116 protein-coding genes and 8 pseudogenes (2 of these 124 cut by a window edge) are annotated in these 115,343 nt (G+C 35.3%); 98 read left to right on the plus strand and 26 right to left on the minus strand.

Going from position 1 to position 115,343, the window contains the following annotated elements; all coding sequences use genetic code 11:
* The 18 genes and pseudogenes from QWZ06_RS09955 to QWZ06_RS10040 form a co-directional block, all read left to right on the plus strand.
* Positions 1-574 carry the 3' portion of an HlyD family secretion protein gene (locus tag QWZ06_RS09955; protein WP_290301331.1) on the plus strand. It extends 383 nt beyond the left edge of the window, so only the last 574 of its 957 coding nucleotides appear in the window; its start codon lies beyond the left edge, outside the window; its stop codon occupies positions 572-574.
* Between the two features lie 67 nt (positions 575-641).
* Positions 642-1,850, plus strand: coding sequence for an ABC transporter permease (locus tag QWZ06_RS09960; RefSeq protein WP_290297652.1), 1,209 nt, complete (start codon positions 642-644; stop codon positions 1,848-1,850).
* A gap of 211 nt (positions 1,851-2,061) precedes the next feature.
* Positions 2,062-2,517, plus strand: a complete 456-nt coding sequence (locus QWZ06_RS09965; RefSeq protein ID WP_290297654.1) for a DUF1569 domain-containing protein — start codon at positions 2,062-2,064, stop codon at positions 2,515-2,517.
* Between the two features lie 12 nt (positions 2,518-2,529).
* Positions 2,530-3,000, plus strand: a complete 471-nt coding sequence (locus QWZ06_RS09970) for a hypothetical protein (protein ID WP_290297656.1) — start codon at positions 2,530-2,532, stop codon at positions 2,998-3,000.
* An 87-nt stretch (positions 3,001-3,087) separates the two neighbouring features.
* Entirely contained in the window at positions 3,088-3,459 is a 372-nt protein-coding gene (locus QWZ06_RS09975; protein ID WP_290297658.1) for a VOC family protein, read from the plus strand.
* A 45-nt stretch (positions 3,460-3,504) separates the two neighbouring features.
* Complete coding sequence (locus QWZ06_RS09980) at positions 3,505-3,954, plus strand: VOC family protein (protein ID WP_290297660.1); 450 nt, start codon at positions 3,505-3,507, stop codon at positions 3,952-3,954.
* Positions 3,955-4,091: 137 nt separating this feature from the next.
* Positions 4,092-4,487, plus strand: coding sequence for a DUF1398 domain-containing protein (locus QWZ06_RS09985; RefSeq protein ID WP_290297661.1), 396 nt, complete (start codon positions 4,092-4,094; stop codon positions 4,485-4,487).
* Positions 4,488-4,629: 142 nt separating this feature from the next.
* Positions 4,630-5,307 (plus strand): DUF2490 domain-containing protein, encoded by a 678-nt coding sequence (locus QWZ06_RS09990; protein ID WP_290297663.1) that lies wholly within the window; start codon positions 4,630-4,632, stop codon positions 5,305-5,307.
* Positions 5,308-5,387: 80 nt separating this feature from the next.
* Entirely contained in the window at positions 5,388-6,392 is a 1,005-nt protein-coding gene (locus tag QWZ06_RS09995; RefSeq protein WP_290297664.1) for a bestrophin family protein, read from the plus strand.
* A 158-nt stretch (positions 6,393-6,550) separates the two neighbouring features.
* A pseudogene (locus tag QWZ06_RS10000) lies at positions 6,551-8,103 on the plus strand (Na+/H+ antiporter).
* Positions 8,104-8,333: 230 nt separating this feature from the next.
* Positions 8,334-8,759, plus strand: a complete 426-nt coding sequence (locus QWZ06_RS10005; RefSeq protein ID WP_290297665.1) for an SRPBCC family protein — start codon at positions 8,334-8,336, stop codon at positions 8,757-8,759.
* A 3-nt stretch (positions 8,760-8,762) separates the two neighbouring features.
* On the plus strand, positions 8,763-9,263 hold the full coding sequence (locus QWZ06_RS10010) for a GNAT family N-acetyltransferase (RefSeq protein ID WP_290297666.1): 501 nt from the start codon (positions 8,763-8,765) through the stop codon (positions 9,261-9,263).
* A gap of 4 nt (positions 9,264-9,267) precedes the next feature.
* The gene (locus tag QWZ06_RS10015; protein ID WP_290297667.1) at positions 9,268-9,651 is read left to right on the plus strand and encodes a VOC family protein; all 384 of its coding nucleotides are present in this window, start codon (positions 9,268-9,270) and stop codon (positions 9,649-9,651) included.
* 35 nt (positions 9,652-9,686) lie between these two features.
* Positions 9,687-10,709 carry a glutaminyl-peptide cyclotransferase gene (locus QWZ06_RS10020; protein ID WP_290297669.1) on the plus strand — a complete coding sequence of 341 codons (1,023 nt, stop codon included), beginning with the start codon at positions 9,687-9,689 and terminating at the stop codon, positions 10,707-10,709.
* Between the two features lie 101 nt (positions 10,710-10,810).
* Entirely contained in the window at positions 10,811-11,836 is a 1,026-nt protein-coding gene (locus QWZ06_RS10025; RefSeq protein WP_378171023.1) for a glutaminyl-peptide cyclotransferase, read from the plus strand.
* A 55-nt stretch (positions 11,837-11,891) separates the two neighbouring features.
* The gene (locus QWZ06_RS10030; RefSeq protein ID WP_290297675.1) at positions 11,892-12,857 is read left to right on the plus strand and encodes a hypothetical protein; all 966 of its coding nucleotides are present in this window, start codon (positions 11,892-11,894) and stop codon (positions 12,855-12,857) included.
* A gap of 25 nt (positions 12,858-12,882) precedes the next feature.
* Positions 12,883-13,497, plus strand: a complete 615-nt coding sequence (locus QWZ06_RS10035; protein ID WP_236854996.1) for a deoxynucleoside kinase — start codon at positions 12,883-12,885, stop codon at positions 13,495-13,497.
* An 88-nt stretch (positions 13,498-13,585) separates the two neighbouring features.
* Complete coding sequence (locus tag QWZ06_RS10040; RefSeq protein WP_290297683.1) at positions 13,586-13,936, plus strand: ArsC/Spx/MgsR family protein; 351 nt, start codon at positions 13,586-13,588, stop codon at positions 13,934-13,936.
* 98 nt (positions 13,937-14,034) lie between these two features.
* Here QWZ06_RS10040 and QWZ06_RS10045 read toward each other — a convergent pair whose 3' ends face one another.
* Positions 14,035-14,520: a hypothetical protein gene (locus QWZ06_RS10045; RefSeq protein WP_290297685.1), complete on the minus strand. Its 486-nt coding sequence runs from the start codon at positions 14,518-14,520 to the stop codon at positions 14,035-14,037.
* A 95-nt stretch (positions 14,521-14,615) separates the two neighbouring features.
* Here QWZ06_RS10045 and QWZ06_RS10050 point away from each other — a divergent pair, with 95 nt between their 5' ends.
* Both QWZ06_RS10050 and QWZ06_RS10055 read left to right on the plus strand, forming a co-directional pair.
* Entirely contained in the window at positions 14,616-15,353 is a 738-nt protein-coding gene (locus QWZ06_RS10050; protein ID WP_290297687.1) for a zinc metalloprotease, read from the plus strand.
* Positions 15,354-15,379: 26 nt separating this feature from the next.
* Positions 15,380-16,675: a zinc-dependent metalloprotease gene (locus QWZ06_RS10055; RefSeq protein ID WP_290297689.1), complete on the plus strand. Its 1,296-nt coding sequence runs from the start codon at positions 15,380-15,382 to the stop codon at positions 16,673-16,675.
* A 153-nt stretch (positions 16,676-16,828) separates the two neighbouring features.
* Here the strand turns inward: QWZ06_RS10055 and QWZ06_RS10060 are convergent, their stop codons facing one another.
* Entirely contained in the window at positions 16,829-17,134 is a 306-nt protein-coding gene (locus QWZ06_RS10060; protein WP_290297691.1) for a DUF493 family protein, read from the minus strand.
* A 40-nt stretch (positions 17,135-17,174) separates the two neighbouring features.
* On the minus strand, positions 17,175-17,846 hold the full coding sequence (locus tag QWZ06_RS10065) for a DUF4197 family protein (RefSeq protein WP_160137557.1): 672 nt from the start codon (positions 17,844-17,846) through the stop codon (positions 17,175-17,177).
* Positions 17,847-18,194: 348 nt separating this feature from the next.
* Here QWZ06_RS10065 and QWZ06_RS10070 point away from each other — a divergent pair, with 348 nt between their 5' ends.
* The 22 genes and pseudogenes from QWZ06_RS10070 (at position 18,195) to QWZ06_RS10175 (ending at position 40,457) form a co-directional block, all read left to right on the plus strand.
* Entirely contained in the window at positions 18,195-20,423 is a 2,229-nt protein-coding gene (locus QWZ06_RS10070) for a SusC/RagA family TonB-linked outer membrane protein (protein WP_290297698.1), read from the plus strand.
* Positions 20,424-20,518: 95 nt separating this feature from the next.
* Positions 20,519-20,770, plus strand: coding sequence for a hypothetical protein (locus QWZ06_RS10075; RefSeq protein WP_290297701.1), 252 nt, complete (start codon positions 20,519-20,521; stop codon positions 20,768-20,770).
* Positions 20,771-20,847: 77 nt separating this feature from the next.
* Entirely contained in the window at positions 20,848-21,015 is a 168-nt protein-coding gene (locus QWZ06_RS10080; protein WP_290297704.1) for a hypothetical protein, read from the plus strand.
* A 12-nt stretch (positions 21,016-21,027) separates the two neighbouring features.
* The gene (locus tag QWZ06_RS10085; protein ID WP_290297706.1) at positions 21,028-22,443 is read left to right on the plus strand and encodes a RagB/SusD family nutrient uptake outer membrane protein; all 1,416 of its coding nucleotides are present in this window, start codon (positions 21,028-21,030) and stop codon (positions 22,441-22,443) included.
* 67 nt (positions 22,444-22,510) lie between these two features.
* A complete protein-coding gene (locus QWZ06_RS10090) occupies positions 22,511-23,902 on the plus strand; it encodes a glucoamylase family protein (protein WP_290297709.1) in 1,392 nt (463 codons plus the stop codon).
* Positions 23,903-24,041: 139 nt separating this feature from the next.
* Complete coding sequence (locus tag QWZ06_RS10095) at positions 24,042-24,740, plus strand: carboxylesterase family protein (RefSeq protein ID WP_290297712.1); 699 nt, start codon at positions 24,042-24,044, stop codon at positions 24,738-24,740.
* Between the two features lie 31 nt (positions 24,741-24,771).
* Positions 24,772-25,719 carry a hypothetical protein gene (locus tag QWZ06_RS10100; RefSeq protein ID WP_290297714.1) on the plus strand — a complete coding sequence of 316 codons (948 nt, stop codon included), beginning with the start codon at positions 24,772-24,774 and terminating at the stop codon, positions 25,717-25,719.
* Entirely contained in the window at positions 25,647-25,916 is a 270-nt protein-coding gene (locus QWZ06_RS10105) for a hypothetical protein (protein ID WP_290297717.1), read from the plus strand. The genes QWZ06_RS10100 and QWZ06_RS10105 overlap by 73 nt, the downstream gene beginning before the upstream one ends.
* A 90-nt stretch (positions 25,917-26,006) precedes the next feature.
* Positions 26,007-28,333, plus strand: a pseudogene (bglX, locus tag QWZ06_RS10110) (beta-glucosidase BglX).
* Positions 28,334-28,428: 95 nt separating this feature from the next.
* Entirely contained in the window at positions 28,429-28,818 is a 390-nt protein-coding gene (locus QWZ06_RS10115; protein WP_290297719.1) for a hypothetical protein, read from the plus strand.
* 144 nt (positions 28,819-28,962) lie between these two features.
* Positions 28,963-29,376 carry a hypothetical protein gene (locus tag QWZ06_RS10120; protein WP_290297722.1) on the plus strand — a complete coding sequence of 138 codons (414 nt, stop codon included), beginning with the start codon at positions 28,963-28,965 and terminating at the stop codon, positions 29,374-29,376.
* Positions 29,377-29,755: 379 nt separating this feature from the next.
* The gene (locus tag QWZ06_RS10125; RefSeq protein WP_290297723.1) at positions 29,756-30,400 is read left to right on the plus strand and encodes an IS110 family transposase; all 645 of its coding nucleotides are present in this window, start codon (positions 29,756-29,758) and stop codon (positions 30,398-30,400) included.
* Positions 30,400-30,744 carry a transposase gene (locus QWZ06_RS10130; protein ID WP_290297725.1) on the plus strand — a complete coding sequence of 115 codons (345 nt, stop codon included), beginning with the start codon at positions 30,400-30,402 and terminating at the stop codon, positions 30,742-30,744. The genes QWZ06_RS10125 and QWZ06_RS10130 overlap by 1 nt, the downstream gene beginning before the upstream one ends.
* A gap of 610 nt (positions 30,745-31,354) precedes the next feature.
* Positions 31,355-32,581 carry a T9SS C-terminal target domain-containing protein gene (locus tag QWZ06_RS10135; protein WP_290297727.1) on the plus strand — a complete coding sequence of 409 codons (1,227 nt, stop codon included), beginning with the start codon at positions 31,355-31,357 and terminating at the stop codon, positions 32,579-32,581.
* Entirely contained in the window at positions 32,566-32,976 is a 411-nt protein-coding gene (locus QWZ06_RS10140; RefSeq protein WP_290297729.1) for a T9SS type A sorting domain-containing protein, read from the plus strand. The genes QWZ06_RS10135 and QWZ06_RS10140 overlap by 16 nt, the downstream gene beginning before the upstream one ends.
* Positions 32,977-32,988: 12 nt before the next feature.
* Entirely contained in the window at positions 32,989-35,010 is a 2,022-nt protein-coding gene (locus QWZ06_RS10145; protein WP_290297730.1) for a hypothetical protein, read from the plus strand.
* 158 nt (positions 35,011-35,168) lie between these two features.
* Entirely contained in the window at positions 35,169-36,470 is a 1,302-nt protein-coding gene (locus QWZ06_RS10150) for a hypothetical protein (RefSeq protein ID WP_290297731.1), read from the plus strand.
* Between the two features lie 5 nt (positions 36,471-36,475).
* Entirely contained in the window at positions 36,476-38,749 is a 2,274-nt protein-coding gene (locus QWZ06_RS10155) for a DUF6443 domain-containing protein (RefSeq protein ID WP_290297733.1), read from the plus strand.
* A gap of 113 nt (positions 38,750-38,862) precedes the next feature.
* Positions 38,863-39,420 (plus strand): RHS repeat-associated core domain-containing protein, encoded by a 558-nt coding sequence (locus QWZ06_RS10160; protein ID WP_435384116.1) that lies wholly within the window; start codon positions 38,863-38,865, stop codon positions 39,418-39,420.
* Between the two features lie 43 nt (positions 39,421-39,463).
* Positions 39,464-39,601, plus strand: coding sequence for a hypothetical protein (locus QWZ06_RS10165; RefSeq protein WP_290297736.1), 138 nt, complete (start codon positions 39,464-39,466; stop codon positions 39,599-39,601).
* Positions 39,602-39,624: 23 nt separating this feature from the next.
* Complete coding sequence (locus QWZ06_RS10170) at positions 39,625-40,023, plus strand: hypothetical protein (RefSeq protein WP_290297738.1); 399 nt, start codon at positions 39,625-39,627, stop codon at positions 40,021-40,023.
* Complete coding sequence (locus QWZ06_RS10175) at positions 40,023-40,457, plus strand: hypothetical protein (protein ID WP_290297740.1); 435 nt, start codon at positions 40,023-40,025, stop codon at positions 40,455-40,457. Before QWZ06_RS10170 ends, QWZ06_RS10175 begins: the two co-directional genes overlap by 1 nt.
* Positions 40,458-40,553: 96 nt before the next feature.
* Here QWZ06_RS10175 and QWZ06_RS10180 read toward each other — a convergent pair whose 3' ends face one another.
* Both QWZ06_RS10180 and QWZ06_RS10185 read right to left on the minus strand, forming a co-directional pair.
* Complete coding sequence (locus tag QWZ06_RS10180; protein ID WP_353959954.1) at positions 40,554-41,423, minus strand: IS3 family transposase; 870 nt, start codon at positions 41,421-41,423, stop codon at positions 40,554-40,556.
* Positions 41,420-41,728, minus strand: a complete 309-nt coding sequence (locus QWZ06_RS10185) for a hypothetical protein (RefSeq protein WP_290301404.1) — start codon at positions 41,726-41,728, stop codon at positions 41,420-41,422. Before QWZ06_RS10185 ends, QWZ06_RS10180 begins: the two co-directional genes overlap by 4 nt.
* A 181-nt stretch (positions 41,729-41,909) precedes the next feature.
* On the opposite strand from QWZ06_RS10185, the gene QWZ06_RS10190 reads away from it, so the two are divergent.
* The 8 genes from QWZ06_RS10190 (at position 41,910) to QWZ06_RS10225 (ending at position 48,399) form a co-directional block, all read left to right on the plus strand.
* Positions 41,910-42,257: a hypothetical protein gene (locus tag QWZ06_RS10190; protein ID WP_290297742.1), complete on the plus strand. Its 348-nt coding sequence runs from the start codon at positions 41,910-41,912 to the stop codon at positions 42,255-42,257.
* Positions 42,258-42,259: 2 nt separating this feature from the next.
* Complete coding sequence (locus QWZ06_RS10195; RefSeq protein ID WP_290297743.1) at positions 42,260-42,790, plus strand: hypothetical protein; 531 nt, start codon at positions 42,260-42,262, stop codon at positions 42,788-42,790.
* A 266-nt stretch (positions 42,791-43,056) separates the two neighbouring features.
* Positions 43,057-45,330, plus strand: a complete 2,274-nt coding sequence (locus QWZ06_RS10200) for an RHS repeat-associated core domain-containing protein (protein WP_290297745.1) — start codon at positions 43,057-43,059, stop codon at positions 45,328-45,330.
* Positions 45,311-45,715, plus strand: a complete 405-nt coding sequence (locus tag QWZ06_RS10205; RefSeq protein ID WP_290297747.1) for a hypothetical protein — start codon at positions 45,311-45,313, stop codon at positions 45,713-45,715. Before QWZ06_RS10200 ends, QWZ06_RS10205 begins: the two co-directional genes overlap by 20 nt.
* 145 nt (positions 45,716-45,860) lie before the next feature.
* Positions 45,861-46,946: an RHS repeat-associated core domain-containing protein gene (locus QWZ06_RS10210; protein ID WP_290301334.1), complete on the plus strand. Its 1,086-nt coding sequence runs from the start codon at positions 45,861-45,863 to the stop codon at positions 46,944-46,946.
* Between the two features lie 61 nt (positions 46,947-47,007).
* Positions 47,008-47,295, plus strand: coding sequence for a hypothetical protein (locus tag QWZ06_RS10215; RefSeq protein WP_290297748.1), 288 nt, complete (start codon positions 47,008-47,010; stop codon positions 47,293-47,295).
* A gap of 600 nt (positions 47,296-47,895) precedes the next feature.
* Positions 47,896-48,117, plus strand: coding sequence for a hypothetical protein (locus QWZ06_RS10220; RefSeq protein ID WP_290297750.1), 222 nt, complete (start codon positions 47,896-47,898; stop codon positions 48,115-48,117).
* A gap of 141 nt (positions 48,118-48,258) precedes the next feature.
* Positions 48,259-48,399 (plus strand): bacteriocin-like protein, encoded by a 141-nt coding sequence (locus tag QWZ06_RS10225; RefSeq protein WP_290297752.1) that lies wholly within the window; start codon positions 48,259-48,261, stop codon positions 48,397-48,399.
* Between the two features lie 342 nt (positions 48,400-48,741).
* Here QWZ06_RS10225 and QWZ06_RS10230 read toward each other — a convergent pair whose 3' ends face one another.
* Positions 48,742-50,595 (minus strand): right-handed parallel beta-helix repeat-containing protein, encoded by a 1,854-nt coding sequence (locus QWZ06_RS10230; RefSeq protein WP_290297755.1) that lies wholly within the window; start codon positions 50,593-50,595, stop codon positions 48,742-48,744.
* A gap of 289 nt (positions 50,596-50,884) precedes the next feature.
* Between QWZ06_RS10230 and purB the strand changes: the two genes are divergently transcribed.
* The 10 genes and pseudogenes from purB (at position 50,885) to QWZ06_RS10280 (ending at position 63,545) form a co-directional block, all read left to right on the plus strand.
* Positions 50,885-52,312, plus strand: a complete 1,428-nt coding sequence (gene purB, locus QWZ06_RS10235; RefSeq protein WP_047096071.1) for an adenylosuccinate lyase — start codon at positions 50,885-50,887, stop codon at positions 52,310-52,312.
* 46 nt (positions 52,313-52,358) lie between these two features.
* Positions 52,359-53,333: a WG repeat-containing protein gene (locus QWZ06_RS10240; protein WP_290297758.1), complete on the plus strand. Its 975-nt coding sequence runs from the start codon at positions 52,359-52,361 to the stop codon at positions 53,331-53,333.
* Positions 53,334-53,338: 5 nt separating this feature from the next.
* A complete protein-coding gene (locus QWZ06_RS10245) occupies positions 53,339-54,766 on the plus strand; it encodes a serine hydrolase (protein ID WP_290297760.1) in 1,428 nt (475 codons plus the stop codon).
* A gap of 157 nt (positions 54,767-54,923) precedes the next feature.
* A complete protein-coding gene (locus QWZ06_RS10250) occupies positions 54,924-56,348 on the plus strand; it encodes a serine hydrolase (RefSeq protein WP_290297763.1) in 1,425 nt (474 codons plus the stop codon).
* 148 nt (positions 56,349-56,496) lie between these two features.
* Positions 56,497-60,191: pseudogene (locus tag QWZ06_RS10255) on the plus strand (phosphoribosylformylglycinamidine synthase).
* Positions 60,192-60,296: 105 nt separating this feature from the next.
* Positions 60,297-60,998: a DUF3667 domain-containing protein gene (locus QWZ06_RS10260; protein ID WP_290297765.1), complete on the plus strand. Its 702-nt coding sequence runs from the start codon at positions 60,297-60,299 to the stop codon at positions 60,996-60,998.
* 56 nt (positions 60,999-61,054) lie between these two features.
* Complete coding sequence (locus tag QWZ06_RS10265; RefSeq protein ID WP_290297768.1) at positions 61,055-61,471, plus strand: barstar family protein; 417 nt, start codon at positions 61,055-61,057, stop codon at positions 61,469-61,471.
* A gap of 396 nt (positions 61,472-61,867) precedes the next feature.
* Positions 61,868-62,497: an SGNH/GDSL hydrolase family protein gene (locus QWZ06_RS10270; RefSeq protein WP_290297771.1), complete on the plus strand. Its 630-nt coding sequence runs from the start codon at positions 61,868-61,870 to the stop codon at positions 62,495-62,497.
* On the plus strand, positions 62,497-62,841 hold the full coding sequence (locus QWZ06_RS10275; protein ID WP_290297774.1) for a gamma-glutamylcyclotransferase family protein: 345 nt from the start codon (positions 62,497-62,499) through the stop codon (positions 62,839-62,841). The genes QWZ06_RS10270 and QWZ06_RS10275 overlap by 1 nt, the downstream gene beginning before the upstream one ends.
* Positions 62,842-63,086: 245 nt before the next feature.
* Complete coding sequence (locus QWZ06_RS10280) at positions 63,087-63,545, plus strand: GyrI-like domain-containing protein (protein WP_290297776.1); 459 nt, start codon at positions 63,087-63,089, stop codon at positions 63,543-63,545.
* On the opposite strand, the gene QWZ06_RS27815 is transcribed toward QWZ06_RS10280, so the two are convergent.
* Positions 63,463-63,999: a diacylglycerol kinase gene (locus tag QWZ06_RS27815; protein ID WP_435384117.1), complete on the minus strand. Its 537-nt coding sequence runs from the start codon at positions 63,997-63,999 to the stop codon at positions 63,463-63,465. The two genes, QWZ06_RS10280 and QWZ06_RS27815, sit on opposite strands and share 83 nt — an antisense overlap.
* A 253-nt stretch (positions 64,000-64,252) precedes the next feature.
* Between QWZ06_RS27815 and dnaN the strand changes: the two genes are divergently transcribed.
* The 6 genes and pseudogenes from dnaN to QWZ06_RS10315 all read left to right on the plus strand — a co-directional run bounded on the left by dnaN (position 64,253) and on the right by QWZ06_RS10315 (position 70,962).
* A complete protein-coding gene (gene dnaN / locus QWZ06_RS10290) occupies positions 64,253-65,383 on the plus strand; it encodes a DNA polymerase III subunit beta (RefSeq protein ID WP_123856442.1) in 1,131 nt (376 codons plus the stop codon).
* A 485-nt stretch (positions 65,384-65,868) separates the two neighbouring features.
* Positions 65,869-66,699 (plus strand): AraC family transcriptional regulator, encoded by an 831-nt coding sequence (locus tag QWZ06_RS10295; protein WP_290297784.1) that lies wholly within the window; start codon positions 65,869-65,871, stop codon positions 66,697-66,699.
* Positions 66,700-66,764: 65 nt separating this feature from the next.
* A complete protein-coding gene (locus tag QWZ06_RS10300; RefSeq protein ID WP_290297788.1) occupies positions 66,765-67,376 on the plus strand; it encodes a DUF417 family protein in 612 nt (203 codons plus the stop codon).
* 262 nt (positions 67,377-67,638) lie between these two features.
* Positions 67,639-70,039: pseudogene (gene pheT / locus QWZ06_RS10305) on the plus strand (phenylalanine--tRNA ligase subunit beta).
* A 513-nt stretch (positions 70,040-70,552) separates the two neighbouring features.
* Positions 70,553-70,678, plus strand: coding sequence for a hypothetical protein (locus QWZ06_RS10310; protein ID WP_290297790.1), 126 nt, complete (start codon positions 70,553-70,555; stop codon positions 70,676-70,678).
* Between the two features lie 35 nt (positions 70,679-70,713).
* Positions 70,714-70,962 carry an META domain-containing protein gene (locus QWZ06_RS10315; protein ID WP_494337513.1) on the plus strand — a complete coding sequence of 83 codons (249 nt, stop codon included), beginning with the start codon at positions 70,714-70,716 and terminating at the stop codon, positions 70,960-70,962.
* A 49-nt stretch (positions 70,963-71,011) separates the two neighbouring features.
* On the opposite strand, the pseudogene QWZ06_RS10320 reads toward QWZ06_RS10315, so the two are convergent.
* The 6 genes and pseudogenes from QWZ06_RS10320 to QWZ06_RS10345 all read right to left on the minus strand — a co-directional run bounded on the left by QWZ06_RS10320 (position 71,012) and on the right by QWZ06_RS10345 (position 76,635).
* A pseudogene (locus tag QWZ06_RS10320) lies at positions 71,012-71,249 on the minus strand (DUF8828 family protein).
* Positions 71,250-71,300: 51 nt separating this feature from the next.
* Positions 71,301-72,191 carry a 3-hydroxybutyryl-CoA dehydrogenase gene (locus tag QWZ06_RS10325; protein ID WP_290301337.1) on the minus strand — a complete coding sequence of 297 codons (891 nt, stop codon included), beginning with the start codon at positions 72,189-72,191 and terminating at the stop codon, positions 71,301-71,303.
* A gap of 10 nt (positions 72,192-72,201) precedes the next feature.
* Positions 72,202-72,612, minus strand: a complete 411-nt coding sequence (locus tag QWZ06_RS10330) for a hypothetical protein (protein ID WP_290297793.1) — start codon at positions 72,610-72,612, stop codon at positions 72,202-72,204.
* A 54-nt stretch (positions 72,613-72,666) separates the two neighbouring features.
* On the minus strand, positions 72,667-73,545 hold the full coding sequence (gene bla-A, locus QWZ06_RS10335) for a CGA/CIA family class A beta-lactamase (RefSeq protein ID WP_290297796.1): 879 nt from the start codon (positions 73,543-73,545) through the stop codon (positions 72,667-72,669).
* A 65-nt stretch (positions 73,546-73,610) separates the two neighbouring features.
* Positions 73,611-75,341 carry a cellulase family glycosylhydrolase gene (locus QWZ06_RS10340; RefSeq protein ID WP_290297798.1) on the minus strand — a complete coding sequence of 577 codons (1,731 nt, stop codon included), beginning with the start codon at positions 75,339-75,341 and terminating at the stop codon, positions 73,611-73,613.
* A 331-nt stretch (positions 75,342-75,672) separates the two neighbouring features.
* Positions 75,673-76,635 (minus strand): Gfo/Idh/MocA family protein, encoded by a 963-nt coding sequence (locus QWZ06_RS10345; protein ID WP_290297800.1) that lies wholly within the window; start codon positions 76,633-76,635, stop codon positions 75,673-75,675.
* A 150-nt stretch (positions 76,636-76,785) separates the two neighbouring features.
* Here QWZ06_RS10345 and QWZ06_RS10350 point away from each other — a divergent pair, with 150 nt between their 5' ends.
* The 9 genes and pseudogenes from QWZ06_RS10350 (at position 76,786) to QWZ06_RS10390 (ending at position 85,035) form a co-directional block, all read left to right on the plus strand.
* The gene (locus QWZ06_RS10350) at positions 76,786-77,466 is read left to right on the plus strand and encodes a hypothetical protein (protein ID WP_290297802.1); all 681 of its coding nucleotides are present in this window, start codon (positions 76,786-76,788) and stop codon (positions 77,464-77,466) included.
* A 103-nt stretch (positions 77,467-77,569) separates the two neighbouring features.
* Positions 77,570-78,220, plus strand: a complete 651-nt coding sequence (locus tag QWZ06_RS10355; protein ID WP_290297804.1) for a protein-L-isoaspartate(D-aspartate) O-methyltransferase — start codon at positions 77,570-77,572, stop codon at positions 78,218-78,220.
* A gap of 319 nt (positions 78,221-78,539) precedes the next feature.
* Entirely contained in the window at positions 78,540-78,803 is a 264-nt protein-coding gene (locus QWZ06_RS10360; protein ID WP_290297806.1) for a prevent-host-death protein, read from the plus strand.
* 69 nt (positions 78,804-78,872) lie between these two features.
* The gene (locus tag QWZ06_RS10365) at positions 78,873-79,856 is read left to right on the plus strand and encodes a 2-hydroxyacid dehydrogenase (protein ID WP_290297808.1); all 984 of its coding nucleotides are present in this window, start codon (positions 78,873-78,875) and stop codon (positions 79,854-79,856) included.
* A gap of 52 nt (positions 79,857-79,908) precedes the next feature.
* A complete protein-coding gene (locus tag QWZ06_RS10370; RefSeq protein WP_290297810.1) occupies positions 79,909-80,199 on the plus strand; it encodes a hypothetical protein in 291 nt (96 codons plus the stop codon).
* 321 nt (positions 80,200-80,520) lie between these two features.
* A pseudogene (hutU, locus tag QWZ06_RS10375) lies at positions 80,521-82,502 on the plus strand (urocanate hydratase).
* Positions 82,503-82,520: 18 nt separating this feature from the next.
* A complete protein-coding gene (locus tag QWZ06_RS10380) occupies positions 82,521-83,063 on the plus strand; it encodes a Crp/Fnr family transcriptional regulator (protein ID WP_290297812.1) in 543 nt (180 codons plus the stop codon).
* A gap of 394 nt (positions 83,064-83,457) precedes the next feature.
* The gene (locus QWZ06_RS10385) at positions 83,458-84,219 is read left to right on the plus strand and encodes an MBL fold metallo-hydrolase (RefSeq protein WP_290297814.1); all 762 of its coding nucleotides are present in this window, start codon (positions 83,458-83,460) and stop codon (positions 84,217-84,219) included.
* Between the two features lie 42 nt (positions 84,220-84,261).
* A complete protein-coding gene (locus tag QWZ06_RS10390; protein ID WP_290297817.1) occupies positions 84,262-85,035 on the plus strand; it encodes a Rossmann-fold NAD(P)-binding domain-containing protein in 774 nt (257 codons plus the stop codon).
* A 45-nt stretch (positions 85,036-85,080) separates the two neighbouring features.
* Here the strand turns inward: QWZ06_RS10390 and QWZ06_RS10395 are convergent, their stop codons facing one another.
* Entirely contained in the window at positions 85,081-85,380 is a 300-nt protein-coding gene (locus QWZ06_RS10395) for a hypothetical protein (RefSeq protein ID WP_290297819.1), read from the minus strand.
* Positions 85,381-85,535: 155 nt separating this feature from the next.
* On the opposite strand from QWZ06_RS10395, the gene QWZ06_RS10400 reads away from it, so the two are divergent.
* From QWZ06_RS10400 to QWZ06_RS10410, 3 genes are all read left to right on the plus strand, one after another.
* Positions 85,536-86,453, plus strand: a complete 918-nt coding sequence (locus QWZ06_RS10400; RefSeq protein WP_290297822.1) for a tetratricopeptide repeat protein — start codon at positions 85,536-85,538, stop codon at positions 86,451-86,453.
* 610 nt (positions 86,454-87,063) lie between these two features.
* Positions 87,064-87,663, plus strand: coding sequence for a transposase (locus QWZ06_RS10405; protein ID WP_290301339.1), 600 nt, complete (start codon positions 87,064-87,066; stop codon positions 87,661-87,663).
* A gap of 294 nt (positions 87,664-87,957) precedes the next feature.
* Positions 87,958-88,542 carry a hypothetical protein gene (locus QWZ06_RS10410; protein WP_290297823.1) on the plus strand — a complete coding sequence of 195 codons (585 nt, stop codon included), beginning with the start codon at positions 87,958-87,960 and terminating at the stop codon, positions 88,540-88,542.
* Positions 88,543-88,584: 42 nt separating this feature from the next.
* On the opposite strand, the gene tpx (QWZ06_RS10415) is transcribed toward QWZ06_RS10410, so the two are convergent.
* The gene (gene tpx / locus QWZ06_RS10415) at positions 88,585-89,085 is read right to left on the minus strand and encodes a thiol peroxidase (protein WP_378171025.1); all 501 of its coding nucleotides are present in this window, start codon (positions 89,083-89,085) and stop codon (positions 88,585-88,587) included.
* A 242-nt stretch (positions 89,086-89,327) separates the two neighbouring features.
* Here tpx (QWZ06_RS10415) and QWZ06_RS10420 point away from each other — a divergent pair, with 242 nt between their 5' ends.
* The 5 genes from QWZ06_RS10420 to QWZ06_RS10440 all read left to right on the plus strand — a co-directional run bounded on the left by QWZ06_RS10420 (position 89,328) and on the right by QWZ06_RS10440 (position 93,849).
* A complete protein-coding gene (locus QWZ06_RS10420) occupies positions 89,328-90,956 on the plus strand; it encodes an NADP-dependent glyceraldehyde-3-phosphate dehydrogenase (RefSeq protein ID WP_290297829.1) in 1,629 nt (542 codons plus the stop codon).
* A 158-nt stretch (positions 90,957-91,114) separates the two neighbouring features.
* Entirely contained in the window at positions 91,115-91,624 is a 510-nt protein-coding gene (locus tag QWZ06_RS10425) for an RNA polymerase sigma factor (RefSeq protein WP_290297831.1), read from the plus strand.
* Between the two features lie 11 nt (positions 91,625-91,635).
* Positions 91,636-92,451 carry a hypothetical protein gene (locus tag QWZ06_RS10430; protein WP_290297833.1) on the plus strand — a complete coding sequence of 272 codons (816 nt, stop codon included), beginning with the start codon at positions 91,636-91,638 and terminating at the stop codon, positions 92,449-92,451.
* 253 nt (positions 92,452-92,704) lie between these two features.
* A complete protein-coding gene (locus QWZ06_RS10435; protein ID WP_378170240.1) occupies positions 92,705-93,247 on the plus strand; it encodes an RNA polymerase sigma factor in 543 nt (180 codons plus the stop codon).
* 11 nt (positions 93,248-93,258) lie between these two features.
* The gene (locus tag QWZ06_RS10440) at positions 93,259-93,849 is read left to right on the plus strand and encodes a hypothetical protein (protein ID WP_290297835.1); all 591 of its coding nucleotides are present in this window, start codon (positions 93,259-93,261) and stop codon (positions 93,847-93,849) included.
* A 92-nt stretch (positions 93,850-93,941) separates the two neighbouring features.
* Here the strand turns inward: QWZ06_RS10440 and QWZ06_RS10445 are convergent, their stop codons facing one another.
* Positions 93,942-95,477, minus strand: coding sequence for a S41 family peptidase (locus QWZ06_RS10445; protein WP_290297836.1), 1,536 nt, complete (start codon positions 95,475-95,477; stop codon positions 93,942-93,944).
* 155 nt (positions 95,478-95,632) lie between these two features.
* Here QWZ06_RS10445 and QWZ06_RS10450 point away from each other — a divergent pair, with 155 nt between their 5' ends.
* The 3 genes and pseudogenes from QWZ06_RS10450 to QWZ06_RS10460 all read left to right on the plus strand — a co-directional run bounded on the left by QWZ06_RS10450 (position 95,633) and on the right by QWZ06_RS10460 (position 96,747).
* Entirely contained in the window at positions 95,633-96,307 is a 675-nt protein-coding gene (locus tag QWZ06_RS10450; RefSeq protein ID WP_290297838.1) for an MBL fold metallo-hydrolase, read from the plus strand.
* A pseudogene (locus tag QWZ06_RS10455) lies at positions 96,298-96,528 on the plus strand (MBL fold metallo-hydrolase); the annotation flags it as partial. The gene QWZ06_RS10450 and the pseudogene QWZ06_RS10455, both read left to right, overlap by 10 nt.
* A 54-nt stretch (positions 96,529-96,582) precedes the next feature.
* Positions 96,583-96,747, plus strand: a complete 165-nt coding sequence (locus QWZ06_RS10460) for a hypothetical protein (protein WP_290297840.1) — start codon at positions 96,583-96,585, stop codon at positions 96,745-96,747.
* Here the strand turns inward: QWZ06_RS10460 and QWZ06_RS10465 are convergent.
* Positions 96,744-97,031 (minus strand): GNAT family N-acetyltransferase, encoded by a 288-nt coding sequence (locus tag QWZ06_RS10465; protein ID WP_076549875.1) that lies wholly within the window; start codon positions 97,029-97,031, stop codon positions 96,744-96,746. The genes QWZ06_RS10460 and QWZ06_RS10465 overlap by 4 nt on opposite strands.
* Positions 97,032-97,596: 565 nt before the next feature.
* Here QWZ06_RS10465 and QWZ06_RS10470 point away from each other — a divergent pair.
* The 5 genes from QWZ06_RS10470 (at position 97,597) to QWZ06_RS10490 (ending at position 101,540) form a co-directional block, all read left to right on the plus strand.
* The gene (locus QWZ06_RS10470; protein ID WP_290297845.1) at positions 97,597-98,055 is read left to right on the plus strand and encodes a hypothetical protein; all 459 of its coding nucleotides are present in this window, start codon (positions 97,597-97,599) and stop codon (positions 98,053-98,055) included.
* Between the two features lie 359 nt (positions 98,056-98,414).
* Positions 98,415-99,320: a helix-turn-helix domain-containing protein gene (locus QWZ06_RS10475; protein WP_290297847.1), complete on the plus strand. Its 906-nt coding sequence runs from the start codon at positions 98,415-98,417 to the stop codon at positions 99,318-99,320.
* An 87-nt stretch (positions 99,321-99,407) separates the two neighbouring features.
* Entirely contained in the window at positions 99,408-100,409 is a 1,002-nt protein-coding gene (locus QWZ06_RS10480; protein WP_290297850.1) for an aldo/keto reductase, read from the plus strand.
* 139 nt (positions 100,410-100,548) lie between these two features.
* Complete coding sequence (locus tag QWZ06_RS10485) at positions 100,549-100,866, plus strand: hypothetical protein (protein ID WP_290297852.1); 318 nt, start codon at positions 100,549-100,551, stop codon at positions 100,864-100,866.
* Positions 100,824-101,540 (plus strand): MBL fold metallo-hydrolase, encoded by a 717-nt coding sequence (locus QWZ06_RS10490; RefSeq protein WP_290297854.1) that lies wholly within the window; start codon positions 100,824-100,826, stop codon positions 101,538-101,540. The genes QWZ06_RS10485 and QWZ06_RS10490 overlap by 43 nt, the downstream gene beginning before the upstream one ends.
* A gap of 82 nt (positions 101,541-101,622) precedes the next feature.
* Here the strand turns inward: QWZ06_RS10490 and QWZ06_RS10495 are convergent, their stop codons facing one another.
* The 9 genes and pseudogenes from QWZ06_RS10495 to QWZ06_RS10535 form a co-directional block, all read right to left on the minus strand.
* Entirely contained in the window at positions 101,623-102,015 is a 393-nt protein-coding gene (locus tag QWZ06_RS10495; RefSeq protein WP_290297856.1) for a DoxX family protein, read from the minus strand.
* A gap of 94 nt (positions 102,016-102,109) precedes the next feature.
* A complete protein-coding gene (locus QWZ06_RS10500; RefSeq protein WP_290297857.1) occupies positions 102,110-102,820 on the minus strand; it encodes a DUF1223 domain-containing protein in 711 nt (236 codons plus the stop codon).
* A 185-nt stretch (positions 102,821-103,005) separates the two neighbouring features.
* Positions 103,006-103,767: a LytR/AlgR family response regulator transcription factor gene (locus tag QWZ06_RS10505; protein WP_290297859.1), complete on the minus strand. Its 762-nt coding sequence runs from the start codon at positions 103,765-103,767 to the stop codon at positions 103,006-103,008.
* The gene (locus tag QWZ06_RS10510; protein ID WP_290297861.1) at positions 103,748-104,584 is read right to left on the minus strand and encodes a sensor histidine kinase; all 837 of its coding nucleotides are present in this window, start codon (positions 104,582-104,584) and stop codon (positions 103,748-103,750) included. Before QWZ06_RS10510 ends, QWZ06_RS10505 begins: the two co-directional genes overlap by 20 nt.
* A 284-nt stretch (positions 104,585-104,868) precedes the next feature.
* Entirely contained in the window at positions 104,869-105,228 is a 360-nt protein-coding gene (locus QWZ06_RS10515; protein WP_290297862.1) for a hypothetical protein, read from the minus strand.
* Positions 105,229-105,306: 78 nt separating this feature from the next.
* The gene (locus tag QWZ06_RS10520) at positions 105,307-106,284 is read right to left on the minus strand and encodes a heme-binding domain-containing protein (protein WP_290297864.1); all 978 of its coding nucleotides are present in this window, start codon (positions 106,282-106,284) and stop codon (positions 105,307-105,309) included.
* Positions 106,285-106,587: 303 nt separating this feature from the next.
* A complete protein-coding gene (locus tag QWZ06_RS10525; RefSeq protein WP_290297866.1) occupies positions 106,588-108,099 on the minus strand; it encodes a hypothetical protein in 1,512 nt (503 codons plus the stop codon).
* Between the two features lie 186 nt (positions 108,100-108,285).
* Positions 108,286-108,780, minus strand: coding sequence for a DUF6265 family protein (locus QWZ06_RS10530; RefSeq protein ID WP_290297868.1), 495 nt, complete (start codon positions 108,778-108,780; stop codon positions 108,286-108,288).
* Positions 108,781-108,912: 132 nt separating this feature from the next.
* Positions 108,913-111,129: pseudogene (locus tag QWZ06_RS10535) on the minus strand (NADP-dependent isocitrate dehydrogenase).
* A gap of 325 nt (positions 111,130-111,454) precedes the next feature.
* Between QWZ06_RS10535 and tpx (QWZ06_RS10540) the strand changes: the two are divergent.
* From tpx (QWZ06_RS10540) to QWZ06_RS10570, 7 genes are all read left to right on the plus strand, one after another.
* Positions 111,455-111,958 carry a thiol peroxidase gene (gene tpx, locus QWZ06_RS10540; RefSeq protein ID WP_290297870.1) on the plus strand — a complete coding sequence of 168 codons (504 nt, stop codon included), beginning with the start codon at positions 111,455-111,457 and terminating at the stop codon, positions 111,956-111,958.
* Between the two features lie 74 nt (positions 111,959-112,032).
* Positions 112,033-112,608, plus strand: coding sequence for a Crp/Fnr family transcriptional regulator (locus tag QWZ06_RS10545; RefSeq protein ID WP_290297872.1), 576 nt, complete (start codon positions 112,033-112,035; stop codon positions 112,606-112,608).
* 68 nt (positions 112,609-112,676) lie between these two features.
* A complete protein-coding gene (locus QWZ06_RS10550) occupies positions 112,677-113,366 on the plus strand; it encodes an alpha/beta hydrolase (RefSeq protein WP_290297874.1) in 690 nt (229 codons plus the stop codon).
* Between the two features lie 83 nt (positions 113,367-113,449).
* Entirely contained in the window at positions 113,450-113,797 is a 348-nt protein-coding gene (locus QWZ06_RS10555) for a VOC family protein (RefSeq protein ID WP_290297876.1), read from the plus strand.
* Positions 113,798-113,921: 124 nt separating this feature from the next.
* Positions 113,922-114,326: a glyoxalase superfamily protein gene (locus QWZ06_RS10560; protein WP_290297878.1), complete on the plus strand. Its 405-nt coding sequence runs from the start codon at positions 113,922-113,924 to the stop codon at positions 114,324-114,326.
* A 125-nt stretch (positions 114,327-114,451) separates the two neighbouring features.
* A complete protein-coding gene (locus tag QWZ06_RS10565) occupies positions 114,452-115,219 on the plus strand; it encodes a DUF763 domain-containing protein (protein ID WP_290297880.1) in 768 nt (255 codons plus the stop codon).
* On the plus strand, positions 115,216-115,343 hold the 5' end (the start) of the coding sequence (locus QWZ06_RS10570; protein WP_290297881.1) for a DUF763 domain-containing protein. 319 nt of this gene lie beyond the right edge of the window; the window shows 128 of its 447 coding nt (coding positions 1-128); it begins with the start codon at positions 115,216-115,218; its stop codon lies beyond the right edge, outside the window. Before QWZ06_RS10565 ends, QWZ06_RS10570 begins: the two co-directional genes overlap by 4 nt.

Below are 115,343 nucleotides of genomic sequence, written 5' to 3' on the forward strand. Positions count from 1 at the left end.
TATGTTCCGTGACAGTCTGATGTCCCCACAAGCACATGATGAGATCTATGCTAAACTTCAGGGCGCAAAAGCTCAATACGATGCTGTAGTTGCAGAGCTGGATGATGTGAACAGAGGAACCCGTTTCGAAAAAGTAGAAATGGCCGCTGGGCAAGCCTCTCAGGCAAAAGGAGCGCTACAGGAAGCCAATGTGGCGTACTCCGAAAGATATATCATCGCCACCAATGATATGGAAATTGAAACCATCAGCTTAAATCCAGGAGAATTGGCAACCGCTGGTTTTGCTTTGTTCAATGGATATATTCCTGAAAGCACCTATTTCAGATTTACCGTTCCTGAAAGTGCTATTTCAAAATACAAAAAAGGACAGAATGTGAATATGCAGGTAGTGTATAATAAAGAAAATCTGGAAGGATCTGTTGTTTATATCAAGCAGCTCACAAGATATGCAGATATTACTACTGCTTACCCAGATTATCAGCTGCAGGATGCTGTTTATGAAATCAAGGTAAAACCTGCTGATATGAATAAGGCAAAAAGTCTTTTGGTGAATGCCAATGTTATCCTGAAATAATATGAAACGAAACAGAAGGTGCTTTTTACATGCGCCATCTGGTTATTTAAAACATTAAAATATACAGATGAAAGAATTTTTCCGTCTTTTAAAACGTGAGTTCAAACTTTTTATCGGCAATTCTACCTTAAGGACGGTGTTCTTTTTGGCACCAGTTTTTTATGCTACCTTGCTGGGGTTTGTCTACCAAAGCGGAAAAGTTGAAAATACACCTGTATTGGTGATTGACAGAGATAATACTCCATTATCCAGTCAGTTGACTGAAATGCTGGATGATAATAAAAGCATCAAAGTAATACGATATCTGCAGGAACCTTTGAGCATAAAAGATGAGGTAATCCGTCATGAGGCGGCCGCAGTTGTTATTATTCCATCCCGTTTTGAAGGAGATATGCTTCAGAAAAAATATCCTGAACTGAATGTGTATGTGAATACAGGAAACGTTTTGACAGCCAACTTTGCGTCCAAAGCACTTCAGTTGACCATTGGTACTTTCTCTGCCGGAGCATCCATCAAAGCTCTACAAAAAGCAGGAATGCCCGCTGCAAAAGCTGTTACACAATATGAGCCCTTCAAAACCAACTATATAACCCTTTTCAATACGACCAGTAATTATCTTATCTTTATGTGGCCTGCCATGTTGGCGGTGGTATTACAACAGGTAATTTTATTGGCAATGGCTGTAAGTTTTGCTGCAGAATTTCAAGGTGGCTCTTTCGTAAAAGAATATGGGAAAATGAAAAAATGGGCATTTCCTACGATGTTGATTAAGGTTATTCCTATTTGGGTATTTTCCATTCTTATCGTAAGTATCTATTATTTGATGCACATGATTTTCAAAGTGCCAATGCCGGAAGGGATATTTAATTTTATACTTCTTACAGCTGTTTTTGTAGGTTCGGTTTCATTCCTTGGTGTATTTATCAGTATATTGATCCCGGATGCTTTAAAGGCAACACAAATCCTTATGGTTATTGCTTCACCCGCTTTTATCATCAGTGGTTTTACATGGCCTTTAAATGCAATGCCTGCATTTGTACAGTTTATTGCGAACATCATCCCTTTGACTCCTTTTTTACAGGCCTTTAAAATTCTTTTGATTCAAAAAGGATCTGTAGAACTTACTTTCCCTTATCTGGAGCACTTAAGTATTCTTTTAGTTGTGTATGCTATTATAGGATGGATTGCTTTAAAAATTAAGCTTTGGTTTATTTTCAAAAAAGCAGCTCCACAGGAAATTGAAGGAGAAGGAGTTTCAGAAGAAGACAATCAATAATTGTTTTTACCATAATAAGTGTAGAATTATTGTTTCTTTTTAAAAGTAAATAACTCTTGCTTTGTATCAGACTTAATACTCTGAAACCCTTACATTCTCAAACCCTCAAACTCATCAACACGTATTTCACAACTTACAACAAAAAATTCTATCACTGTAAAAATCAAACAAAAAAACTGATATATTTGTCTGTAGTAAAAACAGATCGTATATGGAAAATGTATTTGACGTAAAAGACGCTCAAAACTATATTGATAGGATAAACAAGCTGGTGGAAGATACACATGGATTATGGGGAAAAATGACGGTAGATCAGATGTTGGCTCACTGTAGTGTAACGTATGAAATGGTGTACGAACCGGAAAAACATAAAAAACCTGGATCTATTGCCAAGTTTATTTTGAAGACTTTTGTAAAACCTAAAGTAGTAGGAGCAAAGGCATATCCGAGAGACTCCCCGACGGCACCTCAATTCCTGATAACAGGCCGAAAAAACTTCGATGAGGAAAAAGTAAGATTGATTGGTTTTATTCAAAAAACACAACAATTGGGGGCAGATGCATTTGATGGTAAAGAATCTTTTTCTTTTGGAAAACTAACGGCACAAGAGTGGAATAATATGTTTGCAAAACATCTGAATCATCACCTCTCTCAATTTGGCGTTTAAAAAATCACTTCTATGAAAAAACTTTTATTGCTCTTCATTCTGGCTGCCAATTTTGTTTTGGGGCAGATGCCGGATATTTCAAACACTTGGCTCAATAACAGTAAACCTTATACTGGAACTATTGGGAATAAGGGACAGGAACTGAAGCTTAAAATCAATATCTCTGAACAGAATAAAAAGAATGATCAGGAATATTTTGTTTCAGGATATTCTCTTGTAGATACCAATTATGCCAAACTTGAAGGTAAAATTACTGTTCTAAAATATAAGGATGCCAAAAAGCAAGGAACTATATTTGGTGAATATGAACTGGCAGAAGAGAATAAAGGTAAACATTCGGGAATCTTCAAAGGACGTTTCGTTTATAATTTTAAATGGAATAGAAAAACTGAAAAAATTGAAGGACAATATATAGAGTTAATTGGTGACTGGAAAAGCTATGATGGAACTCTTGAGTTGAAAACGCGTTTGAAAAATCAGTAATACTTTAAAAACATTCCATCTTTTAAATGATCATTTGATTATTAAATATAATAATTTCTAAAAAGGCTTAGCCCTCAATCTTAAAATATGAAACTAGGAGCATTTTCAATCAGTCTAAGTGTAAAGGATCTTCAAAAATCAAAAGACTTTTACGAAAAACTGGGATTTACAACCATGGCCGGAGGTACGGAACAAAATTATCTGATCATGAAAAACGGATCTACTTTAATAGGCTTGTTTCAGGCAATGTTTGATGGCAATATGCTCACTTTTAATCCAGGTTGGGATCAGAATGCCCAGAATCTTGAGTCTTTTGATGATGTACGTGAAATTCAAAAGCGCTTAAAAGAAGGCGGAATAGAAATTGATAAAGAAGCTGATGAAAATACCTCAGGGCCAGAGCATATTTACCTGAAAGATCCGGATGGAAACATGATTCTGATCGATCAGCATAGATAGGCAGAATTCAAAAAAAATTAAAACTTAACTCATAAAAAAACAATCATGGCATCAGTAAACGTTTATTTAACATTTAATGGAAACTGCAGAGACGCATTCGATTTCTATAAGTCGGTTTTCGGAGGAGAATATCCTTACATCGGAACTTTTGGAGAAATGCCTCCAATGGAAGGGAAAGAACTTCCTGAAGAAGATAAGAATAAGATCATGCATGTTACCCTTCCTATTTCTAAGGAAACAATGTTAATGGGAAGTGACACAGGCGGAGAATGGGCTTCCAACTTCAAAGAAGGAAACAATTATTCTATTTCCATTAATGCAGAATCTAAAGAAGAAGCAGAGAAATTATTCAATGGTCTTTCTGCGGGCGGACAGGTTACTATGCCATTGGCAGATACATTCTGGGGCGCTTATTTTGGAATGTTTACCGATAAATTCGGCATCAATTGGATGGTTAATTATGACGACCCTGCCAAAATGCAGCAACATCCATAAGATTACTATTTTGTATCTGAACTATAGTTATAAGTTACCGGCAGTTATCCTGTCGGTTTTTTATTTGATATTATATTTGCATCCTGAAAATTTTTAAATTTGAATAAAGACAATAATGAGTAATCAAAAAAAATAGAATGATGAAATTTACCATTGAAGATATTAAAACTGAACATCAAAAAGTAAAAAGCGGAGCTGATTTCCCCCAATATATAAAAGCTATTAAAAATCTTGGTGTTTCTCATTATACAACTTATGTTGATGATGGAAACACAGCATATTTTGATAATGACAATGAATCTGCTCAAACAGGTCGGAAGTATGATAAGCTTGCCATCGCTGAAAATGTTAACCTTGACGGTTTTAAGACAAGATTGAAGCTTCATCAGCAGGGAGGTACAGATTATATGACATTTTGTAAAGACTGTGCAGAGAACGGAATCGAAGGTTGGGTAATGGATCTGAATGCAATGACCTGCAGCTACTTTGATAAAGATCGGAAAAATATCTTGGTAGAGCAGATTCCGGGTTAAAATAATTAGAATTAGAATAGTGGATCAGATTTAAAGGACTTGCTATAAAACCTTGATCGAGTCAACGATAAAAATATCGTTTGTTATTATTGATTAAAATTATTAATTTTGTTAAAACGATAGATAATAGTAATTGATAAACATGAGAAAGGTTTTTAGAAAGTTGGCATTCACCGTATTGAGTTTGGGATCCGTTTTGACAATGGCACAAAAAAGTGATTTAGGAGCCTGGTATATGTATTTTGGAAATAATAAAATCAGCAAAAAACTGAACTTGCATAATGAAGTACAGTACCGAAATTTTGATGCTATTGGAGATTTAGAACAGCTTCTGATCCGTACAGGAATCGGGTATGATCTGACAGAAAACAATAATAATGTTTTGTTGGGATACGGATTTATTCTGAGCCAGCCTTATGTGAAAGGAGAAAAAAAAGAAAATATAGAACACCGAATCTTCCAGCAATATATTACCAAACAGAAGTTCGGACGTTTTAACCTTCAGCATCGCTATCGTTTGGAAGAGCGTTTTCTCGAAGACGATTTTAGAATGAGATTCCGTTATATGTTAGGATTTAATATTCCGATCACTCAAAAAGAAATGTTGCCGAAAACACTATACGCATCGGTGTATAATGAGATTTTCTTGCATTTCAACAGCCCTGTTTTTGACAGAAACAGAGTCTATGGAGCCCTGGGATATGTGATTAATAAAAACATGCGGATTGAAGCCGGATATATGAATCAGATTCAGGAAAACAGAAACAGAGGGCAGATTCAGATTGGTTTTTATAATAATATACCATTTACCAAAAACTGATTTTGACCGTTTCTGAATGCGTTGATGAAAACTATTATCGAAAGAGATTAATTGAAATTTAACACAAAAAAATAACACATATGCATTCAGGAAAAAGATTTAGCGCACGGGAATTTATCAACTGGACAAGGCGTAGTATTTATGCCTTAATCGTATTAGCTTCCATTCCTACCATTCTGTATTTTTTAGGATGGAAATTCCTCTCTGTGCCCTGGCAGCCCATTGCTATTATGGGAACCGCCGTTGCATTTATTGTAGGGTTTAAAAACAATGCCAGTTACAGCAGACTTTGGGAAGCAAGACAGATCTATGGTGCCATTATTAACGACAGCCGGAGTTTTGGATATATTCTCAGAGATTCCCTTATAGGGAAAGATTCGGGTAGAGTAAAAGAAATGTTCCTTCGTCATTATGCATGGCTTACTGCACTTAGGTTTCAGCTTAGAGAACCGAGGGTTTGGGAAAATGCAGGGACAGCGCAGTTTGATGAGTATGCTAAAAAATATGATATTCCGGAGAGGCTTTCTAAGCTGGATGATGAATTGAAAAAATATCTTTCAGATACGGAACTTCAATATATTCTAGGTAAAAAGAACAGAGCAACACAATTGATGGCCAGCCAAAGTAGAGAGTTGTCTGAAGCTTATGAAAAAGGAGAAATCAATGATTTTCAATGGACGCAGATTAATCAACAGCTTGTAAAATTTACCGATAGTCAGGGAAAAGCAGAAAGAATTAAAAACTTTCCTTATCCAAGGAATTTTTCCTCTATTACTACTTATCTTTTGTTGCTTTTCATTGTATTTGTTCCTTTTGGATTGTTGAAAGAATTTGATAAACTGGGTGAAGGTTCCATGGTAGAAGGATGGACAATCTGGTTCAATATTCCTTTCTCACTATTGGTAACATGGTGTTTCCATACATTAGACAGCGTAGGAGAGGCATCGGTAAACCCATTTGAGGGAAGTGCCAACGATGTTCCTATTACCCAGATCAGCCGTACTATTGAAATTGATATGAGAGATATGTTGGATGAAACCGATCTTCCGCCAGCCATTACTCCGAAAAACAATATTGTACTTTAATTTAAAAAGATTAAAAATCTGCTTGAGATAACACAATCCAGGTTCAGATAATTAATTAATCTTAACAAAAAAATAATACTTAAAAAAACTAAATCAAAATGATTCACAGTTATGTTATAATATCCATTGTAGTCTTATTGTCTGTAATGATATTGGTAATGATTGGGCAGAAACTGAAAGTAGCTTATCCTATTTTTCTTGTCATTGCAGGATTACTGATAAGCTTTGTTCCGGGAATGCCCCGTGTAGAGATAGAACCTGATCTTGTATTTTTGATTTTTCTTCCTCCTATTTTATTTGAAGCCGCCTGGTTTACGTCATGGCAGGATTTTCATAAATGGAGAAAGCAGATCTTTTCTATGGCGTTCGGATTGGTGTTTTTAACATCAATAGTTGTTGCTTATCTTTCCTCTTCTATTATTCCGGGACTTACCCTAGCGATGGGATTCTTATTAGGTGGAGTAAATTCTCCACCGGATGCTGTAGCAGCGACTTCGGTACTGAAACATATGAAAATTCCTAAAAAGATCACCAATATTCTGGAAGGAGAAAGTCTGATTAATGATGCATCCAGTTTAATTGTATTCAAATTTGCTCTTGCAGCAGTTATTTCAGGACAGTTTATCTGGAGAGATGCTATTCAGGATTTCTTTACCATGGCCATTGGCGGAATTGCCGTAGGAGTAGCTGTTGGTTTTCTGTTTGGTGCGTTGTTGAGAATTATTCCTACCAACTCCAATATAGATACCGTGATTACACTGATTGTTCCTTATATCATGTATGTAGGAGCAGAACATTTCCACTTTCCGGAGTATTGGCAGTTGTTGCAGGCGGATTATTAATGTCTTATAACTCTCATTGCTATCTCAGCCATACCTCCAGGATACAGTCCGGGAATGTCTGGAGTGTTTTAATATTTCTGATGAACACCATTATTTTTATCCTTATCGGTCTTGAATTACCAATCGTGGTGGAAGGATTGACGGATTATACCGTTTCAGAAGGGATTTTTTATAGTGTGGTGATCGGTGGAGCAATTATCGGAACAAGAATAATATATAGTTATGCACTGATGTATTTTCCAAGAATTTGCTCTAAAGAATTGAGATTAAAATCTCCGAAACCGGATTGGCGTGAGCCCTTTATTATCAGCTTTGCTGCGATGAGGGGAGTGGTTTCATTGGCCGCAGCATTGTCAATCCCTGCATTTTTGCCCAATGGAGATGCATTTCCGCACCGAAATATCATCTTATTTGTGACCTTCGTTATTATCCTAATTACGCTAGTTGGGCAAGGGTTGCTGCTTTCTCCAATCCTGAAAATATTAAATATACAGGATGCAGGCAGTGAATTACCGGAAGAAAAACAAGAAGTAATCCTGATGCGCAAGCTTAAAGAAACAGCTTTACATAAGTTGGATAATGATTTTTCTGAATTGGCAGTCTCTAACAGTCTTGTACGTCACCAAAAACATAAACTGGAAAATGAAATGATGTTGATGGCAGATAAAGCCCAGTGTATGGCTTCTACCGGAGATTATGTAACAGCCATTAATGAAAATAAAGATGTCCTTCGTCAGATTATTCAGGCCCAGAGAAACGAATTGCATAGAATGAAAAGAGAAAAAATATTTGATGATCATGTGATGAGAACCATAGAAATGCAGTTGGATTTTGATGAAGCAAAGATCACTGGATTTTCTCACGGGTAATATGAAATACTTACGATAAAGTAAGAATAAAACGGCAAAAGTCACAAAAGGATTTAAGCTAAGTCTAAAATTAAGGTTAACTTGCATAAGCTCTTAAGTTTTGAAAATCTCCAGATTTTCAAAACTTAAGAGCTCTTTTAATAATAAGAATATTGACTTTAAAATAACTTAAGTGTCAAGATTCTTTTGTGACTTTTGTGGTTAAAAATAGCTTGTTAAACTTTAAAAATATGGATACACCAATCATTGTTCAGTACAAAATAAATGCTCCTATCGAAAGGATCTGGAAAGCATTAACCGATAAGAATGAAATGAAATCCTGGTATTTTGATATTCAGGATTTTGAACCGGAAGTAGGAAAAATCTTTAATTTCTACGAACCCGGAGGAGAAAAAAAATACCATCATCAGGGAGAAGTTCTGGAAATTATTCCCAATCAAAAACTAAAACATACCTGGACTTATCCCGATTTCTCAGATCAGAAAACAATGGTAACATGGGAATTACAATCTGATAATGATGGAACTCTGGTGACGCTAACTCATGAAGGTATTGAAAACTTTAAAGACTTAGGAGATGGTTTTTCTAGGAAAAACTTTACAGGAGGTTGGAATGCTATTTTAGGAACAAGTTTAAAGGAATACTTAGAAAAATAAAGTATGATAGAATTGCAATTGTTCAATATTAATGATGCTCCGGCATTGATTTCAAATATTAAGGATAAAAAAGCACTTCTCCAATTTGCAGGGCCAATGTACCATTTTCCTTTAACTGAAGATCAACTTGAAGCAGATGTATCCGATGAAAAGAGAACCTTGTTCAAAATTGTTGAAGCAGAAAATCAAAATACAATTGGACATGCCCAGATATTTTTAAAGGATACAACTTTTCTGTTAGGCAGAATATTAATCTGGGACGAAAACAATAGGGGAAAAGGATATGGAAAAAAAGTAATGCAGGAACTCCTGAAATATGGATTCAGGAACTTCAACAGGGAGATTGCGGAACTGAATGTTTACGATTGGAATACCAGCGCTATTGAATGTTATAAAAAGGTAGGCTTTACTATTGATCAGGATATCAGAAATGAAGCGAAGATTGATGATGAAACCTGGGTTTCACTCAATATGAAAATTCACAAGGATACTTTTAAACTATAGAATTATGAGCAGATTTACCGGACTTCGTCCCATGATTTGGACTGAAAACCTAGATGAAACCATAGGGTTTTATATACATATTCTTGGTTTTGAGTTGTTGGGAAGAAATGATGAATGGCATTGGGCTTCTCTTCGAAAAAATGAAGTGTATATTATGCTTTCCTTACCTAATAAAGAAGAAAGTCCTGCAACCATCGGCTTTACCGGATCATTTTATTTTAATGTAGATAAAGTGGACGAATTATGGGAAGATCTTAAAACAAAGGCTAAAATTTGTTATGAAATTGAAACTTTTGAATGGGAAATGAGGGAATTCGCAGTATATGATAATAATGGATATATACTACAATTTGGTGAACCTGTGGATAATATTGGCAATACGGAATAAAATTTGCTATTTTTGGGGAAATATTTAGAAAGTCAATGAAAAAAAATATAATAGCGGGTTTCGCAGCAATTTTACTTCTGGCATCTTGTAATAAAGATAAGGAGATTCTTAATACATTAAATACTTATAATAATTCAATGGAAGCAAAAGGATATCATTTTGGTGATAAACTTCAGCTTCCGAAAGAGGTTACGGAAAATGCAGAAAGTGTAAGCATCAGCTTTGGAGATAAAGAAACTACAGATCTTACTATTGATCCGAAATTTTTTACCTTAGGAGATAATGCGGTTACTTTTAATATCAAAACAAAAGGCGGTGAAACGTTGAATCAGGATGCAACTATCAATGTATTTGCAAAAAGTCCTGAAAAAAATATCGCTTACCAGATTGTAGCAGAATACCCTCACGATCCTAAAAACTTTGTGCAGGGATTCCAGGTGGAAGGAAACACAATCTATGAAAGTGATGGGCAAAACGGATCTTCACAGATCTTAAAATATACATTAGGGACAACTACTCCGCTTGCTTCTACGAAGCAGGCTCCTGAAGATTTTTCAGAAGGAAGCACTATTGTAGGGGATAAAGTATACCAATTGACATGGCAGAGTAAAAAAGGATATATCTATGATAAAAACTCTCTGAAATTGCTTTCAGAATTCGCTTATCCAAATGTATTGGGTGAAGGTTGGGGATTAACGTATGACGGGAAAAACCTGATCGCATCAGACGGAAGTAAGCTTTTATATTTCCTTGATCCTAATGATCCTTCAAAGCTCATTAAGTACATCGCAGTAGCAGGAAGCTCGCAGGCTTATGATCAGTTGAACGAGCTGGAATATCACAATGGATTTGTGTATGCAAATGTATGGCAGAAACCCATCATCCTAAAAATTAACCCAGCAACGGGAGAAGTTGTAGGTACATTTGATTTTACAGAAATTGCAAAACAAAATACCAAAGGAACAGATGATGTTCTGAACGGAATTGCTTTCAAAGGAGAAAATATGTTGGTGACAGGAAAGAACTGGCCGAAAATTTATGAAGTTCAATTGAAATAATTATTCACAATAGTTCATTTTATAAAAATAGCGTTCCTTAGGTAGCGCTATTTTCATTATTAGGAATTATAACATAGACCTTTAAAATTATGAAAAACTCCATTAAGCTCTATCTTATAAATGGTTTTGCTGCAATACTTTTGTTGACATCCTGTAATAAAAATAAAAAAATGATGGATTCTCTTGCGGATTATAATAATGCAATGGAAACCACAGGATATCATTTTGGTGATAAGCTCAAGCTTCCAAAAGAAGTTATTGAAAATGCAGAAAGTATTACCATTAGTTTTATGCAGGGAGAAAGTTCAAGTTTAGCAATAGATCCTAAATTTTTTAGTTTGGGAGATAATAAAGTTGTGTTTGTCATTAAAGCTAAAAATGGAGAAACTTTTAATCAGGATGCTACAATCAATGTGTTTACAAAAGGTAAAGAGAAAAATGGGGTCTATCAGATTGTAGCAGACTATCCTCATAATCCTGATAACTTTATAGAAGGTTTTCTGCTGGAGGGAAATACTGTTTATGAAAGTGATGGCTTAGAGAAAGAATCCCAACTGATAAAATATACTTTAGGTTCAATAGTTCCTACTATGGTAAGAAAACAGGCTGCTGATGTCTTTTCAGAGGGCTGTACAATAGTTGGAGACAAGGTCTATCAACTTACTTATCGTAATAAAATTGGTTTTGTCTACGACAAGAATACATTAGAAAAACTTTCAGAATTTCCCTTGCCTAATGTAATTGGAGAAGGCTGGGGATTAACTTATGATGGAAAAAATCTTGTGGCTACAGATGGTTCAAAATATCTTTATTTTCTTGATGTAAACGAGCCTTCTAAAGTTGTAAAAACAGTTGGTGTAGCGGGGAATACAGAAATATATGAACATCTTAATGAACTTGAATATCATAAAGGTTTTATTTATGCAAACATTTGGCATAAACCTGTCATTATAAAAATTAATCCTATGACTGGAGAAGTGGTAGAGAAATACGACTTCACAAAGTTGACAGATGAAAATAATCAAGGTGACAGTGAACATGTTCTGAACGGAATTGCTTTTAAAGGTGATAATATGTTGGTGACAGGAAAAAATTGGGCAAAGATTTATGAAGTTGCCATTAAATAATTAAAAGTGTAAATTGCTGACATTCTATTTAAAGAAAATATTTTTATATAAAACATTGAGATTAATTTACCTGATATCCCTTTTCATTTTCTGTACCTCTGCGGCGCAGAACGTTCTTCCTTTAGATACCTTGAAGCTGAAAGAAGCTAAAGATATGCTCGCCGATGACTACGGAAATCTGTATATCTATAAAAATAAAGACTTTAGTTTTACCAAATATGACTCTTTAGGGAAACAGATCGGGAAAATGATGCTTACAGTTCCTTATAAAGTACAAACGGTACAAAATCCTTTAAATGTCCCTTTATTCTCAGAAAATGCCCAGGAAATGAAATTTGTAGACCAAAATATGAATGAAATCCAGCGCATAGATTTTAAGCAGAAGTTTGGCTTTATCAGAATGGCCTATGCTGAAGATTTACAACAGCTATGGTTACTGGACGATAGTACAAAACGTCTTATACAATATAACTTCAGAAATGATACTACCATCAACTCATTTCCTTTTGACATCAGTTTTGAAGATCTGATGGATCTGTTGGTGTATGAAACGAAAGTGTATATTCTTACGAAAAAGCATATCAGAATCTATAATCTGAAATTTGAAAAACTCTTTGAAGCACCGGTGGATAACGGAAAACGCTTCAGAAGAGAGAATGATAATATTTTGGTGGTGGGCAATAATTCAATTGTAAAATATGTTCCGGAGAAAGGGATGAGTGTTGTTTTTGAAGATCCTGATGCACAAATTGTGGATAAAAACATCCTTTCTTATTTTGAAATCAAGGGGAACAAGCTTTATCTTTACAGCCTTGAAAAAGTAAAAAAAGCCAGACAGCAAAAACAACAGGAAGCTGAACTTCAGTCCATAGAACAATCTGCAGGGAAACCTGTAGAAAATTCTGAAGAAAAGCCCAATGGAGGAGGAATAGAAAAGAAAGTTTCTGAGAATACATTGGAAAACTTGGTTGAAGAAACGTCCGAAGTTCAGGCAGCAGGCTTAGAAAAGCTTATCAATTAATCAGTAAATACAAGGAAAAAGAATTATGCATATTGCAGTTACAGGAAATATTGGAGCAGGAAAAACAACTTTAACTACGATGCTTTCTAAGCATTACGGATGGGATGCACAGTTTGAAGACGTAGATCACAACCCTTATCTGGAGGATTTTTATTCAGATATGAGTAAGTGGAGCTTTGCACTGCAGGTGTACTTTCTGGGAAGCAGATTCCGTCAGGTAAAAGAAATCAGAGAAAGCGGTAAAAATATTATTCAGGATCGTACTATTTATGAAGATGCTCACATCTTTGCTGAGAACCTTAATGATATGAACCTTCTTTCCGACAGGGATTTTAATAATTATTCATCTGTTTTTGACTTGATGAAATCGTTTGTTTCAGCACCGGATCTTTTGATTTATCTGAAATCAGACGTTCCGAACCTGGTAAAGAAAATTTACAAAAGAGGACGTGAATACGAAGCGTCTATCAGTATTGAATATCTTTCAAAACTGAATCAGAAGTATGAAAAATGGATTTCCGGCTATACAGAAGGAAAACTTTTGATTATTGAAGTAGATGACCTTGATTTTGTAGAAAAACCGGAAGATTTTGGATTGATTTTGGAGAAAATTGAAGCAGAATTGCACGGTTTGTTTTAACAAACTTTTATCAAAGCATTAAGACAAGATCCATTGAATTCTTGTTAAATTTGTGATATGCAAGTTTAATTTTTTAAAATAATTAGAAATGTTAGTTAAGGTTTTACATAACGGAAACTGTTCAAAATCAAATGCAGTATTAGAGTATCTTGATGAAAACGGAGTGTCTTTTGAGATCATTAATATCATAGAAGATCCCTTAAGTATTCTGGAGATTAAAACCGTATTGAAGAAACTTAATCAAAGTGTTTTTCATATCATTCGTAAAACAGATAAGATGTATATCGAAAATTATGCAGATAAAAATTATTCTGAAGAAGAATGGATCAAAATTCTATCCGAAAATCCTTCGCTGATTCAAAGGCCAATTTTGGTAAAAGGTTCAGTAGCGATGCTGGGAAGACCAATTGAAAATGTGAAGTTCTTTATTGAGAAATAATCATTGATACATATAAAATAAAAAAGAGTCCGTTTTACAAGTTAAAACGGACTCTTTTTATTTTCCAGAAAATACGATGCTGCTGGAAATTGAAAGCTCTAATGATCTTTGGTGTTTTCCTTTTTGTTTCCTTTGGGCTGTTGAATGGTATGATATAGTCCCTCCAGTTCTTTTGGGGGATAGCCTGCATCAAACATAGCAGAAGTGTAGGCAGTACCTCCTGAAGTAATGATCAAAGTAGCAGATAATGCCCGATCAGAATACCTTCCTGTTGTAGGAGCTTTATAACTTGATATTTTGGAAAGATCAAGAGCTCCTGCTTGTCTTGCAATTTGCTCCCATTCAGAAGGATTCATTGCGTATTTTGTAGAATCATCATTGTAAACGGTAATTTTATAAGTGGGTGTAAAAATGGAATTACGGTTAATTCCTCTTGTTCTTTCTGTTAATTGTATTTTTTCTATTTTTTGTTGTTGAGTTGCGTTGGTTGATTTTTCTTCATTACTTCCATTTTTGTTTCGATTTGCACAGCAAATTGTTGATATTATTAAAATAATGCTTCCTAATGTTAAAAATACTCTCATTGTGTTATTTTTTATGTTATTTTAACTTTTGTTAAATAGTTGCTTTTTTAATGTATTTAATTATATATATTTGCTAAATTATAAAAAATATACTAATGAAAAACTCTATTATTTTAAAATCCTCTTTAGCCGTATTATTTTTTATGGGCGTAGGATTTTCAAATGCACAGAAGAGAGATGAAGGAAAACCTTCAAAAAAAGTGTGGGAGAAAAGGGAACTTGACTCTAAAGGAACAGAAAAATGTGGAACGGTTGAAAACGAAGAAAACTTACAGAAGAAGTTTCCGAAAAGATTATCTACAGAACAGTTTGAAGCATGGATTGCTCCTTTGATTGAAAAAGCGAAAGCAGACAAGTCTCAGATAGGGAATGTAATTACAATTCCGGTGGTAGTGCACGTTATTCACAGTGGTCAGAATGTAGGAGTTGCTCCTAATATTCCAGATGCTCAGGTAATATCTCAGCTTACTGTAATGACTAATGACTACAGAAGAAAAATTAATACTCCGGGTTATAATACCAATCCTGTAGGTGCTGATACTGAAATAGAATTTGTACTTGCAAAAGTAGACCCTAACGGAAACCCTACCAATGGAATCGACAGAGTAAACCTTTGTAGAGATTACTGGGGAAGAGGTGATGAAAGCCAGGGTTATACCAATTATCTAGACAGTATTGTAAAGACTAAGACCATTTGGGATCCTACCCAATATATGAATATGTGGAGCGTGGATTTTGCTGATAACGGTTTATTAGGATATGCTCAGTTTCCTTCTAATTCTGGCCTAGATGGTCTGAATGCCAATATGGGCCTGCTACTACAGATGGAGTAGTTGCAGGATATTCTACTTTTGGTAGTATGGATTATAATGATGGTACATTCATCATGCAGCCTGGCTATGACAGAGGAAGAACAATGACTCACGAGGTAGGTCACTTCCTGGGATTGAGACATATCTGGGGAGATGATGATTGTGGGACTGATTTTTGTGATGATACGCCTCAGGCACATACTGCAAACTATGAGTGTACTGATCCTATACCGAGTTGTACTAGTCCAAACATTTTTGAAATGGTTGAGAATTATATGGACTATACTAATGATACTTGTATGAATATCTACACTAACGATCAGAAAACAAGAATCAGAACGGTAATGGATAATTCTCCAAGGAGAATGGAGCTGAAAGCATCTACTAAAGATCAGCCAATTGCTTTATTCCCAAATGATGCTGAAATAAAATATGATGGTGGATGTTCAGTAGGTATTGTGAATTGCGGGCAAGGAGCATTACGTCTGCTTATCACAAACAGAGGTACTAGTAATTTGACATCAGCTGTAATCTCTTATAGCATGAATGGAGGTGCTGCTCAGACATATAACTGGACAGGAAATCTTACTCAGGATAAATCAAGTGTGATTAATATTCCTGTTAATGCATCTATAGCTTCTTCACCGGTTTCTTTCTCTATTGCTTCTGTAAATGGAACTACGGACCAGAGAAGTACTAACAATACTACAACTGGTAACTATGTAAAACCTGTTGCTCCTCAGTATTTTGGAACAACTACAGTTACCTTTAAGTTACAAAGAGACAGATGGGGACAGGAGACAAGATGGAATCTTAAAAACAGCGCAGGACAGATTGTAAAATCAGGAAGATATGGTAATACCAATCCTGGTGCGGCAGATCCACAACTTATTACTCAGGTGTGGGATTTACCTGAGGATTGCTATGTGTTTACAATATCTGATGATTTTGGTGACGGTTTAACCGGACAATTGGCAGGTGGTGTAACTGGATATGTAAAACTTATTACAGGTTCTGCAGGTACAGGACAGACTATCTTTGAATTGAATGGTGAATTCTCTTATGAAACTAAAGCGTTTACTACAAAAGAAAGTTTATCAACTTCAGAAACAGCTAAGAAAAACACTTTTGGAGTATATCCTAACCCGGTTAATGATATTCTAAATGTTACAGGCCTTTCAGGAGAATCTCAATTTGAAATTCATAATGCTGTAGGGCAGATCGTGAAAAAAGGAAAAATTAATGATAGTAAGATTCATGTAGCTGATCTTGTAAAAGGAGTGTATGTGATTACGATTAATAATGCTAAAGTTTCAGAGAGCATTAAGTTCGTTAAAAAATAAATACAGCAAAATAATAAGCTGATAAAACCGCCTCTTAGCAGGGGCGGTTTTTGTTATTTAAAAACAATTATATTTTTTTGAAGGAGTAAAGTTATCAAAAGAATAAAAAGCATAAAAAAACCGTTTCATTTTGATCATGAAACGGTTTCTTGTTTACAATAGAATAACGCCTTCTATTTTTGATACTTCTTTATAAATTTTTACTACCTGATCTGCATCTAGAACAAATGCGTTAATGTTGCAGGCTGTGTATTTTCCATTTTTGCTTTCGCGGTTTCCCAATGTAAATTTAATACCATCAAAAACTTTATAAATTTCAGTTAGTTTTGATTGATCTGTAGGAATGATAAATTTAAATAAATAATCCTCAGGAAAATCATGATGACCTTCCAGTTTCTCCTTTAAAGACTCGTAAAAATCTTCAGGACTTGCGTGTTGATTTCCTTGTAATATATCCATCTGCAATTGTTAATATAATATAAATATAACGATTTTTTTCCTATTTTCCAAATGGCCCTAATAGCGATTTAGAGTTCTGATGTTCATAATCTTCGATGATATTAAATAGACCGCTTACCAGTTGTTCAGAGGCAAGTTGACTCAGTCCTCCGGCGTTGACTGTATTTTTATTTCCTCCTAAAAGGTTGCCAAGAAAATTACTTCCAGCTAAAGCTGTATTGATTGTTTTTACAATTCCATATTCATTCAGCTTTTCATCTACCTTGGGCGCAATAGCCGCAATAAGCTGTTGAGATGTTTTCTCCCTCAAAATTTGAGTAGCAGTGGTTCCATCAATGATGCGGGTTACATCCTGAGCATTTAAACTGTTTACAGCTCCTTGTAATATCGGTTTAGAAGTATTTACAGTGTAAGCAGCTGCCTGGGCAATAAAATCCCTTTCTTTAGCAACTAATGAAGGTGCTACTTTTTCCAACATGGAATTGATTTCTCTAAGCTCTTTCGGAAGCGCCTTGTCTACCATATTGTTTTGTAAAAAGGCTTCTTTATTGGTGTAAACGCCCATTCCTTTATCAATACCATTGAGTAGCATCCTCTTAATAATAGAGAGTCCCATATCGGAAGTGGCCAGAGTTGTACAGGATTGTACGGTAGTGGTGATAACAGCACCGGTTCCTATAATAAGAGCCGCTGCAATGATATATTTTTTCATTGTTCTTTTTATTGCTTTTTTCAAAAACTGCACCAAAGGTAAATACTATTTTGTATTTAACAAAATATTAATGATTAGTGAATTATTTGGTGATTATTTTGGTGGTAAATCTGATTTTGTAATTAGTGATATAATATTAAATTGATGCTTATTTTGGTTTTAAATTTATAAAATGTGATCGTATTGAATTTTTTGTATAAAAAAATACAATAGTTTTTGAATTTTTAAGATATGTTAACAAGTTTCGGTTTTTTTTCTATTTTTGGCTAATGTCTTCATTTGAGAAATTAATTGCTTCAAAATGAGACAATGTTGAAAATCTGATTGTACGAATAAAATTGAAACTATATGAAACAAAGTAATTTGAAATATTCATGTCTTATTGCTGTTCTTTACTTCGGTATGAATGTCAATGCTCAGACTCAGCCTAAAGATACTGCTGCCAAAGAGCAGAAGATCGAAGAGGTGGTTCTGATTGGATATGGATCTCAGAAAAAAGAGAACGTGACCGGTAGTATCGGGGTTGTTTCTGCTAAAGATTTAGCGAATAAGCCGAATGCCAATCCTCTGAGTTCTATACAAGGAAAAGTAGCTGGGGTTCAGATATTAAATTCCGGGGCGCCGGGAGGTTCACCCAGAGTGGATATCAGAGGTATTGGATCATTGACAGGTAAAACCGTTTTTATTGTTGATGGAATGATTACTGATGATATTTCTTTCTTAAGTCCTCAGGATATTGAGTCTATGAGTGTTTTGAAAGATCCTTCAAGTTTGGCTATTTATGGAGCAAGAGCATCCAATGGTGCTGTGATCATTAAAACCAAAACAGGAAGAGGGAAAAAACCGGTTTTTAATTTTAACTCTTATCTAGGAATTAAAACCGTGACGAATGTTCCTAAAATGGTCAATTCAGATCAATATTTACAGTTGTATAATGAGAAACTTATCAATGATAAGGCGAAAGATCCTGTGTTCTTAGACAGGTCATCATATCCTGCTGATACCGATTGGTTTAAAGAGATTTTTAGAACAAGTATTATTAACTCTAATGATATTTCTGCTTCAGGAGTTCTTGGAAAACTGAATTATTATGTAAGCGCAGGAAATCTTCAGGATGAAGGAAACCTGGCAGCAGGACAAGGAATTAATTCAGGAAGTGGATTTAACAGATTTACTACCAAAGTGAACCTGAGTTATAAAATTACGGATAACATTACGATCGGAAATAATTTCACTTTTTCAAAAATGCGTACTGATGTTGTGCTTAATACTTTGTTGGATGCTTATTCATCTCCTCCGGTATATGCACCCATCAATCCAGCAACAGGAGATTATCAATATTTTAGTTTGGCTAAAGTTCCTAACTCCAGAGCAAAAATGGATTTATTCAGATCTCAAATTAGAGATGAGAGATTGTTGAATAACATCTGGGGAGAATATAAATTCTTAAAAGATTTTACATTACGAATCAGTTATAGTTCAGATAATATCAATTCAAATAAGTATGAGTATACTCCAACATTTGGATATGTTCCTGTAGCAGACCAAAAACCGAATAAATTAATAACAAGAGATTCCAGAACGAGAAATTATATCTGGGATAATACATTAAGCTGGAAGAAGGACTTTGGAAAACATAATATAGAATTATTAGCAGGTTTTTCAAGAACAAGAAACTCCTATTCTCAAGCCTATGCCGAAGCGTTAAATGTAAACTATAATGGGAATAATACTTCTTTAGATATTTCTAAAGGAACAGACATTTATCGAACAGATTTTGAATTAGGAGGTAGAGATGTTGTTCCATATCAGGATAGGATTCAATCGTTTTTTGGAAGGGTTAATTATGATTATGATGGAAAATACTTAGTGAATGCTTCAGTTCGTAGAGATGGAACGTCTAAATATTCTGCGAATGACAGATCTCGTGTATTTCCGGCGGTGAGTGCTGGATGGGTGATTTCCAGAGAAAACTTTATGAATGAGCAGAATGTTGTTAATCTATTAAAATTAAGAGCAAGCTGGGGTAAACTAGGAAATCCGGATGTACAGAGAGCCTATACCTTAAATACAACTATTCTGGATGCTGGTGCCTATTTCGGAAATTCCGGATATCCTGCACAAACAATAGACAGGGTGATAGATCCAAATATTGGGTGGGAAACCACAACAGGTAAAGATTTTGGATTGGAAATGGCCATGTTCAATAATAAACTGAAAATTGACGCTACTTATTTTGATAAAGATACCAAGGATGTAGTGTATGGTATTGTTCAGGGGACCGTTTCTGGTGCCTCTAACTGGAATAACTATGTTACCAATGCGTACTCTTTTAATAATAAAGGATTTGAATTTTCAGTTAGCTATGATGCTAAGATCAATGATCATATAAAATTTGGGGTCTATGGAAATATGACCACTCTTAAAAATAGAATTACTTCTGTAGCTAATAATTCTTATTTCAATGCAGGAGCAAGTTTATACGGTAATTCAATCATAAGATTACAGGAAGGAGAAGCAGTAGGTTCATACTATGGATATCAAGTTGTAGGGATTTCCAGAATCAGGCAGAAGTAAATGCCTCAGCTGTTCAGAATGGAGCACAAGCTGGTGGATTTAAATTTGCAGATTTAGATGGCAATGGGGTAATAGATGTAAGAGATAAAACATTTTTGGGAAGTCCTATTCCAAAAGGAACGTATGGATTCGGGTTGAATATGAACGTATATGATTTCGACTTCGCTATTGATTTCCAAGGTGTGTTTGGTAACAAAATTTACAATTTCAACAGAGAACAACGCTATGGAAACGAAAGTTGGGATCTGGATTTCTATAATAACAGATGGCATGGTGAAGGAACATCCAATATGTATCCGATGGCAACCAATAACCAAGCTATTATTTACCCAATAGCTTCTATGTAGAAGATGGAAGTTATATAAGAATCAGAAATATTCAAGTGGGGTATAACTTGCCTACATCATTGGCGAAATCGATGTCAATGACCAAATTAAGATTATACGTAAGTGCTCAAAACCCTTGGACTAGTTTTAAATATAACGGATTCTCACCTGAAATCTTAAATACCGACAGAGTACAAATGGGTGTGGATAATAACATCTATCCGATTTCAGCAATTTATACTGTTGGGCTTAATTTAACATTTTAACAAGAAAGAATTATGAAAAAGATATTTTTATCAATCGCGCTATTATCACTTGCAGCAAGTTGTAATGATTATTTAGATATAAAACAAGAAGGGTATACGGAGGCAGCATCATTCTTCAAAACGCAAGATGATGCGATACAGGCAACAAGTGCGATCTATAGCTTTCTGAGAAGTTGGGAAAATTCGGCTTTTCCATATCAATTTGTATTTGGAGTACCGGCAGATGATGTGGTTAAAGGGTCTAACCCCGGAGATGCTTCTTTTATCAACGTATATGATAATTTTACGTATACCGTTAGTGATGACGGGATAAGAGGGTATTGGATCGGACAGTGGCAAGGTCTGAACAGTTGTAATCAGGTGATTACCAATGTTCCAAAAATTGATATGGATTCAGCGTTAAAAACAAGATTAGTTGCTGAAGCAAAAATGCTGCGAGCATACCTGTATTTTAACTTAGTAAGGATATATGGCGGCGTTCCTATTTTTGATGGACTTCAGAGTAATTACAAAGTTCCTAGAAACTCAGTAGAAGAGGTGTATAACTTTATTATTTCTGATCTTACCAGTGCCGCAGAAATTCTTCCTCAGACCTATCCTGCTTCTGATTTAGGAAGAGTAACAAAAGGTGCAGCATTAGGCTTACTTGCCAAAGTATATCTTTATAAGAAAGACTGGCAAAAAGCATACGATACCTCTAACCAGGTAATGGCAATGGGGTATGATTTAGATCCTGATTTCAATCATGTGTTCAGACCATCAGGTGAATTTGGAAAAGAATCTGTTTTTGAAGTCAACTGTGATTGTATACCTCCATTGAAAGGAAGTCAGTATGCAGAAGTACAGGGTGTAAGAGACCAGTTTGGCTGGGGCTTCTTTACTCCTTCAAGCGCTCTTGAAAATGCATTTGAACCTGGTGATATCAGAAAAGAGCTTACCATCCTTAGAAACGGAGAGACTACTCCGGAAGGCGATTTAATCGCGATGGGGGATGCTCAATCAGTAACTACTTATAACCAAAAGGTATATGTACCAAAAGCTTTGAATAAGAGTGCTTGTGGTTACGGATCTATTCAGAATATCAGAATTTTAAGATTTGCAGAAATTCTTCTGATCAATGCAGAGGCAGCTAACGAACTTGGGAATACCGCTGCAGCGACTACAAATCTTAATAGAGTAAGAACCAGAGCAAAATTATCAGGAACTACTGCTACAACACAAGTAGCTCTTAGAACCGCTATCTGGAATGAGCGTAGAGTAGAGCTAGCAATGGAAGGAGATCGTTTTGTAGATCTTGTAAGAACAGGACAGGCATCTACAGTACTTGCTTCTTATGGATTCAAGACCGGGAAGAATGAATTATTCCCAATTCCATTTGATGCCATCACCGAAAGTGCTGGAGTATTTACCCAGAACCCAGGATATTAACCAATAACCAAAAACTAGAGGAGAGTGAAAATTCTCCTCTAATTTTATAACCCATAACCCGATATTAATGAAAAGGACTCTATTATCAATTGCCGTAACCTCTTTATTCTTTACTTATTCTTGCAAAAATGCCCAGGTTTCAAAACCGGAAACGAGGAAGAATAATGTGGTTAAAAGTACAATCACAGACGAACAGCTCATGGATAAGGTGCAGAAAGATGCGTTAAAATACTTTTGGGACTACGCAGAACCCAATTCTATGCTGGGAAGAGAACGTTACCATGAAGATGATATTTATCCGGATCATGATAAGCATGTGATTACCACTGGAGGATCAGGTTTTGGATTAGCAACCCTATTGGTAGGAGTGGAAAGAGGGTTTGTCCCAAGAAAAGAAGCTGTAAAAAGACTTACTCATATCATGGATTTTCTGGCCAAAGCAGATCGCCACAAAGGAGCATGGTCGCATTGGATCAATGGGGAAACAGGTAAAACAGTTCCTTTCGGAAAGAAAGATAATGGCGGAGATCTTGTAGAGACAGCATTTCTTACTTCAGGAATATTGATGGTTCGTGAATACTTCAAAAACGGAAACGCAGAAGAAAAAGCATTAGCCGCAAAATGTGATGAACTTTGGAAAGGAATTCAATGGAACTGGTATACCAAAGGAGGTGAAAAAGTACTGTATTGGCACTGGTCACCGGAATATCAATGGGAAATGAATTTCCCGCTTGAAGGCTACAATGAATGTCTCATTACTTATATCCTTGCGGCATCTTCACCCACTTATTCTATAGATGCTGAAACTTATTATAAAGGCTGGACAAGAAACGGAACGTACCTTACAGACAAAACAAAATACGGATTACCTCTGTATGTAAAACATAACTATGCCGAAGAATACGGCGGGCCACTTTTCTGGGCTCAATATTCATACATAGGACTTGATCCGACAGGATTATCCGATAAACTAGTGAAAAACTATTTTGATATTAATAAAAATCAAACTCTTATCGATTACAAATACTGCGTTGAAAACCCTAAACAATGGAAAGGCTATGGCCCTAATTATTGGGGGCTGACTGCAGGATATACAAGAAATGAGGATGGCAGCACAGGCTATACCGCTCATATGCCAAGTAATGATAATGGAGTAATCACTCCTACAGCGGCTTTGAGCAGTTTCCCATACACCCCAAAAGAATCCATGAATTTTCTTAGGTTTATATATACTCAAAAACCTGAATTTATAGGTTCAGCAGGGCCTTACGATGCGACATCTATCAATTACAACAATTGGTTTACCCCAAGATATCTGGCAATTGATCAAGGAACAATAGCGCCTATGATCGAAAATTACAGAACAGGATTTCTCTGGAAGTTATTTATGAATGCTCCGGAAATCCAAAAAGGATTGAAAAAGCTAAGCTTTCAATCTACAAAATATGGAATAAAATAATAAAGATATATCTCATTGATTTAGTAGATAATGGAGGTTTTATATGATCATTTAACCCCCAATAATCTGCACAATCCGCACAATCTGCGAGAGAAATAAAAACCAAATCCAATGGCTTTAGCCAAAACCTAATAATATTATGAAATTAAAACATATTCCCCTTTTATTGCTTCCGTTTTCCCTACAGCTGAATGCTCAGGAAATCAAAGGCGAAATGAACAAAGAAGTAAAACGCCAGGAGAAAATGTCCTATATACTGGATTATCCTCAAAATGTCAAAGGAAATGTCCCCTTGATCGTTTTTCTTCATGGCTCAGGAGAAAGAGGAAATAACCTTGAGTTGGTAAAAGCACACAGCCCATTCACTTATAAAAATCTGATCAAAGAACCGGTGGCTATTTTGGCACCGCAATGTCCGGCAGATAGCTGGTGGGATACTGTCACAATATATAATCTGATTAAAGAAATTCAGGAAAAATATAAAATTGATGCCTCCAGAATTTACCTTACAGGACTTTCTATGGGCGGATGGGGAACTTTAAAGCTGGCTATGGAACATCCAGAAATGTTTGCCGCCGTAGCTTCAGTTTGTGCCCCTACAGATCAGGTGATGACGGCCAATATTCAGCAGTTTAAAGATTTGAATATGAAAATATTCCACGGTGGTATGGATGATGTCGTATTGCCGGAGAATGCCTTGAAATTTTATCAGAAGCTTCATCCCATAAACCCGAAAGCTGAATTGGTGATTTTCCCAAATGATAATCACAACTCATGGGATTCTGCGTATTCAAATCCGGAATTGTATGAATGGATGCTGTCTAAAAAGAAAAAGTAGATAAGAAGTTACATCTTTTAATTGAATAGTAATGGGGATAATAAAACTTAAAGGCATAATACTGGAACCTTTTAGTGGAAATATAAAAAATATCCATGAGATGCACCGATATGAAAATGGAGAACTTGTAGCTTCTACTTTTTTTGAAAACTCAAGGAGGACAAGAAAATTAGATTTCAGGGATGATGAACGCTTTGAAACCATTTATGAATATCATCAGAATTATGACGCAGAAATTATATATGATTATGATCAGAATAATGTGGAGTATTTTGTCTCTGTTAAAAATCCATTTGATGAGTATAAAAAATTTGATATCTACTCTGCAGATAAGAATTTTCTGGAACAAAAAATTAAAAAAGAAGGTGATTGGCAGCAGTTTCTGATTCTAAAAACAGATGAAAATGAAATTAGTTATACTTTCAACGGGGAAAAGCTTACAGAAATGATTTTTGAGATCAAAGGGTATGAAGAGTCTTATCGTATCAATGTTGCTTACAGTGAAGATGGAAAAACATGTCAGGTCTGGAAGAAATATGTCAATGCTGAGTATCCTACGATCATGAAAACTTATGAATTTGCTGATAATATGGTTATTGAAAGAGAAGATAATCAGATCAAATATACTGTTTCTGAAAGAGAACGGGTGGTAAGAATTGGACAATTCTCATATAATGAAGAAAAACTGAATCTGTTCAGATGTTATATGCAAACCCAAGATGAGGAGACGTTCAGTGAAATAATGAAAGATATTCGCCTTGAAACTTTTAATTATGATGAATTTGAAAATCTGATATTACATGAGGTATCATTTTATCGTCCGGATTTTTCTAAAGATCGCCTTACTCCTTACTTGGAAGAAATTGAACATTTTGATCAATACAATATCCATTACGGAAGCGAGTATTGCAAACGAAAGAAGATTATGATGACTATAGTGGAACTTTACATAAGCTTGAATATCTTGAAGGAAAAGTAAATGAATATAACCAGGAGGATGAGCTTGTTGCTGTATATTATATTGAAAATGAAAAGAAAACTCATGCGGAATTTTTCTCACCTGATTATTTTTCCATTAAAAAATATGACGAATATGGAAATGTTATAGAATTGTACACTGAGCATAAAGCTACCAATTTCACTAAAACAACTACACTGAAGATATTATATCAGTAAAAATTAGAACTCAGATATTAACGATTGAAGATTATCAATTTTCAATTAAATACCAAAAATATAAAACAATAATAATAAGAAGATAGATTTATGAAAAAGTTAATTATACTTGCAACCCTGGCTCTTTCGCCGGTGTTTTCCGCTCAGGAAATGGTGGATAAGCCCGTACAGTCTTATCAGACTGCACAATATCAGGCGAAGAAGAAAGCCTTTGTAGATAATCTTTTATCTAAGATGACCTTAGATGAGAAAATAGGACAAATGAACCTCCCGACTTCCGGTGACTTTACGACCGGGATGGCCCAAAGCTCAGATATTGGAAAAAAGGTAGAACAGGGATTAGTAGGCGGATTATTCAATATAAAAGGAGCAGATAAAATTAAAGCAGTTCAGAAAGTAGCTGTTGAAAAAAGCCGATTGAAAATTCCAATGATCTTCGGAATGGATGTGATTCACGGATATGAAACTACATTTCCTATTCCATTGGGCTTAGCCGCTTCATGGGATATGAATCTGGTACAGCAATCTGCCAAAGTGGCGGCAAGAGAAGCTGCTTCTGACGGGATCAATTGGACGTTTTCGCCAATGGTAGATATTTCCCGTGAACCAAGATGGGGAAGAGTTTCTGAAGGTTCCGGAGAAGATCCGTATTTAGGAAGTGAGATCTCAAAAAATATGGTTTATGGGTATCAAGGGAAAGATTTGGCTAACGGAACCAATATATTAGCTTGTGTGAAGCACTTTGCATTATATGGGGCTGGAGAATCCGGAAGAGATTACAATACCGTTGATATGAGCCATGTAAGAATGTTCAATGAATATTTTCCACCTTATAAAGCTGCCGTAGACGCTGGAGTTGCTTCCGTAATGGCCTCTTTCAATGAAGTAGACGGAGTTCCTGCAACAGGAAGCAGATGGCTTCAGACCGAAATATTGAGAAACCAATGGAAATTTAAAGGATTTGTAGTAACCGATTATACCGGGATCAATGAAATGGTTGATCACGGAATGGGAGACCTTCAGCAGGTTTCAGCATTAGCTTTAAAAGCAGGTGTTGATATGGATATGGTAGGAGAAGGCTTCTTAACAACCTTGAAAAAATCTTTAGCGGAAGGAAAAGTAACTCAGGCTGAGATTGATATGGCAGCCAGAAGAATTCTTGAAGCCAAATACGACTTAGGCCTTTTTGATAATCCATACAAACATGGAGATGCAAAATTAGCGGCCAAAGAAGTGTACAATCTGGAAAACCGTAACATCGCAAGAAATGCGGCTGCCCAGTCAATGGTGTTGTTGAAAAATGAAAATCAGGTTTTACCTTTAAAGAAATCAGGAACTGTTGCTGTGATTGGGCCGTTGGTTAATAATTCAATGAATATGGCTGGAACCTGGAGTGTTGCTACTAAGCATAGCGTTTCAGTTAATTTAATGCAGGGACTTCAGGCGAATTACGGTAAAGAAGTAAAATTTCTTTCTGCAAAAGGAGCAAACATCGATTATGATGCAAAGCTGGAGGAAATTTATGCAGCCCACGGAAAGAAAACAGATAGAGACAACCGTTCAAAAGAAACGTTGTTAAAAGAAGCCGTAGACGTTGCCAACAAAGCCGACGTAATTGTGCTGGCTATCGGAGAATCGGCAGAAATGAGTGGTGAATCCTCATCAAGATCCGAAATCACCATACCTCAATCGCAAGTTGATCTTTTAAATGAGTTAAAAAGACCGGAAAACCCATTGCAATGATCCTTTTTACAGGACGTCCGTTAGCTTTAACGAACGTAAAAGACACTCCTGATGCCATATTAAATGCATGGTTTCCGGGTTCAGAAGCGGGAAATGCAATGGCTGACGTTCTTTTTGGAAAAGTAAACCCATCAGGAAAACTTCCGATGACCTTCCCAAGAAGTTTAGGACAGATCCCTATTTATTACAATGCTAAAAATACGGGACGCCCATTAGATCAGAAATTAGTTGATAAATGTGAATACCAAAGATTCCGTTCCAATTATATGGATGAATGCAATACCCCATTGTATGCATTTGGGTATGGATTAAGTTATACGAAGTTCAACTACTCAGAGATCAGTGTTTCCAATACCAATCCGAAGGGAGATCAGACCATTCAGGCATCAGTTACAGTAGCCAATACAGGGAACTATGATGGAGCTGAGGTTGTTCAGCTTTATATCAGAGATAGAGTAGGAACAATTACAAGACCGGTAAAAGAATTGAAAGGGTTCCAAAAAATATTTTTGAAAAAAGGAGAATCGAAAAAAGTAACCTTCGATATCACTCCGGAAAGTCTTAAATTCTATAATGGAGATTTAAAATACGATTGGGAATCAGGCGAGTTCGATATTATGATCGGTACAAGCTCTGATGAGGTGAAGCTTTCAAAAATCAACTGGACAAAGTAAAAAAATAAAAAAGTTATTCACGTTAATGTGTTTTATGTTTTTTTGGCATGGTTTTTATTCATACCCTCCACAATTATCATAATAAGACAAAAAAAATGAAAAAAACAATTTTATTGAGCGCAATGTTCCTTGGTACTTTAGTATTTGCACAAAAAACTCCGGTATTAGGTGGCGATAAAGATGCTCACGGATGTATCGGTTCAGCAGGATATACGTACTCACAGATCAAAAAAGATTGTGTAAGAACTTTTGAAGAGAAGATCAAATTAAAAGAAGTTGCTTCAAAAGGTGATTATATCGCTGCGGTTATTTTCAGCAAAGACAACAAGAAAGCTGAAGTTTTTGTAAAAGATGCTGAAGGAGGAAGTGTAATTCTTACCAGAGCAGGAAAATCAAAGGCTTGGAAAAAAGATGGGTATGTATTGACTCCTTACAAAAAAAGCGGTTTTCAGCTTAAAAAAGATAATGTTGTAATTTATCAATAAAATCAGATTTTCAAAAAGATAAATTCACTCGAAAGGGTGACTTTTTTTGTAGTATACAAGGAATGTTTTTGAAACTAAGAATGAAATTAATATCTTTATTTCCGAAAACACTTTTACCAAACTGAAAACATTAATAATTTAAATATGAAAAAACCAATTTTATTTAGCATGATGTTCCTGGGATCTTTAATTTTTGCTCAACAAAAAACTCCGGCTTTAGGAGGAGATAGGGATGTTCACGGGTGTATAGGCTCAGCAGGCTATACTTATTCACAACTCAGAAATAACTGTGTAAGAGTTTTTGAACAGAAAATTAAATTAAAGGAAGTAAGCACAGATAAGAGCTCTTCTACTATGACGGCGGTTATTTTTAGTAAAGACATGAAACGGGCTGAGGTTTTCATTCCGGAGGGAATGGCAAAAAGTATTATCCTTGAAAAAGAAGGAAAAGATAAAATTTGGAAGAGCGGAAGTCATATTAAAGAAACATATGTATTAGTTCCTTACAAAAAGACTGGTTACCAAATTAAAAAAGATGATGTCGTAATTTATCAATAAGATCAAATTAAAAAAAATGAATCCACTCGAAAGGGTGGTTTTTTTATGCCCTTTTTTAGGAGCTTCATCCCGCTATCCACTCATACTCCTCGCACCAACCTTTCCCGTGCTAAGGCCATCCACACTCCAAATAATGCTGCGGGGTAACCGCTTCTATGGTAAGTTTACATTACTTAAAATACTTGAGTAAATTAGTGTAAAAATTAAACCTAAAGAGTAAAAGCAGCAGGATTAAGGCAGACGCTTCTCAGATACTAGATATCGCCCCTGATTTTATCCCCCTGCTGCTGTTTTCTTCTAAATCCGGATAGAACATTGTTTGGTAATAACTTTTACCATGATGGATCAGAAGAAAACCTCTTTAATAAAGTCATTGCTTATGTCAAAAATATCAAAAAAAGTTATCGGTGTTGATGTTGGCGCTAAATTTTTAACGCTAAGCTTTATTAATGAACAAAATCAAGAATGTGTTTTCAATATAGAAAATAACCAGCGTTCGATTCTTTCTTTTATAAGAAAAATATCATCCCAAGAGTATAGCCTTGTTATTGAAGCAACCGGGAATTTCAGCAGCCGTATTCTTCATTTATCCTTGAGCCATGGATTAGAAGTAAGTCTGATCAATTGTATGTCTGTAAAGCATTTTGCAAGAATGAAAAATATAATCAGTAAAACAGATGCGGAAGATGCCAGATTAATCAGGCTCTATGGAGAGATGTTCAGCCCCGCTCTTTATGTACCCAAAAGCATGGAGATAGAATATCTGGATCAGGAGATCAAACTTCTGACTGATCTCGAAGAGGAGAAGCGACGTTATGCTGCAAGACTTAAAGCATTACGCTACCATTCACAAATTAATCCAGATACTGAGAAGCATTATGAAAGAAAGCTTAAGCATTTGGATAAAGAAATCAAAGAAGTAGAAAAAGCGCCTTCCCCCAACTTCAGGATAAAGACTTTAAGAAAACTAAAGAACTTATACAGTCCGTTTCCGGAATTGGAGAAAAAACCTCTTTACAATTGATGACGGCTACTTCAGGATTTAAAAATTTTAATTCAGCACAATCATTAGTTAAGTATTTTGGTTTAGCTCCTAGAATATATCAATCTGGAAAAAAATCGTATTCTCCTGGAAAATGTCGCACTTCCAAGACTCATATACGAAGTTTATTGTATGTGTGTTCATGGACGGCGATTAAACACAATCCCCATTGTAAAGAACTTTATTTAAGGTTGTTAGCTAAAGGAAAACCTAAAAAAGTAGCACTCATCGCTGTATGCAATAAACTTTTAAGAATATGCTTTGGAGTAGTTAAAAACAAAGTCCCTTATAATTCTGATTATATAAAAGATAAAATTTTAACTTAAATAATTTGCAAATTAACATAGAACATCGAGGCTAGGGTTATGAGTCATAAGTAATGCATTTAGGTTCAATATCAGATTGCTCAGCTTTTTTTAATACTTTACTACACTTTATAAAATGTAAGGAAATATCCCACCATTAAGTTCACATAAGATGAAAATCTTTAATTTTCAATAAAACTTTAGTTTACGTCTTATACATCAAGTAGATCACTTAAATAGCTTAAGTATTTAAAAAGCTTTTGCACCTCCTTTGTACTTTAATAAAGAAGTGTAAACAGTCTTAATAATTTTTGATTATTTCTCAGAATTTTCCCTATTTCTGATTTCAGAACCGTTTAAAATTTACCTGTATCACTCTCAAAAACCTTGAAATATCTGAACCATTTGTGATTGTCCTATCAACATTCTGAATTCTGAAAAATACGACATACTCTGTCGCAACGCTGTAGTAGATTTGTAGGATTAATGAAGGATATAGAATATAATAAAACATTTCTATTTTTGTAAATATTTTAAATTATGTCACTTCGATATGATTTGCGTGAACTAAAAAAAGTTAAATTTGCGGCAATTTAAAAACTAATCATTAAACTCAAAAACAAACACGGGAATGAAAAAGATTTATCTCAGTGCATTAACCTTATGCACAGTTCTGGGCGTGTCTGCTCAGAATATTCTCTGGCAGAAAGATGTCCAATCCTCTACTCAGGATTTTTTAAGCCAGGTCACTACCACTATTGATCAGCAGTATCTTATTACAGGAAGCTCTATTCAGAGCGACAAACAGCAAACTTCAGAAAGTAAGCAGAACAACGGTTACGATTTTCATTTGGTTAAATTAAACCAACAAGGGCAAGAAGCTTGGGAAAAACATTTTTCAGGAAATAACCATGATTACTTGTCAGCTACTGTCAGCACTCAGGATGGAGGGTTTCTACTGGCTGGAACGTCCTATTCCGGAAAAGGACTGGATAAGAAAGATGATTCTAAAGGCGGATCCGATATCTGGCTGATCCGAATCAATGAATTTGGCGATGAAATGTGGCAGAAAACATTAGGAACCTCTTCCGATGAAGAAGCCAAAGCAGTCATTCAGAGTACAGATCTTGGTTTTTTTGTTGCCGGAAACGTACAAAATTCTTCCAAAGGGTATGGTTCTAAAGATGTCTGGATCATCAGACTGGACAAAGATGGAAAAGAACTCTCCCAACTCGTATTAGGTGGAAAAGGCTTAGACGAAGTAGAGAAAATGATTCCGACAAAAGACGGCGGAGCTCTTCTGGGAATTTATTCAAGAAGTTCAGAGGTTCGTGATCCGAGATCCGGAGATCAACCTCGTGAAACCACCCCAAATCCCGAACCTCGCACCACAACCCCCACAGCCCGCACCGCAAAATCCACAGAAAATTTCGGTGAAGGCGACTATTGGATCGTTAAACTGGATAAAAGCGGAAAAGTAGAATGGGAAAAGAACTTTGGGGGTAAAGCAGACGATCATATCAGAACGCTGGCTTTAACTTCAAATGGCTACATCATTGGTGGTGAATCCAGATCCGAAAGATCAGGAAACAAAACGGTAGGGATTGAAGAAGGGACAGACCTATGGCTGATTGCTCTTAATGAAAGAGGTGATGAACAATGGCAAAAGTCCTACAACTTCAAAAACCGTGATATCCTGATGGGAATGAGTGTGATTCATTCAGCGGATGACAAATCCTCAAAAGGAATTCTTTTAGGCGGTTATACCCAGGCAGAAGGAAGAATAGAAAAAGATGATGAGACCTTCTGGATGCTTTATCTGGACGGAAACGGAAACGAACAATGGAGAAACACGTAAGTGGAGAATCCAGACAGAAAGAAGAAAGACTTTCAGATCTGAAACTGAACAGAGATGGTTCTATCATTTTAGCCGGAACCAGTGGGAAAGAATTAGGCAAAGAAAACTGGAAAATTGTAAAGCTGGGTGATAAGCAGGTCAATGATCTGATTGAAAAATATGACATTAAAATTTATCCGAATCCAGTATCCGATTACGCCTATATAGAAATTGGCTTTGACTTTAAGGAAGCTGATATTATGCTGTATGATATGAGCGGAAGACAGCTTCAGAACTTCAAGACAAAGAACAGAGTGACTAAGATAAATACCCAAGCCTTGGTACAGGGAGCTTATCTGGTGACGATAAAAACGGATAATAATAAAACAGCGAGTGCAAAGCTGATCAAAAAATAAAAGATATTAATCATGAAGAAAGCTATCATTTGTGCAGCCATCTTGTCTGCTCATTTTTACTCTGCTCAGGAAACTTCTAAGGGAGTTCCAAATTCTGGATCTGGAATAGAACTTCCCAATATAGATCCCCCTTCTCCCGAGTCTTCTTTCAGAACACAATTTGGCAACTTGGAAGCCAATGAATTTAAAGGAAATCCCAATATCAATATTCCGATTCATACGATCTCGGATCATGGATTAAAGCATACAATCTCTTTAAAATATGGTAAAGCCGGCGTAAAAGTAAATGATACTCCCAATACATTGGGAATGAACTGGATATTGGAGGCCGGTGGAGTCATCAACAGAACTATTTATGATAAGGCGGATGAATTTGGATATGAAAGAATTTTATTAAGCCTTAATGATCTCACCCGTCTGTACAGTGCACAGGGAGAAGCTGATCTGATAACTTATACTAAAGGGTCTTCCGGACAATATGATCACCAACCTGATGTTTTTAATTTTTCTTTTCCAGGTTATGGTGGAAGTTTTTATCTTGATGCTAATTTCCAGCCTGTTCTTCTGACCCAGGACAATAATCTCAAAATTGAAACGGTAGGAGCGTTCAAGGATAGTCATAGCTTTATTATCACCACTTATGATGGTACAAAATATACTTTCGGAGGAACGGGGGCTACTGAAAAGACTTGGGTGCGGCTTAATGGGGGCTTGAGTGGAGAGACCAGCTTTTTTCTTACCAAAATAGAGAATGTGGCTGGAAATAAAATTGAATTTTCATATTCTGAAATGAGATCTAATGCTACTATACTTGGTATAAGCGAACAGCAGTCTTTGGATACCCGGCTCAAAGATGAAGGTCCGGCAGGTGACGGGAGTACATCATCTCCTTTATTGACTCCCTACAGCCAATCAACTAGAACACTCAATATAACTGATCCTAAAATACTATCTCAGATTAGTACGGGAAGCGAAAAAATTACCATCAATTATTCAACAGATCCTTCAGAAATTTTTCAAAAAATAGGAAATATTGTAATGTCAACGGTAACCAGTACTAATGGTATCACCAACCGTACTACAAGCACAACAAATGTCAAAAAAATTGTATTCGATTATATTAACAATACGGAAAGTGATCGTCAAAAGAAGCGTTTTTTTCTTGAGAAAGTAAAAGAATATGCCATCAAAAATAATCAGGAAACTTTTGTACAGGAATATAAATTTGAATATGATAATCCTCTTGGACTCCCTGCAAGATTATCTAAGACTACTGATTATTTAGGGTATTATAATGGAACCAATAATGGAAACACTTCACTACCTAATTTGAATTTGTTTGGAAATACATATAGCCTGTTTAATAATAGTGGTTCTTATTACGCAGACAAGTTACCCCGTTTTTCCTATGCAAAGCTAGGAACATTAACCTCTGTCACTTATCCAACGAAAGGAAGAACCGTTTTTGAATATGAACCAGAACAAGCAAGGGAATCGGTAAATGTAAAAGCAGAGCATTATGTAGCTATAGGGAATGCACAACCTATTTTTAATGATGAAACATTGATTGATTATGATCTGGTAGAAGCAAGACTTCCTTTGTCCTATGAGGCGATAAGCACATTTGATGCTTCACAAGTTATAGGAAATCAAATCCAGATAGAACTAAAGTTACATTCAAACGATTCTGTAAATTGGGGAACAAAAGGAAAGGCTCTTTTTACTCTTGTGGAAGCTTCTACAGGACAAACGGTATATACAAAACAAATATTTTTATCCAAGAATTATAAATACATAGGGCTTACCGACAATTTAGTTATAAGTGGTACCACATATATGATGAAATTCAAAATATTGGATGATTTATGCAAAGAATGCTCAGCCACGGCACTCATCAGGTATAATGCAAAGGATAAATGGAATATTATTGAAGATGGAAATGTCAGATTGAAGAAACAATATGATGTTTCAGAAGCCGGATCTACAAACATTAAAGACTTTATTATAGCTCGTATAAAGATATCAATAATATAGCTAAGATTCCATCTCAGTATAAACCGGAATTCAGATCCTACAGGTTTGATCAAAAAGTATATGCTCCTTGGACTGACCCCAATTCTGCTCCTCCTGCTGGTGATACTAGGGTGGGTAGTTTATTTGAGACTATTTTTCATTCGGAACCTCAAGTTTCAATGGTGAATTTTGATTCTTTAGAGAATACGGGAGCTTTATATAGTATCTATGATCCAATATATCCTACTGTGACAATCAGTTATGGTGGAGATCAATTTGAGAAGGGAGGTGAGGAAAAAACATTTTCAATACCAGCTTCTGAATATAATAGTTATGCTTTCAGAACTCCTACGGTGGACGGGATGTATACCAATTCCTTAAGTGACCTTAGTATGATCTCGTTATCTGCAGAGAACTCACTATTTTGGAATGTCCCATTGGGAAATCTTAGTGGGAAACTCTTATCCCACAAAATATTTAATAATAAGAATGGACAGCTTTATTTGAAGAATGCCGTAAAAAATGAGTATGGGAAGGATCTGACAGGTGTTATATCAAGTGTTACAGGAGTTACGCTTTTTCCACTTGTTTTCATACAACCGGGAACCAATGTCGGAACTTATCTCAACAATATGTACATCACAGCATATAGGCTTCCTTCGTATTCATTTGCTCTTGATAAAAGTATATCTAAAGAATATCTGGAAGATGTTCCCTTGAATGCTCCAGATGATAGCCCTTATAAAAAGATAATGACAAGTACAAATTACTTGTATAATAATCCAGACCACCAACTGTCAAAGAGTATCACTTCATTCTCTGGTGCCGGAATCCAGGAAACATCTTATTTGTATGCCAGAGAAAAAGGAAATCAAAAGCTGATTAGTGCCAGTATGTTGGGTATTCCTTTGGAGACGACAGTGTCCAATAAGCAGAATCCAACTGATTCTGGAAATGTCATTTCAAAAAATGAGACTAAATATGATAATCCTGCTAATCTATTTCCAAGTTCATTAGTATCTTATGGAATGCAGACTCAGGCTCCGTCCACAGAAATCACTTATGAGAAGTTTGATTCCAAAGGAAATCTTACGCAGTATACTACTAAAGACGGTGCTGTAACGGTTATTATCTGGGGGTATAATCAAACCAAGCCTATTGCCAAGATTGAAAATATACGATTAACAGATATCCAGCAATCTTTTATAGACAGCATTGTGAATGCCTCCGATTTGGATGCCTCTGCCGGGTCAAATAATGACGAGAGCAATTTGCTCAATGCTTTTAAAACCTTCAGAAGCAATTTATCAAGGTATACGGTGACTACCTACAGTTATGATCCCTTAATTGGAGTAAGAAGCATCACCCCGCCATCCGGAATAAGAGAAATCTACCTTTATGATTCCGCCAACAGGCTTGAAAAAGTGATTGATGCCAATGGTAAAATATTGAAAGAGCTGAAATACAACTATAAAAACTAAAATTGATGAAAAAACTTATAATCCCCATAGGAACCCTTCTATTGATGGGTACTATAAAAGCCCAGGTTCAGCTGCCCAGTGGCTTAGCGAGCTCAGCCAATGAAAATTATGTGTATACCAGAACCTATCTGGAGGAGAAGAGCCAGAGTGATCCTGCGGCTAAACAAGCTCAGAGTGTTCAGTATTTTGATGGCTTGGGAAGACCTAAGCAAATGGTAAATGTAAAAGCATCTCCCCAAGGAAAAGATGTGGTTATGCATTTCGAATATGATCAGTTTGGGAGGCAGGTAAAAGATTATTTACCCATTCCTCAGGGAGGAACACTGAATGGAGCAATTACTCCTAATCCTTTATCTAATGTTACAATCTCTTATGGCTCAGAAAAGATCTATTCTGAGAAAGTAGTGGAAAAATCTCCCTTGGACAGAATCTTGCAACAGGTTCAGCCAGGTAACGACTGGGTGAATAAGCCTGTAGGATTTTCATATGAAGCCAATCTGGCCAATGAAGTATACCAATATACAACCAAGACAATATGGGAAAACGGAGCCACTAAAAGCGAGCTAAGTTTGTCTCCTGCTACAACTTATGCTCCCGGAACATTGTATAAGAATACTGTCACAGATGAAGATGGAAATCCAACGGTAGAATTCAAAAATGGGCGAGGTCAAACTCTGATGGTAAGAAAGGTGAATTCTACTGAAAATGCAGATACCTACTATGTGTATAATGAGTATGATCAGTTAGCCTTTGTCATTCCTCCTAAGGCGGTAAACAAAGGAACCGCAGAATCATTACTTAATGATCTCTGTTATCAATATCGTTATGACAGCAGAAACCGTCTGGTAGAAAAGAAATTACCTGGTAAAGGCTGGGAATTTATGGTGTATGATAAAGCTGATAGACTGATCCTCACGCAGGATGCCGTAATGGCACCCAAAGGCAAATGGCTTCTCACAAAATATGATGTTTTTGGAAGAGTAATTTATACAGGAGTTTTAGCATCTACTGCCAAAAGAGCTGTTTTACAAGATCTGATTAAAGACTTAGTCATTACAGAGCCTCGCAGTGCTCAAGGGTTTACCAGAAATGGAATGACGATTTATTATGTCAATAATTATTTCATGGTAGATACAGAAACTATTTTAAGTGTCAATTATTATGATACGTATCCCGGTTACAATTTTAATCCTTCATTTCCATCCACCATTCAGGGCGTGCCTACTTTAACGGAAACGTTATCACCAGAAGGAAGAAGTACCAAAGGACTTTCTGTGATGAGTATAGTTAAAAACATTGAAGATGACAACTGGACGAAGAATTATACCTATTATGATACCAAAGGAAGAGCGATAGGAACGTATTCGATCAATCATTTGGGTGGGTATACGAAGACAGAATCCAAACTGGATTTTGCCGGGGTAGCTCAAACCGTTATTACCAAACATAAAAGACTGGAAACAGATCCTGAAAGAGTGATCACAGAAAATTTTGAATATGATCATCAGAACAGATTGTTGGTTCACAAACATCAGGTAGATTCTAATCCTATAGAAATCCTTACCCAGAATGCATATAATGAACTTTCCCAGTTGGAATCTAAAAAAGTAGGTGGAGCTTCTTTAGGTTCTTCTCTTCAACAAGTTGACTATAAATATAATATCAGAGGCTGGATGACTCAGATTAATGATCCTTCGAATCTGAATGGGAAGTTATTTGGCTATGAAATAAAATACACTAATCCTGTTAACCCCCTCTATGCAACAGCAAGATATAATGGGAATATCGCAGAAATTGATTGGAATACCTCCAATGATAATGTATTGAAAAGATATACCTATGATTATTATACAGATAATAAACTAAAGTTTGGACATTACTCTGAGCCTTGGGCTACAGCTCCCCAAAACAGCTTTTACAGTGAATATATTATATACGATCTGAACGGAAATATCAGCCAATTATATCGTAATGCTAAAAATTCCTCTACTGGATCGGCAATGCAGGTAGATAATCTTACGTATACCTACGCTGGAAACAGATTGCAGACAGTAACAGACAGTACCCAAAATACTGCAGGCTATGAAGGTGGTGGTAATATTATTGAGTATGACCTGAATGGAAGTATGACCAATATGAAGGATAAAGGAATTCAAAATATTGTTTACAACTATCTGAATCTTCCTGATAGAATTGCCATTCAGCAAGCTAATACTTTAGGGGGGATAACGACTACAGATATTAGCCATCTTTATCGGGCAGACGGAGTAAAAAGTTAGTAAAATTTTTTTAGCCAAACAGGTCTTATGGCAAACCCTATAGAACATATAACAGATTATCTTGATGGTTTTTCAATATAGTTTTTACCGGTAATGGAGAGATATGTTTTAGGATGCAGAACAGAAACAGCTTTTTGAAGATCAGGCTTATCGTAAAAACGACTAGCAATCAACCCTCTCTTGTTGGAACTTGGACACTGGATTTTGTTCCTACTGCAGAAGGCTTTTACAGTTTTACAGAAAATCGCTATATTTACCAGTATAAGGATCATTTGGGAAATATCCGGGTAAGCTTTGCCAAAAACACTGCAGGCATTCTTGGAATTACAGATACTAATAACTATTACCCCTTTGGGCTAAACCATATAGGAGGGGAGAAAGGAGTGCTAGGAGGCTATAAGAATTATAAGTACAACGGCAAGGAATTGCAGGAGACTGGGATGTATGATTATGGGGCGAGGATGTACATGCCGGATATTGGAAGATGGGGAGTTATAGATCCACTAGCAGAGAAGATGAGAAGGCATAGTCCTTATAATTATGCTTGGGATAATCCAATTATGTTTATTGATCCGGATGGAATGTTTGCCACGCCACCTGATGATTATTTAGATGTTAATGGTAGGTATTTAGGAAGTGATGGTGCTGCAACTAAACGTAAGAGTTATTAATAGATCTAATTGGAATGATATTAAAGAAGAAAAAGGAGGTACTATGTCAACAGCGGCAACGCAAGCTCTACAGGAAAGCAGTTCCATAGTTACAATAAATAATACTCAAATAAATTCTGATATTAACAATGCTAATAATGAAACCATTGCCGATCAAACAAAGAGAGACAAGTTTGGATAGGCCTGGAAGTTACAAGAGGAGATGTGCCAACAGCACAGTTAACATCTGTTAGAGGACCTGATGGTAGAGATGGTGAAGCAGATGTAATAACTAATATATTACCTGATGCCTCAGGAAAAATTATTAAAACTACTTTCGAAGGAACTAAGTTAATTGCTGGAGCTCAAGTTCATACACATAATAAGTCTCAGAAACCCAATCACGTAACGCAACCTGGAACGTCTCCTCAAGACGCACAAACGTCTAAAAGCCAAAATATTCCAATATATGCTGTTGATTCATACATAGGAAGTCAAAAAAATGGGAATACAATTAATAAAGTTATCTCAAATGGAAGTACAAATAAAGCAGGTACAACTTCAAGCCATAATATAGGACAAGAAGTTTTAAATAATATGGTTAATAAACAAAAATATCCATAATGAAAAAAATTGTGTTAATATTATTATTGAACTTTTGTTTTGTGAGTTGTTACTCACAAAAGGCTACTTCAGATATAATATACTTTTTACCATCTTCTGTTACTGAAGTTCTTAACAAAGAGTTTCAGCAAAGGACTGGAAATAGTAATACTTATATAGTTTTAGACAAAGAAAATATAGATACTTATATTATCTATTTGAGTAATCCTGATTCTCCTAAAAATTTTTGGGCAGAACATTCAAACAGATCTGTATTTTTACAAGGAAAATTAATTCCTCTTTATTTTTATTCTGATGAACACTTTTCATTTGCAGAGAAAGGAGAAATAGTATTAAAAAAGTTAGGAACAGAAGAAGGAATTAGAAAAATTAACACTATTAGAGATAATGTTTTTAAAATAAAGTTTAAACTTAATGGAGAAATAATAAAGTAGATATCAAAGCCCCGCTGCCCCCGCTGGCGCGAGCATCATGCTCGTGTCTGACTAGTCCTGAAAATCTGATACAGATTATAGGACAAAAATAAATAATTAAACCAGAGCAAAGTTTTTTTTGCTTTGGTTTTTATTTTTATAAGTTCTCATTTTAATTTCTGACTGCTTATGCATCTGGTTTGGGGTTAGATAGTAATTTGAAAAATGAGGACGCAGCTCATTGTAAATTTCGATGGATTCCTCTACTAACTTTCTTCTTAAAGCATGGTTTATATGATGCCTGTCAATATTAAATTCGTGCTTTAAAATGCCATTCACTCTCTCCGCTACTGCATTTTCATAAGGATCGGAATTTTGTGTCATACTACATTTTAATTGATGCTTTTGCAAAACGTTCTGGTATTCATTCGAGCAGTATTGTAAGCCACGATCAGAATGATGGATTAAGGATCCCGCCATACCTTTATGTTTCTTTAAAGCTCTTTTCAATGCCATAAGACTACTCTCTGTATTTAAATTATCTGCTACAAAATGTCCCACTATTTTCTTAGAATAAGCGTCAGTTATTAAGCTTAAATAGCTTGGATTTCTTCTGTCTCCTATATAAGTAATATCGGCAACCCAAACCTGGTTGGGTTTTGTTATCTGATAGTCCAGAATCAAATTTTTGTGCTTTCTGAAGCGATGATGGGAGTTGGTAGTAACATGATAATTTTTCCTGGGAGCAATCAATAAGTGATTGGCTCTTAGGATATCAAAAAATTTATCTCTTCCCACTTTGATAGAACTTAGTGATTTTTGTAACATAAAATATAGTTTCCTGCCTCCTAATCTGGGCATTTTAACACGAATACTCTCTACCAGCTTTACAACCTCTGAAGCCCTATTCTTACAAACTTTTGTACGCTTGATACTTCTATAATAGATTTGTCTATTTAACCCTAACAATCCACAAGTAAAAATCAAAGTTTCTTTTTCTTTACTGCGGAAGTCATCGATTGTTCGGGTGGTGAGTTTTTTCGAATATCAATGTGATATTCTTTCTCTGCAAGATCAATCATCATATCAAAAAATATAGCTTTTTTATCAGCAATATAAGCCTGCTTTTCCAAGAAAGCTTTTTGCTTTTCAAGAAGTCTTACTTCGGCTTCTAGTTCCATAATTCGTTGTTCAGGTGTTTTTTCCATGGCATAAGGTCTTTGGTTTTCCCAATCAAAGTTACCATATTTTCTGAGCCAATTCAAAAACTGTAGCATGGGATTGTATGCCATATTTTTTTGCGACAACTGGTAATAGTTGACTCGCCGGATTCAACTTCTTTTACTATTTGAAGTTTTAAACTTAAACTGTAATCTTTCTGCGTACGTTTGATGTACTGTGATTTTAATTGTTCTTCCATAACGATTTGTTTTTTTTGTGTATCGCTATTTCAGGACTAGACAAGTTAAAGCAATGACAATTCAAGAGTCAAATGCCGGAGCAAAAGGAAAAACTGATATAATGCAAACTAACGTAAAAGGAGATTGGCAAGGAGGAGAAATGAAATCTAAATATTCGCTAAAATATGGAGAAGGAGCAAGCGTTACAAACTCATTGTTTGCAGGTACAAGAATTTTAGCAACCAAAGGATTTAAAGGAGGAATAGATTATAATTCAAGTACAGGAAAAACTACTTTTAAATTTAAAGGGTGGTTAAATGCAGCGGGAGCCTATAATAGTACAGCAGGGACAAAAGGTTATCAACAAAATGTCCAAAGTATGTATGAAAATTCTAAAAAACCTAACCCTCAAGATTATTAATTATGAAACAGAATAAAAAATATTTTTTCCTCGCACTGTTATTGTTATTGACTTGTTGCGATTCTCATTCTAATAAGGATCATTTAGACAGTATTGATGATTTCTACGAAAAATGCAGAAAACTTACTTTAAGCGAAAATAAAATAGGTCAAGAGTATCAGTTTAGTTTGATTGGGGGAAAGATTGATGAAATACATGTAAAATATTTAGGAAATATTATTACCTCTAAACATGATACACTTAAAATTGTTAATTCTCAAAACCTATTTGGTTTGTCTGAGCAATCAAAAAGAGGTAATGGCAGTGTTTATATATACGATACTCAAAATAAGCTTATTGGCATTTATTTTTTAGGAGACTACTGGGGAGTACCTTCAAAAATTGAGGGACAAGATTTAGTATTTAGTTATAAAAATGATTTTTGTAATCAAACTACCAAAATCAGTTTGAAAGACAGTATTCCTAAACAAATATTCATAAAATGTACAAAAGAAGGTGGAGATATATATAATTTAGAAACTGCTCATAACTAAACTAAAGCCAATTCAATTTGAGTTGGCTTTGTTGTTTTATAAAATGCTTTGCAGCTTAGTTTGTTTAAGGAATGCATCCAGAAGAGCGAAGATGTGTTGTTTATCGTTCTCTTTTAGTTTTTGTATATCTAAAATTTTAGCGACAATACTTTTATCTAGTAGAATATCCCCTCGCTGCAGCACGAATCCTTTCGTGTGGCATTTTTGAAAACTACAGCTATTATGATACCAAAGGAAGAGCGATTGAAACCCATTCTATCAACCATTTGAGCGGATATACCAAAACAGAATCTAAATTGGATTTTGTGGGAGTTCCAATTCAGGTTGTTACCAAACACTTAAGAAGACAGAATGATGTTGGTATTACGATCAATGAGCGCTTTGATTACGATAATGCCAACAGACTTGTTAAACACTGGCATAAAGTAGATGATCAGCCGGAAGTCTTATTGACGGAAAATATTTATAATGAACTGTCCCAATTGACAAATAAAAAAGTAGGAAATAACCTTCAAAGTATTGATTATGCTTATAATATTCGTGGTTGGATGACAGACATTAATCAAAAGGAAATGTCACTGCTGGATCTTGGAGGGAAATTATTTTCCTATAAGATAAAATACAATCAAGTAGAAGGACTTACAAATCCGGATACCGCTTTATTTTCGGGAAAGAATGTGAAAGGCAGGTACAATGGAAATATTGCAGAAGTAGATTGGAGAGCCGTGGAATCTCTTGGAGCCCATCCATTATCTACCCCTAAAAGATACGGTTATGTCTATGATAGTCTGAATAGATTAACTGCAGGATATTACCAGAACCCTACCAATGCCTGGAGTAAGGAAAATACAGAATCTATAGACTATGACCTGAATGGGAATATTTCGAAAATGTACAGAACCAGTATTGTTGAAAATAACAATACAGCCACTGTTATTGATGAACTTAACTATATGTATTCCGGAAATAAACTTACCAATGTTCATGATACAAAAAATAATCCCTCAGGATATGAAGGCGGGGGCAATACCATTACCTATGATCTGAATGGGAATATGGAGAATATGAAGGATAAAGGAATTAGTTCCATCGCCTACAACTATCTCAATCTTCCCAATAAAATGAGTATGTTAGAGTCAGGAGTGGGTCTTACTTACTTATATGGAGCCAACGGTACAAAACTTCAGAAAATAAATTCAACTTATGAATGTGGTATTGTAGATTGTTATACAGTGAATGCTGTTTCAGATTATTTGGATGGCTTTCAGTATATGAGTACTTCAACCAGCAGAGGGAATGGCGGCGAGACCGAGTTATTGTCTAAAAGCCGGGAAATGTCTAAGGCCATGGAAATACAGGCTTACACGCTCAATAATACTATTAATCCTGTTGACCTAGGAATTAATCCACCAATTGAAGGAGGAATTGTAGAGAAAAAGAATAACAATTTATCTTTTTTCCCCACTGCAGAAGGGTATTATGATTACAAAAAAGATCAGTATATTTACCAGTATAAGGATCATCTTGGCAACGTGAGAATAAGTTTCGGAAGAAACAGCAAAGGCGCACTTGAAATCACCGATGCCAATGATTACTACCCATTTGGAATGAATCATTTGAAGTCAGGAAATGCATTTTTTGGACAGAGTACTTATAAAAATTATAAGTACAACGGAAAGGAATTGCAAGAGACGGGTATGTATGATTATGGAGCAAGGATGTACATGCCTGATCTTGGAAGATGGGGTGTGGTAGATCCGTTGGCGGAGAAGATGACAAGACACAGTCCTTATAATTATGTATTCAATAATCCTGTAATGCATATTGATCCAGATGGGAGGGAACCAGATATTCCTGGAGGACCTAAGCCTAGAGTTTTAGCTGTATTCTATCATGGAGGGCCTACTGGTGATGGTAAAATAAGAAGTAATACCAAAGATGCTGGAGGAGCTGGTACTAGATATAATGCAACTGCTTCTTATGCTAGATCATTGGGGATGGATTTTAAAGGAGCTATGATATCACCAGCATTAACACAAGGTGCAGGTGTTGAGACAGGAAAAGAATTTTTAGAAAAAAACTACCAAAAAGGAGATGTAGTACTTGTATATGGTTATAGTTATGGTGGAGATAATGCTGTAAATTTGGCTGAGGAAGTATCTAATGTTCCTATCGACACTATGATAATTGTTGATAGCTCAGATGGACCATTGAGAGGCTCAACTGTAAATACTTCTATTTCAGATAATGTGAATTCAGCATATGTTTTTTATCAAGAAAACAATTCTGGTGCATCCAGTTCATCAAGGGCTTCTGGTTCGTCTTCTGGTTCATCTAGCAATAGTAGTAATAGGAGCGATGGTGGGAGTAGTAATTCTCCAGGTTCGAGAGGATATAGACATACTTCTGAAGGAAAAGCAAAAGTTACAAATATAAAACTTAGTGGGAAAAACCTAACCCATGGAAATGTCCAAACAAAAGCAGGTGCTCATATTCAAACAGCAATAAATAAAAGATTAGATGAAGCCAACAATAGGTAAATTGTTAATAGTAGCTCTTGTTATAATAGGTTTAGCAAGTGTATATTTTTTAATGTATTATTATAATAGTCAAGATGTAAATGATGTAAAGATTGAAGGTTACGTTTTAGATTCTAATGGCTCTCAACCTTTGAGAGATGCTAAAGTGACAGTTGTAAATGATAGATATGAAAGTGATAATGGATATAAAAACTATGATGAATATTTAGGCCAAGATAAAATAGAACTAAGGACTGATAATAAAGGATATTATTCTGCTATTTTAAAAAAGAGTGCTTACGTATATGTGTATATAGAAAAAGATGGTTATAAACCTATTGAAGAAAGAGGACAACAAGCGCAAAAATTAATTGTTTTTAAAACCAATATGGATAGAGTAAAGTAGGTTTGATGTTGAGAGTATTGGCATATAATAATTTTCTAATTTTCTCTGCCCCCAGCTGGCGCGAGCGTCTCGCTCGTGTCCAGAGATAAAACAAAGCCACTATGTCAGTAGTGGTTTTTGCTCTTCCATCATCAAAAACTATTATATTTACCAGTATAAAGACCATTTAGGAAATGCAAGAGTAAATTTTGCAAGGGAGAACGCAAGTGTTCTTGAAGTTACAGATACAAACAATTACTATCCATTTGGATTAAACCATATTTCAGGAATGTTTGGTCTTTCTAATTTTGGAGCATTATATAGTTATAAGTACAATGGAAAGGAACTTCAGGAAACCGGGATGTATGATTATGGAGCAAGGATGTATATGCCTGATTTAGGAAGATGGGGAACACATGACCCTTTAAGCGATGCTACTTTCCAACCATATAATTACGCTAATGATAATCCTATATCTTTTAATGATCCAACTGGAATGATTGGTCAACAACCTGAAATACATGCGAGTATTGGAGTTACAAAAAATAAAAATGGAGAATATGAAATTATAAGTGCAAAAAATGATGGAGATTTTGGGATCTATTTGGCTGATGCGAACGGAAGTTATGATGTAAACAAAAGTAAAAGAGTTGGTACATTAAATAATGCTTTCGACTTTTTATTTACCAATGACGATACTGGAACATTTCAAAAAGGAGTTGCCCAAAATAGTAATAATGCTTCAAATATAGTACTTAAAACATCATTAAATCTGGGTTCAATATTAAATAAATATAGTTATAATACAGACAATAATATTGATAATTTTTATTTAGACTTAATGAACTTGGCTTATATGTCTGCTAACTATAGTGAAGGAAGTAATATGGGGAAATTAGATTTGAAAAAATCATTAGGACTGGACATGTATACACCAGTAAAAGCAGGAAGCAATATAACATCTTTAAGAGCCGCTTCCAATATTCTTTTTGGATACAATATGCGTAGGATTTATGATAAATATAGTAGTAATTCAAATTTTATAGATAAGTTCCCAACTGCAGGAGACTTTTATACATATGCCATGCAGGCCGTAGGGGGGTATAACCAATTTAAAAATAACAGGAATGGTTTCTTCAATGGAAATGGATATAATAAAGGATTCCCTTTTTATGGAGAACATACATATTCAGGAATGAATATTTATAGAGGTTATTTTCATCAATTTACAAATCAAAAAATACATAGATAAAATGCGTTACATACTTTTATTAATCTTTCTTTCTCTAGTTTCTTGCAAAAAAGAAAAACTTATGTATAAAAAAATTGAAACAGCAGATTACTTGGTTGAAGGTTATACATATGATAATTATACGGATAAAATTTTCCCCAATGAGCTCATCATTGTAGACAAGGTTTCAAAAGATACTATATTCCATTGTAGCACTTGTTATAGTGATTTTCATATGATTTTACAAGATACATTATTAATTTATGGTGGATCTAGGCTGGATAGTACTATTGCACATGGTATATTTTTAAAACGAATTCCTGTACCCCAGATGTATAAAAATAATTTACCATATAAAAGCAAGGATTAAATTGATGATCCCCGCTAGCGCGAGCATCATGCTCGTGCTAAAATAAATAACAAACCTTCGCAATAGTGAGGGTTTTGTATTTTATCTTTAATTATTTTTACAACGAATAAGTCATACATCCTTTTGTAATATAAGAAATGATTACTAAATCTGAGATTAAGCCTATTTTTTGATAAATGACACGAGCTAAAAGCTCGCGCTAGCGAGGGCACACTTGCAGATCAAAGAGCAATATTTAATGGAAGAAGATTTTTAAAAACTGGAAAATAATTTGTTATGAAAAAAAAATATCTACTATCTCCAAAGTCAGTGTTATTATTATTTTTAATATTTGTAATCAGCATAATTTTATTAAATGTTTTTAAACAAGATATTCATAGAAAATACTTATCATTAATAAATTTTTTCTATGTAATTCCTTTGATACTTCTTTTCATATTTATAGGGACAAAAAACCTTAAGATTGCAAACTCTAAAAACGAAAAATTATTTACGATTATTCCATTAGCAATAATTTGTATATTTATTTTATTATTTATTATTAGAATAATCTATATATTGTTAATAATACATACCCCCGCTAGCGCGAACATCATGCTCATGCTAATAATAACAAAAGTCATTGCAGACCAGAACCAGCAATGGCTTTTTTATATTGGTTTAGAAAATGGTTATATTCATCAGTATAAAGATCACCTGGGAAATACCAGAGTGAGCTTTAGAAAAAACAGAGCAGGCGTTCTTGAAGTAACCGATACCAACAATTATTATCCTTTTGTATTAGGCCATATATCCTATATAATGATGAGATGTTCTGATTAAGTGTTTGATAATGTTTTGGTTTTATTTATATTCTGGCTTCAATTATTGTATTTTCAATCAAAAATATCTATATTGGTATTGTCAAATCAAAGCGAAATCCGAAAAGTAAATAAAGTAGGAAAAAATCAAAAAAAATATATTATGAAAAACTTAAGAAAACTTTCAAAAAAAGAATTGAAAACAGTTCAGGGAGGTATCCCGATGTGTCTTTCAGGGTATTTCTGGTGTTCATTTGTGAAAAAGTGTATTCCGGTAGGGTCACCATGCGGACTGATTGACTAATCTGATGGATGAAAATAATGTAAAAACAGACTATCTCAGAAATGGGATAGCCTGTTTATATATTACCAGATCTATATCTGGAATTCAATTCACATTTTTAGTGGATGATTTCTCCTGCTGGTATGGGCATAATGCTCGTGCTTTCAATAACAAAAACACCCCACAAAAATCATAAAACCAGGATTTTTATCTCTCCCGCTAGCGCATTCTATGACTTTTATAGCTCGTCTATATTTTTATTAAAGACGTCCGCTATACAAAGTCTATCACTTTGAGCCATAATCATAATAACACCATGATTAAACTTTTAGGTGCCCTTTGTCTTTCTGTAATTCCACTAATTTACTCTTTAATGAATCTTTGAGATATTATATTTCCTTTACGATCTTTTGCTGTAATGATATATAGTCCCTGGGGTAAATGAGCAACATTCACTTTTTCTTTTGTGGAAGAGGCGTTCATATATTTACCATCCATAGTATATATTGAAATATCTGATATTGCTTCTGAAAAGTAGATATAATCTTTTGCTGGATTCGGATAAATTTTCAAAGTAGTTTTGTCGGTAATATCATGCACTCCAAGTACAAGAGGGAAAATCACTTCATAGGCACCAAGATTAGGTATTCCGGTGCGGGTTGCGCCTGTACAGTCTGTAACAGGAGCACCAGAAATAGTACCTGCAGATCTGCAAATACTATTGTTAAGTAATGCCAAACCATCATCATTGGTCAGTGGGATTCCATCTGCTCCAAGTGGGTTGGCCGGATTACCGAAACCTGGGTTTTGACCAAAAATATTTCCCTGAGCATTAGATCCTAAGGAATTAAAATTTCCAACGGTATACATCGTACTCTGAAGCTGTAGCAGGTTATTAGAGAAACTCACTTGTGAAGAGTTTTTATTATTATAAAAGTCTGAGCTTACTGTATTGTTGAATCCTCCTTTTTTATTATCCCAGAAAATATTATTTTTAAACGTACAGGAGCCTACAGCAGTGAAAACTCCGCCTCCTTCGTTATTGCTATTGATAGAATTGCTATAAATGGTATTATTAACTATTGTATGGGTTCCGGCTGATAAATACATTCCACCACCAGAAGTGCTTGATCTATTCTTATATATAATATTATTGCTTAAGTTATTATTACCCGACAGTAATATTCCTCCTCCCACGCCCAGCGCAGTATTTTCGTATATAGCATTATTAAATATAGTATTGTTTCCATAATTAAGGTAGATGCCACCTCCTCCGTTATGGTCTGTGGTATTATGATGGATAATGTTATTGTTGATAGTACTGGTGCCGCTTGTTACATATATTCCTCCACCTTCACCCCAAACTTTATTGTCATAAACCTTGTTTCCGCTAATAGTATTGGTACTGTAGTAGGTTGAAAGTCCAGCTCCTGTACTCGCTGTATTATTTCGAATGATATTATCTGAAATGATAATGGAATTATTAGTGTATGAGTAAATAGCACCCCCTCCAAGAGCTTTGTTGTTGTAAAATGTATTAGAGGAAATTGTAATATTGCTGTTGTTCATAGAGTGGACTCCGGCACCATTATTTCCGGCTTCATTGTCATAGAAAATATTATTACTGATAATACTCTTTCCATAGCAGGCATAAATACCTCCTCCATACCATCGGAAAATACTCTTCCCATTTACTTCCATCCCCCCTGAAGAGCTGTCAGCATTTCCTCCTGTGATTGAAAATCCATCAATAGTAACCCCTAAAGTACCATCTGAAGCAACAACAACATGATAGCAATTATCATCTTTAGAACCTAGGACACCAAGATCGCCACTGAGAATCGTTGTATTGATATTGGGATTACGCTGAGTGAATAGGGTTTCAGTTCCTGAAAATCCACCATAAATTTTAATTCCATCTTTTACAAAAAAAGTATAATCTCTGGAGTTTAAAACGGTAGCTCCACCCAAAATTGTCCCTATTGCTCCTTGAGGAAGTGAATTCGGAATGTAAGTACCTGAAGCAATCCAGATTTCATCCCCTGCAACACTTTCATTAATAACAGCCTGAAGATCATTCCCGGCACTAGCCCAAGACGTATAAGGGGCAGCTCCTGTCGTATTGGAAATATTGACATATCGTATGGTAGCTTGTAGAGTATTGAATGATGAGGCAGCTATCGTAGATACCATCAATAATTTATAAAATTTCTTCATAGTTAGTTTTCTGAATAGTTTTTTGGATTGCAAATATAAGATTTTGTTTTAAGGTTATAGATTCAGACTCACTTCACATGAACAATATTGACCTCAAAACAAATATAATAAACGATCCAAAAATCCAAAAGAGATTCCCTATTTACAGCACAAAAAACTGATATTATTAACCACTGTCTCACAAATCCTTTCAAACCCATAAAAAAAACCATAAAAAAATCATAAATCCTACATTTTTATCTCTCACCGAAAAACCGTATTTTTGTACATCTAAAAAGTAAAAGAACGAATGAATTCCTACAAAAATCCATTGGAAGAGCGCTATTCCAGTGAAGAAATGTTATTTAATTTCTCACACAATAACAAATTCCGTACCTGGAGAAAGCTTTGGATCGCTTTAGCAGAGATCGAAAAAGACTTAGGGCTGGAAATTACAGACGAGCAAATCGCTGAATTAAAGGCTAATGCTGAAAATATCGATTTCGATAAAGCAGCAGAATACGAAAAGAAATTCCGTCATGATGTAATGGCTCACGTTCACACGTATGGGGATGTAGCACCTTCAGCAAAAGGAATTATTCACTTGGGAGCTACTTCAGCTTTTGTAGGAGACAACACAGACTTAATTCAAATCCGTGACGGACTTTTAATCCTGAAGAAAAAGTTGGTGAACGTAATGAAGAACTTAGCAGACTTTGCAATTCAGTACAAAGACCTTCCCACATTAGGATTTACACACTTTCAACCAGCACAATTAACAACAGTTGGAAAAAGAGCAACCCTTTGGTTACAGAGTTTGGTTCTTGATATTGAAGAATTAGATTTCTTCCTAGAAACACTACGTTTCAGAGGAGTGAAAGGGACTACAGGAACTGCTGCAAGTTTCCTTGAACTGTTCAATGGAGATTATTCTAAAGTAAAACACTTAGATAAAGAACTTTCAAAAAGATTCGGATTCGAAAAAGTTTTCGGAGTTTCCGGACAGACTTACGATAGAAAAATTGATGCTAAAGTAGTTGCTTTATTAGGAAATATCGCTCAATCAGCACATAAATTCACCAACGATTTACGTTTACTTCAAAACCTTAAGGAAATTGAAGAACCATTCGAGAAAAACCAGATCGGTTCATCGGCAATGGCGTACAAGCGTAACCCAATGAGAAGTGAAAGAATTGGAGCATTGGCAAAATACGTAATGTCTCTAACGACAAGTTCTGCAATGGTAGCTTCTACACAATGGTTTGAAAGAACATTGGATGACTCTGCCAACAAGAGATTAACGATTCCTCAGGCATTCCTTGCTGTTGATGCGATCCTATTAATCTGGAACAATATTATGAACGGAATCGTAGTATATCCGAACAGAATCAACAAACACATCGAAGAAGAACTTCCTTTCATGGCAACAGAATACATCATCATGGAAGAAGTGAAAGCTGGAGGTGACCGTCAGGAAATTCACGAAGTAATCAGAGTTCATTCTATGGAAGCTTCCAAGAAAGTAAAGGAAGAAGGAAAAGAAAACGACCTGATCGAAAGAATCTTAAACGATGATTCTTTAAAATTAGATAAATCAAAATTAAAAGAAGTTTTAGATCCGAAGAACTTTATCGGGTTCGCACCGATTCAGACAGAAGAATTTGTCAAAAATGAAGTGCAGCCGATTATAGACCAGAATAAAGACTTGATAGGATTAGAAGCTGATCTTAAAGTATAAAACAATATGCAGCCTTTTGGGCTGCATTTTTTATTTTAAACCAACCATGAACAAAGCCCTTTTACTCATTTCAGTAATCCCTGTACTTGCTTTCTCTCAGGAGAAGGAAGTTTTAAGATATTTTAAAACCAAAGAATCCTTAGTTGGGGTGAAAAACAACAAAGGAGATATTATCGTCCCTGCACAATTTAAAATTTACTCAGATCTTGAAGATGGGGATCTGGTAGAAGGAGAGACAATTCTTTTTGACGGTGAGAAAAAAGGCGAGAGGTCTCAAAAAAATACCTGGGGATATGTTTATGACCGAAAAGGAAATTTTCTTTACACCCCATTCTTATATGATAATGGCCCTGACTATTTTATAGAAGGAGTAAGGCGTTTCGTTAAAAACGGAAAGATCGGTTTTGTAGATAGAAACGGAAAAATAGTTATTGAACCCAAACATGATTTTGTTAACCATTTTACGTATGGATATGCTCAATTTTGTGATGGATGTAAAAGAAATAATGAAGGTGGCTATATAAAAGTACCAGGTGAGAAATGGGGAATGATGAATGCAAAAGGAGAAACGGTGAAGCCTCTGACAACATACTCAGAAAATGATGTGAAAATTGTTGGGAAATATTACCCATATCCTTTTCAATACAACGAGAAAGAAAAAAAGATTCTTCAGTTTTTTGATAAACAGAATGCACTGCTATCAGATCTTTATTATGTAAATCAGTACAATAAAATCCCTGAAAAAGAAAAAAAACTATTTTTTGAAATTGTAGAAAAGCCAAAAGAAAACTTTCCTTATTATCAGGTCAACACATACGATTATACAAAGTACGGTTTGGGGATGCTCTACCGTTTTAAATTTTTGGCTTCAGAAGATGGAAAGAGTTTTTATGCCATAAAAGCGGGTAATGAGAAAGAGTTTCCTTTCGAAAATTGGCTGAAAGAAGAAATAAAACAAGCTGAACAATTTCAAAAAGAACATCCTGATAACCCGAACAAATTCAAAAATAACCAGAATTAAACTTAATGAGAAAAAATATCCTTGTATTTATTTTTGCCGTGGTGTCTGTAATGAACCATGCACAAAGTGAGAAAAAAGTGTATTCAAGCATAGATGCTGCAGCTCAGAAAGTTGCCGCAGAATCTAAGGCATACTCAGTTTCTGTTGGGGTTATAAAAGATGGAAAAATCTACACCAAACATTTTGGTGAAATAGATAAAGGAAAAGGGAATAAAGCAAACGATAATACTTATTTCGCCATAGCTTCTATTACTAAGCTTTTTACGGGGCAGTTATTAGCTAAGGCCGTTCTGGAAGGGAAAGTAAATCTTGATGATGATGTAAGAAAATATCTGAAAGGGTCATATCCAAACTTAGAATATGATGGAACTCCTATCAAAGTTCGAAACTTAATTTCTTATGAAACTGCTTTGCCCAGAAACCTTCCTATTGATGATGAGCTCAGAAAAAACATGAACGATGAGACCCCTTTTCTTTATGAGAAGCTCAATGACGGATATACCAAAGAAGACTTTAAAAAAGACCTGGCTACTGTAAAGCTAGATATGAAACCAGGGACAAAATATAAGTACAGTAATTTAAGCCTTGAATTGACAGGTCTTATGCTGGAAAATATGTACGGAAAAAGTTATGAAACCCTTTTAAAAGAAAATATCTTTTCAAAAACCGGGATGGATCATACCAAACTGGAACTTGATAAAAATGAAAAACAGGCCAATGGATATCATGAAAACGGTCGTCTGATGCCGGTTTCAACAAGTCTTTTATGGGGAGCAGGAGGTTCTAAAACCGAATCTACCATGGGAGATATGATGAAATTCTTAAAAGAAGAACTGGATTCAAAAAATAAAATAGTTCAGGAATCTCAAAGAAATGTTGATAATAGCAAAGAAGCCTGGTATGGATATTTTTGGGATAAATATTGGATTACGGAACATGGCAAAAGAGGATTTAAACATGGTGGATCTTATGGGATAAACAGCCTGTTTACAGTATTTCCCGATTTGAATCTCGGAGTATGCATCATTGTAAATGTTACCGGAGCGGAAACATTTACCCCACTTTATAACGGCACAAGCAGCTTAGTAGATGATCTTATTTCAACTTCAGATAAAAAACAAGTATATGGATATACTGTGAAGGGTGATAAAGTTGTTTTCTCCTATACCCATCCTGTAAATTCAGATGCAAGTCTTCTTCATACGGTCTCAGTAGCAGGAAGTTTTAATGATTGGAATGCTGAAAATAAAGAATACCAGATGGTGAAAAAGGATAAAAGCCACTATGAATTGGAAATTCCAATATCTCGTTTTGAGAAAGGGAAAACCTATTCTTTTAGATTGGTATTAAATAAAGAAGAATGGATAGGAGCTTCTAAAAAAACATCCAATAATGATGGTACCAAAGATAATAATCTGACATTAGTATTGTAAGAAAAAGATGGAGGAGAAAGTATCAGAAGTTTGGGATTTTATAAACGATGAAAATGAAATGATTTCTTTCAAAAGATAGCGGTAAGAAGAAATAAGACAAACCGGAAAATATTTAAAAAAAACATCCTGATAACCCAACAAATTCATCAATAATACCATGAAAAATCTCTTATTATTTGTATTCGCTTTAGCATTTGTAAAACATCATGCACAAAGTGAAAAAGCAGTTTACTCAATCATAGATGCCACAGCTCAAAAGGTTGCAGCAGAATCCAAAGCATATTCTGTCTCCATCGGAGTTATAAAAGATGGAAAAGTGTATACCAAGCACTATGGTGAAATAGATAAAGGAAAAGGAAATAAAGCCAATGATGATACGTATTTTGCAATAGCTTCAGTTACTAAGCTTTTTACAGGTCAATTATTGGCTCAGGCAGTTTTGGAAGGAAAAATAAAACTGGATGATGATATCCGTAAATATTTGAAAGGATCTTATCCCAATTTAGAATATGATGGCGTTCCGATTACCGTAAGAAATTTGATTTCTTATGAAACCGCTTTGCCGAGAAACCTTCCTAATGATGATGAATTAAGGAAAAACATGACAGATGAAACTCCTTTTTTATATGATAAGCTTGGTGAAGGATACACAAAAGAAGACTTTAAAAAAGATCTGGCCAACGTCAAATTAGATATGAAGCCGGGAACAAAATATAAATACAGCAATTTAAGTCTGGAGCTGGTTGGCCTTATGCTGGAAAATATATATGGGAAAAGTTACGAAACCCTTTTGAAAGAAAATATCTTTTCAAAAAACGGAATGAACCATACCAAACTGGAACTTGGAAAAGGGGAAGTGCAGGCCAGCGGATATCACGAGAATTACCGACTGATGCCGGTTTCGAAAAGTCTGCTGTGGGGATCCGGAGGTTCAAAAACCGAATCTACAATGGGAGATATGATGAAGTTTTTAAAAGAAGAACTGGATTCAAAAAATAAAATAGTACAGGAGTCACAAAGAAACCTTAATAACAGTAAAGGAGGCTGGTATGGCTATTTGTGGGATAAGAATTTTATTACAGACAATGGGAAAAGAGGATTCAAGCATGGCGGGTCTTATGGAACAAATACCATGTTTACTATATTTCCGGAGCTGAACATAGGTGTTTGTATCATTGTGAATATCAACGGCCCTGAAATCTATAATACAATTTATAACGGAACTACAAGATTAGTAGGTGATCTGATCTCAAAATCCGATAAGAAAGAGGTGTATGGATATTCAGTGAAAGGTGATAAAGTAATTTTCACTTACACCCATCCTACAAATTTAAATGCAGACCTTCTTCACACAGTCGCTGTGGCAGGAAGTTTTAACGACTGGAATGCTGAAAATAAAGATTACCAGATGGTAAAAAAAGATAAAAACCATTATGAACTGGAAGTTCCGGTATCTCAATTTGAAAAAGGAAAAACCTATTCTTTTAGATTTGTGCTGAATAAAGAAGGTTGGATGGAAGCTCCCAGAAATGCATCCAATAGTGATGGTTCAAAATATAATCATCTTGCATTGGTATTATAAAAAAAGATTGAGGAAAAAGAAAGTAAAAAGAGTAAATTTGTACTCAATAATATAAGGGTGGATGATAACGCCTAAAGATGAGCTAATACTGCTCTGACTCAGTAAAAGTAAAAAGAAAAATAAATCTAATATTAAAATCTGACATCTAATGTCTAATAACAAAAGAATTTTCGTAGAAAAAAGAGGAATTTTCGATGTTGAAAGTCCAAAAATTTTTGATGAAGTAAAAGCAGTTGTTCCGGCAATTCAAAATGTGAAAGTCTACAATGTGTATGACATTTTTAATTTGAAGGATGGGGAATTCGAAAAAGTAGTAAACAATACTTTCGTAGACCCTGTTACTGATATTTTACATACAGAAAACCCTGCAACAAGCATCCACTTCGGAATGGAGTTCCTGCCTGGTCAGTACGATCAGAGAGCAGACTCTGCACAACAGTGTATCGCTTTATTGACAGAAAATGAAAAGTCAAAAGTAAGAAGTGGAAAGCTGATCGAATTTGAAGGAGTTACAGAAGCTGATTTGGTGAAAATCAAAGACCTTTTGATCAATAAAGTAGAATCTCAAGAAAAAGACCTTTCTGTGTTGGATATTCCTGCTGATGAAACCCCTTCAAAAGTATTAATCCACGAAAACTTCATCAATTTTAACGATGCTGAACTTGAAAACTTCTATAACAATCACGGCTTTGCATTAGGATTAGATGACCTGAAATTTATTCAGGAATACTTTAAAACTGAAGAAAGAAACCCTACAGAAACAGAACTGAAGGTATTAGACACGTACTGGAGCGATCACTGTCGTCACACGACTTTCGAAACAGAATTGTCAGATATTCAGTTTGAAGGGAAATTCAAACAGACATTGGATACTATTTTCAATGACTATATCGAAAAAAGAAAATTCTTAGGCCGTGAGCTGAAGCCTATTTCCTTAATGGATTTAGCGACAGTTTGTGGTAAATATTTCCATAAAACAGGGAACCTTGATAACCTTGTCATTTCTGATGAGATCAATGCTTGTACCATCCAGATCGAAGCAGAATATGACGGGAAGAAAGAGCCTTGGTATTTACTATTCAAAAACGAAACACACAACCACCCAACGGAAATTGAACCTTTCGGAGGAGCGTCCACTTGTTTAGGAGGAGCCATCAGAGACCCTTTATCAGGAAGATCTTTCGTATTCCAGGCAATGCGATTAACAGGGGCTGCAGACGTTTTAGAATCGGTAGACAAAACGTTACCAGGGAAATTACCTCAGAAAACGATTACCAAGCAAGCTGCGAACGGATACTCATCTTATGGGAACCAGATCGGTCTTGCAACCACGATGGTTTCTGAAATCTACGACGAAGGCTATAAAGCCAAAAGAATGGAAGTAGGTTTTGTTACCGGAGCAGTTCCTGTAGACTGGGTAAGACGTGAAAAACCAGCAAATGGTGATTCTATCATTATTTTAGGAGGAGCAACAGGCCGTGATGGAGTAGGAGGGGCAAGCGGAAGTTCAAAAGAACAGGACGAAACTTCTATTCATACCATGAGTTCTGAAGTTCAGAAAGGAAATGCCGTAGAAGAACGTAAGATCCAAAGACTATTCAGAAATCCTGAACTGACAAGATTAATCAAAAAATCAAACGATTTCGGTGCAGGAGGTGTTTCTGTAGCGATCGGTGAAATTGCAGACTCTTTAGAAGTAAACCTTGATGTATTACCATTAAAATACGAGGGATTAAACGGAACAGAATTAGCCATCTCTGAATCTCAGGAAAGAATGGCCGTTGTGGTAGATCCAAAGACAAAGAAAAGTTCATCAAATTCTGTGAAGCTGAAAACATTGTTGCTGTAGAAGTAGCAAAAGTAACAGATTCAGGAAGAATGCAGATGTTCTGGAAAGGAGACAAAATTGTAGACCTTTCAAGAGCATTCCTTGATACCAACGGATGTTCAAAATCTCAGGAGGTAAAAATCAACCATCTTGAAGAAGTAAAAACAGAAACTAAGGCTTTCAACGAAGAAAACTTCGTAAATACCTTAAAAGATAAAAACGTAGCTTCTCAAAAAGGATTATTGGAAATGTTCGACTCTTCAGTAGGAGGAACAACTGTTGCCATGCCTTTAGGTGGAAAATACCAACAAACCCTAATGGAAGGAAGTGTTCAGACACTACCAATCTTAGGAGCAAAAGATATCAAAACAGTATCTTTAGCAAGTTGGGGATTCGATGCTGAAATCTCAAAACAAAACTCATTACTGGGGTCATCTTATGCTGTAGTAGAAAGTGTTGCGAAGATTGTAGCAATGGGAGGTGATTATAAAAACATCAGATTAAGCTTCCAGGAATATTTCGAAAAGCTAGGTCAGGCACCTGAAAAATGGGGCAAACCTTTGGCTTCTCTTCTAGGAGCTTATGATGCACAGATCAACCTTGGATTAGCGGCGATTGGAGGTAAAGATTCCATGAGTGGAACCTATCAGGATCTGAATGTTCCGCCAACATTAATTTCTTTTGCATGCGCTAACGGAGAAAAACAAAATATCATTTCCCCTGAATTTAAAGCAGCAGGAAACAAAGTATATTTCTTCAATCATGTCGCTCAGGAAAACGGTCTTCCAAACTATGATGCTTTAAAAGCAGTGTATGAATTCATTTTTGAAAACATCAAATCAGGAAAAATCGTTTCTGTAAAAACAGTAAAAGATGGTGGTATCGCAGTAGCATTAGCAAAAATGAGCTTCGGAAACAGATTGGGAGCCGAGATCAACGCTGATGAAAGTGTTTTACTAGCTAAAAATATCGGTAGCTTAATCATCGAAACTAAAGAAGAACTAAGCAATGCATCTCTTCAGTTAATCGGAGAAGTAAAAGATTCTGGCATTTTAAAGATCAATGGTCTTGAGTCCAGCATCTTGAATCTTGTATCTGCTTACACCGGTACATTCGAAAACCTTTTCCCAACAACAGAAAAAGAAAAGATCACGGTTGAAATTGATGAAAAATCAAACTCAATCAATCCAAGAAATATCATCATCAAAAAACACGGAATTGCACAGCCTAAAGTATTTGCTCCGGTGTTCCCGGGAACAAACTGTGAGTATGATACCCTAAACGCATTCCAGAAAGAAGGAGCTGTGGTAAGCAGCCTGCCTTTGATCAACATCAGCCATCAATTGTTGGATGAAAGTATTGATGCATGGGTAGAAGAGATCAGAACTTCTCAGATCCTAGCGTTCTCAGGTGGTTTCTCAGCAGGTGATGAACCTGACGGTTCTGCAAAATTCATTGTCAACGTTTTAAAGAACGAGAAGATGAGAAATGCAGTTCACGAATTATTAGACAGAGACGGGATGATTATCGGGATCTGTAACGGGTTCCAGGCTTTGGTTAAATCTGGATTATTACCTTACGGAAGAATCAAGGATCTGGATGAAAACTCTCCAACATTGGCTCACAATGCGATCAGAAGACACATTTCTCAGATGGTAACTGTAAAAGTAGTGAACGATGAAAGTCCATGGTTAAAAGGAATGAAAGGTCAGACCTTTACTATTCCGATTTCTCACGGAGAAGGACGTTTCATGGCTTCAGAAGAAGAAATCAAGAAGTTATATGAAAACGGGCAGATTGCAACGCAGTATATCGACTTCGATGGAAATATTGCCCACGGAATGCCATTTAATCCTAACAATTCGTTATTTGGAATTGAAGGCGTTACCAGCCCATGTGGAAAGATCTACGGCAGAATGGGACACCCGGAAAGATTTACGGATGGTCTCATGAAAAATATACCAACCGCGAATTATCACAATATATTCAAAAACGGTGTAGAATACTTCAAATAAAAAATCAACCTCATAGAATTTCAATATCTATGAGGTTTTTTTTACTATTTAATCAATAAGTTTATATTTTTGTACCATTACAATTAGAAAACAAAACGATAACCGATGAACGAAGACCATTCTTCTGAACCCCAAAAAGAAATCAAAAGAATAGATGCCCATTACATCTCCCACGAGATACAACACCTTTTACATTTTGATAAAGGCTTTCCTTTTACTTTTAAAGAAGTTTTGATACGCCCGGGAAAAGCCGTAAGAGAATATCTTAGAGAAAACCGTGAAAAATATGTGAAACCAATCGTGTTTTTAGTTTTCGCAGCAGTTCTTTATACTTTCATTATTCATTTATTGCATATTGACGTTCTTATATTTAATATAAAAGGATTTGAGGAAACGAAACAATGGGAAAATAATATAAATACCGAAGCGATCAATAGCTGGATAGATTCTCATCTTGCATATTCTGCTTTGATCATTGGATTTTTTATGGCTTTATGGACGAAATTATTCTTTTACAAAAAGGGATATAACTTATTTGAGATCTTCGTATTACTGTCCTATATTTTTGGCGTGTTTTTTATTTCACTTCTATTCTTTCTATTGCTCACAAAGCTTACTGGCCTGTTGATGATCACCCAAATTGGGGTGTTTTTGCTTCAGATTTACTTTGTATGTGCAATAGGGCAGTTTTTTGGAGAAAAGGTCTTTTTAAATTACGTTAAAAGTTTAATTTGTTTATTTTTAGGAGTTGTTACCTACAAATACACTTTGATTCTATTGGCTTACCTGATCCATCTTTTTAAGTGAAATGTATTTTAATAAGAAAACTACAACATTTTAAGAATCATCACCTATCATTAAAAATGAAATTGAATACCTCAAATAACAATACAGGAAAAATGATCGTCATCCATGGTGATCTTTTTTCATCTTTAGAAGGTTTTTACGAAGAAGTTTCCAAGGTATTAATGAAAGACACAGATTGGAAAGTCGGAACCTTAGACGGCTTTGATGATATTCTTTACGGAGGTTTTGGAGTCTTTGAAAATAAAGAAGAAATTGAAATCATTTGGAAAGATTCACAAAGATCAAAGGAAGATTTAGGCTTAAAAGCTACTCAGAAATTTTACGAAAACAAAATCAGGCAGGGAAAACCATTTAACATAGAACTTATTCAGCAAAAACTGGATGATTTGAATGAAGGAAAAGGACAAATATTGTTTGAAATCCTTATAGAAATTATTGAATCCCATCCAAATATTACTCTGACGCTGGATTGATGAGTATCCCTTCAAATTGAACCTATAAGGTTTGAAATATCATAAATCTATACGAATCTATCCCATCACGTTTGTTAAAACCTCCTTTGCCTCCTAAGGTCTGTAGAATAATGATAAAGACTTTGCGTTAAAAACAAAAACTTCTACTGATTATGATTTAAACGCTAAGATCGCAGGAAAGTCATAATGAGAGTGAATATTTTTTGTTCGCAAAGGCATTTCTTAATCCCTTAAAAACTCTTAATGGTTTAAATCCTTTCAACACGATTTTATAGTAAAAAATCTCTCGCAGATTAGGCGGATTTAGCAGATTTTTATCTTACTTTGAAAATTATTTTAAAACTCTGATCTATACATTGTGATGGGTTAAAATCAGAAAACAATAGGATTAATTGAATGAAGAAAATTATATATGGACTGTTCTTTGGAGACAGTATAACGTATGGTGAGTATGATGGCGTTTTTGGAGGCTGGGTAGATATTTTAAAGAGGTATGCACTACAGCAGTTCCATGAAGGAAATGGTGATGAACTGATTCTATTCAATTTAGGAATCGGTGGCGAAACAACAGAAGGTTTGTTGAAACGAATGCCTGTAGAATTAGAGGCAAGAAATTCTGCCGATGGAAACTTAGTTTTCATAAGCTATGGAGCGAATGACCTTGCTATAAAAGAAGGAATACAGGTTGTGAATCCTGAAAAATTTAAAAATAACATCATCACGGCTGTTCACCATGCGAAAAAGTTTTCCAATGATATTTTCCTGGTAAGTATTCTCCCTGTTTCTAAAAATATAGATCGAGTAGTAGTGAGCTCAGGAAAGCTAAGATCCAATCAGGAAGTGATTGTTTACAATCAGATTCTCAAAGACATTGCAGCAGACTATTCTTTAGGATATATTGATTTTTATAACGCAGTATTGGATGATAAAGAAGTTTTGCTGTCCGCAGACGGAGTTCATCCCAACGAAAAAGGCTATGGAATAATGGCCGAAATTGCCATTCCAATCATTGAAAAATATTTATAATGCCCTATTTATTTTCTTACGGAACCTTACAGAAAGAACAGGTTCAAATCGAAACATTCGGACGGATTTTGCAGGGTGAAAAAGACACTTTATCCCAATATAGACTAGGTGTGCTTGAAATTACAGACCCTGAAGTATTACGAAAAAGCGGCCAGAAATACCATCCTGTCCTTGAATTTTCTGAAAACAATGATGATGAAGTGGAAGGAGTGCTTTTTGAAGTGACTGAAGCAGAAATCCTTCAGGCAGATGAATATGAAGTAGACGACTACAAGAGAATTGAAACCGTATTTAAATCTGGAAAAAAAGGATTTATCTACGTGGCTGCCTCCTCCAGAAAATAGCAGCAAATATCCTATTCATTATTAAACAACATTTGTGAATCTGAATATATCAATATCAATAGAAACGGGCTTTAGCCAAAACATAAAAAATCTGCCTGATCTGCAAATCTGCGAGAATTTTAAAAATATAAAAATCAATTTATTTGTTGTTCCCAGTAGCAATAATCATGAATGTTAACGATCTCTCCTGACAAACAGTTGTCACAACTTCCCTCTATCTTTGGCTTACAACAAAAAATTATAAAATGAACAACGTAAAAGTGGAACCTTTTAAGGTAATCGGTATTGCAGTAAGAACAACCAATGAGAGTGAACAGGCAGCCAAAGATATTCCGGTATTATGGGAGAAGTTTATAAAAGAAAATATACTGGATAACATCCCCAACAAAATAGATAATACGGTTTATTCCATCTATACAGATTATGAAAAGGATCATACAAAGCCCTATACTACATTATTAGGCTGTAAGGTAGAAAACCTTGATCATATTCCGGATGGAATGATCGGAAAGTCTTTTAATGGAGGAGATTATGTGAAATTTACCACAAAAGGGAATCTTGCAGAAGGCCTGGTAATCAATGAATGGTTTAAAATCTGGAATATGGATCTGGGCAGAACCTTTACAGCTGATTTTGAAATGTATGGTGAAAAAGCACAAAATCCTTCCGATGCAGAAGTTGATATTTTAATTGCAGTGAAATAAAATTCAAAAAACAAAGTCTCCTATCTTGACAACCTTTTGAATTGAAGACGTAATATTCCCCTCCTCTGGAGGATTGCCAAATCAAAGATTTGACGGGGTGGTTAAAAAATATACTTCCAATACACAAGAACTCCAATAGCTGCAGAGGTAATGGCAATAAGTACAACGGCACCGGCTGCAATGTCCTTAATAAAGCCGATTCTTTTATCAAAATCAGGTTGAATGATGTCGCATATCTTTCGATGGCTGTGTTGAAAATTTCAGCACTTAAAACAGCTACAGAAGCCAGAAGAATAAGTGCCGCATCAGTAAAAGTAAGCTTTAGATAAAAAATAAGAAAAAGGTTAACAAAAAAAGCAAGAAGTTCAATCTGAAAATTTCTTTCCGTTTTTATCATGACAAAAACACCCCGGAAAGCATTCAGAAAACTTTTATGAAGGGGAGGTTTTCGCATATTTCTTCTACTTTTTTCAACAAAGATAGCTTTTGTATTTTGATTGTTGCCGCTAATCTGCTATATTTGGATTATTAAGATTAAAATATATTCAGTGGTCAATATTTTGATACAAAAATATACCGCTATGGAAACCAGAACGTAATATCGGGTCTGAAACCCCATTGACGATCTTTGTTCAAAACTCGTCGGGATTATTCTTTTCTTTGTTGTATGTATTTATTATATTTGTAGAAACTTATTTTATAAATCTATGAAATTTATTATTTCAAGTGGTGAACTGCAGAAGGCGTTGCAAACTGTAAGTGGCGTAATATCAAGCTCTCAATCGAGACCGATTTTAGAAAACTATCTTTTTGAATTAGACGGAAATAATGTTACCATTACAGCATCTGACGGCGAGACAACTCTTGTAACTTCTCTGGAAGTAAAGTCTGATGATTCAGGTAAATTTGCTGTTCCTGCTAAAATTTTTCAAGATTTTATCAAGACATATGGAGAACAGCCTTTAACATTTGTTGTAAAGGACAATGCAGAAGGAACTGGAAGCCAGCTTGAGATTTTAGATGAAAAAGATAATTTCGCAGTAGCATTAGATAACGCTGATGACTATCCTGAATTGCCAGAATTCGACGCTTCTCAAAGCGTGGTAATGCCGGCTGGAGTTTTGTCTGAAGCTTTAACCAATACATTATTTGCCACCAGTAACGATTCACTTCGTCCGGTAATGACGGGAGTATTATTCCAGTTTACAGAAAATGAAACCAATTTCGTTTCTACAGACTCTCACAGGCTTGTTGTTTACAAAAGAGCAGACCTGATGAATGCTGAACCAATGGAATTTATCATGCCTAAAAAACCTTTGAATATCTTCAAAAATATTCTGGCAAGTTCTAACGAAGACGTGAAAATCGACTTCAATGAGAATATGGCTAAATTTACTTTCGGTAAACATATCTGGATCTGTAGACTGATTGACGGTAAATATCCAAACTATACAGCGGTAATCCCTAAAGAAAACCCAAATGTATTAACCATCAACAGAAACCTTCTATTAGGAGCAATCAAGAGAGCATCTATCATGTCTAACAAATCTACCAACCAGGTAAGATTTAAGCTTTCAGGAAATATTCTTCACCTTCATGCAGAAGATACTGAATATGCAAACAAAGCAGATATGCAGATTCCTTGTGACTACAACGGAGAAGATATCAATATCGGATTCAGCTCTAAATTTTTAACGGAAATGTTGACAATCCTGGGATCTGATGATATTACCATGAAAATGTCTCAGCCAAACAGACCGGGGATCATTGAACCGCTTGATGGTCTTGAAGAAAACGAAAATATCTTAATGTTATCAATGCCGGTAATCGGGTTGTAAGATTAGAATGACAAATAGTAAAAGCCGGAGTAATCCGGCTTTTTTTGTTTTTTATAGTCAAAATATTGAACGTTAAGAAATATGAAGATTTTAAGAAAAGTTAAGTTGCATCAAAGATGGATTCAGGATGCTGATCGCTAAGTGAAACGCCTTTGCGCCCTTAAATTATACATTATCATTATAAAACCATTGCGTTCCTTGCGTTAAAAACTCAGTAATATAATCTTGTTTAAGCGCTAAGTTCGCAAAAAAGGATTATAAGGCTGTATGTTTTCGTTTGCAAGGGGGCATTTCATTCAGCAGAGATGATGCATGATAGGGTAAATGAATGTTTAGAATCAACAGAGTAGCCTTAGCTGAGTAAAACACCTTTGCGATCTTTAAAAATAATACGGTGTAATTATAAAATCCTTGCGTACACCGCGTTAAAAGAATATATATAAGTAAAATTATAACGTTCTTTGTAATGCACAACAACGCTCATTATGGAAATAAAAATACAGTCTTACCGAATTTCAGATTTTCCTTCTCATTTTACTACTGAAAACTACAGTGTTGTTTTATGGAAAGGTTCAGGTGTTTTTTCTGTAGATGATATCAATTATTCTTATGAAGGATATAATATCTTATTTCTTTCACCCTATCAAAGGTTGAAACTGGCTTCAGAGACAGATGAGAATATTGATGTTCTTTTATTTCATGGTGATTTTTACTGTATAGAGTATCATAAAGAAGAAGTAGCCTGTAACGGACTACTTTTCAATAATATTTATTTGAATCCAGGCATAGAACTCTCAAAAGAAAACTATGAATACATTCTGGAGCTTTTTAATCATATAAAAAAGGAAGAAACAGAAAATCACCAGTTTTCACAATCTATTATTAAAACTTATATCCAGCTGATTCTTGCCATTTGCAGTAAGCAGAAAAGTGGGGTGGAAAACACTTCGGTTACCAATGAAAAACTGCCGAATAAAAACGCTGTAGAATTTCAGAAGCTGCTTGAAATTAACTTTAAAAATGAAAAAGAACTCTCATTTTACAGTGATAAACTGAATATAACCAACAGTACTTTGAGTAAGGCTGTCAAAAAAGAATTTTCTAAAACACCTACTCAATTGTTGAATGAGAGAATCATTCTTGAATCTAAAAAATTACTTCATTTAACCTATCGTTCCATAAAAGAAATCGCTTCTGAATTAGGGTTTGACGATGAATTCTATTTCAGCAGGTATTTCAAAAAATCGGTAGGCTGCTCTCCGAAACAATATCGGGAGAAAGTAGGGATTTCTGTAGTGGCAAAAATGTCCATGTAATGTCCTGAAATATCTATGGTAAGGCTGTAGACATGTGAATACCTTTGTTAAAAAAAGTAAATCATATGCAAAACAGTAATGTATACAATCGTTTATTAAGACTGGATGTTTATTCCTTGAATTTTCTGAGAATATCAATATTTGTCGTTATGGCATGGATTGGCGGACTTAAGGCTTTTCAATATGAAGCTGATGGAATTGTACCGTTTGTTGCCAATAGTCCTTTCATGAGTTTCTTCTACAAAAATGCAGGAAATAAAGTGCTGAATGATGATAAAAAGCTTGTTTCAGAATATACTTTATATAAAAATCCGGAAGGAAAAGTGGTAAAGAAAAACATGGATTGGCATACGCAAAACGGAACCTATACCTTTGCTTACGGATTGGGAACGATGATTGTCATCATAGGAATAATGGTCTTATTAGGAATGTGGTTTCCTAAAATAGGAGCAATAGGAGGAGCTCTGACGTTTTTAATGTCATTGGTTACGTTGTCTTTTCTGGTGACAACACCTGAAGTATATGTTCCTAATCTTGGTGGTGATTATTCAACGCCTCAATATGGGTTTCCTTATCTTTCTGGGGCAGGACGTCTTGTCTTAAAAGATATTATTATGATGGCAGGCGGATTGGTTTTATTTTCCGATAGTGTAAAGAAAGTTTTGAAGCCATCTTAGATTCTATTTTAAAATTACTTACCGGAACTTTTTAAGGTAGCAAGTAATATAGTAATTTATTTGGTTTCCTGGAGAGAAAATAATCAAAATTAATTCTCTTAAAATCGCTCTGAAATTTCTGTATTTCTCAAAAAAACACGACATTTGTACCGCGAAAAACCGACTCAATCATTGAACGGAATTTCAAATAAAAGTTTCAAAAATAGTGCAGATGAGACCTTAGGTTTCGTTTGACCAATTAAACAAGTAGATAGATAAGCAAATGAAAATATCAAACAACTGGCTGAAAGACTTTGTAAAAACGGAATTGAAAACTGAAAGAATCGGTGAATTCCTTACAGACATAGGTCTTGAGGTTGAAGGGATAGATAAATTCGAAAGTGTAAAAGGCAGTCTGGAAGGAATTGTTGTAGGTAAAGTGTTAACCTGCGAAAGCATCCAAATGCTGATAAGCTGAAGAAGACAACAGTAGACGTTGGAAATGGGAAGATCCTGAATATCGTTTGTGGTGCTCCCAATGTAGATGCAGGCCAAACGGTTCCTGTAGCCGTTGTCGGAACAAAAATCTATGATAAAACCGGAAACTTTTTTGAAATTAAAGAAGCAAAAATCAGAGGCGAGGTTTCTCAGGGAATGATCTGTGCAGAAGATGAGCTTGGCCTTAGCGAAGATCACGGCGGAATTATGGTGTTAGACGAAACCAAATATGAAGTAGGGAAGAACTTTGCAGACTATTTTGAATTGACCAATGATGAGGTTCTTGAAATTGGTTTAACGCCCAACAGAACTGATGCCATGTCGCATTATGGAGTAGCAAGAGATCTTCATGCATTTCTTTCCACGAATCAGCAGAAATCGCAGTTTAATAAAGTAGCATCTGAAGCTTTAAATAATGAAGGATCTCACGATTTCAAACTTGAAATTGAAGATGCCGAACTTTGTCCTAGATATATCGGGGCAGTGATTGAAGATGTAAAAGTTGCAGAATCTCCAAGCTGGTTAAAAGACAGATTAAAAGCGATCGGATTAAGCCCGATTAACAATATTGTAGATATTACCAACTATATTCTTCACGGATACGGACAGCCTCTTCACGCATTTGATGCCGATAAAATTGCAGACAAAAAAGTGAAAGTAGGAGTGGTAAAACCGGGAACAAAGTTCAAAACTCTGGATGGAGTGGAAAGAACTTTAAACGGTACAGAGATCATGATCAAAGATGGTCAGGATACCCCAATGTGTATTGCCGGAGTATTTGGTGGCGAAAATTCAGGAGTATCTGAAACTACAAAAACGGTATTTCTTGAAAGCGCTTACTTCAATCCAATTGCAGTAAGAAAAGGAGCAAAAATTCACAGTTTGAATACAGATGCTTCTTTTAGATTTGAAAGAGGAGTAGATCCAAACCTTACAAGAACGGCGATTACTCACGCTATTAAATGATTCAGGAAATTGCTGAAGGAAAACTAGTAGGGGAGCTTTTAGAAGAATATCCTAAGAAAATTGAAGATAACTATGTGATCATAAGATTCTCTAAAATTGAACAGATTTTAGGAACAAAAATTCACAGAGAAAAAGTAAAAGAGATCCTGAAAGCATTGGAAATTCAGGTTTTAAATGAAATTCCTAACGGTTTTGAAATCTCTGTTCCTGCTTACAGAGCAGATGTAACAAGAGAAATCGACGTTATTGAAGAGATTTTAAGAATCTACGGATACAATAAAATTGATGCTCCACAAAAAATTTCGTTTACACCGGTTAAGCTGAGTGCCAACGATCAGGACGAATTGGAGAATAGCTGGGCAAGAACTTTACAAAGTCTTGGATTCAATGAGGTTATGAACAATTCATTAACTTCTGTAAAAGATGAAACGGATGCCGTGAAATTACTAAACCCTTTAAGTGGTGATCTTGCATTTATGAGAAAATCGCTATTGGAAGGACTTCTTCAGAATACGGTTTATAATATCAACAGAAAGAATGAAGATATCAAGTTCTTTGAATTAGGAAAGATCTACCACAAAAGAGAGAAATATGAAGAAAGAAAACAATTAGCAATGATTGTTTCTGGAAGAGATGTTGCAGAAAACTGGTTACAACCTAAATCTTCAGTAAGCTTCTACAACCTTAAGGCATATGTAAAGGTTTTATTAGAAAAATTAGCAGTAAACTATAAAGAAGTTGCTTTATCTGACGAAAGATTCTCAGATGCATTAGCTTATGAAGCAGATGGTAAAGTGTTGGTAAGAATCGGAAAAGTAGCTCCGGTATTGTTGAAGGATTTTGATATCGATCAAGATTGTTTCTACGCTGAAATCGAAATTGAATTGGCGCAGGAGTTACGTTCTAAAAACGAATTGAAGTTTAAAGATATCCCGAAATTCAATAAGATCAGAAGAGACTTAGCTTTATTGATTGATAAAACGGTTAACTATCAGGATTTATTCCAGACAGCAAAGAAAAACAAATCACCATTCATTAAGAGTATCAACTTATTTGATGTATATGAAGGGAAAAACCTTCCTGAAGGTAAGAAGTCTTATGCCATGAGCTTTGAGTTGTTAAACGAAGAAAAAACACTGGAAGAAAAAGAAATCACCGAAGTAATGGATTCCTTAATTAAATCTTTCCAGAAAGAATTCAATGCAGAATTAAGATCTTAATATAAAGATTACAGAAATACAGAGAAACGGACCTTTTAAAGTCCGTTTTTTTTTTTAGGTTGGGAAACGCAGTGGCGCAAAGAAATTATTATAGGAACTGTTTTAAGGCGCAAGAGAATCAAAGATTCTCAGCAAGTCAATGATCTCAGGTTATCTTTCCGCTGCAATATTCTATGTGTCCTTTAGTATGTAAAAAGAAATTAAGTTTACAAACTAAAGGGCACATAGAACTTAATGTGATGCATTATTTTATTCGTGCATTCGTGGCAATTATAAAAACGGTATACAATTTTATCGAAGATAGAATCCTAGCGCCTTAAAAGCACCAGATTATCAAAACCATTGCGCCTTAGCGTTTTCCAACTTACTGGATTACATTTAAAAGCTGAGATTCCTTCGCTTCGTTTGTCATAACAAAGCCAAAATATCAACCGTTAAAAAATAATAAAATGTACAGCAGCCCGTTTAAATAATATAAAATCCGTAAATTTGGATTAATTCAAAAAGTAAAAAATGAAAAATCTTTTTTTAAGTATATGTACAGCAGCAGTATTGGCATCATGTGGATCCATGACTAGCCCATCTGCTTCTAAAGTAGGAAAGCTCAGCCAGCTCTTGCCAATACAAAATGGACTTTAGCTGATAATGTAAAAGGCAAAATTCCAACCTTAAATATCGAAGGAGAGAAAATCAATGGAAATGCTGGTTGTAACAACTACTTCGGAACAGCTACCATAGATCCTTCTACAGGAGGTTTTTCTGCGGGACAAATGGGTTCTACAAAAATGATGTGTAATAATATCGGAGTAGAGCAGACTTTTATGGATATGGTAGGAAAAGCGAATAAGTATGTCATTTCAGGAAATACCCTGGAGCTTTATAAAGACAATCTTTTATTATTGAAATTCAATAAAGCAGAATAAAAAACAAAAGGAACTCAATTTGAGTTCCTTTTTTATGATTTAGATAGTATTAATCTTCCTCTTCTTCGTCGTACTTAGCCAACTCTTCATCGCACCATTTAAACGCTGCTTCTACCACTTTCGTAGCTTCGTCTGCCATAGTCTCCTCATCATCTCCTTCAAGATCATCTAGCCACTCAACTTCCTCTTCCTCAACGTTTAGGATAAATCTTGGATATTCTGTGTGGACTACGAATAGATCTTCTGGAAATTCCGAATTATCTGCTAATAAACTTAGGTAATTTCATTTTTTTAATGTTTTAACTTTCTCAAAGATAAATAAAATTATTGACTTAAAATCAGTTCAAAAACATTTTTGAAACTTTTTCAGCTTTTTTACTTTCAGAATAATCATAGAAGCCTTCTCCTGATTTTACGCCCAGTTTTCCAGCCATTACCATGTTTACAAGCAATGGATTTGGAGCGTATTTAGGATTCTTGAATCCGTCATACATAACATTCAGAATAGCAAGACATACATCAAGACCAATGAAGTCTGCCAATTGAAGTGGTCCCATCGGATGAGCCATACCCAGCTTCATTACTGTATCAATTTCCTCTACACCAGCAACACCGTTATAAAGAGTTTCAATAGATTCGTTGATCATTGGCATTAAGATTCTATTAGCTACAAACCCAGGATAATCATTCACTTCTACCGGAACTTTACCTAATGTTTTACTCATTTCATATACAGCATCGAAAGTCTCTTTAGAAGTAGAATATCCTTTGATGATCTCTACCAGTTTCATGATGGGAACCGGGTTCATAAAGTGCATTCCGATTACTTTGTCTGCTCTTTTTGTAGCCGCTGCAATTTTTGTAATAGAAATAGAAGAAGTATTGGTAGCAAGAACACAATTAGCAGGAGCCAATTCATCCATCTGACCGAAGATCTTTAATTTTAGATCAAGATTTTCAGTAGCCGCTTCTACGATAAGATCAGCAGCTCCTACAGCATCATTAAGAGCTGTGAAAGTAGTGATATTGCCTAACGTTTCAGCTTTTTGCTCTTCCGTAAGGTTTCCTTTTGCAATGATTCTGTCAAGGTTCGTAGTAATGGTTTTCAATCCTCTGTCTAAAGCGTCTTGAGATACATCTACAAGATTTACTTTAAAACCGCTTTGCGCGAACGTATGTGCAATACCATTTCCCATGGTCCCAGCTCCGATAACTACAATGTTTTTGATCATTTTTCCTTTATTTTTTATAGATAGTTAAATTGTTTGCATTCATAAGATCCTTCTGATGGATAACTTCGGTAGGCTCAAAATTTACATTTCCTTCGTTAGGTCGCTTTTTGTTGTTGTTTTGATTGGAAACTACAGCGGTGAGCCCACGTACAAGACGTTTTCTTTGATTGATAGTAAGAAAATCTGTTCCCACATAATAGGCATATTCACCTTCTCTTCCTAGTCCGCTTTGTAGAAGGATTTCCAGACTTCTTATCTGATTCTTCCTTTTAAACTCTTTCAGGTAGCTTGTAACCGGCTTGTCGGAAGCCGTACCGCAGCATACGCTTGCATAGCTGATCTTTACATAGTTTTGATTCTTCTGTGAAAAGAAAAATGTCGAATAAAATAAAGCCGCTGCTAATAGTACTTTCTTCATATAATGAACTCAAAGAATCAATACGATTCCTGCGCTAAAATTAAGCTTAATATTTTATTTATTAAAATTATCCCAGACGATCTTTGAAATATCGGAAACCATACGGGTATTTACCTTTTCAGTTTCTGTAGAATTACTTACAAATACGGCAATTGCATAATGTTTTCCGTTGGGAAGCGTGATGATTCCCATATCATTTTCTGCGACGGTAAGTATATTATCTGGTTTTCCGGAAGAACCCGTTTTATGGGCAACAGGCGTCCCTTTGGGTAATTGTTCAACAATTTTATTGGTTCCGGTAGTTGTTCCCAGCATAATCTGCATCAGGAAATCTGTAGATCTTTTAGAAAGAAGCTTGCCATCATAGAATTTTTTTAAAACCTTTACAGTAGAATTAGTGCTGCTTTCGTTCCCATATTGGGTTTTCCAGTTTTTATGCATGTCATCTTCAGTGTATTTTATCTGAAGATCTTTTACTCCTTTAGAATCCATGTATCGTTGAACAGTTTGCGAGCCTCCTATCATTCTTAAAAGAAAGTCACAAGTGTTATTGTCACTCTGTGCAACCGTGTAAGTGATTATTTCACCCAAAGAAAGCTCAATATTTCCATCAGGATATTTTTCGCGTACTGGAGACCATGTATTTTCTAATAGATCTGATTTTTTTATTAAAAACTTCTGATCCGTAGAGAACTTTCCCTTATCTACCATATCCAACACGGCACATGCAAGATGAAATTTGAAAACACTGAGTAAAGGAAGCTTTTTATCTCCGTTTTTACTGTATTTGAAGGGAGTTTCAAAATCTAAAACAGAAACGCCTACTGTCGCTTTCTTCCCTTTTATAACAGTGTTTATTTTTTGATCCAGTACTGATTTCTGTGCCGTAGCCAATGCAGAAACCATAAGTAATAAAAAAGTTATTTTTTTCATAGAGATGAAGTTAAAAAAACTCCCTTTTAAGATAAAAAAGGGAGTTGCAATTTAGGTATTTATTACTACTTTAATTCAAAATAATTGAGATTGACCCCATTATTTTCAAAGTATATTCTGATTTTATTTTCACCTTTCTGAAGGGATATGTTCTTCACTATAGTGGTTGCCCAGTTTTCATTTTTGTCTGTAGCGGGGAGCGCGATACTTGCTAGTACTTTTCCTGAAGCATCTTCCAGTTTTACTTTTGAAGGATTTATACTGGAATATCTGATTTCCAGCGTATATTTTTTTGCAGTTTTGGAGTTGATGGTATATTGCAGCCATTCTCCAGCTTCCGTTTTTCCTACATAATACTGATTGGTTACTTTATCATTACATACATAAATGTCTACACCATCATTTCTCATTTGTTGACCGGAATTCCATTCTGATCTTTTTGCCGGATCACTTACCCAGAGATTGATAAAGTCTTTGTCCATATAAGCAGAACCTATTCTTCCTAAATCATACTCTGAAGCGAATATTCTTCCGGGAATCTGATGATTTTTAAACGGTTTTGTGGAGGCATCTGTCACTTGTCTGAATAGCGCATCAATAACATCATTTTTGACTTCCACATTACTGAATTTATAGTTGTCAGCTATTTGCATCAAAGCTTTTTTAGCATATTCTTTTGAAGGTTTTTCGCCACCGTTTTTCCAGTAGTTCAACAGTTTTTCATATTCAGGAGTTGTTTTTACATTGGTGATTCCGGCAATATTATCGATCTTTTTCATAGGCCAGAAGGCATATCCTATATTATGTTTATCTAGGAGTTGAACCAGCTCTGTAAACCACACATTAGAATTTTCACCTGTTTCTCCAAGCCATATCGGCATATTGTGTTTTTCCCTTAAATCCAGCGCAGACTGTATGGTTTTATCATCATTGTCATTCCAGTATTTATGAAAGCTAAAAGCCATATTCCTGTCCCAGATCGGTATTAAACCATTATAATTATTGCCCCAGCCATTTCCTTCAATAAAGATAATATGCTTTTGATCAACTTCCCGAATCGCATTGGTGATGTCTTTTTGTAATTTCCAAAGGGGAGCATTAGACATTTCATCTGTTCCATTTGGATTTTTCCCTGTGAAATTGATATTGGGTTCATTAATAAGATCATATCCTCCAACCCAGGGTTCATTTTTGTATCGATCCGCTAGTTTTTTCCAAAGAGCAACTGTTTTTCTTTGGTTTTCTTCACTTTCCCAAAGGGACGGCTTTGATTTATCATTGTCTGAAATATTAGCATCATTTCCCTGTCCGCCGGGAGCTGCATGAAGATCGAGGATCAGATAGATTTTATTGTCTTTACACCACTGAAGCAAATCATCAGTCATCTTAAAACCTTCTTCCAACCAAGTATCTTTACCTTTTACCGGTTCTTTTTCTATAGGAAGAGTGTAAAGATTATAATGCATTGGAAGCCTAATAGAATTGAACCCGGCCTTAGCTAAAAAATCAATATCCTGCTTGGTAATACCATTCTTTAAGTAAGCTTTATAAAACTCCTGCATTCCATCTTCACCGATCAATTCAGCTATTTTTTCCTTGATCTTATATTGTGGGCCTGCGAAATCAGCCGTTTTCAGCATATATCCTTCCTGAAGCATCCAGCCGCCTAAGCCAAGGCCTCTCAATTGGATGTTTTCACCTTTATCATTAACGATTTTTTGCCCAGAAGTCTTTAATAATTGTGATGTCCCAAATTGAGACAATAATAAAGCGGATAATAGAATGGTTCTTTTCATAGTTGTTTTGATTTTAAATATTGGGGAAGGATTTAATTATAAAAAATGGTAATGTCAAAATAAGAATCTCTATACATTTTTCTTATTTTACAGGAATCCATTGGGTATATAAAACAAAATTTTTCAATTGTTTCTTGAATTGTTGTTCAAATATATTGTTTTTTTTGTTTTAAAATTAGTTTTATATTGATAAATCAGTAATTTTTAGAGAAAAAAATATTTAAGAATCAGATACAAACTAAAACTAAAAATGCTATCTGATAATCATTTTTCTGATTATTAAGATAGCATTATAATTATTGCTGTTAATGAAAACAGTATATTTTCTATTTTAGCTGATAAGCCTCATGATTTCTAAAGCAACTTTCAATGCTTCAGTTCCATCTTCAAGGGAAACCTCTACATTCTTATTGTCAGTGATGGCATCAGCAAAAGAATTTAATTCATCGAGAATAGCATTGTTAGGCTGAATGTTGGGATATTCAAACAGAATCTGGTTTTTCTCCCCTTCCGCATTTTCAATGATCATATCAAATGGAGTAGGGTTTTCAGGGGCGTCTTTCATTTTGATCACTTCCGCTTTTTTCTCAAGAAAGTCTACAGAAATATAAGCATCTTTCTGGAAGAATCTACTCTTTCTCATGGCTTTCATAGAAATTCTGGAAGTGGTAAGGTTGGCAACGCATCCGTTTTCAAATTCTATTCTGGCATTAGCAATATCCGGTGTCTTGCTTACAACACAAACACCACTTGCATGGATGCTCTTCACTTTAGATTTAGCAATACTTAATAAAATATCCAGGTCGTGAATCATAAGATCTAATACCACAGAAACATCCGTACCGCGAGGATTAAATTCAGCCAATCGGTGGATTTCGATGAACATAGGATTGCTGATGTATTCCTTAGTAGCAATAAAAGCTGGGTTGTATCTCTCAACGTGTCCTACCTGCGCCTTGATTCCTTTTTCCTGACATAAACGAAGGATCTCTTCTGCTTGTTCCAGCGTTTGGGTAACCGGTTTTTCAATAAAGAAATGAAGTCCTTTTTCTATCGCTTTTAAAGCATAATCATAATGATAGACTGTTGGAGTAACAATGTCCAGCATATCGATCTGCTCAAGCAATTCATCAAAATTTTCAAAATACTTATATCCGAATTCGGCTTCTAATTTTTTCCCGTTTTCAACATCTTTATCGTGGAAGCCTACAAACTCATATCTATCTGACTGATTAAGAAGTTTTAAATGTATCTTTCCCAAGTGTCCGGCACCTACCAAACCTGCTTTTAACATAGCTGTATTAAATTTCTGTAAATATAGTGAATGTACATCATAAAAATACATGACTTTTTACTTGGATATTCTTCTGACTTAAGTATTAATGTATATACTTATCAATTAAAAGAATTGTGTTAAATTCGCGGTCTTAAAAAAATTATAACTATGAAAAAAATTGGCTTCATTTTATCCGTAGCAGGATTGTTGGCAGCTGGATGTTCAGGATCAGGTGATAATATTGCCACTGAAGTACACAATAATCCACCTCCGCAACCTAAGTGCGAAACCCCAACAAGCTTAAGTTTCAAACCATTATATAATCTTTTTTCCTGGAACAGTAATAGTGGTCAGGGAACGGGATTTTTTGAGGTTCAGTATGGAGAACAGGGATTTTCTTTAGGAAATGGAACTGTAGTTGAAGTGAATAATACCTCTTACACTCTTCCCATATTCAAAGGTAAAAAATACGATATGTATGTGAGAAAGAATTGCGGAACAGCCGATGGGAAAAGTAACTGGGCAGGCCCTATAACCATTCTTTCTGAAAATACTACGGCTTGCGTAAAACCAGGCTTTGTTACTTATACCACCACCACTGCTTCTGTTTATGATCCTACTTTTTCAGCAACTGTTAGCTGGGAAAGAGATGGAATATCTGTGTATGAAGTATATTTAGGGACAAGTGGTACACCTCCGGCTCCCGGGAATGGTGATGCCATTCTTCCTGGGCACGATGCGGCTTTTTTGAATTTAAATAAAACGATTGCTTATAATTTCTACGTCAGAAAAAGATGTGAAAATAATACATATACAGATGTTACCTCACAGGTTATAAAATGGAATTAATATATAGAATAAAAGCTGTCAGATTTTTGGCAGCTTTATTTTTTGTGGATAATTCTTTTACCTGATTTCTAAAATCTAAAATCTAATTTCTTATTTTTGTCAGATGCAGGATTCGTTTGTACATAAAGGAAAAAGAAAGAATTTAGTAGAATATCTCAGATACAGAATTGGGATTTCAGATGAAAATGTACTTTCGGCAATGAATGACGTTCCGAGACACCTTTTCATTGAAAGTATTTTTGAAGATTTTGCCTATGAAGACAGAGCTTTCCCTATTTTGGCTCACCAAACCATCTCACACCCTTCCACAGTAGCAGAGCAATCTGAATTATTACAGGTGAAAGCAGGTGAAAAAGTGTTGGAAATTGGGACTGGATGTGGTTATCAGACTGCCATTTTACTGGCAATGAAAGCCCATGTTTATACGGTGGAAAGACAAAAAGATTTATTCGACTTTTCTAAAAATAAATTGAGAGAACTTCATCTGTACCCAAAATTTCAGAGTTTTGGAGACGGATTTGCAGGGCTGCCAACCTTTGCTCCTTTCGATAAAATTATCGTAACCTGTGGAGCGGGAACTTTACCTACAGAATTATTGAAACAATTAAAAGTAGGTGGTATAATAGTCATTCCTTTAGGTCCAACAGATGAGCAGGTTTTATTCCGATTTACGAAAGTGGGACCAACAGAATTTGAAAAAGAAGAATTTGGAGCTTATAAGTTTGTTCCGATGTTAGGGAATACAAATCAATAAAAATTAAAATTCCAATTATAAAAATATATCCGGATTACGGAATAGGTAGAGGAACTGGTCTCAAACACCAGTTCTTTGCTTTTGGTCTAAGAATGCCCGAATTAAAAATGTTTAACCCAGAAATACATTCAGAAAAATAATGTATTTGTAGATAAGTGATTAAAAATAAAACTCTTATGGTGATTTTTATGCCGTTTTATTTTGAAGTCTTTGCGTTGGTGTAATTTAAAGTTTTTTGTGTTTTTTTAATAAATTTTGTGTTCAGTTCGGAATGGAAATTGGACTCTTTTAAAACAAAACCACTTAAAATCTTATGATTATGGATACAAACAGATTCAAAGCTTCACATGATTTTAGCAATCTTCAAAAGAACCTGCACAATAATCCCGGATATAGTGTAGAAAGTTATTCTCAGCAGGTTAAAGAGTACATTCATGATATGAAAAGTAAAAATCAGGAGGCAACAAAACAGGGATTCATGACACATGCCCAGAAATCAGTGAAAGAAGTTTGGGAAGAAATTCAGGAAATCGCTTCTGAGGCTTGGGAGAAGAATAAACACCATTCTGATGAAAAGAAATAATTTAATATTAAAGTTCAATAACCTTACTTTTAGCGAGTGAGGTTTTTTATTTAAATCCAAAAAATAATAATGAAAGTCTTTATTAATAAAAGAATTCCTGAGATTGGAATCGAGATGTTGGAAGAAGCAGGATTAGAGATCACAATTCCTGAAAATGAAAATCTTAGCTATGAAGAATGGCTGAAGTATTGTAAAGATACAGATACAATTCTGAGTATTGGAGGTGATTTTAAATATGATAAAGTATTTTTTGATGCCTGTCCTAATATTAAAGCCATTGCTTTATATTCTGTAGGTTTTGATCATGTAGATGTAAAAGAAGCTAATCAGAGAAATATTCCAATAGGAAATACACCGGATGTACTGAGCAGAGCAACTTCTGATGTCGCTTTTTTATTGATGCAATCAGTTGCAAGGCGAACCAGCTATAATTTTCAAAAAGTAAAAGAGGGAAACTGGGGTAATTTTGATCCTCTTCATGCTCTGGGGCAAGAACTTTATGGTAAAACTCTGGGGATTTTCGGATTGGGAAGAATAGGTTTTCAAATGGCTGAAAAATGTAGAAAGGCTTTTGATATGGAGATTATTTATCATAATCGTCGTCATCATGAAGATGCTGAAAGAGAATTAGGTGCAACTTATGTTTCTTTTGATGAGTTGGTTAGAAATTCAGATGTGCTCAGTATTCATGCCAATTTTACTTCCGAGCATAAGGGTCTTTTTAACGAGTCTGTATTTAAAAAAATGAATCCCAATGCCATTTTTATCAATACAGCAAGAGGAGGTTTTCATCAGGAACAGGATTTATATAAGGCATTAACTGAAGGCAGAATCTGGGGAGCAGGTCTGGATGTAACCCACCCGGAACCTATGTCTGCAAAGAATCCTCTTTTGGAGCTATCTAATGTATGTATATTGCCTCATATCGGTTCCGCAACCATTGAAGCCAGAAATGGTATGGCCAGACTTGCTGCCGAAAATATCATAGCCTTTTCAAACGGCGAGAAGATGCCTAACTGTGTAAATCCAGAAGTTTATTCCCATCATTTATAATAACTTGGAACTATTTTTGTTCTTAGTTTATAAACCTTAAAATCTAAACAGCATGGCACCAGAAAACAATATTAATGAACAGAATAAAAGGTTGGAACGTATGGACTATGATCCCAACGAAGATATATTCAAAAGAGAAAAGCATATTTCGCTCGATGGAGATGGTAATCCTATTCTTGAGGAAGAAGATGAAGATAAAATAGATAAAGGACTGGATATTCCAGGAGCAGAAGAAGATGATGAAATGGAAGAAATAGGTGAGGAAGATGAAGAAAACAACTATTGGAGCCTCAGTGATAATGAGGACGATCATGAAGAGGAAAATGATGATGTTTTAACTTAAAATTTACTCAGATAAAATAATAACCTTGCTGATTTTCAGTGAGGTTTTTTATTTCCGGATGATCACCTTACTCTGTAAGAAGAAATTCCCATCCTTCGGAGGGGAATGTGAGTGCATTTATTCAAATATAGTATTTAAAAGCTATTGTTATTTATATTCAAAAATGACAGGACAGAAGCTCAGTTCTTAATAATTTTACTTTTTCTCAATTTCGTCTTTTCTGCTTTCTCAGCTTTTCTCTTCTTTTGTTGCCTATATTTCATAATTTGAATATCTTTAAAACTTCAAACATTGTTTAAACATAGAACTTTAAATAGCAATATGACATTCCAAGAACAGATACAGCAGGGGATACCTAATCAGCTGCCACAACCGAAACCATACGAGACAAATATCAACCATGCTCCAAAGCGTAAAGAAATTTTAGGAGAGGAAGAGAAAAAATTGGCATTAAAGAATGCTTTACGTTATTTTGATCCTCAATTTCATGCAGAATTAATTCCTGAATTTAAGCAAGAACTGGAAGCTTATGGAAGGATTTATATGTATCGTTTCGTCCGGATTATGAGATGAAAGCGAGATCTATTGAGGAGTACCCAGGGAAATCTGAGCAGGCAAAAGCAATTATGCTGATGATTCAGAATAATTTGGATTACGCAGTTGCTCAGCATCCTCACGAATTGATTACGTATGGTGGAAACGGAGCTGTTTTTTCAAACTGGGCTCAGTATCTGTTGACGATGAAGTATCTGTCTGAAATGACCAATGAGCAGACTTTGGTGATGTATTCAGGACATCCGATGGGATTATTCCCGTCTCATAAAGATGCACCAAGAGTAGTGGTAACCAACGGAATGATGATCCCTAATTATTCTAAACCGGATGATTGGGAGAAATTCAACGCTCTTGGAGTAACACAGTACGGACAAATGACTGCGGGTAGTTATATGTATATTGGCCCACAGGGAATTGTTCACGGGACTACCATTACGGCTTTAAATGCTTTCAGAAAGATCAATAAAGAGCCTAAAGGAGGGCTTTTTGTAACTTCCGGATTAGGAGGAATGAGTGGAGCTCAGCCAAAAGCTGGAAATATCGCAGGCTGTGTTACGGTATGTGCAGAAGTAAATCCAAAAATTACTAAGATCCGTCACGATCAGAAGTGGGTGAACGAAATTTATGAAGATCTTGATGCATTGGTAAAGAGAGTAAGAGAAGCTCAGGAAAATAAAGAGACGGTTTCTTTGGCTTACCTTGGAAATATTGTTGATGTTTGGGAAAAATTTGATCAGGAAGATTTAAGAATTGATATTGGTTCAGATCAGACCTCACTTCACAATCCTTGGGCTGGTGGATATTATCCGGTAGGACAAAGCTTCGAAGAATCTAATACAATGATGGCTGAAGATCCTGAATTATTCAAAGAAAAAGTTCAGGAAACATTAAGAAGACACGCTGCAGCGATCAATAAACATACAGAAAAAGGAACGTATTTCTTTGATTACGGAAATGCTTTCTTATTGGAGGCTTCCAGAGCGGGAGCTGATGTAATGGCAGACGATCCTACATTAGGAAGAGAGTTCAAATATCCAAGTTATGTTCAGGATATTATGGGACCTATGTGTTTCGATTATGGTTGGGCCGTTCCGTTGGGTATGCACCAGTGGAAAACCTGAAGATTTACAGAAAACGGATGATATTGCTTGTGCTGTTTTAGAAGAAATGGTCAAAAATTCGCCTGAAGAGATCCAACAGCAGATGAAGGATAATATTCAGTGGATCAAAGGAGCACAGGAAAATAAACTGGTTGTAGGTTCGCAGGCAAGAATATTATATGCAGATGCAGAAGGAAGAATGAAGATTGCGGAAGCATTCAATAAAGCAATTAAGAATGGTGAAATTGGCTCTGTCGTATTAGGAAGAGATCATCATGATGTTTCAGGAACAGATTCTCCTTATAGAGAGACTTCCAATATTTATGATGGTTCCCGATTTACAGCTGATATGGCGATTCACAATGTCATTGGTGATAGTTTCCGTGGAGCAACATGGGTTTCCATTCACAATGGTGGTGGTGTAGGCTGGGGAGAAGTAATCAACGGAGGCTTCGGAATGCTATTGGATGGTAGTGAAGATGCTGACAGAAGATTAAATCTATGCTTTTCTGGGATGTGAACAACGGAATTTCAAGAAGAAGCTGGGCCAGAAATGAAGGCGCTATTTTTGCCATTAAAAGAGCAATGGAAGTAGAACCTAATTTAAAGGTAACTCTTCCAAATCTTGTAGACGAAAATTTACTATAAATTTTAAAGAATTCGGCATTGGCAAGTATTAACAAAAAATTGTTTTCACACCTCAATGTAGAGGATAGTGATCCTGTTTGGGGAAAATTTGCTGAGGTTGAATTTTCAAAGAAAAACATATTCTCGGACAATAAAGCCTATCTTGTTGAAGATGGGCTTGTCCGTAAATATTATATCAATAACACCTCAGACATCGATATTGAAGTCTGTGCAGAATTTTACTTTCCTGGTGATATTTTTACAGTAGGAAACAAAGGCTCTGAAGGGATGTATGAATCCATTAGTGGAGGTCTGGCCTGGGAAATCACCTTGGAGGAAGTCAATGAAATGTTTGCAGAGAATCCTGAGTGTCGCTTCGTACAAAATTACTACCTGAGCAGGAAACTGAATGCTGCCATGAAGCGCGAGATGCTCCTTCTGAAAAATACTCCACAGGATCTTTATGAATACCTGTTGAAAAATAAACCCCATTATATTCAGAATATTCCCTTAAAATATTTGGCTTCCTACATCGGGATTACTCCGATTTCTCTGAGCCGAATCAGAAAAAGGATTAGTTAAAGGCAGGAAGCTTGAAGCGGGAAGTTATCAAGGTCATATCAATTCATATTGCGTTTTTGATAGGAACTATTTTATATAAACGCAAAGTTTCAATTTTAAATACTTACTATTTTAAGTGAGCAAAGAGTTGATCGATTTTCAATCGATTTGATGAAGTGTGTTGTTATCATCAGCTTAGTCAACGGCTTTGCCGGCATCTTTGCTTTCTTCAAAATAAAACGGAGTGATAATAAAAGTCTTTGCGTTTAAAAAAATCATCTGAACTACTCATCAATTCAAAACAACTATCAGAAATTACAGGACGGCAATTAACTTCCATCTCTCAGCTTTAATTAATTAACTTTTGTTTATTGTTTCGCCCTTCGCAAGTATCTTCCTTTGTAAAAAAGAATTTATGGAAATACAAAAATTAAACTGGGCAGGAGTAAAACTGATCTCTCAGGGAAAAATAATTTTGATTGATGCAGTAGAAGATTTTTCTTATTACAAACCTGTATTAGGAGAAGCCGTAGACGAAGTGATTAGTTTTACAGATGAGATAGAAGCAGATTATATCTTATTTACCCATATGCATCTGGATCATTTTGATAAAAGTGTTATAAAAAAATGCCTGAAAAAAGAAGGAAAACTGATTGTGTATTCAGGATTAGAATCAATTGTCAGAAGTTTAGTGGAAGACGTTGAAATAGTGGTTCTGAATCTGGATGAAACTTTCTCTGAAAATGGAATCACCTTTAAACCTGTATATGCGATGGATGGAATAGGAGAAATACAGTCTTCATGGATTGTAGAAGATGAAGAAACTAAGATCTTTCATGGTGGAGATACCATTTGGCATAACCAATTCTGGAAGCTTGGAAAAGAGAATAAAGACATAGATTATGCCTTTTTACCTGTTAACGGAGTAATCGTCAATTTTGAAATTATTGGATTGGAATACAGTCCGGTTCCGGCATCTCTTAATTTGAAGGAAGCCTTTACAGCAGCTCATTTGCTCCATGCTAAAAAACTGGTTCCTATGCATTATGGATTATTTGCTCATGAGAAGTGCTATATCCCACAATTGTTTGATGAGAATGATCTGAAAAGAGTTTCTGAGGAAGTGGGGCAGGAGTATATGGCTTTGAAGGATGGAGAAGTGTTGGTGGATTCGTAAAGAAACATTTGTTTTTTAACAAATAGATTCATAAATTAAAAAATGAAAAAAATTGGAATTATAGGTTGTGGTTGGCTAGGTACTCATATAGCTGATAAGTTATCGGGTCAATATGAGATTTTTGCAACCACTACTTCAGAATCTAAAATAAAAGATTTATCCGCTAAAGGATACCACATCACTCAGGTTAGCTTTCCAGACGATGATATATCGGAAACGATGAGCGAATGGAAAATAGCTCCACAGTTGGATGCTGTGATTATCACGGTTCCTTTTTCGGGAGTGAGAGGTGCTGAAATTCCTTTACATGATAGAGCTAAGAATTTATTAGCATTTCTTGGAGATTATAAAGGTCAGCTTTATATGATGAGCTCCACGGGTGTATATCCTGATATTGAAAAAGAGTTTACAGAAGATGAACGGCTTGCAGATGATGTTCCAAGCGAGAGTATCATAAAAAACAGATTTCCTGAAGTTAATATTTTGAGATTGGCAGGATTAATGGGAGATCAGAGGCTTTTAAAAAACTATAATATATCCAATCTGGATCTGTTGGTTAATCATATTCATTACGTTGATATTTGTTCAGTCGTTGAGAAAATGCTAAAGAATAACTCTCAATCTAAAGTTTATAATGTAGTGGCACCCGTGCATCCTAATAAAGAAGAGATTATCAATGCACAGAAAGATCTGCCGTATTCAGGTGAACGTACCACACAAGGCAGAACAATATCACCTTCAAAATTAATTTCAGAGCTGGATTATGAATTTGAATATCCTGATCCGCGATATTTTCATCTTACGAATGGTTCTTAATGATAATGTCTTAAAAAATAGAAACCTGCTGTTAAGCAGGTTTTTTTAATCTTGATAATCAATGATTTTATATGCGATTTGTTCTTTCTCGATATAATTTTTAAGTTCATCAAGATCTGTCCAGACATAAGAAGAGCCGTACTGACAAATATAAATGCCATCCTCCTCAAAAATAATACTGATATTAGGCATTTCCCCAGTGTTTTCTGCATGTCTGAAATCCCAGAACAGCTGATGGGCATGTTCATATTTTTTCTCAAAAAGTACAGCGTTTTCCAACAAATCCTGAATATCAGCGGTTTGTTGTTCTGTAAGTTTTGCTTTTAATTTGTATTCAAGTCCCATTGTAACTTTTCAATACTTTCAGTTTAAATTTTTACCTGAAAAATAGGGTAATAATCATTAAAACTCCAAAATGATTTCTGAACATTTTTTTATCGGTTAAGCAAAAGTTTATTATTTTTGAAGCTCATACCATTTACCAAAGCACATTATTTACGATGAACAAATTTTTTTTCATTTTTACTATTCTATCTATAATGCAGGTTCGTTATACCTGCGGTGTTAAAGACAGTCCCCCAAACAGTAAAGATGTACCTTATGTGGAAAATACAAGCGAAATTCCGTATGGTCGTCAATTCTTACCCCAAGAGCAATTGGAAAGAGAGGTGCATATACAGAGATATAGGTATTATGAAACAAAAGACCTGGACTTCCTTACAAATAAAGGGTATATCCTGATTGTTTTAGGAAGATACAGCGAAGCAATAGAACAGTTTAAAGAAATTGACTCAATACAACCCGGCAGATATTCTACCTATTCCAATATGGGAACAGCCTTTGAAATGATGGGCAATAATACGGAAGCTCTTCAATGGATTGAGAAAGCTTTAAAAGCAGATCCAAAATCGCAACAATCTTCCGAATGGATTCATATTAATATTCTGAAAACTCATCTAAAAGGAGACCGTTCTATCTCTTCCATGAATCTTATTGGAAAAGATTTTGGAAATGAAGAATCTCCAAAATCCCATCTTACACCGGACGAGCTGAAGACTCTCAGAACACAGCTTTATGATCAGCTGAATGAAAGAATATCTTTGATAAAGCCCAAAGACAAGGTAATAGCACAGCTTTTGTTTGATCTCGGAAATGTTACTTTTTTAGAAGGAAAGAAAAAAGATGCAATGGAAGAGTATCAGCTGGCAAAAGACTACGGCTTTGATGATCCTATATTGATCAAAAGACTCCATCTATATCCCTCTGATCTGTCTAAAGTGGATGAGAGAACAGCTATTCTTGCACCAGAAACCAAAGAATTCCGTGGAATGATAATTGGTCTTTCTTTAGCCGCCCTTTTAATGTCGGGACTAATCCTTTTTATTTTTAGAAAGAAAGTTGCCTTAGTATTGAAATAGAGTTTTCCTTCAACTCTATGTATCCGTGTGGTTAAAAGATAAAACCACATAGACTTTATATATAATAATTCATGCATTCATAGCGACCATTTAGCAGTATACAATTTTATCGCAGATAATCTTGCGCCTTACAACAGTATTTTTCAATATCATTTTGCGCCCTTTAGTTTGTACTATATTTTTTTAATGATTTCATTATTAGTTTTATAGTATTAATTAATCCACAAGAAACAGGGTGAATCAGTTTGCGCCAGAGGATGCTAGACCTATGCAAAGATTATGAACCCTGCTTCTTTGAAAGTAAGGTCATAATAGAAAATTTAGGCTTTAGACCTATTATCAAGGACTTAGACAAGACTTTCAATGTGGATGATAACCCAAAAAAAGTTATGAAACAAAAAGTACATTATCGGAATTGATATTTCCAAATCAAAAATTAGATTGTGCAGTAATGGATTCTGAGTATAAGATCCAATGCGAGTTGATTATTCCCAACACAGAGAAAGGAATTGCTTCTTTTTTTGAAAGATATTTTTAAGAATGCTAAAAAAATAACAAAAAGAAGATCTTTTTGATTTGCTGCGAAAAATACTGGGATTTATAATCGGCCATTGGAAAAAAATTCTGTTCAAAATTAGGGTATTTTCTTTGGGTAGAACACCCAATGAAAATCAAAAAAGCAGCAAGTGATTTAAGAGGAAAAGACGACAGAAAAGATGCCAGAAGAATTGCAGAATATGCTCTGCGTTATTATGATAAAGCAATGTTTTATCAGGAACCAGATGAAGTTATACAACAAATGAATGTACTGGCAAAATCCCGTGATACTTTACTGTTGCAAAAAACAGCTTTGGAAAATCAATTAAGGGAAGCTAAAAGCCACGATTTGTATGTGTTTAAGCTATTGACCCAAGCCTTTTCAAAAACGCTAAAAACTCTGACAACGTCAATAAAAGCAATAGAAAATGAGCTTTCAGAACTCATGGAGATCCGAGATGAGATTAAGGAAAACAAAGAACTTTTGACCTCAATTCCTGGAATCGGAACTCAATGTGCTCTTAATTTAATCATCATTACCAATAACTTCAAATCGTTTGATAACGCTAAACATCTGGCTTGTTATGCGGGAGTTGTTCCGTTCAAAAATCAATCAGGAACCATTGTGAAAAAAAAGAACGTGTATCGAAAAATGGCGAATCAAAAAAACTGAAAAAAAAGCTGCTCCATTTATCTGCCATGGCAAGTATAAGAACAGACAAGGAATTAAAGACCTATTTTTCTGAGAAAAGTAGAAGAGGGTAAAAATAAAATGAGCATTCTTAATGCTATAAGAAATAAATTAGTACATAGGATAATGGCCGTAATCAAACGAAAACAGCCATTTTTTCCTAAAGAAGAATTTTTATCAATAAAAAACACTCATAATACTTGCTTATTAACATAGAAATCTTAGCGTTTCCAACCTTTTCTATTCCAAGAGCATCTCTATAGTAAAAGAAATACTATGAAAATCACCATCCCTAAACCCTGTCATGAAAGCTGGGACAGTATGACCTATGATGAAAAGGGGAAGTTCTGCACGATTTGTTCTAAAACGGTTCACGATTTTACCCGTTTTTCAGATGAAGAACTCATCAATAGTTTCGATTCAAGTGAAAATATTTGCGGAAGATTCCGGGAAGATCAGTTGGGCGTAAATTTAAACTTTTCCTTATCGAGTAAACTGGCTTTGGGATTATTGGTTGCAGGTAGTTTTATGACTACTGTAAATGCACAGGAAACAAAACTGGGAAAGGCAGAGCTTGCAGAGAAAGCATCAGGAGTAAATATGTTTGTAATATCCAATCATCCTTTCAACATAGATCCATCTGTAAGAATTGGGGCACCCGCTGTTATAAAAACGGAGAATAGACCATTTATCTTGCTGAATGGTAAAAAGGCTTCCTTAGAAGAATTACGTGCGATAAAACCGGATATTGTAGACACTATCTATACGCTTTCAGGAAAAGAAGCGATAGAGCAATATGGTGAAAAGGCTAAAAATGGAGCGATCATAATTACAACAAAAAAGAAAAGAAAGAGAGCATAATAAGAAAAGCTCCGGTAACAGAACATTACCAGAGCTTTTTATTTATTGTTTCACAGCCTGAATAGCCGCTTCATAATTAGGTTCTTGAGAAATATCCGGTACCTGTTCTTCGTAAATAATATTTCCAGAAGGATCTATCACTACCACTGCACGGCTAAGAAGCCCTTTCATGGAAGATTCTACCATTTCTACCCCATAATTCCAACCGAAATCAGAACGGAAATCCGAAAGCATTACCACATTGTTGATTCCTTCAGCACCACAAAATCTTTTTTGAGCGAAAGGTAAGTCTTTGGAAATACAAAGAACTACTGTATTGGGAAGGTTTCCTGCTTCCTCATTGAAATGGTGAACAGACGCTGAGCAAACCCCTGTATCAACGCTAGGAAAGATGTTCAGAATAACATATCTTCCTTTGTAAGCCTCTAAGCTCTGGTCATTCATATTAACGTCCGTAAGGGTGAATTTAGGAGCGGGCTTGTTTATATCCGGTAATTTCGAGTAAGTACGTACAGGTGTTCCTTTTAACATCACTGTATTGATAGGCTTAGATTTTTGAGCAAACCCTAATACTGAGCAAAAGAGTAACGTACCGAAAACTATTTTTGAAAACATTGAAAATTTATTTTTAACAAAAATATTGTTTTTTTCAGTTGGCTGGGTTAATTTTCATTCAAATAGCTCTTAAATAGAGCAAATCTATTGAATCACTATTCTTAAAATCAATTTTTACATCTACCTTTATTATTCAAAAGTTCAAATTCAAACGATTAAATATTAACAATATGAGTTCAGCAAATAGTGCATCATTTCACGATATTTTTAAAAGCCAAAGCGAAATTCCAGAAGAATATAAAGTACCCGAAATTCATCAGAAAGTCTATCTTCTTAATGGGGAACTGGTGGAATGGAATGGAGAAACTCAGAATATCTATTCCCCGATTTGTATCCCTACAGAAAATGGATTAGAGAGAAAACTGTTGGGTAGTATTCCCAATATTGGACAGAAGGAAGCTATGGAAGTTCTTGAGGCTTGTGTAAAAGCCTATGATAATGGTCTTGGTGAATGGCCGACAATGTCTGTTGAAGGAAGGATCAAATGCATGCAGAAATTTGTGTACCTGATGATCCAGCAGCGTGATCTGATCATAAAACTATTAATGTGGGAAATAGGGAAAACCCTGGCAGATTCTACTAAGGAATTTGACCGTACTGTAGATTATATCAATCAGACTATTGATGCTTTAAAAGATCTGGATAGAGAATCTTCCCGTTTTCAGGAGGCAGAAGGAACCATAGCGCAGATCAGAAGGGCACCACTTGGGGTAGTTCTAAGTATGGGGCCTTTTAATTATCCTTTAAATGAGATCTTTACAACATTGATTCCTGCTTTGATCATGGGAAATACAATTTTATTTAAGCTTCCAAAGCACGGAGTACTGGCTCATTACCCTTTATTGAGCGCTTTTAAAGAAGCTTTTCCTAAGGGAACAGTAAACACTTTATATGGAAAAGGTTCCGAAATTATCACCCCAATTATGGAGAGTGGAAAGGTAAATGTATTGGCATTTATTGGTTCAAGTAAAGTGGCTAACGGATTGAAAAAATTACACCCAAAAGTGAATCGCTTAAGAGCTATTCTAAGTCTGGATGCTAAGAATGCAGCTATTGTTACTAAAAACGCCAATCTAGAGGTAGCGGTAAGCGAATGTATTTTAGGAGCACTTTCATTTAATGGACAACGTTGTACTGCGCTAAAACTCATTTTTGTTCAAAAAGAAATTGCAGCAGAATTTACTATGAAGCTTAGTGAAGCCGTTTCAGCTCTGAAAGCTGGCTTGCCTTGGGAAAAGGATGTGAAAATAACACCACTTCCGGAAGTCAATAAGCCACCATATCTGAAAGAATGTATTGAAGATGCAATATTAAAAGGAGCCGCCGTTTTAAATAAAGACGGCGGGTACATGGAAGAGTCTTTTGTTTTTCCGGCAGTTGTTTATCCTGTAAATAGTGATATGAAACTGTATCATGAAGAACAATTTGGTCCGGTAATTCCTGTGGTGCCTTTTGAAGATATTGAAGAACCAATAGAGTATCAGGTGAATGCCTCTCATGGAATGCAGGTGAGTATTTTCAGTGAAGATCCGCAGGAAGTAGCCAATCTGATTGATCCTTTTGTAAATCTTGTAAGCCGTGTCAATATCAATTGCCAAGCACAGCGTGGTCCGGATGTATTTCCATTTACCGGAAGAAAAGACAGTGCAGAAGGTACACTTTCTGTGTTTGATGCTTTGCGTTCATTCTCCATCAGATCCCTGGTAGCTGCAAAACTTACAGATTCCAATAAAACTTTATTAAATACTATTGTAAGGGAACATGATTCTAATTTTTTAAGCACAGACTATATTTTTTAAAGCTAATCCCAAGCTGTATTTAACATAAAATAAAAATCCTTAATAAATACTTGTATTTTTTAAGGATTTTTTAACTTAAAGGCTGGAATTAGAATATTTTGTGTTATAACAAGGCGAGGTTTTTATAAAATCTTACCGTAAGGATTAGTGTGTAAATCATGTCTTCATCGGAACAAGAATTTTTAGAGAAAATTGAAAAGCACAAAGGTGTTATTTTCAAGATTTCTAAAATGTATATGGATAATAAGGACGATCAGAATGACCTCTATCAAGAGATCATTTATCAGGCATGGAAATCTTACGGCGATTTTCAGCAGCGGAGTGATTTCTCAACATGGCTTTATAGAACTGCGCTTAACACAGCAATTGTTTTTTTACGAAGTGAGAAAAAACGTAGCTTTATACAAAATCAGGATATTGAGGTGCTCAATGCCCAGCAGGAACCTTATAATGATATTGATGATCAGAATATGAAGTTGATGTATGAGGCTATTCATCAGTTGAGTCCTATTGATAAAGCCCTTATTTTTTTCTTTCTGGAAGATTTTTCAGGGAAGGAAGTTGCTCATCAGCTGGGTATTACAGAAGTTAATGCCAGGGTGAAACTTAAAAGAGCGAAGGCAAAACTGAAGGAGATCATTGCAAAACAGAGAACAGGTTCAATTTAAAAGATAAAAGAATGGAGTTAGAAAACTTTAAAGAACTTTGGAATAAAGATACAGGACAGGAACCACCTGAAATATCCCTTGAAAAACAGCGTGATATTCATTCTCCGCTCCAGATGCTGAAGATCAATATGAAAACCGAATTTTGGCTGATGGTTGTTACATTGCCATTACTATTAACGAGTTTTCCATTTGCTTCTACAGATTCCAATGTAAGAACCATATCAACATTGGTCACTATTCTGACCATAGCCTTTATGAGTTACTTTTATTCCCGTTTTCTTAAGCTTTATAAATTACTTCAAAAAAATAGTATCAATACCAATTATGATTTGTTCAATCTTAAAACCCAGCTTTTAATCTCCAGGGAAATCTATATCTCATACTATATTTCCTATATCCCGCTTGCTTTTCTCTTATCTCTGATTAAGATTAATTTCCATTTTGAGATGGAGTACAATCTGGCCATTTTCGGAATAAGTTTTTTTATTACCTTATTATTGGTATGCTTTATTATAAAATACTGGATCTATTATATGTACGGAAGATACATTGATGATGTGGTATACCTGGTAGATGAGCTGAATGGAGTAGAAGTAAAACCACGAATTGAAAAAAAGAAAACCTGGTTTGAGAGATCCCAAAAGTTTTTCATGAATAAAATGGGGATTAAAGGGAATATCCTGAACACAATTATATGGTACGTATCAGTTTATATTTTTATTATATTGTTTTTAACTCTGGTTCTTCTTATCATCATTATCATTGGAGCTAAGCTGAATTGTATTGATATCACAACCTTGCAAAGAGCCTTAGATCGATTAAATTAAAGATACTTTACTGAAAATTAAATAAAAACTGGTGGAAAAAACGACCAGTTTTTTTGTGTAATGATGTAACATTTTCGTTTTTTTTCTACTAACTACTGAGCTATTATTACTTTTATAAACACACACAATTATTTCGAATAAAGCACTATCCTAAAATAGTAGACATTAAAAAAAAACACAGTGAGAGGCCTGACAGTATTTTCTGTCGGGTTTTTTTATTTTTTTTAATTAATTTCTGTAACAATTTTTTTCAATGAAAACTAACTTTATAGAGCAACAAGTTATGACCTCATTAGAACAAGCATTTATCCATAAGATTGAAAGACATAAAGGAATCATTTTTAAGATTTCTAAAATGTATATGTCTGATAAAGATGATCAGGATGATCTTTTTCAGGAAATAACCTGTCAGTTATGGAAAGCATACCCCAACTTTAGAGGAGAAAGTGAATTTTCAACCTGGTTGTACAGAATAGCTTTAAACACAGCTATTATTTTCCTCAAAACTGAAAAGAGAAGAAGTTTTATTACTAACAATGAGAATTTATCTCATCATTTTATTCCTCAGGAAGATTATGATAATGAGAGAGAAGAAAGAATGGTAGAAATGTATACAGCAATTCAGTTACTCAATCCGATTGATAAAGCTTTTATTTTTTATTATCTGGAAGATTTTTCAGGGAAGCAGATTGCCGATCAGATGGGGATTTCCGAGGGCAATGCAAGAGTAAAAATGAATAGAGCTAAAAATAAATTAAAAGATATCTTAAATCAACATAATCCTAACCAATATTAAATCCTAATCCAATGAATATAGATGAATTGAAAAATACCTGGAATGAAGATATTGCAAATGAAACCCCTGAAATAAGCATAGATCAGAGAAATAAAATAAATCTTCCCCTTGAGAAAGTGCGCAAAAATATGCGCATGGAATTCTGGTGGGTGGTGGGCATCTTCGTTTTTGCATTCCTGGTCTGTTCCGTTTGCCAGCCCTTTAAACTTCAATTGTATATCACAGTTTTGATCGCTTCAATGCTTATTGTTACCATTTTCTTTTACAGTAAGTTCTTCAAATTGTATAATAATATCAGCAATACAGAACTTAAGACTAGTGATTCTCTGAAAGATCTCGTTACTCAGTTAAACCTGAATAAACAATATTATCTATCTTACTATATCAGTTTTGCACCATTTATAGTATGTGAAATTCTTATCGTCCTGGAATTTATACCGTGGCCACAGCCTTTAAGTGAGATTAAAATAGCTGTTATTTTGATTAGCAGCCTTGTCGGTGGCTTATTTTTACTTTTTTTATGTGGTAAATTCTGGTTCCATCGTTATTATGGGCGATACATCAATCATATTGAATCTCTTTTAAATGAACTGAGAAAGTAAATTTAAATAGAATCGGCGGGCTGAAAGCCCGCCGATTCTATTTATTATATCTATTTATTAACTTTTCATAAAGAGAATGTCAATCTTTCCGTTTAATTACTGATATCTTTTTCCTTCCCGATTTCCTTCCTTATCCAGTCCAGTTGAGGATCCTTTTTATCAATAATATCCTGCATGCTTTCTTTGATTTCTACATTAGGAACAACTCCTTTGTGGGTATCTGAAAAATCAATATTCGGCTGTACAAGAAGAAGTCCGATCGGAAATCTGATTTCGGAATTGGGTAATTTCTGATAAGAATAAAAACCTGCTACGGTTCCATCATTGGCACCTCCGGTTTCTTCTCCTACAAGAGTCGCTCTTTTATCATTTTTAAGCTTTGCGGTAATGATGGAAGATGCAGAGAAACTTCCGCCGTTGATCAGAACAAAAACTTTTCCATGGAAAGCTTCCTTATTAGGCTTTGTAGGTTTGTCAGCTTTCATTTTATAGAAAACCTTTCCATCCTTTTTATAAGTGCTGAAAGCCTGGGCAAAAAAGTAACTTGGATAGGAGATACTCTTAATCGCATAATCTAATGGAGTGCTTTTTCTGAAATAATTGGTTCTCAAGGGGATATCTCTTGAAGTAACCTGGGATGGCTTAATCAGGGTAAAAGGCTTGTCGGTAAGGTATGAATATAGATTATTGATCTCATAAAGAGAACCGCCATAGTTGTTTCGAACATCTATGATGAGATAATCTGACTTGGCATTTTTTATCTTTGAAAAGGTCTTTTTATAAAACTCATCCGAATATTCTCTTGAAAAGCTTTTCACTTTGATATAAGCTATGGTACTGTCCTTATCCAGAAATTTAAAACTTCGGTTATAGGAATTGCTGGCAGCTACATAATCGTTCAGCTTTTTTTCCTGAGTTCGTTTATTCATTTCCTTATCCTTTTCAAGATCAGTATCGGATTTTGATTCCCTGCTTAAGATATAAGTATGTTTTTCACCTTTATAAAGAGTCTCAATGGTTGCTCTGTCGGCAAGTCCATTTTCTGCGGTATAATAACTGAAAAATAGATCTTTTAAAAAATAAGGCTGAAAAGTTGTATTATAACCATCACTGCTGATGAGGTTTCTGTATTTTTTGATGTAGTCCGAAACCGGAATATTGTTGATCGATAAAATTTCGGTTCCAGGTTGAATGTTTTCAATACCATCCCTGTTCTCTGTAATATACATCTGTTCTCCGGAAACATAATATTCAAATCTGCTGAACAGTCCTTTTTTATGTTCCAAAGTCTTGATTTCCCTTTTTGTAAATTTTTTTCTGGGAATTCTTAATGAAAGATGTCCTTCCCGAATTCCGGCAATCACTGGTTGAAGTTTAAAATAGAACTGTAGTGGAGTAAGTGGCTCGGTAATGGTTTGTTTAAGACTGTCAAACTTGCGTTCCAATTCTTTTTTGGGAATATACCAATATAATTGGGGATGCATCTGCTGAAGTTTTGAATAAGCAAAATCTACATCTTCTTTAAGCTGCTCAGGGGGAATACAGGAAGCTCTCTGTTCATTGTGCCTTTTAATAGATGCACATGAGGAAAGCATGGCCAGAATAAATAATACCGAGTAATTTTTCAATAGATCTTTGAGTTTTTTTAAGCTGCTAAAATAGAAAGTTTAAAATTAATCATTACTTAAATGAATAATAAATTTTTTGAAAAACATGATAAATTTAGTTAAAAAAATACACTCAAACACATCTTATTTTCATGTAAGGACAAAAGTAGGTACCTTTGAAGTCTATTTTTTTACAAATGATGTATTGGATTTTTACGATTGTAATTTTATTGATAGCAACCTATTGTGTCGTAATTAATAGGATGGCATTTGGAGCTGTTCCCAAGGGAAAACGTCTGATACGTATTAGACAGTCGAAGCTTTACAGAAATAAACAATTTCAGAATATCAGTCATACACCTTCCATTGCAGAAGGATATAAAATGAGCAAGGTAACCTATGACTTCCTCTTAGGTAAAAAGCATCCATTACTGAAGCCATTAAAGGAAGTTCCTTCTATTCATACAGATCTAAAGAGCCTGGACAAAAATACAGATGTTTTTATATGGCTGGGGCATTCATCCTATTATATACAGACAGACGGAATTTCATTTTTGATTGATCCTGTATTAAGCTTATATGGTTCACCTTTCAAATATTTTAACAAGGCATTCAAAGGAGCTGATATCTTTACACCTGAGGATATACCAAATATTGATTATCTGGTGATCACCCATGACCATTTTGACCATCTTGACTATCCTACTGTGAAGTCAATCAAAAGTCGTACAGCGATGGCTATTGTTCCATTAGGCGTAGGAGCGCATTTGGAGCGATGGGGCTATACAGAAGAACAGCTTATTGAAGAAGAATGGGATACAGTAGTTGAATTAAAAATAAAATCAGACTAACCTTTACGCCTGCCAGGCACTTTTCCGGTAGAAGATTAAAGCAAAACGATACTCTTTGGACTTCCTATGTACTGGAAACCCCTACAAAGAAAATCTTCTTAGGGGGCGATAGTGGCTATGATTCTCATTTTAAAATAATTGGCGAGAAATATGGACCATTTGATTATGCTATCCTTGAAAACGGGCAATATGGTGAAGCCTGGAGATATATCCATACCTTACCTGAGGATGTTATTCAGGCGGCTATTGATATAAATGCCAGGCATATTCTTCCGGTGCATGCTGCAAAGTTTGCACTGGCACTTCATCCATGGAATGAGCCATTGCAAAAAATAACAAGCTTAGGTAAAGAGAAAAACTTAGATATCCTTACTCCGAAAATTGGAGAAGTCGTAGACCTGAATCTTCAAGATCAGCAGTTTACAGTCTGGTGGGACTAAGCATGCCAGATATCCTTATATCTTCTTGGATGATTTTCAAATTGTTGACGTACAAAATCACATTCCGGGTCTACAAGCAAATCTTTTTCTTCTGCATAACGAACCAGCTCATCCAATAGTAATTTGGCATAACCTTTACCCTCACGATCTTCATCAAGCTTGGTATAATATACAATAAGAAGTCTTCCGTCAACCTCTATGGACATATAACCCGCTTTTTTTTCATCAATAAACAACTGCAATTCATCCTGATATGGAGATACCATAAATTTTATATTTTCCATAATTATTGAGATTTGGTTGATAAAAAAATAATATTGAGAACTCCCGAAAACATTCTCTTCCTTAAAATTACAAAATTATTTAACATGAAATAATAGTTTTTGAGAATCTTAACGAATTTTATTAGTGTACAAGATACAAGATACAAGATACAAGATACAAGATACAAGATACAAGATACAAGATACAAGATATAGTTGTTATATCTCAAGGATGGCTGGGTACTATCAATAGAGGTGAGCTTTAGCCCGCCTAAATAAAAAAATGGAATTCATAAGGCTTTAGCCAAAACCTAAAAGCTTTCCACCAACCTTCTATTTCGAATACCGTGTAACGCGTATTCAATATTCCGCATCCTATATTATTTCCTTGCTGTTTAAAAATATTTAAAGCTGTTAAAAAGTATACAATTCACTAATTGATAATTATAAAACTTTATGAAAATTGTAAATTATTTTAAAGATAATCAGTTATTTATGTTTTTTATTAACAAATATTGGGATTTACGATTAATAATTGGCACTTTAATTGACTATGTCATCATGTTTAATTTAAAAGAGGAGTGAAATGAAAAAGTTATTGTTAACAGCATTTTTGATTGGGACATTTAGTTTGAGCTATGCCCAGTCGGATTATTATAATGATTATAGAAGAAGTATTTCAGATGTTAATTGGCAGACAGTGATTGCAGATCTATTGCTTTCTAGAACACAAGCTAATCAAGTCTATGCATTGAATGACAGATACCGTGATTACGATTCATGGAATAGAGTGTATGTAGTAGAGCCTGGAAGATGGAAAGGAGACCGATATTCAGAATTGGAAAGAATTCTTGGAAGAGAAAAATACATTGTTTTTAAAAAGAGATATTATAGAGGACAAAATCCTGTGATCATATACGGGCGAAATAAAAATGATTATAAAAGATATCGTAAAGATCAGGAAAAATACTATAAAGAGAGAGCCAAATATTACAAAAAACAAAATAAACATCATAGACACCATGGAGATGGTGATTGGGATTAACCATTATCAACTATATATATTCACTATTGAAATGGCTGGCATTCGTGCTGGCCATTTTTATTATAAGTACTATTGCTAATAATCATCTATTCTCCATGAGAATATCAAGATCAATAGGAATGGGCTTTAGCCCATTCAAATAAATAAAAGATTCTTCATCTGGCTTTGCCGAAATTTAAAAACTCCACGATTCATCTATTATCACAATAAAATTCTAACAAAAACTTATTCAGATATAAAACATCAATAGAAATCAACGGCCATAGTACTTCCAGCCTCCATCTTCCTACTTCCAACCTCTAAATTCCCTTTCTTAAAATTATATCCGTTAATTTGTTTGAATTTTATAACTTTGAAATATGGAATCAAATGAATCAATACAAGGTTTTTATGAACGAAATGCTCCCGGATTCGGGTCTCTATGTTTAGGACCAAACAAAATGGGGCATTTTAATGTGTTTTCAAGAGATCACTGTTCATTATTATCACCATACAGCAGAAGAGATTATTATAAAATTTCACTGATTATAGGAAAAGGAAAGCTTCATTATGCTGATAAATGGATCTACGTAGATCGCCCTGCTTTGTTATTTTCCAATCCTATTGTTCCTTATTCCTGGGAGGCTGAAGATGATGACCAGAAAGGTTGGTTTTGCCTTTTTACAGAATCATTTTTGCAGAATGGGAGCAGATTGGGGAATCTTCAAGATTCACCTTTGTTTAAAATTGGGGGAACTCCGGTTTTCTTTGTGGAAGAAGAACAGCAGAAAGTTCTTTCTGAGCTGTATACGAAAATGATGACGGAGATTCAGTCAGATTATGTCCATAAATATGATATGCTGAGAGCGTATCTCCATTTGATGATTCATGAAACGATGAGAATGCATCCGGCAGATACTTTTGAACCTTATCAAAATGCATCCCAAAGAGTGGCTTCCTTATTTATGGAACTGCTGGAAAGGCAATTTCCAATTGATAGTCCTGAAGCCTGTTTGAAGCTGAAGACTCCCAATGATTATGCACAAAGTCTTTCCATTCATGTGAACTCTTTAAACCGATCCGTAAAAGAAATTACAGGGAAAACAACAAGCCAGCAGATTACAGCAAGAGTCATACAGGAAGCAAATGCTTTATTGACCCATACAGACTGGAATATTGCAGAAATTGCTTATGGATTGGGATTTGAAGAACCGGCTTATTTTACCAATTATTTTAAAAAACAAACTGGAATAACCCCCAATACTCTAAGATTGAACCTTGTTTGAATTTTATAATTCTTAGTTTGAATTCTATATCGAGGATAGCTGATTCATGTTCTAATTTTGTCCTGTAAAATTAAAATCAAAACCGTCATGAAATTTAAAAAATTAGGAAACACTGGTGAACAACTTTCTGCTATTGGATTAGGTTGTATGGGAATGAGCTTTGCGTATGGGCCGGCAGATGAACAGGAAAGTATCAATACATTGCATAGAGCATTGGATTTAGGCGTTAACTTCTGGGATACAGCAGATATGTATGCTGACGGAGAAAATGAAAAATTAATCTCTAAAGTTTTAGTCCCTAATAGAGATAAAATTTTTATTGCTACAAAATTTGGGTTCAGATTTAAAGATGGAAAAGCAAGCCATAGTGGTGCTCCCGGAACATACTTTGATGGTTCTCCGGAATGGATCAGAAAGGCTGTAGATTTAAGTCTTCAGAGATTAAAAATTGATACAATAGATCTTTATTACGCCCACAGAATTGATCCCAATGTTCCCGTTGAAGAAACGGTAGGAGCTATGGCAGAATTGGTGAAAGCTGGTAAAGTAAAATATATTGGTTTGTCTGAGGCTTCCCCAGAATCTATCAGAAAAGCCAATGAAATTCATCCGATTGCTGCCTTACAATCAGAATACTCCATCCTTACCAAAGATGTTGAGAATGAGATATTGCCAACAATTAGAGAATTAGGAATTTCTTTGGTTCCTTATTCACCATTGGCAAGAGGGCTTTTTGCTAACATTAGTGAGGTGCAAAATCTTGGAGATGATGATTTCAGAAAATCATTACCTCGTTATCAGCAGGAATACCTTGAAAATAATACAAAATTAGCTAATGAAATCAATGAGTTTGCTGCTTCTAAAGGAGTAAAAGGAACTCAGCTGGCCTTAGCATGGGTATTGAATCAGGGAGACGATATCATTCCGATTCCGGGAACCAAACGCATCAAATATCTTGAAGAGAATGTTGCAGCCGCTAGTATAGAGCTGTCTCAGTCAGATTTGGCAACTATTGATGCTATCCTGAAAAAATACCCAAATGTAGGAGAAAGGTATAACGAAGGCTCAATGAAACTGGTCAACAACTAAACATTAAACTTACACTGGGTTTCTGAATATCAGAAGCCCAGGTTTTTCTATAAAATATATTGCACTTATTAGTCTAAAACATTTCCATCTCAGGAAATGTTATTTTAGTTATAATGAATGCAGAAACACCACCTAAATTATGAATAGAAGAGAATTATTGAAAAGCGGATTGCTGGCAGGAACACTAAGTCTTGTTCCTTTTTCCAATGTATTTGCAAAAACGAAGACCATCTCAGAAAAAACAGGAGATGATCTTTCCGGTTTTAAAAAGATTAACCTTGGAGAATTAGAGCTGTTTATTCTGACAGACGGATATATTCATGAGAAGGATCTGAACTCATTTGCTCCAAGAGGAAATATTTCTGAATTGAAACCATCCTTAAAGACAACTTCAGGGCAGATACCTATATTGATATGGCAGTCAATATTCTGCTTGTTAAAACAAAAGAAAAGCTGATTCTGATGGATACAGGGATGGGAATATTTGCTGATGAAAGAACTGGATTTTTATTAAAAAGCCTTCAAAAAGCAGGATTCTCAGTCAACGATATTACAGATGTTTTCCTTTCTCATGCTCACCCCGATCATATGGGTGGAGTAGTAGATAAACAGAATAAGCTTGTTTTCCCCAATGCTGCTGTTTTTATTTCAAAAATAGAACACGATTTTTGGATGAAGGCTTCCCTTAATGATTTTAATAACAGTGCTTTGAAGGCCCATCCCGAAATGCTCACCCAGATTATCCCGGCACTTCAGAATATATTGAAAACGATTCAGCCAAAGTTGAAATTTTATGATTTAAACAAGACGCTGTATAATCACTTCAGTTTTCAATTAGCTCCCGGACATACACCCGGTTTAACTGTTACTACAATATCATCAGGGAATGAAAAACTGATGTATGTTGCTGACCTCATTCACTCAGATATTATTCTTTTTCCACATCCTGACTGGGGTTTTTCAGGAGATACAGATCTGGATATTGCGACTGCTTCGAGAAAGAAATTTCTTAAGCAGTTGGCGGATACAAAAGCCAGAGCATTTGCTTCTCATTTGCCATGGCCAGGACTGGGCTTTACAAAAATAAAGACTCCGGGATTTGAGTGGATTCCTGAGAGCTTTATGAATTAGAACATCGTTTAAGATAATGAATAGGAGCGGGCTTTAGCCCGCTCTCATCATCATAAATCATTCATCCGGCTTTAGCCAAAACTTAAATATCACCCAATATGAGTTCTGAAGAATATAGCTTTCTGAACATGATATATGTGACGATAAGGACAGAGAAAGCTATGATGGCATCTATTGTTGCAGGAAAACCAAGCACTGCTATTTTTGAAAAGAAGGCAAAAATGATATCAAAGAACATGCCTGCAAAGACCCATTCTTTAAGCCTTAATAGTTTGTTGGGGAGTAGAAGAACCAGAACACCTGATAGCTTAAATACCCCCAAAATATAAATGAAATGTGGTGGATAGCCTAATTGCCGGGTAATATCCCATACTACAGGATTTTTTGTGAGTTCAAAGAAGCCGCTTGCTCCAAACCATAATGACATAAAAATAGCCCCTGACCAATAAATGATTTTTGTTGTTTTTGTTTTCATTTGTCGTATTGTTTTAATGATTATTGTACTGAGTTGAAATGACCCTTTGCAGCCTGAAAGACTTCTCCTGTTCCTGGATTCTGAATGAAAGCTATCACTTCCCAGTTATCTGCAGAAATGGTTTCGGAAGTTGAAATATGCTTACTCCCTTTGTCTGTTTATTTAAGACTATTGAGTTCTGTTTGTGTACGATTTGCCAATGTTGTAAATGACGGCCTTCATTTTCGCCTTTTCCTACATCTGTTGAAGCGTGTTTCTCAACCAAACTTACCAGAAGTATGTTTTTAGAACCTGGGTCAGGAATGTCATACTGTACCTGAATTTCGTTTTGAATAACCTTCGCAGAAATACTGATATTGGTATTTGATTGACGTGATAGAGCTGTTTGAAGGACACTATTTACTGCATTTTTATCAGAACCCACAAATTCGGTTTTTCCATTGACAACCAATTGAGGGGTATAAACCTGAGAGCCCAGAATCCGACTGTACATTTGCTGACGCTGAGAATTTTCCGTAGAGCTGAATCGGTCTTTCCATCCCAGACGGTTCCAGTAATCAACGTGGTAGGATAAGATATAGACATCTTCATTTGTATACTCTTTCTCAATCTTTCCCATTAGTTCATCAGCAGACGGACAACTAGAACAGCCTTCTGAAGTAAAGAGTTCCAGAACAGCGAATCCTTTATTTTCGTTGGTTGAATATTGTTTTGTTTTCTCTTTTCCGCCTTTTTGAACAAAAGCAAAAATGGTAAATAATGATAGGGTAAAAATCCCGACGGTGATTGTATTCTTTAGTATCATATCTTTTAATTTGATTCAAAAGTAGATACTGTTGAGGCTCAAAAGAATATCAAAATAGCTGAATCAGACAAATTGAGGGGTGAACCTGGAAAATGAAAAGAAGAATATTTTTTATAAGCCGGAAAATAAAAATTGCAACTCTATTGTAAAGTTGCAATGATTGATTTTTAATAAGGAAAAGAGGATTATCTATCCTCCAGCCACGTGAAAAAGCTATGCGTTTTTTCTTTATTGATTAAAAGCTTTTCAGGAGTTTCAATTGTAAGTTTTACCAGAATTTTACGTTGAAAATAATGTTCCATTTCCTTAATGGCTTTAAAATTGACAAGATATTGTCTGTTAACCCTGAAGAATTGCTTGTCAGATACCTGCTCTGCAATTTGCCCAAGTGGCTGGGTAAGAGGAAACTGTTCTTTGGAAAACGTCACAAGATGAGTAATTTCATTATGGATATAAAAATAAGCGATATCTTCAGTAAGTACAGTCGTATATTTCTGATTTTTAAATACAAGAAAGCTGGTTTTTCCTGATGGCTGTTGGATTTTCTGTAGGAGAACACTAAGGTCGGGCAGCTCATTTTTCTGAAAGAAACTCTTTAAATCATCAACCTTTTTCAAAGCTTCTGAAATATCTGCTCTGGAAAATGGCTTCAATATATAATCTACTCCTTTACTTTTAAAAGCATCCAGCATATATTGGTCGAAGGCAGTACAAAAAACCACAGGACAGGTAATTTCCACGGCTTTGAAAATTTCAAATGAAAGCCCATCAGACAGTTGGATATCCATAAAGATCAGGTCTGGCTTTATACCGTTTGATAATGCTTCTACACTGCCTTCAATGCTGTCATAGACTCCCAGTATCTTTGAGTCCGGTTTGAGGTCTAAGATTAAATTCTGCAGGGACTTTGCCGCCCTGAATTCGTCTTCAATGATGATGATATTCATGGATCAATGGTAGTTTTATCTGAAATGTTTTTTCGTCTGAATTAATGATGATATCCTGTTCCAATAAGTGTTTGTAGCGCATTTTAATATTGTCAAGACCTACACCCAAAGAATCTTCTATGGAAACTTTGCGTTGGATAGGGTTTTCAATGATAATGTGGTTATCTGCATTATAAATTTTAATGTGTAAAGGTTTGCTTTGTGAAACAATATTATGTTTGATGCAATTTTCAACTAAAAGCTGCAATGTAAATGGTGGAACTAAGGTTTGAAACACTTCTTTTTCGAGTTCCAGGGTAAAAGTGATGCCCTCACCAAAACGAGCCTTTTGAAGAAAAAGATAGGCATTCACTATTTTCATCTCTTCCTGCACTTTAATAAGGTCGAGTTTTCTGCTTTCAAGGGTAAACCGATAAAAATCAGAAAGCTTTACAATAAAGTCAACCGTTTCTTCATCATGGGTTTCTGCCATTGATTTCAAGGTGTTCAGGCTGTTGAAAAGGAAATGCGGGTTGATTTGTTGCTTTAATAATTCATATTGAGCACCAAGATTGTCGCTTTTTACCTTCTCAAGTTCAAGTTCTATCTGCTGGCCGGCATAATTATTCTGCAATAAGGTTAAAAACATATAGCATACCAGGTTGATAAGAATTCCGCGTACTTCCACCATCAGCATAACCGGTCCAAAGTTGATATGAGATAGAATCAGTTGCTGAACCCATGCTAATCCAAACATAATAACCATTCCAAAGGCCAGAACCACCAATAATCTGGAGTAGGAAATATGTTGTCTTCGTTTGCTGGTTCGGTTCAGCATATAAATATTAATGTACCACATGATCACTGAAAATGCTGCTGTGATGACTGAGTTTACAGCAGCTTCCTTCCAGTTAACTCATGGGAGGCGAGCTGAGGAACAGAAGATAAAATTCCTAGAAAAATAGAGCTTATCCAGATAATGGCTTGTGATATTCTTATTTTTTGTTGCTGCATTAGAACAGGAGATTTGAAAAGGTTAAATTAATGCTTTTTATCGGCAAAATGATCAATCATGTATCCGTTTTACAATTAACAAAAAGTAACCACAAAGGGTTACTTTTATTAAGGTCTGTTTACAGGATGGTAACTCATGAAATATTGTATTCTTTCTTCTTTATTATGTGGAGGATTTTCAGCTGAAGTGTTTTGAATAACATAAGAAGTGTTTCCATTGATATCCGTCTGAACAGTTTCAATACTTACCAGTTCACCAGTAATCTTTCCACCAATATATTGGGGATTATCGTGATACCGCCAGGTGACCAGTTTCATCAGGGCTCCTACCTCTGGTTTGCTATCTTCCCGGGATAATGATGCCAAAGCTTTTTCGTTGCCGTATAAAGCAGCCATGGTCTCTTTCTTAGGATTCAGGGAATTGGAAATAAATTTAAGATTTCCGGAATCAAAAACAAATCGTTTCAATCTGTTTTCGTTTTCATTGTTTTTCTTATTGCAGGAGATCGGTGAGATCAGGCTTACCAGTAGGATTAATAGTATATTTCATTTTTTCTGTAGATTTTGAATGAGTCTTTGTGTATTTACTTTCATAGGAACATCAAACAGATAGCCTGTTTTTTCGGCAAGTTGTCTGTGGCAGGCAATACAGGACTCTTTAGCAAAAGAGGCTGTTTTCCCAGTGGGATGGAGATCTTTTCCTGAAAATTTTGCAAATCCCCAACCTTCGGTATCTGTATATTTTTCAGAATCTTTGACCATAAACTGAGCATTCACAAATTCTCCGGCTCTAATCTCTCCATTGGGGAATTCCTTTTGCTTCCATACAGATTTCACTACAATACTTCCGTCTGGCCATGGGTGAAAATTTTCTGTTTCAACAGCTTTTACGGCAATATCATTTCCATAAATAACCCGGATGGAATGGTCAAAAAGTGTACTCATACTAATGACTTTCCAATTTTTAAAATCATCGGTATATTGAATGCCATTAGGAGAAACGGGTGTTTTTATATAGGAACCGGATGTCGTTGTGATTTCATGATTCACTTCTGTATTTTTTGCTGAGGTATTGGCTGCAGATAATGAAAAAGTATATTTTCTTATCGTTTCAATGTCTTTTTCTGTAATCTTAGCAGAAGGGTGGAGTAAAGTATATTCATGAAGAGGCATCTTTCCACTTTGTACCATGTTTAAAATCGCGTACATTCTTCCTTGACGCTCAGCGGTAGTAAGCTTTTCCCAATCTGAGAAATTCAGAACTTCTCTTGCTCGTTTCACATCCTTGTTCACTGCCCATGATATAGGAGCAACCTTATCATACCAGCTAAGGTTCTGTTGGTTGGAATGACAGTTGAAACATGAATTTTCAAGGATGGAGATGACTTCTTTTGGAGCATCCATTTTTACCATGACAGTTTTTCCTTCCAAAGGCTGACTGAATAACTGTAATCCTCCAAAGGCTCCCAGTATAATCAGAAATGCAATGGCAATGGGGCTTCTTTTTTTCTTTGCAGTATCCATAATAAGTATTGTTTTTATTTTCTGGGATCAAAAGTAGTTGGGGAGAATACATGTTGAAATGGAAAACAAGTTAAAGCGGACAAACTGAAAGATGAAAGCTGAATTTTGAGGTGTGAAAATTCAAAAGATCTCACACTTGGAGTGTGAGATCTTTTTTGTTCAATTTTAGATGTATAGATGGTTTATTGCTTTTTTAATGGTCAATCTATAATGATCTTATTGAGGAAGTTAATTCCCTTGATCAGATTGGGTACTAAGAGATATTGAGCTTCGTTTAGCAAAAGGCTACTTTTATATCTATATTTAGTGTTTCAGTAAAGTCTGTTTATGAACCACTTTTCCATCTTTAATGATTGTTGCGTAATAAGTACCAGGCAATTGTCTTTCAAGATCAAAGCTCAAATTACTGGTGTCTACTACTATACTTCCTCTGGCATCTACTACTAATAGTTTTATATTTTCCGCTTTTTTGGAAAATAGAGTGGATCTATTTCCTGCAGGTGGAGGGCCACAAGGATCTATTTCGATAAAATATACAGACCCGGAGTTACCGGATTTAGCAATTGAATATCGGTCACAAGCACGAGGAGCAGGAGGTTGAATGGTTACTAAGTTTTTAAGGATGCCACAATCTGTGATCGCAGATGTTTCAACAAGGAAGCTCCAATCATATCCAAAACCATTGGCACTATATGAAAAACCAGTATGGGTGGAACCGTCGTCTAATTTTTTCCAGATAAAATTATCAGGCGATATTCCCTGATCCTCTAAAGATACATCCGGAATATTACTGATTGCATAATAGGTTACATAATTGGTGTTATTTGGATCTGTTTTGAAGCTATAGCTTGGTGTACCCACAAATATTTTTTTATTCAACGTTTTGGCCTGTCCACATGGATTAGATACTGTAGCAGTAAGCGTAAACAATCCTTGTTGCTTAATGGATATATTGACAGAAGTTGCCGTAGATGATAGTATTTGAGCAATTGAGGTGTCGGAGGTACTCCATGTTGTATTGGATATGGTCGGAGAATTTATTGTGTAAGTTACTGTTGAAGGGAACGAACACACATTGTTAGACCCGGTAATCGCTACAGAAGAATCAATACCAGCAAAAACAGATGAGGAACTAAGGGTTCCCTGGCTTACGCCTTCCCATATTGGATTAACTTTTACCTGATCAGGAAGTACACCTGGCGTAGTAGGGGTTAAAGTAAGAGTTGAGCCTGCGGTAATATTTCCTGATGTGGGAGTTCCGTTTAAGCTCCATCCAGCGCCAATATTCCAGTTGTAACTGAAAGATCCTTCGCTTGTATTGCTTTTACAGGTAAATGTTACAGGGGCAGGATTGGAACAGTTAATGTATGTTTTTTGAGGTGATAAACTAAAAGTCGGTTTTTTGTGAAAAATGATCTTGTTGGAATACCATTCAAGCCCGGAATTATCAGATTTGACAAAGGCGACAAGATAATTATTGTAGCTATAGTTTAAGTCGAAATTATCAACATTAACATCAAAGCTTATGAATCCGGTGAGAAGATTGCTATATTTGATGTCTTTAAGAACTTTATAGTTACCATTTCCTTGATATAATCTGAGTTGAAACCAATAGGGTCCATCTGTGTAACCTGTTATGATATCATATATCACATTAAATTTGAGGTTAGCAGAGCTTACACCATCCATTTTTATAGGATTGTTAACAGAAGCAGGCTGATTGTTGACGGCTAATGTGCCAATACTCATGCTAAAAGTTTGTGCATTTGCAATAGATGCAATCAAAAGAATGTAGAATAATAAGATTTTTTTCATGGAATTTTAGATTTGTAAAGTTAAAGAGGTGCTTTTTTATCTTTCGAAGAGGTCTGTTATCGAAAGTTTAGAGAGGTTTGTTTTAATTTTTCATGTTATTATTTTCTTATAAGATGCAGAATTATTAAAAGGTTGCAGTAAAAAATATAAAAAAATAGCCCCTTAAAAAGGAGCTTTGGATACGTGTCATTTTATTTGTTCAAATTCAAATGGAATTTTCATTTTATCATTAGAAATAATGGCTTTTAACTTTTTGTCTTCTAGCTTATATTGAATTCGTTTCGGGAAATCTAATGAATCATTGATGCATATAAATTCACTGTTTTTTAATTCAGTTACTTTGAATTTGATGAATTGTTTTTCTTCCGGAGTTTTAACAAATAGACTCCATTCTCCATTGGAATTGACAAATTTCATGGTTTCCTTACTGATTGTATCTCCTTTTTGAATGGTAAATCCAATGCCTGAATATTCTGTCGGGCTTATTTTGATCCAATTTTCAAAAGTCTCTTTTCCTGGTTTTTCGTTTGATCTCTTCCATGTTCCGGTCAGCCAATCAAAATTTACAATATTTTTTGTTTCTGAGTGGGCTTCTGATCTTTCACTTTGAGGAGTTTTTGTGCTTTGATTACAAGATAAAATAAATGTTGCAGCCCCTAAAAGGAGTAATGAATTTTTCATGATAATAAGTTTGGTTTTTATAAATGTATAAAAAAATCATGAAAAGAGAAGGGATATTTTGTGGATCTATTGTTAAAATTAAAAACCCCGCAATTTGCGGGGTTCTTGTATAGTTGATTGAAAATCTATTAATTAGATTCCGTCAATGATTTCATTTAAAACAGTGCTTGGTCTCATTGCTGCGTATGTTTTATACGTATCAGTTTTGTAGTATCCTTCAATGTTTTGAGGCTTACCTTGAGCGCCGATTAATTCAGCGTTGATTACCTCTTCGTTTTCCTGCATTGCCTGTGCTATCGGAGCAAAATGAGCTGCTAATTCAGTATCAGCAGTTTGGTTAGCTAACGCTTCAGCCCAGTACATTGCTAAATAGAAGTGAGAACCTCTGTTGTCAATCTGACCTACCTTTCTGGCAGGAGATTTATCTGTAGCTAAGAACTTCGCATTTGCCTCATCTAATGCATCCGCTAAAACCTGAGATTTTGTATTCCCTTGAGTTTGTGCTAAATGCTCTAAAGAAGCCTGTAGTGCTAAGAATTCACCTAAAGAATCCCATCTTAAATAGCCTTCTTCTAAGAATTGTTCAACGTGTTTTGGAGCAGAACCTCCTGCACCTGTCTCAAATAAACCACCACCATTCATCAATGGAACAATAGAAAGCATTTTTGCAGAAGTACCAAGCTCAAGGATTGGGAAAAGATCCGTTAAATAATCTCTCAATACGTTTCCAGAAACAGAAATAGTATCTTTACCTTCTCTTGCTCTTCTAAGGGTTTCAGTCATTGCATCTTTTACATCAAGAATTCTGATGTCAAGACCAGTTGTATCGTGATCAGCAAGATACTTTCTACTTTTTTGATGATTTCTCTATCGTGAGCTCTTCCTTGATCTAGCCAGAAAATTGCAGGAGTATCAGAAAGTCTTGATCTGTTTACCGCCAATTTTACCCAGTCCTGGATAGGAGCATCTTTCGTCTGACACATTCTGAAGATGTCATTCTTTTCTACTTTTTGAGAAAGAAGAACATTTCCAGCTTCATCCTGAACTTCTACAGTTCCGTCAGCAGATAATTGGAATGTCTTATCATGAGAACCATATTCTTCAGCTTTTTGAGCCATTAACCCAACGTTTGGAACAGATCCCATAGTCGTTGGGTCTAATTTTCCGTGTGCTTTCATATCATCAATTACAGACTGATAGAAACCAGCATAAGAACGGTCTGGAATGATACAAACTGTATCTTCTTCGTTTCCGTCTTTGTTCCACATTTACCGCCACCTCTTACAAGAGCAGCCATAGAGGCATCTACAATAATATCAGAAGGAACGTGGAAGTTTGTAATTCCTTTATCAGAGTTTACCATTGCCACTCTTGGTTCTTCAGCCAATGCTTTTTCAATGTCAGCTTTAATGTCAGCCTCTTGTGCATTTCCTTTGATTTTTTCAAAAAGATCAGCAAGACCATTATCTGGATTAATATCTAAAGACTTGAAAGTCTCAGCATATTTAGTGAATACCTCTTTGAAGAAAGTTTCTACAATAGCTCCGAAGATAATAGGGTCAGAGATTTTCATCATGGTAGCCTTAAGGTGAGCCGAAAGAAGTATATTTCTTTTCTTAGCTTCTTCAATAGCTTCCTGAACGAATACTTTCAAAGCATTAAGGTTCATTACAGAAGAATCAATTACCTCACCAGCCTGAAGACCGGCGAAGTCTTTTAGTACTGTTTCAGCACCATCATTCCTTTGAATACGATTCTGTATTTTGTAGCATTTTCTAATGTTGTAGAAGTTTCTGTTCCGTAGAAATCACCATTGTTCATGTGAGCTACGTCAGTTTTGCTGTCAGAAGCCCAATCACCCATTCTGTGAGGATTAGCTTTTGCATAGTTTTTAACCGCTTTTGGAGCACGTCTGTCAGAGTTTCCTTCTCTTAATACAGGGTTTACAGCACTTCCTAAAACCTTAGCATATTTAGCTTTAATGGCTTTTTCATCATCATTCTTAGGCTCTGCAGGGTAGTTTGGTACTGCAAAACCTTTTCCTTGTAACTCAGCAATAGCTGCGTCTAATTGAGGAACAGAAGCGGAAATATTAGGTAATTTGATAATGTTTGCATCCGGTTGAGTTGCTAATTCTCCTAATTCAGCTAAAGCATCACCAATTTTCTGGTCATCCTTTAAAAACTCAGGAAAGTTAGCTAAGATTCTGCCTGCCAGGGAAATATCCGGAACAGCGATCTCGATATCTGCTGATTTAGTGAAAGCTTTTACAATAGGTAAAAACGAGTGGGTAGCCAGCATGGGTGCCTCATCCGTTAATGTGTAGTAAATTTTTGATTTTTCTGACATTATACTGTTATTTATTATTTGAAATTAAAGTCCCACAAATTTACTAAATATGATTGTTTTTTTAGGGGATTTTAAATAAAAAAAGAAGTAAAAAGCCTCTTTTCATTTTTTATATCTGAACAATTGTATATTCTCCAGTTCGTTAAAATTGATAGTAAACTTAATTTTAAAGTTTTTGAGAATTCATGTCAGGTTGGAAATTACTTAAAAAACTGATGGCCAGACTCAAGTATTTTTATTTTCACTTTAAGATTAATTTAACCTTAGATTACACAAAGAAAAATTCTTTTTTGATTACATTTGAAAAACTAAAAAAATATATATTATGTCAACGACAATCACTTTAAAAGGAAACGAAGTACACACTATAGGAACATTACCAGCTGTAGGAACCAGCGTTAAAGATTTTGCATTGGTTGATTCAGGATTAAATGTAAAAACTCTTGAAACTTTTGAAGGGAAGAAAAAAGTATTCAATATTTTCCCAAGTATTGATACACCTACTTGTGCAGCTTCGAGCAGAAAATTCAATGAAGAAGCTTCAAAACTAGAAAATACTGTTGTAATCAATGTTTCTAAAGACCTTCCATTTGCATTAGGAAGATTTTGTGCAGCAGAAGGATTGAACAGCGTTGAAACTCTTTCAGATTTCAGAAGCAGCTTTGGTGATGATTATGAAGTAACAATCACTGACTCTCCATTGAAAGGATTATTAAGCCGTGCAGTAATCGTTACAGATGAAAACAATAAAGTAATTTACACAGAACAAGTTTCAGAAATTGCTGATGAGCCTAATTACGATGCAGCCCTTGCAGCATTAAACAATTAGTAGAAATAATTTTTGTAAAAAGCCTTGTGAAATTGATTTTGCAAGGCTTTTTTTGAACCCAAAATACACAATATATGATGACAGAACTTTACGAAAAATACGGAGAACTGTTTCAAGTAGACCAAGAACATTTTGATGAGTTTTATACATTGCTTAAGGATACCTTACTTGTAAAATCGGATTTTTTCCTGAAACAAGGCGAAAAATGTAAATATTTAGGCTTTATCAAAAAAGGGACGATCAGAAGCTTTTATATCAACGATCAAGGCAGGGAAATCAATTTTGGATTCTATTTTGAAAACGAATTCTTTACCGATTATGAGAGTATACTTTGTGATACCGTATCCAATATGAATATCCAGGCATTGGAGAATTGTGAAATCTTATTATTGAGCAAAGAGCATCTGCAAGCATTATATCAGAAAGAAGCGTATTGGCAGAAATTCGGGCGGGTGATGAGCGAGAAAATTTATCTGGATGCCAAAAAAAGAATTGATGATCTGCTATGTCTGTCCCCGGAAAATAGATATTTAAACCTTTTAAAAAAACAACCGCTTCTTTTTCAGAAAATTGCACAAAAACATATTGCCAGTTACCTTGGCGTGGCAGAACAATCTTTGAGTAGGATCCGGAGCAGGATCGTAAATTAACTTAAGTTAACGCCTGATGGTATTTTAGTTGGTAGCTTTATCATTATCAAATTTTAATACTTATCATCATGGAACAAAAAGATTTAACCATTATTTTGGTACACGGAGCTTGGGGAGACGGATCTCATTGGCAATACATTATTCCGTCTCTGGTAAAAGCAGGCTATAAAGTAAGAAGTGTTCAGAATCCTCTTACTTCCCTGCAGAACGATATTGATAAAACAAAAGATCTTATTGATGCTCAGGAAGGGAAAGTCCTTTTGGTAGGACATTCTTATGGCGGAGCCGTTATTTCAGGAGCTGGAAATCATGACAAGGTTGTTGGGCTAGTGTATATTGCAGCCTTTGCACCGGATGCCGGTGATAGTTTAGGCTCATTATTAGGAAGAAGAGAATCTCCGGGTGGAGCAAGTATTTACCCCGATAATAAAGGTTTTTTGTGGATTAAATATGATGAATTTAAATCGGCATTCTGTCAGGATCTGGATGACGAAAAAGCTCTGGTAATGGCATTGTCTCAAAAACCTATTCATGGACAGTGCTTTGGAGATGTTGCAGGTGATCCGGCATGGAAAACAAAACCAAGCTGGTATCAGATTTCATCAAACGACCATATGATTCCTGCTGAAACGGAAAAAGAAATGGCGGAACGTCTTCAACCTAAAAAAATAATAACATTAGATGCAGGACATGCTTCGTTAGCCTCACATCCTGATGAAGTTACACAACTGATCTTAGAAGCAGCCTCTTCACTTTAAAAGATAAATTAAAAATAAAGATTGATAAAGCTCTGGAAAATTTTAAGTATTTTCACAGGGCTTTTTTATTAATAAAAATCAAAATGGTAAAAAGAATCGTAGCCAATATAAAAACAGGTGATCTTACAAAAGGAAATATCTTTTATCAGGATATTTTAGAACTTGATGTTTTGATGGATCATGGTTGGATCAAAACTTTAGGTACGGAGGAAGAAGCAAAAGTACAGATCAGTTTTGCGGAACAAGGAGGTAATGAGACTGAAGTTCCCGATTTGTCTATAGAGGTTGATAATGTAGATGAAATTTATGATAAGATGGGAAAAGCAGGCTTTAAGATTGTTTATGATATTACCAATGAAGATTGGGGGGTGCGTCGCTTTTTTGTAAAAGATCCATTTGGAAAAGTAATTAATGTTCTTTCCCATCAATAAAAAATAGACCCTTCAATAGGAGTGGGCTTTAGCCCGCTTTCATAAAAAATAAACGATCATCTGGCTTTAGCCAAAACCTAAAATTTAATTGTCTTAATTTCTTAAATCTCTATATTTCCAAATTATGAAAGCAGAACAAATCATACCTATCCTAAGAATCTTTGATTATCAGAAAACCCTTGAGTTTTATATTGATTGGCTTGGCTTTGAAATAGCCTGGGAACACCGTTTTGAAGATAATATGCCTGTTTATATAGAGGTTAAAAAAGATAATATTGTTCTTCATCTGAGCGAGCATCATGGAGATGCAAGTCCGGGAAGCAGTATTTTCATCTGGGGGGAAGGCGTTGCAGAATATCATCAGGAACTTATTGATAAAAAGTATAAATACAATCGTCCAGGACTTGAAAAGACGTTCTATGATGCTGTCGCATTCACCGTACATGATCCTTTTGGAAATAAAATTATTTTCAATGAAAAATATGATCAGTACAAGCATGAAGCTTTAAAATTCCACTCAATAGAATAAAAAGACAATCTTCTTCAATCTACTGCTTCTGATGCAAAAGAGTATAATTCCTCAGCTGATTAAGTTGATTGAAATCATTATCAATTTGGAATATTAAGACTAACTTTGTTCCTTCAAAATAGATAATGAAACGTTCAGGAACAGCAGATTTACCTCTTCACTATGGCAAAGTGCCACCATGGTTGTATGAGCGTATGTCTATTCTTGGGCTTTCCATTGTTGAGGCAATCCTTACAGACTATGGAAAAGATGAAGTACTTCGTCGGCTGGCAGATCCGTTTTGGTTTCAAAGTTTTGGTGCCGTTATGGGAATGGACTGGCATTCTTCGGGAATAACCACTTCTGTAATGGGAGCTTTGAAGCGTTCTATTAATCCTAATTCTCAGTCTTTGGGACTGTATATTTGTGGGGGAAAAGGGAAATTTTCCAGAGAAACACCATCAGAGCTTATTCAAATTGCTGAAAAAACAGGTTTGAATGGAGCTGAATTGGTGAGAGCCAGTAAGCTGTCTGCCAAAGTAGATAATACGGCTATTCAGGATGGATATCAATTATATCTGCATAATTTTATCCTGTCAGACAATGGAAACTGGAGCGTTATTCAACAGGGAATGCATCACTCTGACGGAACTGCAAGGCGTTATCATTGGCACTCCGGAAATATAACTTCCTTTGTAGAAGAACCTCATACCGGAATTAATGGGGTTTCAAGAGGACGTATTTTAAACCTTACCGATTCCGAAGCTGCTGAAAACAGAAAAGGGATTCTGGATATTTCCCACACAGATTCTATCGACGTTATGAAGGACTTTTCAAGATTAATTCTTCCCGCTCATCATGATGTTCAGGCTTCTGATGTAGATCTTAAACGATTGGGAGCTCTTTGTATATGACTCGAGAGCAGCAGCCGCAGAATTTTGAAGATTTACTGATGTTGGAAGGGGTGGGGCCAAGAACTATGCAGTCTTTAGCTTTGGTAAGTGAGGTGATTCACGGAGCACCGTCAAGATTTTCTGA

The organism is Chryseobacterium tructae (genome assembly GCF_030409875.1).
Lineage (GTDB): Bacteria > Bacteroidota > Bacteroidia > Flavobacteriales > Weeksellaceae > Chryseobacterium > Chryseobacterium tructae.

Coding starts and splice junctions, on each gene's coding strand:
- QWZ06_RS09960 (WP_290297652.1), top strand. CDS start 642: ATGAAAGAATTTTTCCGTCTTTTAAAACGTGAGTTCAAACTTTTTATC.
- QWZ06_RS09965 (WP_290297654.1), top strand. CDS start 2,062: ATGGAAAATGTATTTGACGTAAAAGACGCTCAAAACTATATTGATAGG.
- QWZ06_RS09970 (WP_290297656.1), top strand. CDS start 2,530: ATGAAAAAACTTTTATTGCTCTTCATTCTGGCTGCCAATTTTGTTTTG.
- QWZ06_RS09975 (WP_290297658.1), top strand. CDS start 3,088: ATGAAACTAGGAGCATTTTCAATCAGTCTAAGTGTAAAGGATCTTCAA.
- QWZ06_RS09980 (WP_290297660.1), top strand. CDS start 3,505: ATGGCATCAGTAAACGTTTATTTAACATTTAATGGAAACTGCAGAGAC.
- QWZ06_RS09985 (WP_290297661.1), top strand. CDS start 4,092: ATGATGAAATTTACCATTGAAGATATTAAAACTGAACATCAAAAAGTA.
- QWZ06_RS09990 (WP_290297663.1), top strand. CDS start 4,630: ATGAGAAAGGTTTTTAGAAAGTTGGCATTCACCGTATTGAGTTTGGGA.
- QWZ06_RS09995 (WP_290297664.1), top strand. CDS start 5,388: ATGCATTCAGGAAAAAGATTTAGCGCACGGGAATTTATCAACTGGACA.
- QWZ06_RS10005 (WP_290297665.1), top strand. CDS start 8,334: ATGGATACACCAATCATTGTTCAGTACAAAATAAATGCTCCTATCGAA.
- QWZ06_RS10010 (WP_290297666.1), top strand. CDS start 8,763: ATGATAGAATTGCAATTGTTCAATATTAATGATGCTCCGGCATTGATT.
- QWZ06_RS10015 (WP_290297667.1), top strand. CDS start 9,268: ATGAGCAGATTTACCGGACTTCGTCCCATGATTTGGACTGAAAACCTA.
- QWZ06_RS10020 (WP_290297669.1), top strand. CDS start 9,687: ATGAAAAAAAATATAATAGCGGGTTTCGCAGCAATTTTACTTCTGGCA.
- QWZ06_RS10035 (WP_236854996.1), top strand. CDS start 12,883: ATGCATATTGCAGTTACAGGAAATATTGGAGCAGGAAAAACAACTTTA.
- QWZ06_RS10040 (WP_290297683.1), top strand. CDS start 13,586: ATGTTAGTTAAGGTTTTACATAACGGAAACTGTTCAAAATCAAATGCA.
- QWZ06_RS10045 (WP_290297685.1), bottom strand. CDS start 14,520: ATGAGAGTATTTTTAACATTAGGAAGCATTATTTTAATAATATCAACA.
- QWZ06_RS10050 (WP_290297687.1), top strand. CDS start 14,616: ATGAAAAACTCTATTATTTTAAAATCCTCTTTAGCCGTATTATTTTTT.
- QWZ06_RS10055 (WP_290297689.1), top strand. CDS start 15,380: ATGGATTATAATGATGGTACATTCATCATGCAGCCTGGCTATGACAGA.
- QWZ06_RS10060 (WP_290297691.1), bottom strand. CDS start 17,134: ATGGATATATTACAAGGAAATCAACACGCAAGTCCTGAAGATTTTTAC.
- QWZ06_RS10065 (WP_160137557.1), bottom strand. CDS start 17,846: ATGAAAAAATATATCATTGCAGCGGCTCTTATTATAGGAACCGGTGCT.
- QWZ06_RS10070 (WP_290297698.1), top strand. CDS start 18,195: ATGAAACAAAGTAATTTGAAATATTCATGTCTTATTGCTGTTCTTTAC.
- QWZ06_RS10080 (WP_290297704.1), top strand. CDS start 20,848: ATGACCAAATTAAGATTATACGTAAGTGCTCAAAACCCTTGGACTAGT.
- QWZ06_RS10085 (WP_290297706.1), top strand. CDS start 21,028: ATGAAAAAGATATTTTTATCAATCGCGCTATTATCACTTGCAGCAAGT.
- QWZ06_RS10090 (WP_290297709.1), top strand. CDS start 22,511: ATGAAAAGGACTCTATTATCAATTGCCGTAACCTCTTTATTCTTTACT.
- QWZ06_RS10095 (WP_290297712.1), top strand. CDS start 24,042: ATGAAATTAAAACATATTCCCCTTTTATTGCTTCCGTTTTCCCTACAG.
- QWZ06_RS10100 (WP_290297714.1), top strand. CDS start 24,772: ATGGGGATAATAAAACTTAAAGGCATAATACTGGAACCTTTTAGTGGA.
- QWZ06_RS10115 (WP_290297719.1), top strand. CDS start 28,429: ATGAAAAAAACAATTTTATTGAGCGCAATGTTCCTTGGTACTTTAGTA.
- QWZ06_RS10120 (WP_290297722.1), top strand. CDS start 28,963: ATGAAAAAACCAATTTTATTTAGCATGATGTTCCTGGGATCTTTAATT.
- QWZ06_RS10125 (WP_290297723.1), top strand. CDS start 29,756: ATGTCAAAAATATCAAAAAAAGTTATCGGTGTTGATGTTGGCGCTAAA.
- QWZ06_RS10130 (WP_290297725.1), top strand. CDS start 30,400: ATGACGGCTACTTCAGGATTTAAAAATTTTAATTCAGCACAATCATTA.
- QWZ06_RS10135 (WP_290297727.1), top strand. CDS start 31,355: ATGAAAAAGATTTATCTCAGTGCATTAACCTTATGCACAGTTCTGGGC.
- QWZ06_RS10140 (WP_290297729.1), top strand. CDS start 32,566: ATGGAGAAACACGTAAGTGGAGAATCCAGACAGAAAGAAGAAAGACTT.
- QWZ06_RS10145 (WP_290297730.1), top strand. CDS start 32,989: ATGAAGAAAGCTATCATTTGTGCAGCCATCTTGTCTGCTCATTTTTAC.
- QWZ06_RS10150 (WP_290297731.1), top strand. CDS start 35,169: ATGGTGAATTTTGATTCTTTAGAGAATACGGGAGCTTTATATAGTATC.
- QWZ06_RS10155 (WP_290297733.1), top strand. CDS start 36,476: ATGAAAAAACTTATAATCCCCATAGGAACCCTTCTATTGATGGGTACT.
- QWZ06_RS10160 (WP_435384116.1), top strand. CDS start 38,863: ATGCAGAACAGAAACAGCTTTTTGAAGATCAGGCTTATCGTAAAAACG.
- QWZ06_RS10165 (WP_290297736.1), top strand. CDS start 39,464: ATGTCAACAGCGGCAACGCAAGCTCTACAGGAAAGCAGTTCCATAGTT.
- QWZ06_RS10175 (WP_290297740.1), top strand. CDS start 40,023: ATGAAAAAAATTGTGTTAATATTATTATTGAACTTTTGTTTTGTGAGT.
- QWZ06_RS10185 (WP_290301404.1), bottom strand. CDS start 41,728: ATGGCATACAATCCCATGCTACAGTTTTTGAATTGGCTCAGAAAATAT.
- QWZ06_RS10190 (WP_290297742.1), top strand. CDS start 41,910: ATGACAATTCAAGAGTCAAATGCCGGAGCAAAAGGAAAAACTGATATA.
- QWZ06_RS10195 (WP_290297743.1), top strand. CDS start 42,260: ATGAAACAGAATAAAAAATATTTTTTCCTCGCACTGTTATTGTTATTG.
- QWZ06_RS10205 (WP_290297747.1), top strand. CDS start 45,311: ATGAAGCCAACAATAGGTAAATTGTTAATAGTAGCTCTTGTTATAATA.
- QWZ06_RS10215 (WP_290297748.1), top strand. CDS start 47,008: ATGTATAAAAAAATTGAAACAGCAGATTACTTGGTTGAAGGTTATACA.
- QWZ06_RS10220 (WP_290297750.1), top strand. CDS start 47,896: ATGCTAATAATAACAAAAGTCATTGCAGACCAGAACCAGCAATGGCTT.
- QWZ06_RS10225 (WP_290297752.1), top strand. CDS start 48,259: ATGAAAAACTTAAGAAAACTTTCAAAAAAAGAATTGAAAACAGTTCAG.
- QWZ06_RS10230 (WP_290297755.1), bottom strand. CDS start 50,595: ATGAAGAAATTTTATAAATTATTGATGGTATCTACGATAGCTGCCTCA.
- purB (WP_047096071.1), top strand. CDS start 50,885: ATGAATTCCTACAAAAATCCATTGGAAGAGCGCTATTCCAGTGAAGAA.
- QWZ06_RS10240 (WP_290297758.1), top strand. CDS start 52,359: ATGAACAAAGCCCTTTTACTCATTTCAGTAATCCCTGTACTTGCTTTC.
- QWZ06_RS10245 (WP_290297760.1), top strand. CDS start 53,339: ATGAGAAAAAATATCCTTGTATTTATTTTTGCCGTGGTGTCTGTAATG.
- QWZ06_RS10250 (WP_290297763.1), top strand. CDS start 54,924: ATGAAAAATCTCTTATTATTTGTATTCGCTTTAGCATTTGTAAAACAT.
- QWZ06_RS10260 (WP_290297765.1), top strand. CDS start 60,297: ATGAACGAAGACCATTCTTCTGAACCCCAAAAAGAAATCAAAAGAATA.
- QWZ06_RS10265 (WP_290297768.1), top strand. CDS start 61,055: ATGAAATTGAATACCTCAAATAACAATACAGGAAAAATGATCGTCATC.
- QWZ06_RS10270 (WP_290297771.1), top strand. CDS start 61,868: ATGAAGAAAATTATATATGGACTGTTCTTTGGAGACAGTATAACGTAT.
- QWZ06_RS10275 (WP_290297774.1), top strand. CDS start 62,497: ATGCCCTATTTATTTTCTTACGGAACCTTACAGAAAGAACAGGTTCAA.
- QWZ06_RS10280 (WP_290297776.1), top strand. CDS start 63,087: ATGAACAACGTAAAAGTGGAACCTTTTAAGGTAATCGGTATTGCAGTA.
- QWZ06_RS27815 (WP_435384117.1), bottom strand. CDS start 63,999: ATGCGAAAACCTCCCCTTCATAAAAGTTTTCTGAATGCTTTCCGGGGT.
- dnaN (WP_123856442.1), top strand. CDS start 64,253: ATGAAATTTATTATTTCAAGTGGTGAACTGCAGAAGGCGTTGCAAACT.
- QWZ06_RS10295 (WP_290297784.1), top strand. CDS start 65,869: ATGGAAATAAAAATACAGTCTTACCGAATTTCAGATTTTCCTTCTCAT.
- QWZ06_RS10300 (WP_290297788.1), top strand. CDS start 66,765: ATGCAAAACAGTAATGTATACAATCGTTTATTAAGACTGGATGTTTAT.
- QWZ06_RS10310 (WP_290297790.1), top strand. CDS start 70,553: ATGAAAAATCTTTTTTTAAGTATATGTACAGCAGCAGTATTGGCATCA.
- QWZ06_RS10330 (WP_290297793.1), bottom strand. CDS start 72,612: ATGAAGAAAGTACTATTAGCAGCGGCTTTATTTTATTCGACATTTTTC.
- bla-A (WP_290297796.1), bottom strand. CDS start 73,545: ATGAAAAAAATAACTTTTTTATTACTTATGGTTTCTGCATTGGCTACG.
- QWZ06_RS10340 (WP_290297798.1), bottom strand. CDS start 75,341: ATGAAAAGAACCATTCTATTATCCGCTTTATTATTGTCTCAATTTGGG.
- QWZ06_RS10345 (WP_290297800.1), bottom strand. CDS start 76,635: ATGTTAAAAGCAGGTTTGGTAGGTGCCGGACACTTGGGAAAGATACAT.
- QWZ06_RS10350 (WP_290297802.1), top strand. CDS start 76,786: ATGAAAAAAATTGGCTTCATTTTATCCGTAGCAGGATTGTTGGCAGCT.
- QWZ06_RS10355 (WP_290297804.1), top strand. CDS start 77,570: ATGCAGGATTCGTTTGTACATAAAGGAAAAAGAAAGAATTTAGTAGAA.
- QWZ06_RS10360 (WP_290297806.1), top strand. CDS start 78,540: ATGGATACAAACAGATTCAAAGCTTCACATGATTTTAGCAATCTTCAA.
- QWZ06_RS10365 (WP_290297808.1), top strand. CDS start 78,873: ATGAAAGTCTTTATTAATAAAAGAATTCCTGAGATTGGAATCGAGATG.
- QWZ06_RS10370 (WP_290297810.1), top strand. CDS start 79,909: ATGGCACCAGAAAACAATATTAATGAACAGAATAAAAGGTTGGAACGT.
- QWZ06_RS10385 (WP_290297814.1), top strand. CDS start 83,458: ATGGAAATACAAAAATTAAACTGGGCAGGAGTAAAACTGATCTCTCAG.
- QWZ06_RS10390 (WP_290297817.1), top strand. CDS start 84,262: ATGAAAAAAATTGGAATTATAGGTTGTGGTTGGCTAGGTACTCATATA.
- QWZ06_RS10395 (WP_290297819.1), bottom strand. CDS start 85,380: ATGGGACTTGAATACAAATTAAAAGCAAAACTTACAGAACAACAAACC.
- QWZ06_RS10400 (WP_290297822.1), top strand. CDS start 85,536: ATGAACAAATTTTTTTTCATTTTTACTATTCTATCTATAATGCAGGTT.
- QWZ06_RS10410 (WP_290297823.1), top strand. CDS start 87,958: ATGAAAATCACCATCCCTAAACCCTGTCATGAAAGCTGGGACAGTATG.
- QWZ06_RS10420 (WP_290297829.1), top strand. CDS start 89,328: ATGAGTTCAGCAAATAGTGCATCATTTCACGATATTTTTAAAAGCCAA.
- QWZ06_RS10425 (WP_290297831.1), top strand. CDS start 91,115: ATGTCTTCATCGGAACAAGAATTTTTAGAGAAAATTGAAAAGCACAAA.
- QWZ06_RS10430 (WP_290297833.1), top strand. CDS start 91,636: ATGGAGTTAGAAAACTTTAAAGAACTTTGGAATAAAGATACAGGACAG.
- QWZ06_RS10435 (WP_378170240.1), top strand. CDS start 92,705: ATGAAAACTAACTTTATAGAGCAACAAGTTATGACCTCATTAGAACAA.
- QWZ06_RS10440 (WP_290297835.1), top strand. CDS start 93,259: ATGAATATAGATGAATTGAAAAATACCTGGAATGAAGATATTGCAAAT.
- QWZ06_RS10465 (WP_076549875.1), bottom strand. CDS start 97,031: ATGGAAAATATAAAATTTATGGTATCTCCATATCAGGATGAATTGCAG.
- QWZ06_RS10470 (WP_290297845.1), top strand. CDS start 97,597: ATGAAAAAGTTATTGTTAACAGCATTTTTGATTGGGACATTTAGTTTG.
- QWZ06_RS10475 (WP_290297847.1), top strand. CDS start 98,415: ATGGAATCAAATGAATCAATACAAGGTTTTTATGAACGAAATGCTCCC.
- QWZ06_RS10480 (WP_290297850.1), top strand. CDS start 99,408: ATGAAATTTAAAAAATTAGGAAACACTGGTGAACAACTTTCTGCTATT.
- QWZ06_RS10485 (WP_290297852.1), top strand. CDS start 100,549: ATGAATAGAAGAGAATTATTGAAAAGCGGATTGCTGGCAGGAACACTA.
- QWZ06_RS10490 (WP_290297854.1), top strand. CDS start 100,824: ATGGCAGTCAATATTCTGCTTGTTAAAACAAAAGAAAAGCTGATTCTG.
- QWZ06_RS10495 (WP_290297856.1), bottom strand. CDS start 102,015: ATGAAAACAAAAACAACAAAAATCATTTATTGGTCAGGGGCTATTTTT.
- QWZ06_RS10500 (WP_290297857.1), bottom strand. CDS start 102,820: ATGATACTAAAGAATACAATCACCGTCGGGATTTTTACCCTATCATTA.
- QWZ06_RS10505 (WP_290297859.1), bottom strand. CDS start 103,767: ATGAATATCATCATCATTGAAGACGAATTCAGGGCGGCAAAGTCCCTG.
- QWZ06_RS10510 (WP_290297861.1), bottom strand. CDS start 104,584: ATGCTGAACCGAACCAGCAAACGAAGACAACATATTTCCTACTCCAGA.
- QWZ06_RS10520 (WP_290297864.1), bottom strand. CDS start 106,284: ATGGATACTGCAAAGAAAAAAAGAAGCCCCATTGCCATTGCATTTCTG.
- QWZ06_RS10525 (WP_290297866.1), bottom strand. CDS start 108,099: ATGAAAAAAATCTTATTATTCTACATTCTTTTGATTGCATCTATTGCA.
- QWZ06_RS10530 (WP_290297868.1), bottom strand. CDS start 108,780: ATGAAAAATTCATTACTCCTTTTAGGGGCTGCAACATTTATTTTATCT.
- tpx (WP_290297870.1), top strand. CDS start 111,455: ATGTCAACGACAATCACTTTAAAAGGAAACGAAGTACACACTATAGGA.
- QWZ06_RS10545 (WP_290297872.1), top strand. CDS start 112,033: ATGATGACAGAACTTTACGAAAAATACGGAGAACTGTTTCAAGTAGAC.
- QWZ06_RS10550 (WP_290297874.1), top strand. CDS start 112,677: ATGGAACAAAAAGATTTAACCATTATTTTGGTACACGGAGCTTGGGGA.
- QWZ06_RS10555 (WP_290297876.1), top strand. CDS start 113,450: ATGGTAAAAAGAATCGTAGCCAATATAAAAACAGGTGATCTTACAAAA.
- QWZ06_RS10560 (WP_290297878.1), top strand. CDS start 113,922: ATGAAAGCAGAACAAATCATACCTATCCTAAGAATCTTTGATTATCAG.
- QWZ06_RS10565 (WP_290297880.1), top strand. CDS start 114,452: ATGAAACGTTCAGGAACAGCAGATTTACCTCTTCACTATGGCAAAGTG.